Origin of the sequence: Klebsiella sp. D5A (genome assembly GCF_001620885.1) — a bacterium.
Lineage (GTDB): Bacteria > Pseudomonadota > Gammaproteobacteria > Enterobacterales > Enterobacteriaceae > Klebsiella > Klebsiella variicola.
Genome location: NZ_LOAR01000014.1, coordinates 1 through 112,719, shown reverse-complemented (window position 1 = coordinate 112,719; position 112,719 = coordinate 1). Strand labels below are relative to the sequence as shown.

The 112,719-nt window shown below is 59.1% G+C and carries 113 protein-coding genes and 1 pseudogene (1 of these 114 only partly in view); 52 read left to right on the top strand and 62 right to left on the bottom strand.

All coding sequences use genetic code 11. From position 1 onward, the window contains the following. The 5 genes in view from AS136_RS19860 to AS136_RS19840 are tightly spaced (at most 9 nt apart) and all read left to right on the top strand, a layout consistent with a single transcriptional unit that may run on beyond the window. Nucleotides 1-588, top strand: partial view of an ABC transporter permease gene (locus AS136_RS19860; protein ID WP_063266917.1) — the 3' portion only. Its footprint begins 357 nt before the window's first position; only the last 588 of its 945 coding nucleotides appear in the window; its start codon lies off the left edge, out of view; its stop codon occupies nt 586-588. After that, complete coding sequence (locus AS136_RS19855; protein ID WP_023297686.1) at nt 585-1,433, top strand: ABC transporter permease; 849 nt, start codon at nt 585-587, stop codon at nt 1,431-1,433. The genes AS136_RS19860 and AS136_RS19855 overlap by 4 nt, the downstream gene beginning before the upstream one ends. Further along, nucleotides 1,430-3,046: a dipeptide ABC transporter ATP-binding protein gene (locus tag AS136_RS19850; protein ID WP_063266916.1), complete on the top strand. Its 1,617-nt coding sequence runs from the start codon at nt 1,430-1,432 to the stop codon at nt 3,044-3,046. The genes AS136_RS19855 and AS136_RS19850 overlap by 4 nt, the downstream gene beginning before the upstream one ends. Continuing rightward, a complete protein-coding gene (locus AS136_RS19845; RefSeq protein WP_063266915.1) occupies nt 3,046-4,032 on the top strand; it encodes a putative FMN-dependent luciferase-like monooxygenase in 987 nt (328 codons plus the stop codon). The genes AS136_RS19850 and AS136_RS19845 overlap by 1 nt, the downstream gene beginning before the upstream one ends. Before the next feature lie 9 nt (nt 4,033-4,041). Further along, the gene (locus AS136_RS19840) at nt 4,042-5,133 is read left to right on the top strand and encodes an alkylhydroperoxidase domain protein (protein WP_008804742.1); all 1,092 of its coding nucleotides are present in this window, start codon (nt 4,042-4,044) and stop codon (nt 5,131-5,133) included. Between the two features lie 6 nt (nt 5,134-5,139). On the opposite strand, the gene araJ is transcribed toward AS136_RS19840, so the two are convergent. Beyond that, nucleotides 5,140-6,294, bottom strand: coding sequence for an MFS transporter AraJ (gene araJ / locus AS136_RS19835; protein WP_023322692.1), 1,155 nt, complete (start codon nt 6,292-6,294; stop codon nt 5,140-5,142). A gap of 277 nt (nt 6,295-6,571) precedes the next feature. Between araJ and AS136_RS19830 the strand changes: the two genes are divergently transcribed. The 4 genes from AS136_RS19830 to AS136_RS19815 all read left to right on the top strand — a co-directional run bounded on the left by AS136_RS19830 (nt 6,572) and on the right by AS136_RS19815 (nt 8,601). Beyond that, complete coding sequence (locus AS136_RS19830; RefSeq protein ID WP_012968112.1) at nt 6,572-7,009, top strand: VOC family protein; 438 nt, start codon at nt 6,572-6,574, stop codon at nt 7,007-7,009. A gap of 86 nt (nt 7,010-7,095) precedes the next feature. Beyond that, nucleotides 7,096-7,914, top strand: coding sequence for a polyphosphate kinase 2 (gene ppk2, locus AS136_RS19825; protein WP_012541603.1), 819 nt, complete (start codon nt 7,096-7,098; stop codon nt 7,912-7,914). 178 nt (nt 7,915-8,092) lie between these two features. Continuing rightward, nucleotides 8,093-8,278 (top strand): hypothetical protein, encoded by a 186-nt coding sequence (locus AS136_RS19820; RefSeq protein WP_025711567.1) that lies wholly within the window; start codon nt 8,093-8,095, stop codon nt 8,276-8,278. Further along, nucleotides 8,275-8,601 (top strand): CcdB family protein, encoded by a 327-nt coding sequence (locus AS136_RS19815; RefSeq protein ID WP_023322693.1) that lies wholly within the window; start codon nt 8,275-8,277, stop codon nt 8,599-8,601. The genes AS136_RS19820 and AS136_RS19815 overlap by 4 nt, the downstream gene beginning before the upstream one ends. Before the next feature lie 52 nt (nt 8,602-8,653). On the opposite strand, the gene fdnI is transcribed toward AS136_RS19815, so the two are convergent. The 3 genes from fdnI to fdnG are packed head-to-tail and all read right to left on the bottom strand — an operon-like array spanning nt 8,654 to nt 13,246. Further along, nucleotides 8,654-9,310, bottom strand: a complete 657-nt coding sequence (gene fdnI / locus AS136_RS19810) for a formate dehydrogenase-N subunit gamma (RefSeq protein ID WP_023322694.1) — start codon at nt 9,308-9,310, stop codon at nt 8,654-8,656. Beyond that, the gene (fdxH, locus tag AS136_RS19805) at nt 9,303-10,187 is read right to left on the bottom strand and encodes a formate dehydrogenase subunit beta (protein ID WP_023297691.1); all 885 of its coding nucleotides are present in this window, start codon (nt 10,185-10,187) and stop codon (nt 9,303-9,305) included. Before fdxH ends, fdnI begins: the two co-directional genes overlap by 8 nt. Before the next feature lie 11 nt (nt 10,188-10,198). Continuing rightward, nucleotides 10,199-13,246 (bottom strand): formate dehydrogenase-N subunit alpha, encoded by a 3,048-nt coding sequence (fdnG, locus tag AS136_RS19800; protein WP_089503728.1) that lies wholly within the window; start codon nt 13,244-13,246, stop codon nt 10,199-10,201. A 225-nt stretch (nt 13,247-13,471) separates the two neighbouring features. On the opposite strand from fdnG, the gene yddG reads away from it, so the two are divergent. Continuing rightward, nucleotides 13,472-14,350 (top strand): aromatic amino acid DMT transporter YddG, encoded by an 879-nt coding sequence (gene yddG, locus AS136_RS19790; RefSeq protein WP_023322697.1) that lies wholly within the window; start codon nt 13,472-13,474, stop codon nt 14,348-14,350. Here yddG and AS136_RS19785 read toward each other — a convergent pair. The 7 genes from AS136_RS19785 to AS136_RS19755 all read right to left on the bottom strand — a co-directional run bounded on the left by AS136_RS19785 (nt 14,347) and on the right by AS136_RS19755 (nt 20,595). Continuing rightward, nucleotides 14,347-15,120, bottom strand: a complete 774-nt coding sequence (locus AS136_RS19785) for a 1,6-dihydroxycyclohexa-2,4-diene-1-carboxylate dehydrogenase (protein WP_023322698.1) — start codon at nt 15,118-15,120, stop codon at nt 14,347-14,349. The genes yddG and AS136_RS19785 overlap by 4 nt on opposite strands. Before the next feature lie 9 nt (nt 15,121-15,129). Further along, nucleotides 15,130-16,146 carry a benzoate 1,2-dioxygenase electron transfer component BenC gene (benC, locus tag AS136_RS19780; protein WP_023322699.1) on the bottom strand — a complete coding sequence of 339 codons (1,017 nt, stop codon included), beginning with the start codon at nt 16,144-16,146 and terminating at the stop codon, nt 15,130-15,132. 9 nt (nt 16,147-16,155) lie between these two features. Beyond that, entirely contained in the window at nt 16,156-16,641 is a 486-nt protein-coding gene (benB, locus tag AS136_RS19775; RefSeq protein ID WP_015366457.1) for a benzoate 1,2-dioxygenase small subunit, read from the bottom strand. Next, the gene (locus AS136_RS19770) at nt 16,641-18,023 is read right to left on the bottom strand and encodes a Rieske 2Fe-2S domain-containing protein (protein ID WP_063266914.1); all 1,383 of its coding nucleotides are present in this window, start codon (nt 18,021-18,023) and stop codon (nt 16,641-16,643) included. Before AS136_RS19770 ends, benB begins: the two co-directional genes overlap by 1 nt. Before the next feature lie 109 nt (nt 18,024-18,132). Further along, nucleotides 18,133-19,059 (bottom strand): catechol 1,2-dioxygenase, encoded by a 927-nt coding sequence (gene catA, locus AS136_RS19765; protein WP_012541594.1) that lies wholly within the window; start codon nt 19,057-19,059, stop codon nt 18,133-18,135. A 69-nt stretch (nt 19,060-19,128) separates the two neighbouring features. Beyond that, the gene (gene catC, locus AS136_RS19760; RefSeq protein WP_012968100.1) at nt 19,129-19,419 is read right to left on the bottom strand and encodes a muconolactone Delta-isomerase; all 291 of its coding nucleotides are present in this window, start codon (nt 19,417-19,419) and stop codon (nt 19,129-19,131) included. A gap of 12 nt (nt 19,420-19,431) precedes the next feature. Continuing rightward, on the bottom strand, nt 19,432-20,595 hold the full coding sequence (locus tag AS136_RS19755; protein WP_162823384.1) for a muconate cycloisomerase family protein: 1,164 nt from the start codon (nt 20,593-20,595) through the stop codon (nt 19,432-19,434). Between the two features lie 171 nt (nt 20,596-20,766). On the opposite strand from AS136_RS19755, the gene AS136_RS19750 reads away from it, so the two are divergent. Further along, nucleotides 20,767-21,603, top strand: a complete 837-nt coding sequence (locus tag AS136_RS19750; protein ID WP_162822780.1) for an IclR family transcriptional regulator domain-containing protein — start codon at nt 20,767-20,769, stop codon at nt 21,601-21,603. Here the strand turns inward: AS136_RS19750 and kmrA are convergent. Beyond that, nucleotides 21,598-23,097 carry an efflux MFS transporter KmrA gene (gene kmrA, locus AS136_RS19745; protein ID WP_023322703.1) on the bottom strand — a complete coding sequence of 500 codons (1,500 nt, stop codon included), beginning with the start codon at nt 23,095-23,097 and terminating at the stop codon, nt 21,598-21,600. The genes AS136_RS19750 and kmrA overlap by 6 nt on opposite strands. A gap of 119 nt (nt 23,098-23,216) precedes the next feature. On the opposite strand from kmrA, the gene AS136_RS19740 reads away from it, so the two are divergent. Further along, a complete protein-coding gene (locus tag AS136_RS19740) occupies nt 23,217-23,792 on the top strand; it encodes a TetR family transcriptional regulator (protein ID WP_032738859.1) in 576 nt (191 codons plus the stop codon). A gap of 188 nt (nt 23,793-23,980) precedes the next feature. Here the strand turns inward: AS136_RS19740 and nhoA are convergent, their stop codons facing one another. The 4 genes from nhoA to AS136_RS19720 all read right to left on the bottom strand — a co-directional run bounded on the left by nhoA (nt 23,981) and on the right by AS136_RS19720 (nt 28,286). Next, nucleotides 23,981-24,826: an N-hydroxyarylamine O-acetyltransferase gene (gene nhoA / locus AS136_RS19735; protein ID WP_016161153.1), complete on the bottom strand. Its 846-nt coding sequence runs from the start codon at nt 24,824-24,826 to the stop codon at nt 23,981-23,983. Between the two features lie 76 nt (nt 24,827-24,902). Beyond that, the gene (locus AS136_RS19730) at nt 24,903-26,558 is read right to left on the bottom strand and encodes an ABC transporter permease (protein ID WP_023322705.1); all 1,656 of its coding nucleotides are present in this window, start codon (nt 26,556-26,558) and stop codon (nt 24,903-24,905) included. A 58-nt stretch (nt 26,559-26,616) separates the two neighbouring features. Continuing rightward, on the bottom strand, nt 26,617-27,585 hold the full coding sequence (locus AS136_RS19725; RefSeq protein ID WP_008804721.1) for an ABC transporter substrate-binding protein: 969 nt from the start codon (nt 27,583-27,585) through the stop codon (nt 26,617-26,619). Further along, nucleotides 27,582-28,286, bottom strand: coding sequence for an ABC transporter ATP-binding protein (locus AS136_RS19720; RefSeq protein WP_012541582.1), 705 nt, complete (start codon nt 28,284-28,286; stop codon nt 27,582-27,584). The genes AS136_RS19725 and AS136_RS19720 overlap by 4 nt, the downstream gene beginning before the upstream one ends. A 211-nt stretch (nt 28,287-28,497) precedes the next feature. On the opposite strand from AS136_RS19720, the gene AS136_RS19715 reads away from it, so the two are divergent. Further along, on the top strand, nt 28,498-29,079 hold the full coding sequence (locus AS136_RS19715) for a flavin reductase family protein (RefSeq protein ID WP_004151228.1): 582 nt from the start codon (nt 28,498-28,500) through the stop codon (nt 29,077-29,079). 55 nt (nt 29,080-29,134) lie between these two features. Here the strand turns inward: AS136_RS19715 and AS136_RS19710 are convergent, their stop codons facing one another. Continuing rightward, entirely contained in the window at nt 29,135-29,959 is an 825-nt protein-coding gene (locus AS136_RS19710) for a helix-turn-helix domain-containing protein (RefSeq protein ID WP_008804719.1), read from the bottom strand. A 204-nt stretch (nt 29,960-30,163) separates the two neighbouring features. On the opposite strand from AS136_RS19710, the gene AS136_RS19705 reads away from it, so the two are divergent. From AS136_RS19705 to AS136_RS19695, 3 genes are read left to right on the top strand one after another with little or no spacing between them, the layout of a single operon-like run. Beyond that, complete coding sequence (locus tag AS136_RS19705) at nt 30,164-31,732, top strand: alpha-L-rhamnosidase-related protein (protein WP_023322708.1); 1,569 nt, start codon at nt 30,164-30,166, stop codon at nt 31,730-31,732. Between the two features lie 23 nt (nt 31,733-31,755). Next, entirely contained in the window at nt 31,756-33,138 is a 1,383-nt protein-coding gene (locus AS136_RS19700; protein WP_023322709.1) for an MFS transporter, read from the top strand. 42 nt (nt 33,139-33,180) lie between these two features. Beyond that, a complete protein-coding gene (locus AS136_RS19695) occupies nt 33,181-34,797 on the top strand; it encodes a carbohydrate porin (RefSeq protein WP_023322710.1) in 1,617 nt (538 codons plus the stop codon). A gap of 39 nt (nt 34,798-34,836) precedes the next feature. On the opposite strand, the gene pptA is transcribed toward AS136_RS19695, so the two are convergent. From pptA to AS136_RS19680, 3 genes are all read right to left on the bottom strand, one after another. Continuing rightward, complete coding sequence (pptA, locus tag AS136_RS19690) at nt 34,837-35,064, bottom strand: tautomerase PptA (RefSeq protein ID WP_063266913.1); 228 nt, start codon at nt 35,062-35,064, stop codon at nt 34,837-34,839. Between the two features lie 70 nt (nt 35,065-35,134). Next, nucleotides 35,135-35,752 carry a glutathione S-transferase family protein gene (locus AS136_RS19685; protein ID WP_023322712.1) on the bottom strand — a complete coding sequence of 206 codons (618 nt, stop codon included), beginning with the start codon at nt 35,750-35,752 and terminating at the stop codon, nt 35,135-35,137. Nucleotides 35,753-35,835: 83 nt separating this feature from the next. Next, the gene (locus AS136_RS19680) at nt 35,836-36,840 is read right to left on the bottom strand and encodes a LacI family DNA-binding transcriptional regulator (protein ID WP_008804714.1); all 1,005 of its coding nucleotides are present in this window, start codon (nt 36,838-36,840) and stop codon (nt 35,836-35,838) included. A gap of 304 nt (nt 36,841-37,144) precedes the next feature. On the opposite strand from AS136_RS19680, the gene AS136_RS19675 reads away from it, so the two are divergent. Further along, on the top strand, nt 37,145-38,341 hold the full coding sequence (locus tag AS136_RS19675) for an L-talarate/galactarate dehydratase (protein WP_012541576.1): 1,197 nt from the start codon (nt 37,145-37,147) through the stop codon (nt 38,339-38,341). A gap of 204 nt (nt 38,342-38,545) precedes the next feature. After that, nucleotides 38,546-39,856, top strand: coding sequence for an MFS transporter (locus AS136_RS19670; protein ID WP_023322713.1), 1,311 nt, complete (start codon nt 38,546-38,548; stop codon nt 39,854-39,856). Between the two features lie 65 nt (nt 39,857-39,921). Here the strand turns inward: AS136_RS19670 and AS136_RS19665 are convergent, their stop codons facing one another. From AS136_RS19665 to AS136_RS19625, 8 genes and pseudogenes are all read right to left on the bottom strand, one after another. Then, nucleotides 39,922-40,773 (bottom strand): transporter substrate-binding domain-containing protein, encoded by an 852-nt coding sequence (locus tag AS136_RS19665; RefSeq protein WP_162494483.1) that lies wholly within the window; start codon nt 40,771-40,773, stop codon nt 39,922-39,924. 38 nt (nt 40,774-40,811) lie between these two features. Then, on the bottom strand, nt 40,812-41,591 hold the full coding sequence (locus AS136_RS19660) for an amino acid ABC transporter ATP-binding protein (RefSeq protein ID WP_008804710.1): 780 nt from the start codon (nt 41,589-41,591) through the stop codon (nt 40,812-40,814). Further along, the gene (locus tag AS136_RS19655) at nt 41,575-42,501 is read right to left on the bottom strand and encodes an amino acid ABC transporter permease (RefSeq protein WP_008804709.1); all 927 of its coding nucleotides are present in this window, start codon (nt 42,499-42,501) and stop codon (nt 41,575-41,577) included. The genes AS136_RS19660 and AS136_RS19655 overlap by 17 nt, the downstream gene beginning before the upstream one ends. Nucleotides 42,502-42,510: 9 nt before the next feature. After that, complete coding sequence (locus AS136_RS19650) at nt 42,511-43,020, bottom strand: GNAT family N-acetyltransferase (RefSeq protein WP_023322715.1); 510 nt, start codon at nt 43,018-43,020, stop codon at nt 42,511-42,513. Nucleotides 43,021-43,031: 11 nt separating this feature from the next. Further along, a pseudogene (locus AS136_RS29060) lies at nt 43,032-45,295 on the bottom strand (NtaA/DmoA family FMN-dependent monooxygenase). 24 nt (nt 45,296-45,319) lie between these two features. Beyond that, nucleotides 45,320-46,441 (bottom strand): M20 peptidase aminoacylase family protein, encoded by a 1,122-nt coding sequence (locus AS136_RS19635; RefSeq protein WP_012968083.1) that lies wholly within the window; start codon nt 46,439-46,441, stop codon nt 45,320-45,322. Further along, nucleotides 46,431-47,438 carry an MsnO8 family LLM class oxidoreductase gene (locus tag AS136_RS19630; protein WP_012541571.1) on the bottom strand — a complete coding sequence of 336 codons (1,008 nt, stop codon included), beginning with the start codon at nt 47,436-47,438 and terminating at the stop codon, nt 46,431-46,433. Before AS136_RS19630 ends, AS136_RS19635 begins: the two co-directional genes overlap by 11 nt. Before the next feature lie 91 nt (nt 47,439-47,529). After that, the gene (locus AS136_RS19625; protein ID WP_063266912.1) at nt 47,530-48,081 is read right to left on the bottom strand and encodes a P-loop NTPase family protein; all 552 of its coding nucleotides are present in this window, start codon (nt 48,079-48,081) and stop codon (nt 47,530-47,532) included. Nucleotides 48,082-48,176: 95 nt separating this feature from the next. On the opposite strand from AS136_RS19625, the gene AS136_RS19620 reads away from it, so the two are divergent. Next, nucleotides 48,177-48,872 carry a class I SAM-dependent methyltransferase gene (locus tag AS136_RS19620; protein WP_012541569.1) on the top strand — a complete coding sequence of 232 codons (696 nt, stop codon included), beginning with the start codon at nt 48,177-48,179 and terminating at the stop codon, nt 48,870-48,872. A gap of 23 nt (nt 48,873-48,895) precedes the next feature. Here the strand turns inward: AS136_RS19620 and dapF are convergent, their stop codons facing one another. Next, nucleotides 48,896-49,762: a diaminopimelate epimerase gene (dapF, locus tag AS136_RS19615; protein ID WP_023322716.1), complete on the bottom strand. Its 867-nt coding sequence runs from the start codon at nt 49,760-49,762 to the stop codon at nt 48,896-48,898. Nucleotides 49,763-49,956: 194 nt separating this feature from the next. Here dapF and AS136_RS19610 point away from each other — a divergent pair, with 194 nt between their 5' ends. Next, the gene (locus AS136_RS19610) at nt 49,957-50,844 is read left to right on the top strand and encodes a LysR family transcriptional regulator (RefSeq protein WP_008804700.1); all 888 of its coding nucleotides are present in this window, start codon (nt 49,957-49,959) and stop codon (nt 50,842-50,844) included. Nucleotides 50,845-51,033: 189 nt separating this feature from the next. Continuing rightward, nucleotides 51,034-52,488 (top strand): L-asparagine permease, encoded by a 1,455-nt coding sequence (ansP, locus tag AS136_RS19605; protein ID WP_063266911.1) that lies wholly within the window; start codon nt 51,034-51,036, stop codon nt 52,486-52,488. Nucleotides 52,489-52,538: 50 nt separating this feature from the next. Here the strand turns inward: ansP and AS136_RS19600 are convergent, their stop codons facing one another. After that, nucleotides 52,539-52,760, bottom strand: a complete 222-nt coding sequence (locus tag AS136_RS19600) for a YgdI/YgdR family lipoprotein (protein WP_002906779.1) — start codon at nt 52,758-52,760, stop codon at nt 52,539-52,541. 156 nt (nt 52,761-52,916) lie between these two features. After that, nucleotides 52,917-53,978 (bottom strand): 7-bladed beta-propeller protein YncE, encoded by a 1,062-nt coding sequence (yncE, locus tag AS136_RS19595; protein ID WP_008804698.1) that lies wholly within the window; start codon nt 53,976-53,978, stop codon nt 52,917-52,919. 259 nt (nt 53,979-54,237) lie between these two features. On the opposite strand from yncE, the gene pqqU reads away from it, so the two are divergent. Then, the gene (gene pqqU / locus AS136_RS19590) at nt 54,238-56,343 is read left to right on the top strand and encodes a TonB-dependent receptor PqqU (RefSeq protein ID WP_023322717.1); all 2,106 of its coding nucleotides are present in this window, start codon (nt 54,238-54,240) and stop codon (nt 56,341-56,343) included. Nucleotides 56,344-56,415: 72 nt separating this feature from the next. Here the strand turns inward: pqqU and AS136_RS19585 are convergent, their stop codons facing one another. Together AS136_RS19585 and AS136_RS28800 are read right to left on the bottom strand one after the other, a co-directional pair. Further along, a complete protein-coding gene (locus AS136_RS19585) occupies nt 56,416-56,715 on the bottom strand; it encodes a DUF406 domain-containing protein (protein ID WP_023322718.1) in 300 nt (99 codons plus the stop codon). An 89-nt stretch (nt 56,716-56,804) separates the two neighbouring features. Next, nucleotides 56,805-57,035, bottom strand: a complete 231-nt coding sequence (locus tag AS136_RS28800; protein WP_046620343.1) for a hypothetical protein — start codon at nt 57,033-57,035, stop codon at nt 56,805-56,807. Here AS136_RS28800 and rihA point away from each other — a divergent pair. Next, nucleotides 56,997-57,932 carry a pyrimidine-specific ribonucleoside hydrolase RihA gene (rihA, locus tag AS136_RS19580; RefSeq protein ID WP_023322719.1) on the top strand — a complete coding sequence of 312 codons (936 nt, stop codon included), beginning with the start codon at nt 56,997-56,999 and terminating at the stop codon, nt 57,930-57,932. The genes AS136_RS28800 and rihA overlap by 39 nt on opposite strands. A gap of 62 nt (nt 57,933-57,994) precedes the next feature. On the opposite strand, the gene AS136_RS19575 is transcribed toward rihA, so the two are convergent. Then, a complete protein-coding gene (locus AS136_RS19575; RefSeq protein WP_023322720.1) occupies nt 57,995-59,032 on the bottom strand; it encodes an NADP-dependent oxidoreductase in 1,038 nt (345 codons plus the stop codon). A gap of 65 nt (nt 59,033-59,097) precedes the next feature. Next, nucleotides 59,098-59,679 carry a helix-turn-helix domain-containing protein gene (locus AS136_RS19570; protein WP_008804693.1) on the bottom strand — a complete coding sequence of 194 codons (582 nt, stop codon included), beginning with the start codon at nt 59,677-59,679 and terminating at the stop codon, nt 59,098-59,100. A gap of 162 nt (nt 59,680-59,841) precedes the next feature. On the opposite strand from AS136_RS19570, the gene AS136_RS19565 reads away from it, so the two are divergent. Together AS136_RS19565 and AS136_RS19560 are read left to right on the top strand one after the other, a co-directional pair. Further along, complete coding sequence (locus tag AS136_RS19565) at nt 59,842-60,360, top strand: GNAT family N-acetyltransferase (RefSeq protein WP_012541564.1); 519 nt, start codon at nt 59,842-59,844, stop codon at nt 60,358-60,360. Beyond that, complete coding sequence (locus AS136_RS19560) at nt 60,357-60,806, top strand: DMT family transporter (protein WP_008804691.1); 450 nt, start codon at nt 60,357-60,359, stop codon at nt 60,804-60,806. The genes AS136_RS19565 and AS136_RS19560 overlap by 4 nt, the downstream gene beginning before the upstream one ends. An 8-nt stretch (nt 60,807-60,814) precedes the next feature. Here the strand turns inward: AS136_RS19560 and AS136_RS19555 are convergent, their stop codons facing one another. Then, nucleotides 60,815-61,048 carry a YdcY family protein gene (locus AS136_RS19555; RefSeq protein WP_008804690.1) on the bottom strand — a complete coding sequence of 78 codons (234 nt, stop codon included), beginning with the start codon at nt 61,046-61,048 and terminating at the stop codon, nt 60,815-60,817. A gap of 16 nt (nt 61,049-61,064) precedes the next feature. Then, complete coding sequence (locus AS136_RS19550; protein WP_022064846.1) at nt 61,065-62,663, bottom strand: ABC transporter substrate-binding protein; 1,599 nt, start codon at nt 62,661-62,663, stop codon at nt 61,065-61,067. Between the two features lie 269 nt (nt 62,664-62,932). Here AS136_RS19550 and AS136_RS19545 point away from each other — a divergent pair, with 269 nt between their 5' ends. Next, the gene (locus tag AS136_RS19545; protein ID WP_012968075.1) at nt 62,933-64,366 is read left to right on the top strand and encodes an aldehyde dehydrogenase; all 1,434 of its coding nucleotides are present in this window, start codon (nt 62,933-62,935) and stop codon (nt 64,364-64,366) included. Between the two features lie 12 nt (nt 64,367-64,378). Here the strand turns inward: AS136_RS19545 and AS136_RS19540 are convergent, their stop codons facing one another. Both AS136_RS19540 and AS136_RS26025 read right to left on the bottom strand, forming a co-directional pair. Further along, nucleotides 64,379-65,128, bottom strand: coding sequence for an alpha/beta fold hydrolase (locus AS136_RS19540; protein ID WP_012968074.1), 750 nt, complete (start codon nt 65,126-65,128; stop codon nt 64,379-64,381). An 87-nt stretch (nt 65,129-65,215) separates the two neighbouring features. Beyond that, complete coding sequence (locus tag AS136_RS26025; protein WP_008804686.1) at nt 65,216-65,389, bottom strand: GhoT/OrtT family toxin; 174 nt, start codon at nt 65,387-65,389, stop codon at nt 65,216-65,218. Nucleotides 65,390-65,584: 195 nt separating this feature from the next. Between AS136_RS26025 and yncL the strand changes: the two genes are divergently transcribed. Next, nucleotides 65,585-65,677: a stress response membrane protein YncL gene (gene yncL, locus AS136_RS26020; RefSeq protein WP_012968073.1), complete on the top strand. Its 93-nt coding sequence runs from the start codon at nt 65,585-65,587 to the stop codon at nt 65,675-65,677. Nucleotides 65,678-65,729: 52 nt separating this feature from the next. Here yncL and AS136_RS19535 read toward each other — a convergent pair whose 3' ends face one another. Further along, nucleotides 65,730-65,981: a hypothetical protein gene (locus tag AS136_RS19535; protein WP_012968072.1), complete on the bottom strand. Its 252-nt coding sequence runs from the start codon at nt 65,979-65,981 to the stop codon at nt 65,730-65,732. Nucleotides 65,982-66,473: 492 nt separating this feature from the next. Here AS136_RS19535 and AS136_RS27160 point away from each other — a divergent pair, with 492 nt between their 5' ends. Next, on the top strand, nt 66,474-66,596 hold the full coding sequence (locus AS136_RS27160; protein WP_004175940.1) for a small membrane protein: 123 nt from the start codon (nt 66,474-66,476) through the stop codon (nt 66,594-66,596). A gap of 332 nt (nt 66,597-66,928) precedes the next feature. Here the strand turns inward: AS136_RS27160 and patD are convergent, their stop codons facing one another. From patD to AS136_RS19505, 6 genes are all read right to left on the bottom strand, one after another. Further along, nucleotides 66,929-68,356, bottom strand: a complete 1,428-nt coding sequence (gene patD / locus AS136_RS19530; RefSeq protein WP_012541560.1) for an aminobutyraldehyde dehydrogenase — start codon at nt 68,354-68,356, stop codon at nt 66,929-66,931. Between the two features lie 22 nt (nt 68,357-68,378). Next, a complete protein-coding gene (locus AS136_RS19525; protein WP_023322723.1) occupies nt 68,379-69,185 on the bottom strand; it encodes an ABC transporter permease in 807 nt (268 codons plus the stop codon). After that, nucleotides 69,175-70,104 (bottom strand): ABC transporter permease, encoded by a 930-nt coding sequence (locus AS136_RS19520; protein ID WP_012968070.1) that lies wholly within the window; start codon nt 70,102-70,104, stop codon nt 69,175-69,177. The genes AS136_RS19525 and AS136_RS19520 overlap by 11 nt, the downstream gene beginning before the upstream one ends. A gap of 1 nt (nt 70,105) precedes the next feature. Further along, nucleotides 70,106-71,119 carry an ABC transporter ATP-binding protein gene (locus AS136_RS19515; RefSeq protein ID WP_023322724.1) on the bottom strand — a complete coding sequence of 338 codons (1,014 nt, stop codon included), beginning with the start codon at nt 71,117-71,119 and terminating at the stop codon, nt 70,106-70,108. 16 nt (nt 71,120-71,135) lie between these two features. Next, the gene (ydcS, locus tag AS136_RS19510; RefSeq protein ID WP_023322725.1) at nt 71,136-72,281 is read right to left on the bottom strand and encodes a putative ABC transporter substrate-binding protein YdcS; all 1,146 of its coding nucleotides are present in this window, start codon (nt 72,279-72,281) and stop codon (nt 71,136-71,138) included. A 305-nt stretch (nt 72,282-72,586) separates the two neighbouring features. After that, on the bottom strand, nt 72,587-73,999 hold the full coding sequence (locus AS136_RS19505; protein WP_022065566.1) for an aminotransferase-like domain-containing protein: 1,413 nt from the start codon (nt 73,997-73,999) through the stop codon (nt 72,587-72,589). Between the two features lie 681 nt (nt 74,000-74,680). On the opposite strand from AS136_RS19505, the gene AS136_RS19500 reads away from it, so the two are divergent. The 5 genes from AS136_RS19500 to AS136_RS19485 all read left to right on the top strand — a co-directional run bounded on the left by AS136_RS19500 (nt 74,681) and on the right by AS136_RS19485 (nt 77,998). Continuing rightward, complete coding sequence (locus AS136_RS19500; RefSeq protein WP_063266910.1) at nt 74,681-76,078, top strand: cytochrome ubiquinol oxidase subunit I; 1,398 nt, start codon at nt 74,681-74,683, stop codon at nt 76,076-76,078. Further along, nucleotides 76,078-77,088: a cytochrome d ubiquinol oxidase subunit II gene (cydB, locus tag AS136_RS19495; RefSeq protein ID WP_008804677.1), complete on the top strand. Its 1,011-nt coding sequence runs from the start codon at nt 76,078-76,080 to the stop codon at nt 77,086-77,088. Before AS136_RS19500 ends, cydB begins: the two co-directional genes overlap by 1 nt. After that, complete coding sequence (locus tag AS136_RS26015; RefSeq protein WP_002907461.1) at nt 77,088-77,213, top strand: DUF2474 domain-containing protein; 126 nt, start codon at nt 77,088-77,090, stop codon at nt 77,211-77,213. The genes cydB and AS136_RS26015 overlap by 1 nt, the downstream gene beginning before the upstream one ends. Nucleotides 77,214-77,308: 95 nt before the next feature. Next, nucleotides 77,309-77,614, top strand: coding sequence for a hypothetical protein (locus AS136_RS19490; protein ID WP_023322727.1), 306 nt, complete (start codon nt 77,309-77,311; stop codon nt 77,612-77,614). 150 nt (nt 77,615-77,764) lie between these two features. After that, the gene (locus AS136_RS19485; RefSeq protein WP_012541554.1) at nt 77,765-77,998 is read left to right on the top strand and encodes a DUF2554 family protein; all 234 of its coding nucleotides are present in this window, start codon (nt 77,765-77,767) and stop codon (nt 77,996-77,998) included. 12 nt (nt 77,999-78,010) lie between these two features. Here AS136_RS19485 and AS136_RS19480 read toward each other — a convergent pair whose 3' ends face one another. After that, complete coding sequence (locus tag AS136_RS19480) at nt 78,011-79,972, bottom strand: peptidase U32 family protein (RefSeq protein ID WP_063266909.1); 1,962 nt, start codon at nt 79,970-79,972, stop codon at nt 78,011-78,013. A gap of 33 nt (nt 79,973-80,005) precedes the next feature. Between AS136_RS19480 and AS136_RS28795 the strand changes: the two genes are divergently transcribed. Further along, nucleotides 80,006-80,173 carry a hypothetical protein gene (locus tag AS136_RS28795; protein ID WP_012541552.1) on the top strand — a complete coding sequence of 56 codons (168 nt, stop codon included), beginning with the start codon at nt 80,006-80,008 and terminating at the stop codon, nt 80,171-80,173. 10 nt (nt 80,174-80,183) lie between these two features. Here AS136_RS28795 and AS136_RS19475 read toward each other — a convergent pair whose 3' ends face one another. Next, nucleotides 80,184-80,753 (bottom strand): helix-turn-helix domain-containing protein, encoded by a 570-nt coding sequence (locus AS136_RS19475; protein ID WP_008804673.1) that lies wholly within the window; start codon nt 80,751-80,753, stop codon nt 80,184-80,186. Nucleotides 80,754-80,926: 173 nt separating this feature from the next. On the opposite strand from AS136_RS19475, the gene AS136_RS19470 reads away from it, so the two are divergent. Further along, a complete protein-coding gene (locus AS136_RS19470) occupies nt 80,927-82,093 on the top strand; it encodes a benzoate/H(+) symporter BenE family transporter (RefSeq protein ID WP_016161181.1) in 1,167 nt (388 codons plus the stop codon). On the opposite strand, the gene AS136_RS19465 is transcribed toward AS136_RS19470, so the two are convergent. Then, nucleotides 82,070-82,939 carry a helix-turn-helix domain-containing protein gene (locus AS136_RS19465; RefSeq protein ID WP_008804671.1) on the bottom strand — a complete coding sequence of 290 codons (870 nt, stop codon included), beginning with the start codon at nt 82,937-82,939 and terminating at the stop codon, nt 82,070-82,072. The two genes, AS136_RS19470 and AS136_RS19465, sit on opposite strands and share 24 nt — an antisense overlap. 181 nt (nt 82,940-83,120) lie before the next feature. On the opposite strand from AS136_RS19465, the gene AS136_RS19460 reads away from it, so the two are divergent. Further along, nucleotides 83,121-84,017, top strand: a complete 897-nt coding sequence (locus AS136_RS19460) for a DMT family transporter (RefSeq protein ID WP_012968061.1) — start codon at nt 83,121-83,123, stop codon at nt 84,015-84,017. 46 nt (nt 84,018-84,063) lie between these two features. Here the strand turns inward: AS136_RS19460 and AS136_RS19455 are convergent, their stop codons facing one another. From AS136_RS19455 to tehA, 3 genes are all read right to left on the bottom strand, one after another. Beyond that, complete coding sequence (locus AS136_RS19455) at nt 84,064-84,732, bottom strand: DUF3313 domain-containing protein (protein WP_008804669.1); 669 nt, start codon at nt 84,730-84,732, stop codon at nt 84,064-84,066. 264 nt (nt 84,733-84,996) lie between these two features. Next, on the bottom strand, nt 84,997-85,593 hold the full coding sequence (tehB, locus tag AS136_RS19450) for a tellurite resistance methyltransferase TehB (protein WP_023322728.1): 597 nt from the start codon (nt 85,591-85,593) through the stop codon (nt 84,997-84,999). Next, entirely contained in the window at nt 85,590-86,594 is a 1,005-nt protein-coding gene (gene tehA / locus AS136_RS19445) for a dicarboxylate transporter/tellurite-resistance protein TehA (RefSeq protein WP_008804667.1), read from the bottom strand. Before tehA ends, tehB begins: the two co-directional genes overlap by 4 nt. Before the next feature lie 111 nt (nt 86,595-86,705). On the opposite strand from tehA, the gene ydcK reads away from it, so the two are divergent. Continuing rightward, nucleotides 86,706-87,686 (top strand): YdcK family protein, encoded by a 981-nt coding sequence (gene ydcK / locus AS136_RS19440; protein WP_012541547.1) that lies wholly within the window; start codon nt 86,706-86,708, stop codon nt 87,684-87,686. On the opposite strand, the gene rimL is transcribed toward ydcK, so the two are convergent. Both rimL and AS136_RS19430 read right to left on the bottom strand, forming a co-directional pair. Beyond that, nucleotides 87,672-88,250, bottom strand: a complete 579-nt coding sequence (gene rimL, locus AS136_RS19435) for a 50S ribosomal protein L7/L12-serine acetyltransferase (protein ID WP_063266908.1) — start codon at nt 88,248-88,250, stop codon at nt 87,672-87,674. The genes ydcK and rimL overlap by 15 nt on opposite strands. 53 nt (nt 88,251-88,303) lie before the next feature. Further along, the gene (locus AS136_RS19430; protein WP_012541545.1) at nt 88,304-89,959 is read right to left on the bottom strand and encodes a glucan biosynthesis protein D; all 1,656 of its coding nucleotides are present in this window, start codon (nt 89,957-89,959) and stop codon (nt 88,304-88,306) included. 439 nt (nt 89,960-90,398) lie between these two features. On the opposite strand from AS136_RS19430, the gene AS136_RS19425 reads away from it, so the two are divergent. Then, nucleotides 90,399-91,487 (top strand): NAD(P)-dependent alcohol dehydrogenase, encoded by a 1,089-nt coding sequence (locus tag AS136_RS19425; protein WP_023322729.1) that lies wholly within the window; start codon nt 90,399-90,401, stop codon nt 91,485-91,487. 54 nt (nt 91,488-91,541) lie between these two features. On the opposite strand, the gene AS136_RS19420 is transcribed toward AS136_RS19425, so the two are convergent. Then, complete coding sequence (locus tag AS136_RS19420) at nt 91,542-93,047, bottom strand: carboxylesterase/lipase family protein (protein WP_023322730.1); 1,506 nt, start codon at nt 93,045-93,047, stop codon at nt 91,542-91,544. Between the two features lie 41 nt (nt 93,048-93,088). Further along, nucleotides 93,089-94,432 (bottom strand): 2-oxoadipate dioxygenase/decarboxylase HglS, encoded by a 1,344-nt coding sequence (gene hglS, locus AS136_RS19415; protein ID WP_008804661.1) that lies wholly within the window; start codon nt 94,430-94,432, stop codon nt 93,089-93,091. Nucleotides 94,433-94,671: 239 nt separating this feature from the next. Between hglS and pcaH the strand changes: the two genes are divergently transcribed. The 4 genes from pcaH to AS136_RS19395 all read left to right on the top strand — a co-directional run bounded on the left by pcaH (nt 94,672) and on the right by AS136_RS19395 (nt 99,796). Further along, the gene (gene pcaH / locus AS136_RS19410) at nt 94,672-95,412 is read left to right on the top strand and encodes a protocatechuate 3,4-dioxygenase subunit beta (RefSeq protein ID WP_008804660.1); all 741 of its coding nucleotides are present in this window, start codon (nt 94,672-94,674) and stop codon (nt 95,410-95,412) included. Next, nucleotides 95,409-96,029 carry a protocatechuate 3,4-dioxygenase subunit alpha gene (gene pcaG / locus AS136_RS19405; RefSeq protein ID WP_023322731.1) on the top strand — a complete coding sequence of 207 codons (621 nt, stop codon included), beginning with the start codon at nt 95,409-95,411 and terminating at the stop codon, nt 96,027-96,029. The genes pcaH and pcaG overlap by 4 nt, the downstream gene beginning before the upstream one ends. A gap of 174 nt (nt 96,030-96,203) precedes the next feature. Continuing rightward, on the top strand, nt 96,204-97,127 hold the full coding sequence (locus AS136_RS19400; protein WP_012541541.1) for a LysR substrate-binding domain-containing protein: 924 nt from the start codon (nt 96,204-96,206) through the stop codon (nt 97,125-97,127). Between the two features lie 296 nt (nt 97,128-97,423). Continuing rightward, on the top strand, nt 97,424-99,796 hold the full coding sequence (locus AS136_RS19395; protein ID WP_023322732.1) for a glucose/quinate/shikimate family membrane-bound PQQ-dependent dehydrogenase: 2,373 nt from the start codon (nt 97,424-97,426) through the stop codon (nt 99,794-99,796). 69 nt (nt 99,797-99,865) lie between these two features. On the opposite strand, the gene AS136_RS19390 is transcribed toward AS136_RS19395, so the two are convergent. From AS136_RS19390 to cybB, 3 genes are all read right to left on the bottom strand, one after another. Then, nucleotides 99,866-100,984, bottom strand: coding sequence for an S-(hydroxymethyl)glutathione dehydrogenase/class III alcohol dehydrogenase (locus tag AS136_RS19390; protein WP_008804656.1), 1,119 nt, complete (start codon nt 100,982-100,984; stop codon nt 99,866-99,868). Nucleotides 100,985-101,008: 24 nt separating this feature from the next. Continuing rightward, entirely contained in the window at nt 101,009-101,284 is a 276-nt protein-coding gene (locus AS136_RS19385) for a metal/formaldehyde-sensitive transcriptional repressor (RefSeq protein ID WP_004101746.1), read from the bottom strand. A 106-nt stretch (nt 101,285-101,390) separates the two neighbouring features. Then, nucleotides 101,391-101,918, bottom strand: a complete 528-nt coding sequence (cybB, locus tag AS136_RS19380; RefSeq protein ID WP_008804655.1) for a cytochrome b561 — start codon at nt 101,916-101,918, stop codon at nt 101,391-101,393. 273 nt (nt 101,919-102,191) lie between these two features. Here cybB and AS136_RS19375 point away from each other — a divergent pair, with 273 nt between their 5' ends. After that, entirely contained in the window at nt 102,192-102,560 is a 369-nt protein-coding gene (locus tag AS136_RS19375) for a hypothetical protein (RefSeq protein ID WP_063266907.1), read from the top strand. A gap of 9 nt (nt 102,561-102,569) precedes the next feature. Here AS136_RS19375 and AS136_RS19370 read toward each other — a convergent pair whose 3' ends face one another. Then, a complete protein-coding gene (locus AS136_RS19370; protein ID WP_008804653.1) occupies nt 102,570-102,755 on the bottom strand; it encodes a hypothetical protein in 186 nt (61 codons plus the stop codon). Nucleotides 102,756-102,997: 242 nt separating this feature from the next. Next, nucleotides 102,998-103,462 (bottom strand): winged helix-turn-helix transcriptional regulator, encoded by a 465-nt coding sequence (locus AS136_RS19365; RefSeq protein WP_012968054.1) that lies wholly within the window; start codon nt 103,460-103,462, stop codon nt 102,998-103,000. Nucleotides 103,463-103,656: 194 nt separating this feature from the next. Between AS136_RS19365 and AS136_RS19360 the strand changes: the two genes are divergently transcribed. Both AS136_RS19360 and add read left to right on the top strand, forming a co-directional pair. Next, nucleotides 103,657-104,805, top strand: a complete 1,149-nt coding sequence (locus AS136_RS19360; protein ID WP_008804651.1) for an MFS transporter — start codon at nt 103,657-103,659, stop codon at nt 104,803-104,805. A 157-nt stretch (nt 104,806-104,962) separates the two neighbouring features. After that, nucleotides 104,963-105,964: an adenosine deaminase gene (add, locus tag AS136_RS19355; RefSeq protein ID WP_012541536.1), complete on the top strand. Its 1,002-nt coding sequence runs from the start codon at nt 104,963-104,965 to the stop codon at nt 105,962-105,964. A 35-nt stretch (nt 105,965-105,999) separates the two neighbouring features. Here add and AS136_RS19350 read toward each other — a convergent pair whose 3' ends face one another. Continuing rightward, a complete protein-coding gene (locus AS136_RS19350; RefSeq protein WP_008804649.1) occupies nt 106,000-107,040 on the bottom strand; it encodes an oxidoreductase in 1,041 nt (346 codons plus the stop codon). 190 nt (nt 107,041-107,230) lie between these two features. On the opposite strand from AS136_RS19350, the gene blr reads away from it, so the two are divergent. The 7 genes from blr to rsxC all read left to right on the top strand — a co-directional run. Then, nucleotides 107,231-107,368, top strand: a complete 138-nt coding sequence (gene blr, locus AS136_RS27150; RefSeq protein WP_012541534.1) for a division septum protein Blr — start codon at nt 107,231-107,233, stop codon at nt 107,366-107,368. A gap of 115 nt (nt 107,369-107,483) precedes the next feature. Further along, a complete protein-coding gene (locus AS136_RS19345) occupies nt 107,484-108,854 on the top strand; it encodes a GH1 family beta-glucosidase (RefSeq protein WP_032754538.1) in 1,371 nt (456 codons plus the stop codon). A gap of 218 nt (nt 108,855-109,072) precedes the next feature. After that, the gene (gene ydgT / locus AS136_RS19340; RefSeq protein WP_004202843.1) at nt 109,073-109,288 is read left to right on the top strand and encodes a transcription modulator YdgT; all 216 of its coding nucleotides are present in this window, start codon (nt 109,073-109,075) and stop codon (nt 109,286-109,288) included. Between the two features lie 75 nt (nt 109,289-109,363). Continuing rightward, nucleotides 109,364-109,804, top strand: a complete 441-nt coding sequence (locus AS136_RS19335) for a DUF2569 domain-containing protein (protein WP_008804647.1) — start codon at nt 109,364-109,366, stop codon at nt 109,802-109,804. Between the two features lie 78 nt (nt 109,805-109,882). Next, nucleotides 109,883-110,464 (top strand): electron transport complex subunit RsxA, encoded by a 582-nt coding sequence (gene rsxA / locus AS136_RS19330; RefSeq protein WP_002907658.1) that lies wholly within the window; start codon nt 109,883-109,885, stop codon nt 110,462-110,464. Next, nucleotides 110,464-111,042, top strand: coding sequence for an electron transport complex subunit RsxB (gene rsxB, locus AS136_RS19325; RefSeq protein ID WP_008804646.1), 579 nt, complete (start codon nt 110,464-110,466; stop codon nt 111,040-111,042). Before rsxA ends, rsxB begins: the two co-directional genes overlap by 1 nt. After that, a partial coding sequence (gene rsxC, locus AS136_RS19320) for an electron transport complex subunit RsxC (RefSeq protein ID WP_063266906.1) occupies nt 111,035-112,719 on the top strand: 1,685 nt, incomplete at its 3' end. The genes rsxB and rsxC, both read left to right, overlap by 8 nt.

Sequence of the window (112,719 nt, the reverse complement as noted above, 5' to 3'; positions counted from 1 at the left end):
GCCTTCGCCTCGCGTCTGCCGGGGCTGCGCTGGCTGAGTAACCTCCTGCAGTCGCTGCCGGTGCTGTTTATCTCTCTGCCGACTTTTTGGCTGGGTATCGCCCTGATCCAGCTCTTCTCGTTTCAGCTGCGCTGGATCCCGGTGATCAACCCCGGCCCACTGGAAGGGCTGATTTTACCGGTTATCGCCGTCGCGCTGCCCATTTCGGCCCCGCTGGCGCAGATCCTGATGCGCAGCATGGATCAGGTGGCGGTTCAGCCCTTCGTCGCGGTCGCCCGCGCCAAGGGAATGAGCGAGACCGGCGTCCTCTGGCACCATGTGATGGGTAATGCCCTGCTGCCGGCGCTGAATATTGCCGGGCTGCTGCTGGGTGAGCTGATTGCCGGGGCGCTGATCACTGAGACCGTCTTCGGCCGCAGCGGCCTCGGCCAGCTGACCCAGCAGGCGGTCAATAACCAGGATATCGCCGTGCTGCAGGCAGTGGTGATGATCTCCGCCCTCGGTTTCGTCCTGATAAACCTGCTTGTCGACCTGGTCATGCCGCGACTGGATCCCCGAATCCATTTACAGACCGGAGGTGCGAAATGAGCCTGGTCGATTATGCCATCGCGGTTCGCCGCCGCCCGGAATGGCGCAGGGTGCGTCTGCAGCCTGGCCTGTGGCTGGCGTGGGCGGTGATGATCACTGCGCTGTTAATGGCCCTCGCCCCGCAGTGGTTTACCTCCGCTAACCCGCTGGAAGGGATCCCCGGCGCTCAGCGCCTGGCGCCGCAAGCGCACTACTGGCTGGGTACCGACCAGCTGGGGCGCGACCTGTGGACGCGGGTGGTTTACGGCGCGGTACATTCCCTGTCGGCGGCGCTGATCGCCGTCGCCATCGGCCTGGTGGTGGGTACCGCCCTTGGTACGCTCGCCGGGGCGCTGACCGGACGTGTTGAATCCACGATCATGCGCCTGGTCGATGTCCTGCTGGCCATCCCCTCCCTGCTGCTGCAGCTCACGGTAATTATTCTGCTTGGTTTCGGCACGGTGAATGCGGCGGTGGCGGTTGGCGTGGCGGCTATCGCCAGCTTCGCACGCCTGGCGCGGGCGGAGGTCGTGCGCGTGCGCCACAGCGATTACGTCGAGGCGGCCCGGGGCAGCGGCGGCACCTTTTTCGCCGTCTTCTGGCGCCATATTCTGCCCAACTCGCTCACTGCGGTGCTTGCTTTCGCGACGCTGCAGTTCGGACAGGCGATGTTGGCCCTGGCCACCCTCAGCTTCCTCGGCTACGGCACCCCGCCGCCGGTCCCGGAGTGGGGATTATTGATCGCCGAAGGTCGCAACTACCTGTCGACCGCCTGGTGGCTGACCACCTTCCCCGGCCTCGCCGTGGTCGCCGTGGTCCTTGCCGCCAATCGTCTTAGCCGCCAGTGGAGTGGAGTACGCCCATGAACGTTCTGTCCGTTGAAGATCTGCGCATCAGCTACCGCTCGCGGGGCGAATGGCGCGAGGTGGTGCACAACGTGAGTTTTTCCATCCAGCGTGGCGAAATGCTGGCCTTCGTCGGAGAATCCGGCTCGGGGAAAACCACCACCGCGCAGGCCATTATCGGCCTGCTGGCGGATAATGCCCGCCGGGATGCCGGGCGGATTGTCCTCAATGGCGAAGTGATTAGCGACTGGTCGGCAAAACGCCTTAACCGCCTGCGCGGAGTGAGCATCAGCCTGGTCCCGCAGGATCCCGGTAATTCGCTCAATCCGGTAAAAACCATTGGCCAGCAGGTGGAAGAGATCCTGCGCCTGCATCAGTCCCTCTCCGCCGCTGAGCGCCGACAGCAGGTCCTTAACCTGCTCACTAAAGTCGGTCTCAGCCACCCGGAACAGCGTTTTGACCAGTATCCGCATCAGCTGTCTGGCGGGATGAAACAGCGGGTGCTGATCGCCATCGCCATTGCCCTGCAGCCGGATCTGATTATTGCCGACGAGCCCACCAGCGCTCTCGACGTCACGGTGCAGAAGCGCATTCTCGACCTGCTCGATATCCTGCGCCGCGAGTCGGGTACCGCCGTGCTGTTTGTCACCCACGATCTGGCGCTGGCCGCCGAACGCGCCGACCGGATCATGGTGTTTCGTCAGGGAGAGATTCAGGAACAGGGCGCCACCGAGACGATTGTCCAGCGTCCGCAACACCCTTACACCCGCCAGCTGCTCCACGACCTGCAGGATGCGCCGTTGGGGCTGACGGCGGCTCGTCACCGACCGCTGGCCACGCCGGCCATTCGCGTGGAGGGGATCAGCAAACGTTTCTCGCTGGGCAAACAGGCGCTGCAGGCGCTCGACAGCGTCAGTTTTGAGGTCAGACGCGGCACCACCCATGCGCTGGTGGGCGAATCCGGCTCCGGGAAAACTACCCTGGCGCGGATCCTGCTGGGCTTTGAGCGCGCCGATGCCGGACAGGTGACCATCGACGGTATCGACGCCGAGCATCTCAGCCGCGAGGCGCAGCGTCAGCTGCGGCGGAAAATCCAGTTTGTCTACCAGAACCCCTTCGCCTCGCTCGACCCGCGCCAGACGCTGTTTGCGATTATCGAAGAGCCATTAAAGAACTTTGAGCGCCTCAGCGCGTCGGCGCGTCGCCAGCGCGTGGAGACCGTCGCCGCGCGGGTGGCGCTGGCCCCGGAGCTGCTGTCGCGTACGCCGCGGGAGCTCTCCGGCGGCCAGCGGCAGCGGGTGGCGATTGCCCGGGCGCTGATCCTCGAGCCGGCGATACTGGTCCTTGACGAAGCGACCTCGGCGCTCGACGTCACCGTTCAGGCGCAGATCCTCGCCCTGCTGCAGCAGTTACAGCAGCAGTTGGGTCTGAGCTACCTGTTCATTACCCACGATCTGGCGACGGTCAGGCGGATTGCCGATAGCGTCACGGTACTGCGCGCCGGCCAGGTGGTGGAGCATGGCGACGTTGACCGCCTGTTCGCCACTCCGCAGCAGGCCTACACTCGCGAACTGATCGCCGCCATTCCCCAGGTTTCACCCCGCTTAGCACAGGCCCACACGGAGAACGCATAATGCCTAAACGCCTCGGCTTTTTTACCCGTCTGCTCGATCAGGGCTCCGCGCAAACGCGCTACCGGCTGGCGGCCGAACAGATCCGCCACGCGGAGCGTTTGGGCTTCGACAGCGCATGGATTGCCCAGCACCATTTTCATGAACAGGAAGGCGGCCTGCCATCGCCGCTGGTGTTTCTCGCCCACGTGGCGGCACAGACCGACCGGATCCGTCTCGGCACGGCGATTATCACTCTGCCGATGGAAAATCCGCTGCGCGTCGCCGAAGACGCGGCGGTACTGGATTTACTCACCGACGGACGTCTGGAGGTGGGGTTTGGCTCCGGCGGCACGCGAACGTCATTTCTGCCCTTCGGCCTGACCAGCGAGCAGCGCGGGTCGGTGTTTGCCGACCATCTGCACCTGATCCATAGCGCCTGGCGGGGCGATACCCTGAGCCACCCGGACAACCGTCTCTATCCGCCCGCACCGCAGTTGGCGGAGCGTATCTGGATCGCCACCTTCTCGGCGGAGGGCGCCATCCGCGCCGGTCAGACGGGACACGGGCTGATGCTGTCGCGCACCCAGCCAAGGCCCCCCGGTGAGCCACGTCTGCCGCTGGACGCCATTCAGAACCCGATCATCGACGCCTACCTGGAGGCGCTGCCGGACGGCGTTGCACCGCGGATCCTCGCCTCGCGCACCGCCTTCGTCGCCGACAGTCACGCCCACGCCCTGCAGGTCGCCGAGCCCGGTCTGCGCAAGCAGGCGACACAGCACCGGGCGGCGGGTCATACGATAGAAGGTGACAGTGTCACCGACTATCTGCAACAACTGGATGCCCACGTTGGCGATCCTGAGCATGTTATTGCCTCCCTGGCGCAGGACAGCGTGCTGGCCCGCGCCACCGATATTTCGTTTCAGGTGCACTCGGTGGAGCCTTCGCACCGGGATACGCTGCGTTCCATTGAGCTGATCGCTCAGCATATTGCCCCCCACATCAGATAAGGAGTCACCATGACGCTGAGTCAGGATATTCTGGCCGAACTGGCGGAGATTGCCCCCGGTTCCCCGCTCGACCAAGCGCGCGCCGTACGCGACGCCAGCACCCGTCACGCCCAGGGAAGTTATGAAGTGCTGTTCAGCCAGCAGGACGCTGACTTTCCTCTTGATGAACGCTTCGCGGTGGCCGCGAAGGTGGCGAAACTGCACCAGGCGGACGCGCTGGCGGCGCACTATGCCGGTTTCGGGCTCGCCGATCCAACCACCGATCGTCTGGTCCCGGCGCTGGCCTTTGCCCGCCTGCTCACCTTCACCCCCGTCGAAGCCACCCCCGGCGCGCTGCACACCTTAACCGGCGCGGGCTGGAGCCTGCGGGGCATCGTCACTCTGGCGCAACTGGTGGCCTTTGTCAGCTTCCAGAGCCGACTGCTGCTGGGCCTGCGGGCGCTCAACCATAAACCGATCGTCAGCGCCGATACGCCGCAGGTTGCCGGATACTGGCATACCACACCGCATACCCAGAGCGGCAAAGCGGCCCCGGTTCGCTTCACCCGCGATGAGCTGCACTGGGAACCCTGGCTGGCCGATAAACCGCTGGCGGAATTCAACGCTGAAGAACAGGCGATTCTGGCCAAATATGGCCATAGCGACTCCCCCTACTTTCGCCTGCTGGCGCGCAATCAGCCGGTGCTGGAGCAGCGGACCCTGACCGATAAAGGCATTTTCTATACCCCCGGGGGATTGCCGCGCGCCGAACGCGAGCTGGCCGCCACGGTGACCAGCAAAATCAACGGCTGTATCTACTGCGCCTCGGTGCATGCCCGTAAAGCGGCGCAACTGGCGAAGGACGAGACCGCTGTCGACACGCTGCTGGCGGTGACGCCGGGGGAGAATTTGAGTGACGGCCAGTCGCCGCGCTGGCAGGCGGAAATCGACGCCGCCGCTGCGCTGTCGGTGACGCCGCCGGGGCTGAATGCCCGCCATCTGGCGGCGCTTGATGAGCAGGGTTTAGATACCCTGGCCCAGCTGGATCTGCTGCAGTCGGCGGCCTTTTTCGCCTGGGCCAACCGGCTGATGCTGACCCTTGGCGAACCCTGGCGTGAGTAAGCGTCGTTAGCAAGCTTGTCGGCGCTGATGGCAGCCATAGATGAGCAAGGCGCTCATCGCCAGAAACGACAGCGTGGCGGCAGGAAGCGCCACGCTGTTCCAGCCAAAGCCCTGGGCAATCATCATCCCGCCGCAGAAGGCGCCGATGGCGCTGCCGAGGTTGAAGGCAATCTGCCCTCCTGCCGCCCCCAGCATCTCGCCGCCTTTGGCGTTCTGCAGCAGCAGGATCTGCAGCGGCGCCGACAGGGCGAATAGTCCCGCGCAGCAGATAAACGCCAGAGTCAGCGAAGCGACTTTATGCTCACCGAAGGCAAAGATCAGCAGCAGCGTCACGGCAATGACCCCGTCGGTTATGGCCGCAATACGCAGCGGGCTGAAGCGTCCGGAAATTTTGCCGCTGAACAGATTACCGACCACCATTCCCAGCCCCGCCAGCATCATAATCAGCATCATCCTGCTTTCGGCAAAGCCGGAGACATTGAGCATAAAGGGCTTAATATAGCTGAACCAGGCAAACACACCGGCGTTGCCAAACATGGTGGCGGCAAAAATCAGCCACGGCGCCGGGGAGGCCAGAAAACGGAACTGCTCGCGCAGCCGGGTGCTGGTGCGATCATAGAGGGTGGGTACCCAGCAGAAAATAGTCATCAATACGGCGACGTTAAACACCGCGATTAGGGCAAAGGTATAGCGCCAGCTGAAGTGATGCCCAAGCCAGGTGCCGCCGGGGACGCCCACCAGATTAGCCACCGTCATCCCGCCAATCATCCCCGCCACCGCGGCGGTCACCTTCCCCGGCGGCGCGATTTTCGACAGGATAATCGCGCCGACGCCAAAGAACGCCCCGTGAGGAAAACCGGAAACCAGGCGGCCAAGCGCCAGCATGGCGTAGCTACTGGAGAGAGTAAACAGGGTATTGCCGAGAATACACAGGGCAGCGAGAAACAGCATCACCGATTTCAACGAAAACCGGCTGGAGAGCAGCGCCATGATCGGCGCGCCGATCACCACACCGAAGGCATACCAGGCAATCATATTGCCGGCGGCGGGGATCGAAATCCCGACATCGTGCGCCATATCCGGCAGCACGCCCATAATGCCAAATTCCGCCATGCCGAGTCCGAAGGTGCCCAGCGCCAGTGAAAAAATCGTTTTTTTCATACATCTTATAGGGGTATTGAGAGACGGCCGGCATTATTGACCATCCCGCCCCGACACACCAGCTAAAAACGCCCGACGGCAGTTTCCTCCATACAACGGCCTGATTCGTTCATGCTCGCCGCCCGCACGGCCGGCCATCATCGAGCCAGCGACGGCGTGACGTAGCAAGACCCTCCCCTATTAAAATCAGTGGGCTCAAAGGGATAAACGCCCAATTGATCTCAACTTAACTTGAGGTTGTAAAGTCTCCCCATCATTCACCTCTGGAGAATCATCGATGCAAACTGTTGATGTCGGTTTTACCCATGTCGCCTTTACCGTCCGCTGTCTGGCCAGCAGCATTGATTTTTATACCCGCTATACCGCGATGACCGTCATTCACCAGCGCGAGCCCGGCTTGCCCTCGGCGCGTAAGGTGGCGTGGCTCAGCGATCGCACCCGGCCCTTCGCTCTGGTGCTGGTACAGAGTGACGATCCGGCCGACACACCGCTGGGCCCGTTCGGCCATCTCGGTGTCGCCTGCGCCACCCAGGCGGAGATCGACGAGAAGGTCGCTCAGGCGCGGCGGGAAGGCGTTTTGCGGCGGGAACCGGAACAGCTGGGCGATCCGGTGGGATACTTCGCCTTCTTTGCCGACCCGGACGGTAACACCCTGGAGCTGTCATGGGGGCAGCGGGTAGGGCTGGAAGTCATTGCGGCGGGGAACGCCAGCTAGCCCGTCCCCTGCACGAATATTTTCCACCGCCTCGCCGGCGAAGGATTACACTTCAAAGGGATACCTCGGCAACACGGAGCATGGCGATGGGTAATAAGAAAAACGGTAATCCGGTCGACGCGGCGGTGAAGACCGCCCCGCTCGACAATAAAGCGTATGAGAAGGCGTTGCGCAAACTCCATGTTGAGCTGGTGAAACTGCAGCGCTGGGTGGTGCATAAAGGGCTGAAGGTGTGCATCGTCTTTGAAGGCCGGGACGGCGCCGGCAAAGGCGGCACCATTAAGGCGATCACCGAGCGCGTCAGCCCGCGTATCTTCCGGGTCGTCGCCTTGCCCTCACCCACCGAGCGTGAGAAAAGCCAGCTCTATTTTCAGCGCTATATCAAGCACCTTCCGGCGGCTGGCGAGATTGTGATTTTCGATCGCAGCTGGTACAACCGCGCCGGCGTCGAACGGGTGATGGGCTTTTGCACCCCGGAGGAGGTGCAAAAGTTTCTCGACGGCGCGCCGATGGTGGAGCGCGGCATGGTCGAATCGGGCATAATTCTGCTCAAGTACTGGCTGGAGGTCTCACCGCAGGAGCAGGAGCGCCGCCTGCGGGATCGCATCGACGATGGTCGTAAAATCTGGAAGCTCTCGCCGATGGACATTAAGTCTTTCAACCGCTGGGATGAATATACCGCCGCCCGCGACGCCATGTTCGCCGCCACCGATACCGCCTGGGCGCCGTGGTTCGTCGCCCGCTCGGAGGATAAAAAGCGCGTACGCCTGAATATCATCACCCATCTGCTGTCGCAGATCCCCTATGAAGCTTTACCGGTAGAGCATGTGACGCTGCCGAAGCGCAAAATTGGCAAAATGAAACAAACCAATTTCCCCTTCCGCTTTATTCCGGAGAAGTTCTGATTATTCCCCGCCGCGCTGGTTAATACCAGCGCCGGGTTTATTACCACAATCATGAATATTTCAGGCTATTACTTTCCTCTGGAAGCGGCCTCGCAAAATAAATATTAAAATTGCTGCTGGGATTTATTTTTTAGTGAGTAAAGTGAATAATCACAGAACCAACCGCAAGGAGCCGATGATGAAAAGTAATACGCTACGTAAAAGACCCACTGACGTACCCGTCCAGAAGGCGTCAGCACAGCCAGGTAAGGATTTACGAGAAGCAGATAAACAGCGACAGCACAAGGAATTCATTGCCGCAATGAATGAATTTATTGCAAAAGGAGGCACTCTTACTGATGATGAATTTTTCAGGGTACTATGATGCTTGAACAATTCAATGTTTATCGAAATTGTTCTGCTCAGACAAATAAAACCCTGCCGTATTATATGATCGTGCAGAATGATTATTATGCAGACCTGGCCACGAGAGTCATTATTCCTTTAATGCGAACACAACAGTTACCACGCTGGCATCAGCATGTCGTACCAAGGATAAATATAGAATTTGACAGCTTTTTACTTTGTACGCCAATGATCAGTAACTTAAATAATAAACGGATCCAGCCACAGGATTTCGTCTGCAATCTGAGTCATGCGCGCCAGGGCGTTATCGATTCAATCGATACACTTATCACGAACTGCTGACTGTCGGGAACCCGCTCCGACATCTCCGGAGCGGGTTTTGCGCCGTGAAGGCTTACTTCATCCCTTCGCGACTCTCTTTCATCGCCTCCAGGCGTTCGACATCGCGATACCAGCGCGGGTGATGTTTCTTCGCCCAACGGCGGCTGACCTTACCTTCAATCATGCCTTTAATCGACCCTTTAACCCAGAATGCCATGTACATATGGATGAGGATCGCGTGGATCAGGATAATTGCCGAAGTGGCGTGTATCAGCAGGCTGTAACGGATAACTGGAATCGGGAAATATTCTGCAAAGTACGGGCGCCAGATAATCATCCCGGTCACCAGCAGCACGAAAATCATGCTCATGATGGTCCAGAACATCATCTTCTGCCCGGCGTTATATTTACCGACGCGCGCGACCTTATGTTCGTTGCCTTTCAGCACCTCCACGATACCTTTCAGCCAGGGGATATCCTGTTTATCTGGAATATTGTGGTGGACAAAACGCACAAACATAAACATCAGCGCGACAAAAATCAGCACCCCAAAGAACGGGTGCAGGATACGCCCCATCTGCGGGGTGCCGAAGGTTTCCGTTAGCCACTGCAGCGTCGGGAAGAAAAACGATATTCCCGACAGTGCCACGAGGAAGAAACAGATAACCACCGTCCAGTGACAGGCACGATCGATAAACGTCGTGCGCACAATCATCTTCGATTTACTCATCATGCTCCTCCTCGTCGTCATCAACTTCCTTGTTCGGCCCGATACCGATGTAGTGGTAGATAAGCCCGGCGAAGGTGGCGATAAAGCCCGCCGCCGCCAGCGGTTTCAGCGCCCCCTTCCACAGACTGATACTGGTATCGATCTGCGGTTCCTTCGGCAGCTTGTGATACAGCTCCGGCTGGTCGGCATGATGCAGGACGTACATCACGTGGGTGCCGCCTACGCCCTGCGGGTTGTAGATCCCGGCGTTGGCATAACCGCGTTTTTTAAGCTTATCCACCCGCTCCTGCGCCACTTCCAGCATCTCTTTTTTCGTGCCGAAGTGGATCGCGCCGGTCGGACAGGTTTTCACGCAGGCCGGTTCCTGGCCGACGCTGACCCGATCCACGCACAGGGTGCATTTATAGACCCGGTTATCCTCTTTATTGAGGCGCGGGATATTAAACGGACACCCGGCAATGCAGTAGCCGCAGCCGATGCAGTTTTCCTGCTGGAAATCGACGATGCCGTTGGCGTACTGAATAATCGCCCCGGCGGAGGGGCAGGCTTTCAGGCAACCCGGTTCCTCGCAGTGCATACAGCCATCCTTGCGGATAAGCCACTCCAGCTTGCCGTTCTGTTCGGTCTCGCTAAAGCGCATTACCGTCCAGGATTTGGCGCTGAGATCCGCCGGATTGTCGTACACGCCGACGCAGTGCCCCACTTCATCGCGGATGTCATTCCACTCAGAACAGGCCACCTGGCAGGCTTTACAGCCCACGCAGGAAGAGACATCGATTAGCTTGGCGACTTCCGCCTTATAGTCCCGCGCGCGCGGCGCGGGCGTGATCGGGTTGGTCGCGGAGCGTTTAATAATGTCTTGTGTTTCCATCGCCATTGAATCGCTCCTTACGCTTTCTCGATGTTGACCAGAAACGCCTTATACTCCGGCGTTTGCGAGTTGGAATCGCCGACGTTAGGCGTCAGGGTGTTGGCGATATAGCCTTTGCGGGCCACGCCTTCAAAGCCCCAGTGCAGCGGGATCCCGACGGTTTCGACCTGCTGGCCGTTGACGTTCAGCGTGCGCAGGCGCCGGGTCACCACGGCAACCGCGCGAATAAAGCCGCGTTTGCTGCTGACGTTCACCCAGTCGCCGTTGGCGATACCTTTGCTTTTCGCCAGCCCTTCGCTGATTTCGACAAACTGTTCCGGCTGCGCGATGGAATTGAGCAGCGCATGCTTGGTCCAGGTGTGGAAATGCTCGGTCAGACGATAGGTGGTGCCGACATACGGGAACTTATCCTTCTTACCCAGGCGGATGGCGTCCTCTTCATACAGACGCACCACCGGGCTGGAGACCACCTTCGGGTGCAGCGGGTTGGTGCCCAGCGGGGTTTCCATCGGCTCGTAGTGTTCCGGGAACGGCCCTTCCGCCAGTTTATCCAGCGCAAACAGGCGGCCAAGTCCCTCCTGCTGCATGATAAACGGCCCGGTGTTGCTCCCCGGCGGCGCAGTATTGAAGTCCGGAATATCATTTCCGACCCACTTGCTGCCGTTCCACTGGATCAGCATCCGCTTCGCATCCCACGGCTTGCCGTTAATATCAGCCGAAGCGCGGTTATACAGCACCCGACGATTGAGCGGCCACGCCCAGGCCCATCCCAGCGTATTGCCCAGGCCCGAAGGATCGGCGTTATCACGATTCGCCATCTGGTTACCCTGCTCGGTCCAGCTGCCGGTATAGATCCAGCACGACGACGCGGTGCTGCCGTCATCGCGCAGCAGCGCGAAGCTATTGAGTAGTTGGCCTTTTTTCGCCAGCAGAGCGCCATTTTGATCGTAGAGATCCGCCAGCGCGTAGCCGTTGTTCTCTTTAGCCACTTCTGCCGATTCCGGGTGATCTGGCTGCTTATAGCTCCAGCTCATTTTCAGCAGCGGTTCCGCGCCCTTCCCGCCTTCGCGACGGTACAGCTCGCGCAGACGATGATAGATCCCAGCCAGGATTTCGCCATCGTTGCGCGCTTCCCCCGGTGCGTCCTGGCCTTTCCAGTGCCACTGCAGCCAGCGACCGGAGTTGGCGATCGAGCCATCTTCTTCAGCAAAGCAGGTCGACGGCAGACGGAAGACTTCGGTCTGAATCGCCGACGGGTCGACATCATTAGACTCGCCGTGGTTCTGCCAGAAGGTCGAGGTCTCGGTCACCAGCGGATCGATAACCACCAGATACTTCAGCTTGCTGAGACTGCGGACCACTTTGTTTTTGTCCGGGAAGGACGCTACCGGGTTGAAGCCCTGACAGATATAGCCAGTGACGTTGCCGCTATCCATCATATTGAAGTACTTGATAACGTCGTAGGCCTGATCCCATTTCGGCAACCAGTTGAAGCCCCAGTCATTCTCTTTCTGCGCCGCCTCGCCATAGAACGATTTCATCAGGCTGACGAAGAATTTCGGGTAGTTGCTCCAGTAGTTCACCTGGTCGGGCAACGTCGCTTTCGGCGTGTTGGCGCTAAGATAACTTTGCAGATCGCTCTGTTTATCGGATGGCAGCGTCAAATAACCCGGCAGACTGGTCGACAACAGGCCCAAATCGGTCAGCCCCTGAATATTGGAGTGGCCGCGCAGCGCGTTGACGCCGCCGCCGGCCATGCCCATATTGCCGAGCAGCAACTGGATCATCGCCATGGTGCGGATGTTCTGCGCGCCGACGGTGTGCTGCGTCCAGCCCAGGGCATACAGGAAGGTGGTGGTGCGGTCCGCGGCGCTGGTTGACGCCAGCACCTCACACACTTTAAGGAAGTCCGCTTTCGGCGTACCGCAGATATTCTCCACCACTTCCGGCGTGTAGCGGGAAACATGCTGCCTGAGCAGATTCCACACGCAGCGCGGATGGCTGAGCGTTTTATCGCGTTTGGCGTAGCCGTTTTCATCGAACTGGTAGTTCCAGGACGATTTATCGTACTGACGTTTTTCGGCATCGTAGCCGCTGAACAGGCCCTCTTCGAAGGCAAAATCATCCCGCACCAGCAGACTGGCATTGGTGTAATGCTTCACGTACTCGGCATTGATCTTATTATTTTCGATCAGGTACAGCAGCACGCCCGACAGGAAGGTAATGTCGGTACCGGAACGAATCGGCGCATAGATATCGGCCACCGACGCGGTACGCGTAAAGCGCGGGTCGACGACGATAAGCGTGGCATCGTTATTGTTTTTCGCTTCCATCGCCCAGCGGAATCCCACCGGATGCGCTTCGGCGGCGTTGCCGCCCATCACCACCACAACGTTAGCGTTTTTGATATCAACCCAGTGGTTGGTCATCGCACCGCGACCAAATGTTGGAGCAAGACTTGCTACCGTTGGTCCGTGTCAGACGCGTGCCTGGTTGTCTACCGCCAGCATGCCGAGCGAACGCACAAATTTTTGCGTCAGCATGCCAGTCTCATTGCTTGCCGCCGAGGCGCACAGCATGCCGGTGGAAAGCCAGCGGTTAACCGTCACGCCCTGCTCGTTCTTTTCAATAAAGTTGGCGTCGCGGTCGGCTTTCATCAGTCTGGCGATGCGGTTAAAAGCTTCATCCCAGGAGATGCGCTGCCATTTATCCGAGCCCGGGGCGCGGTATTGCGGATAACGCAGGCGGTTTTCACTGTGGACATAGTCCAGCAGGCCTGCGCCTTTCGGGCACAGCGCGCCGCGGCTCACCGGATGGTCCGGGTCCCCTTCAATATGGTAAATCGCATCTTTGGCGTTTTTCGCGCCGTCGCCGAGGCTATACATTAATAGCCCACAGCCCACGGAGCAGTAAGTGCAGGTGTTGCGGATCTCTTTCGCACGCAGCAATTTGAAATTGCGTGCCTGAGCCAGCGCCATTTTAGGGGCAAAGCCCAGGGCGGCGGCTGTGGTTCCGGCCATACCGCCTGCGCAGATCTTAAAGAACTTTCTGCGGCTGACGTCCATTGCATTCCTCCATGCAGGATGTTGATTCATCGCGCGGAGGAAACTAACAGCAATACCTTTGTTTTATTTGCGTCAAATCAAGGTCGAAAACGCTCGCCCCCTTAATAGTCAGCGGCGACGAGTTTGACTAATACCAAAGAGTTAACGCCGGCGGGAAATATCGACCATCGACCGGCAAAAGATGTTATAAATTCCGGCTGCGTTTGCGTCACTATCAGGTTAAATATGCAAAAAAAGAGAGCGACATCAATCGGCTTCGCCGCCATTATCTTATGGAGCACGATGGTCGGATTGATTCGCGGCGTCAGCGAAGGGTTAGGCCCGGTTGGCGGCGCGGCGATGATTTATAGCCTCAGCGGCCTGCTGCTCATTTTTACCGTTGGCTTTCCCAACCTGCACCAGATCCCGCGCCGCTATCTGCTGGCTGGCAGCGTGCTGTTTGTCAGCTATGAAATCTGCCTCGCCCTGTCGCTGGGGTTCGCCGCCACTCGCCAGCAGGCCATTGAAGTGGGGATGGTCAATTACCTGTGGCCCAGCCTGACGATTTTGTTCGCCATTCTCTTTAATGGCCAGAAAAGCAGCTGGCTGGTGATCCCCGGCTTATTGCTGGCGCTGTTCGGCGTGAGCTGGGTACTTGGCGGCGAGCACGGGCTCAACCCCGAGGAAATCATCAATAACGTGGTGTCCAGCCCGCTGAGCTACATTCTGGCATTTGTCGGGGCGTTTATCTGGGCGGCGTACTGCACGGTGACCGCGAAGTACGCCAAAGGTAAAAATGGCATTACCCTCTTTGTCCTGTTAACCGCCCTGACGCTATGGCTGAAATTTCTCGCCAGCGACCAGCCGCCGATGCTGTTTAGCTGGCCGGTAGTCATTAAGCTGATGACGGTCTCTGTGGCGCTGGGGCTGGCCTACGCGGCGTGGAACGTCGGGATCCTGCACGGCAACGTCAGCCTGCTGGCGGCGGCCTCGTACTTCACGCCGGTACTCTCTTCCGCGCTGGCGGCTGTCCTGCTTAGCGCTACACTGTCGTGGTCTTTCTGGCAGGGGGCCGGGATGGTGTGTCTCGGCTCCCTGCTCTGCTGGTACGCCACCCGCCGCTAGCCGAGATCGCCGCCCGCTACCGGTAGCGTCACGCCGGTGATATAGCTGGCCTCATCGCTGGCGAGAAACAGGATCGCATTCGCCTGTTCCGCCAGCGTGCCGTACCGGTGCAGCAGACTGCTCGCTACCGTCTGATCGACCACCTGCTGATACCACGCCGTTTCCTGCTCGCTCGGCTGCTCATCGTTGCGCGGCGTCAGACGTGGCGGCGCCTCCGTCCCGCCAGGCGCGACGGCGTTAATCCGAATACCGCTGCCGCTGTACTCCATGGCAATCGACCGGGTCAGCGCGTTAACGCCGCCTTTCGCCGCCGAATAAGGCACCCGGTTCACCCCCGCCGTCGCCACCGACGAGATATTGACGATGCTGCCTTTCCCCTGCTTCAGCATCCCGGGGAGCGCCGCGCGGCAGCCCCACAAGGTGGGGAACAGCGAGCGGCGGATCTCTTTCTCAATTTGTTCTGGCTGATATTCAGCGAAAGGTCGCGCCCAGATAGTCCCCCCGACGTTATTGATTAACACATCGAGGCGGCCAAAATGCGCGATCCCAGCGGCAAACGCCTGCTCGGTACTCTGCCACTGCTCAAGGTCAGCCTCCAGCGCCAGTACCTGACTTCCGGCCAGGGCTAGTACGGCAGCCAGTTCGTGTACGTAAGGCGAGCGGTCAATCAGCAACAGAGCAGCGCCTTCGGCTGCCGCCTGCTCCGCGGTCTGGCGGCCAATCCCCTGCGCCGCGCCGGTGATAGCGACGACTTTATCGGTAAAACGCATACTGCCTCCTTATGCCGCCGCGCTCTGGCTGGCGATAAATTTTTCATACCAGAAGCCTGCCGGGGAAATTCCTCTGTCGCGCAGCGCCGTGGCGACCGCGTTGACCATCGGCGGCGGTCCGCAAAGATAGATGTCAACGTCGCCGTTATTCAGCATCGCGTCATCGAGATGGTCGGTGACAAAACCGCGCTGCGGGCAGGTACTGTTTTCATCCGCCACCACCGGCAGCCAGCGATATCCCGTCAGTTGTTGGTTAAACGCATCCAGCGCGTCGGTTTTCACCAGATCGCAATCGCGGGTCACGCCGTACAGTAGCGTTACCGGGCGCTGACTGCCCTGTGTTTGCAGGGTGTGTAACATGGACAGCAGCGGCGCCAGCCCGGTGCCGCCCGCCAGCATGAGCAGCGGGCGTTCGCCGCTGCGCAAATAGAAGCTGCCCATGGGGCCGCTGAGGGTCAGACGATCGTCGGGCCGCGCCTGCTGGGTTAACCACTGGCTCATCATGCCGCCAGGCACGTTACGAATAAGAAAGCGCCCTTCAAGAGAACCCGGCAGCGAGCTAAATGAGTAGGCGCGCACATGAGGCGTGCCCGGTACCTGAATGTTAATGTACTGTCCCGGCAGAAAAGCCAGCGGCTCATCCAGGGCGACCACCAGTTCGATGGCGGTATCGGACAGACAATTCACCTGCCGCACCTGCGCCCCGGTGTTGGTCAGCGCGGTTTTGCACTGGGCGGCGGCCACCGGCACGTCGATCACACAGTCGCTGGTCGGGACCATCTGGCAGGTCAGCACCTGGCGATTCTGCGCTTCGTCGTCGCTTAACGCCTCGTCGAGATAATCTTCACCCAGATCGTATTCACCGCTGGCGCAATGGCATTTGCAGGTACCGCAAACGCCGTCCGAACAGTCCATCGGCAGGTTTACCTTCTGGCGATAGGCCGCATCCAGCACCTTCTCCCCGGCATTGCATTGAATAAATCGCGTAATGCCGTCCTCAAAATTAAGAGCAATATTAAAAGTCATAAGCGCCTCTTAAATGTGGTAAACGTCGATAACCTGACGGATATAGTCGTTATTCAGGCGTACCGTTTTACGAACGATCTGCGGCCTGCCGTCCTGCTCAATTAGCGTGCAGCAGGTAGAGCCGAAATAGGCATCCGTGTGTTGATAGCGATGGCTCCAGGTGACCCAGTTGTAGCGCACCGCAAGCCCCTCATCGCTCTCGCCCATCAGCTCGACATTGCTGATAATGTGCGTGGTACGCGGCTCCGGCGTGCTGGCGCCGGAACGTTCGGTTTTAATGCGATAGACACGATCCTCCAGTCCTTCACGGTTGGGGTAGTAGATAAGTGAAATCTCTTTTTGCGGGTCGCGCGTCAGCTGGTCATCGTCGCCCCATGCCGGCATCCAGTAGACCACCTGCGGGCTGTAACAACTCAGCCACTCATCCCACTGACGGTCATCCAACAGGCGGGCTTCGTAATAGAGAAACTGACGAACTTGTTCGAGATTCAGCATCAGGCCACCTCCACGCGCTGGGTAATGGACTGGTTGTAGCGCTGCTGTTCCTGTTCCAGCGCCGCCAGCATGACCGTTTGCCAGTGGTGATGATGGGCAATATACAGCGCCTCATCTTCCGATTTCACCCCGCTTAGCCGCGGCGTAAAACCCGCGTGCCTGGCGTGTTCATCCGGGCCGTCGACCCAACGTAGCGCGCCGCGGCTGAGGTCGCTCCATGCCAGATTTTCGCCAAGATAGCCGCGCTGGCAGGCGCTGAACTCTTCCAGATCGTCCGGCGTCCCCATTCCGCTGACGTTAAAGAAATCTTCGTACTGGCGGATGCGTAACGCCCGGGCCTGGTCTGATTCCCCTTTCGGCGCAAAACACCAGATGGTGACTTCGGTTTTATCGACCGCAATCGGGCGAATTACGCGGATCTGGGTAGAAAACTGATCCATCAGGTAGACGTTGGGATACAGGCACAGGTTGCGGGTTTCATTGACCATCTGGTCGGCGCGCAGTTCACCGAACTCCGCCTGCAGACGGTCGCGGTGGGCATAGACCGGGCGCACTTCCGGGTTCAACGCGCGGGTCCACAGCAACATATGGCCGTTGTCAAATCCGTAGCCGCCGCCGACGCTCTTTGACCAGCCGTTGGCGTCAACCGCATGCGTCCCTTCCGCTTCATAGTTGCGGCGTGACATGGTTGAGGCGTAATTCCAGTGCACCACGCTGACGTGATAACCATCGGCGCCGTTCTCCGCGCCCAGCTTCCAGTTGCCTTCGTAAACGTAGCTCGACGAGCCCTTCAGCACTTCCAGTCCTTCCGGCGCCTGATCGACGATCAGATCGATGATTTTGCGGGTTTCGCCGAGATAGGCCTCCAGCGGCTGCACGTCCGCATTGAGGCTACCGAATAAGAAACCGCGGTAAGACTGAAAACGCGGCAATTTTTGCAGATCGTGAGCCCCTTCATGTTTGAAGGTGTCAGGATAGGCGCCGGTGCTCTCATCTTTGGCTTTTAATAATTTGCCGTTATTGCTGAAGGTCCAGCCGTGGAACGGACAGGTAAACGAATTTTTATTCCCGGTTTTGCGTCGACATAACATGGCGCCGCGGTGGGCACAGCTATTAATTAATGCATGCAATTCATTCTTTTTATCGCGAGTAATAATAACCGGCTGCCGTCCCAGCGTCAGAGTATAATAATCTCCCGGCTCGGCAATCTGGCTTTCATGGGCGAGAAACACCCAATTACCTTCGAAGATATGTTTCATTTCAAAATCAAATAACTGCTGATCGGTAAATATAGAGCGGTGGCAACGGTAAATATGATTTTCACGGTCGACAATTAACGCTTTGTTAATTTTGTCTTTAAGCGCTGATAGCGTTTTTTGCATGAGTTAACTCCTCCTGCAGGATTCAGGATGAAAGAAACAGGGTGAATTTGTCGTTTTCGGGTGCAATGTCTGGCCCGGGCAGCGGCGTGCCCGGGGCCGATAATGCCGGTTACTCTTTGGCGCGCAGGCGGGTGCCGCGGTGCTCTTCGTCGGCGTTCAGGGCTTTACACAGGGTGAAATCAAAACAGACCTCGGTGTGCTCTCCCTCAAGATCGCGCTGCGCGATGGTCTCGCGGTCGGTCACTTTTACCGGGTCGGCAATCAGACCGTCGCGGGTAGCAAAGGCAAAATCATCCCACAGATATTTATCGCCGCTGAGGTTAATCTGGCTGGTCAGATGCTTATGGCCCGGGGCGGAGACGAAGAAGTGAATGTGCGCCGGACGGTTGCCGTGGCGGCCTAACTGATCCAGCAACTTCTGCGTCGGACCATCCGGCGGGCAGCCGTAGCCGGAAGGCATGATGCTGCGCACGCTGTAGCGGCCATCGGCGCCAGTGCGGATCCGGCGACGGAGGTTGTAGTCGCTCTGACTTTGATCGAAAAACGAGTAATTACCGAGGGTATTGGCGTGCCAGATATCAACAATGGCGTTAGCGATCGGCTGGCCCTGATTATCTTTAACCTGACCATGCAGCCACATTACTTCCCCGGCATCAGTGCCATCATCCATCCGGGCGTGGCTGTCGGCCAGCGGCGCATTGGCCACATACAGCGGCCCTTCGATGGTGCGCGGGGTACCGGTTTCCCGCCGCGCCGCCGCATCAATGGCGTCCTGACGCAGGTCGAGGAAATGCTCCAGTCCCAGCCCGGCCGCCAGCAGCGCCGCTTCCTGACGCCCACCCAGCTCGTGCAGATAGTTCACCGCGTGCCAGAACTCTTCTTCTGTGACGTTATAGTCATCGATCAGCGTGCAGATATTCTCCAGCAAACGGTGGACGATGGCTTTAAAACGTTCATTACCGCCAGGGACATTTAACCCCGCGCCTTCACGTAATAATTTCTGCACGGCTTCTTGTTGTACGAAAGCATTACTCATAATTATTCTCTCTTATCGTTGTAGGATATTTGCCGGGTGTTCCCGGCATGAGGTCAGATGTTATTATTATTAGCTATCGTCTTCACGAACAGACGAGGGATGACGGCACAGCGCCTCGACGCGAATATCCATAAAGGGATACAGCGGCAATCCCATTAAAATTTGATGTAACTCTTCGGCATCTCGAACATCGAAAATGCTGACATTGGCGTAAAGACCGGCGACGCGCCAGATATGTCGCCATTTGCCTTCACGTTGTAATTGCTGCGAATAGGCTTTCTCGCGTTGTTTAATTTCATCCGCTTCGGCGGCAGGAAAACCGAGCGGAATATTAACGGTCATCTCCACTTTAAATAGCATTATTTACTCCTGTTATGCTTTACGGGAATAGAAGCGCAGCTTGTCTTCATCCAGCTCCACGCCGAGCCCTGGCGTCTGCGGGAGCGCTACCTGACCATCGGCAAAGGTGAGTGGCACGCTGACAATATCGTCTTTGAGGAGCAGCGGGCCGAACATCTCAGTGCCCCACTGCAGCGGCAGCGTCGACCAGGCGTGCAGCGACGCGACGGTACCGACGGTCCCTTCCAGCATGGTGCCGCCATACAGGCCAACCCCCGCCGCCTGGGCGACGCGGGCCAGCGCCAGCACGCTGTTCGGTCCCCCGGCTTTGGCGATTTTCAGGGCATAAGCGCCGGTAAATCCCTGTTGCGCCAGTTGGTAACCATCGTAAGCGGTCGCGACCGCTTCATCCGCGAGGATCGCAGTTTCAATATGCTGGCTCAGGCGCACCAGTGCAGCATTGTCGTGGGCGCTGACCGGCTGTTCGATAAGATCGACGCCCATCGCCGCCAGCTCGCGACAGCCCTTCGCGCCGGTCGCGGCGTCCCAGGCCTGATTAACGTCAACGCGAATGCTGGCGCGATCGCCTAAGGCTTCCACAATGGCCCGGGTATGACGCAGGTCGGTGGCTAATTCCCGTGCGCCAATTTTCAGCTTGAACGCCTGATGACGGCGCTCGGCTAACAGTGTTTCCCCTTCGGCGATATCTTTCGCGGTATCGCCGCTGGCTAACGTCCACAGCACCGGCAACGACGTTTGCAGCGCGCCGCCGAGCAGCGCCGATACCGGTAGCCCTAAAGCTTTGCCCTGGGCATCAAGGAGTGCGGTTTCAATGGCAGACTTTGCGAAAGTATTGCCTCTAATGGCGCTGTTCATACGCGCCGTCAGCGCATTCAGGTTATCGGCCGGCAGCCCTTTCAACAGCGGCGTCAGATAATGGGTTATCGCCGACGAGATAGCCTCCGGGCTCTCGACGCCATAGCTCAAACCACCAATGGTGGTGGCTTCGCCGATGCCGCAGATGCCGTCGGAGCGGGTAAGCCGCACGATCACCAGCGTCTGGCAGCCCATGGTGGTCATCGATAACTTGTGTGGCCGGATGGTCGGGACATCCACTATCCAGCTCTCAATACGTTCTACGGTGGCGGTCATTTTCGGTTCCTGATGAGATGTATAACTTTTTGTACCCACATCCATAACGGGGAGGTGTGTGCCATTGACAATAGGGTTCAGCCTGGCGGCTGGTCAACGGCGATAATCGAAATGTTGTGCGATTATCGGCACGTTTGTTAAAAGGCAGTTAATAATGTGATCGCGGTGGTAAAACCGGCACAATTCAGGACGGTGCAGTTTGCGCACGGTATAGTGATGCCCCGTGAGCTTTGCATTGCAACGGAGAGGGAATCAATGCGTGACCATACCCCCACCACCTTGAGCGCCAGGCAGGCCGAGCACGATCCCAACTTTATGCTGTCTCTGGCCCGCGGGCTGGAGGTCCTTAACGCTTTTACTCCCCAGCGCCAGCGGCTGACCATTTCTCAGTTGAGCCAGAAAACCCAAATCTCCCGCGCGGCGGTACGCCGTTGCCTGTATACCCTCGCCGCGCTGGGCATGGTGCACAGTCCGGATGGCCGCAGCTATGAACTGCTGCCCCGGGTGCTGGCCGTCGGCCACGCCTATCTGGCCGGTACGCCGCTGGCCAAGGTGGCGCAGACGGCGCTGGATAGCCTCGGCAAAGCGCTCGGCGAATCCTGCTCAGCGGCGACGCTGGATGGCGATAACGTGCTCTATATCGCCCGCGCGGCAGTCAATAATTTACTGAGCGTCGACCTGGGGCGCGGCAGTCGCCTGCCGGCGTGGGCGACCTCTATGGGACGGGTGTTGTTGAGCGCGCTGCCGGAGGAACAGCTTGAGGTGACACTGTCACGAGCAGCGTTAATCCGCTACACCCCGCACACTCTGTGCGATATGCCCGGGCTACGCGCGGAGATTGCCCGGGTGCGCATGCAGGGCTATGCCCTCGCCGACCGGCAGATTGAGGTGGGGTTGTGTTCGCTGGCGGTGCCCGTGCTGTCACGCCATGGCCAGGTGGTGGCCGCCCTGAATGTCGGGGTCCCCGCCGCGACGACCAGCGCCGCGGCGTTAAAAGAGAAGGCCCTCGCCCCGCTTCGACGCGCGGCGATGGACCTGTCGCTACAGCTATAGCGTTGACTGCGGTTTCGCCACGCTCGCCAGGCTGCGCCAGATGCCGGCCGCCAGCAGCAGAAGCAGTACGCCCGCCGTCGCCAGCACCAGGCTGTGAGCCTGGGTAAAGGCCGCCTTCGCCGCCGCCATCAGCGCCTCAGCCATCCCGGCGGGCAGCGCCTGCGTCAGGCTGACCGCCTCGCCGATTGACGACGACGCCTGCTGCGCCATGGACTCACTCAGCCCGGACGGTAGCACAATGGTGGCGCTGTAGCTGCGGGTCAGGATCAGCCCGAACAGCGCAATGCCAAGACCGGCGCCAAGTTCATAGGCCATGGTTTCGATGGCCCCGGCTGCTGCCGCTTTCTCCTTCGGCGCCGCCGCCATAATCGCGGAGCTGGAGGCCAGCAGCGCGCTGGCGACGCTGAAGCCCAGCAGCGTCATCAGCCCCCACGCCTGCCACGGCTGACTGCTGAAATCGGTCAGCGCGAGGCCCAAAAAGCTGAAGGCGCTGAGCAACATTCCGCCCGTCGCGACCTGCCGCAGTCCCAGTTTCGACACCAGTATTCCGGCGATCGGGCCGCTGAAGCCGCTAGCGACCATCACTGGCAGCATAAACATCCCCGCCTCGAACGGCGTTTTCTGATGCACAAACTGCAGCTCCTGCGCCATCAGCAGTTCAAAACCGACCAGAGTAATCAGGGCCGTCATCGCCATCATCACCCCGCTTAAAATAATACGATGGGTGAAGAGCCGCATATCCACCATCGGGCGGGTCGCCGACAGCTGCTTGCGGATAAACCAGGTGAGCATCGCCGCCCCGCTGATCGCCACCAGTGCGGTGAGCCACAGCGTCAGCTGGCCCTTCAGCGCCGATTTCGCGCTAAACACCAGCATCAGGATCGAGGCAATTAAAATGAGCGCCTGCAGCAGATTGAGCGGTTGTTCGCGGCGCGCAGGCTGGCGCGGCACCACCTTCGCATTAATGGCGATAACCACCAGCACGATCGGTACGTTGATCAGGAATACCGACCCCCAGTAGAAATGCTCCAGCAGCATGCCGCCCACCAGCGGGCCAAAAGCCGCGCCGCCGGAGCCCACCGCCGCCCACAGACCCAGCGCCATATTGCGCTGGCTGGCCTCGGCAAAGGTGCTGCGGATCCCAGCCAGCGTCGCCGGGACGATCATCGCCGCCCCCACCGCCAGCAAAGCGCGTGAGGCAATCAGCGTCAGGGCCGTTGGCGACAGCGCGGCGCACAGCGAGGCGACGCCAAAAATGGCGCTGCCGAGCAGCAGCAGGCGCTTGAAGCCGATTTTATCGCCGAGGGCGCCCATCGGCAGCACCATACCGGCCATGACTAAGGAGTAGATATCAATAATCCACAGCAGCTCATTGCCGCTGCTACCCAGCGCGACGCTGAGCGTCGGCGCGGCCACATGCAATACCGTGGCGTCAATCGCCACCGGAATATAAACCAGCAAAATCGCCATCAGCGTCATCCATTGCCGTGACATAGCTTGTACCTCAATGTTGGAAATTGGACACACGTCCAGGATGGCGATCCTGCCGGATTGTTGAACGCATGTCCAACTTTTTGTTACACTCGGCCAAAGCCAGATGACAGCGGGGTTCTATGCACTATTTACAGCGGGATGCACGACGGGAAGGGATTATGCAGGCCGCCATGCGGCTGGCGCTGCGCGGCGGCTTTGCCGCCATGACCGTGCGGCAGATCGCCCGCGAAGCCGAGGTGGCCGCCGGGCAGTTGCACCACCACTTCTCCTCCATCGGCGAGCTGAAATCACAGGTTTTCATCCGTCTGATCCGCGAGATGCTCGATATGCCGCTGGTGGCCGAAGACGCCAGCTGGCGCGAGCGGTTATTCTCGATGATCGGCAGCGAAGATGGCCGGCTGGAGCCCTATATCCGCCTGTGGCGCGAAGGCCAGGTGCTGGCCGACAGCGACCCGGACATCAAAGCGGCCTACCTGCTGACCATGAACATGTGGCATGAAGAGACCGTCGCCATCATCGAGCAGGGCCTCGCCTGCGGCGAATTTCATTCGTCTGAACCACCGGCAGATATCGCCTGGCGTTTTATCGCCCTGGTGTGCGGCCTCGACGGGATTTACGCCCTTGGCACCCAGGCCCTGGACGATGCAGCGTTTAGCCGTTATTTGAATAAGATGATTACCATGGAATTGTTTTAGCGGACGCTGCCAGAGCGTGGCAGGGATCCATCGCGGGCACTGACTGCTGGCGAAGGCCATTGACCCCGTTGCGCCGTTAGTTTGCCGGATGGCGGCTACGCCTTATCCGGCCTGCAAAACGCTTCTATCTTCATTCGATAGCTTTCCCTCAGGCCCGGTCAGCGCAGCGCCACCGGGTATCAGGAAATTTACTTCCCGGCTTCCGGATGGGTATCGAACGCCGCCATTACCGCCGCCAGCGCCGCTTCACTAAAGCCATGTTTAGGATCGTCCACGCCCAGCCCGAAGCGGGTCTGCAGCGCTTCATACAGCGCGGAGACATCGGCAAAATCGATCTTCTCCACCACGTGGTTATTCTCCCAGTGGGTAAAGTGGAAATTGGTGAGGGTCATTTTGCCGCCGTCCGGCAGATGACGGCACATCAGCAGATGGTGACGGAAGTGAGACTGTGGCCAGTGCGCCGACCAGAAGTTGCCCATCACATAATCAGACGCATACTGGCGGCCTAAATCGAAATGGTACATCGACTGCCAGTGCTCGTGATGGTTGAACTGCAGCGTCCACTCATCCCCTTCATGCACCAGACGATAGCTGCCATGCGGCGTTTGCTGGGGGATATCGGCCAGCAGTTTGATCGGCGCGGTCAGCGTCTGGCCGCCGAAGCCGACGTCGGCGATCCAGCGCTCGCCCGCCACTTCCACCAGCAATAAACGGTGAGTACGCGGCGGCATCTGCGGCGGATTGGCCAGCACTACGCGGCCAAGCAGGCTGCGGACGTTAAAGCCTATCTCGCGCAGCACGCGCTCAAGGAGACCATTTTGCTCAAAACAATACCCCCCGCGGCGGGCGGCGATCAGCTTCTCTTCCAGCGCCCGATCGTCAAGGTGGATCTCACGCGGCAGCAGGACGTCGAGGTTTTCAAAGGGGATGGCGCTGTTATGCTGCAGATGCAGTTCGCGCAGGGTATCAATGGATACATCAGGCTCACCCGTCCAGCCCAGACGGGAAAAATAGGCGCGTAAAAAGGGACTCATCAAGGCCTCCAGCTGTAGGTGTCCGACATTTATAGCCTATTTTTCCGCGCCGACCGTCTTTTTTGTGCGCTTGTCGTTAACCGCGCGTGCTGCGCTGCATCAGCGCCAGCGCCGTCAGCATCAGGACCAGACCGGTCAACAGCGTCAGGCTGGCCATCGCCATGCCCTGACCGACGGAGCCCTGTTCGAACTGGCGCCAGATAAACACCGCCACGGTTTGCGTACCGGCTGGAGAGAGCAGCAGCGAGGTCACCAGCTCCCGGGAGGCCACCGCGAACACCATCAGCATCGCCGCCAGCAGCGCCGGAAAGACCAGCGGCAGGACAATCAACCGCAGCGCCTGCAGTGGCGACGCCCCGTGCACCCGGGCGGCGGACTCAAGATTGGGGCCCAGCTGGCGCAGCGCGCTGCCGACATAGCGCACCGGCCAGGGCAACAGCAGGCAGCAATAGGAGAGCAGCAACATCCACAGCGTGTTATAGGGCGAGCGCGGCCAGAAAGGCTGATTCCACAGCAGGATCAAACCGACGCCTACCACCACGCCCGGCAGCGCCGCCGGCATCAGCGACAGCGCGTCCACCATCCCGCGCCCTTTAATCTTCTGCACCATCACCAGCCAGGCGGCCAGCAGGCCCAGCACGCCGACGATCAGCGCCGAGCCCAGGGCCAGCGACAGGCTGGTGCCGAGGGCCGACAGGGCATCCCCCTGCTGGTCAAACAGCGCCGCGAAGTGACGTAGCGTGACATTCTCAACACTCACGCCCCCTGAGAGCGTGCCCATCACGCTGGTGAGCATCATCGAGGCGGCAGGGACGCCGACCGCCAGGCCGCCGACGGCCGCCATCACCAGCACGGCGGGCAGCGTCATCCAGCCCAGCGATGCCCCGCGGTTTTCTCCCGGCTTGCCGGTGACGCTGGTGACCTCTTTCTCCCCCACCAGCCGCTTTTGCAGCCACCAGGCGAACAACGCCACCGCCATCAACAGCAGCGACAGCAGCGCGGCGCCGGTAAGGTCCACCGGCCAGTCGGCCAGCTTTTTCTCAATACCGACCGTCAGCATCACCACTCCCGCCCGGCTGCCCAGCGCCGCCGGTACACCAAACTCCTCGATAGCGAGGGTAAACGCCAACAGCGTGCCCGCCGCCAGCGCCGGGGAGAGCATCGGCAGTGTCACGTGCCAGAAGGCGCGCCAGGCGGTGGCGCCATGGACGCGGGCGACCACCGCCAGCCGGGTCCCGCTCGCCAGCAGGCTGCGGGAGACGGCAAAGTACACCACCGGGAAAATATTAAAGGTCATCACCAGCACGATACCGCTGCGGCTGAACAGCAGATCGTTCAATTGCCAGCCGGTCAGCTGCTGCAGATAGCCCTGGCTTTGCAGGGCCAGCATCCAGGAGAGCGCCGAGATATAGGGCGGCGTCAGAAAGGGGATCAAAAACAGGAGATCCCACAGTCGGGGCAGCGGCAGCGAAAACATACCGCGCAGGATGCCGAGCGGCAGGCCAATCATTACGCTGACCAGCGCCACGCCGGCGGCGATCCACAGCGTACCGCCGAGCATCGCCGGTAACTGGGGATCGGCCAGCAGCACTGAGACGCCGCCAAAGGCGTCCCCGAGCGAACCGGCGCTAAAATGGGGAAAAATCGCCTGCAGCAGAATAAATACTAACGGCAACGCGACCAGCATCACCAGGGCGGCGAGGGTCGCGCCGGAAAGGAATGTTTGTTTCACAACCGGTTCCTGAAGCTGAGGGGTCCCCCGGCGGCCAGCGCCGGAGGAACAGGAGCAATTACTGCGCGTACAGCTGACTGAAGCGGGCGAGCACGGCGCCCCGTTCGCTGCTGCCTTCGCTGGTGGTGGGCAGCACCTTCAGCGCGTCCAGTAACGGACGTTTGGCCGCCACGTCGCGGCGGGCGGGCATCAGCCAGGCATCGGCAACCCTCGCCTGACCTTCCGGCGACAGAACATAATCGATAAAGGCTTTGGCATCGTCGGCATGCTGGCTGGTTTTGAGGATCATCATCGGGCGCGGGGCAATCACCGTTCCGCTGGCCGGGAAGATCACCTTCAGCGACTCGCCCTGCTGAATATTGCCGTAGGAGACATAATCCACCGCGCCAAACACCGCCGCTTTCGCCCCCTGCATCACCGGCGTCACCGCCTGGGCGTTGGGTCCGCTGACCACCATGCCGTTCTTTTTCAGATCGTCAAACAGTTGCCAGGCCTGGTCGCCCATGCTGTTTTGCAGCCCGATCAGCAAATCCAGCGACGCGCCGGAGAGCGCCGGGTCGGGGGTTGTCACCTTGTCTTTAAACGCCGGCTGGGTGAGATCCCGCCACTCTTTCGGTTCCGGGGTACCGCTTTTACTGTTCCAGACAATGCCCAGGGCGGAGACGCCCTGGGCGATATAGTCCGCCGATTTCAGGTTCGCCGGTACCTGGTCGGCATTGGCGCTCGCAAAAGGCAGCAACCAGCCCCGCTGGTGCAGATCTTCGGCGGTATCCCACGAGGCGGAGATCAGCACATCCGCCTGCGGGTTGGCCTGCTCGGCCTCCAGTCGGGCCATTACTTTGCCGGTGGTGGCCTGGAAAACCGTCACCTTCACCCCGGTCTGTTGTTCAAAACCGCTGGCCAGGCTTTTCGCCAGCGAGCCGGGTCCGGCGGTGTAAACGGTCAGCGCATGGGCGCTGGAGAGCATCATGGCGGAAAGAGCCATCGCGAGTACCACTCCTTTCTTAACGGTCATAACGGTGTTCATGCAACTTCCCCTGAGGTTGGCGTAACGGCGCGGACAGCGGCCACGCGGCCCGCGGATAAATAGACAATCTGGTCAGCTAACAGCTCGGCTTCACGTCGATCATGGGTGACATACACGGCGGTGATGCCGAGCTGTCGCAACAGGCGGCTCATTTCGCCGCACAGCGATTCGCGCAGTTCGCTATCCAGGTTGGAGAGCGGTTCATCAAACAGCAGCACCCGCGGCGCGGCGACGATCGCCCGCGCCAGCGCCACCCGCTGCTGCTGACCGCCAGAAAGACCAGAGGGTTTACGTTCGGCGAAACCGTTGAGGCCTACCCGCGCCAGCGCCTCGCTCACCCGGCGCTCGCGTTCGCTACGGGAGACGCCGCGCATGCGCAGCGGAAAGGCGACGTTCTGCGCCACGCTCATATGCGGCCAGAGGGCGTAATCCTGAAAAACCATGCCGATATCGCGCTGCTCCGGGGGCAATCCCCATCCTGCGCGGGCGACCAGCCTGTCGCCAAAGCGGATTTCGCCGCTGGCCGGCACGCTCAGCCCGGCCAGCAGACGCAGCAAAGTGCTTTTGCCGCAGCCGGACGGACCCAGTAGCGCCACGATGCGGCCGGGTTCGATATGCAACGAGAAACGGTCAAGAACGGGAGTCTCTGCGAAGGCAAAAGAGACCTCCTGCAGGGTGATAGGGGTCAGCGTGCGCATCATCGCCCTCCCTTTCGGGACAGCGAGACCTGCCCGGCGGCCGACATCCGACGGGGCACGCTCACCTGGGATAACATCAGGGGAGCCAACATATTGTGATCCTCTTTGGGACTTAGTGCTGGCGACTATAGTCAGACGAGATGACGTATTGATTACATTTTCATTGCGGCTTAACGTGTTACCTGCCAACCGACCCATTATTCAAGGAACGCCTATGAGCCGCTTTCGCCACGTTGAACTGCAGTACGCCAGCCGCCTGCTCAACCACGGCCCGACCATTTTGATCACCAGCTACGATGCCCCGTCTGACCGGCGCAACGTCATGGCCGCCGCCTGGTCAATGCCGGTGGAATTCGCCCCGCCGCGGGTGGCTATCGTGGTGGATAAAAGTACCTGGACGCGGGAGATCATCGAGCGCAACGGCACCTTCGGCATTGTGGTCCCCGGCGTCGCCGCCGCCAGCTGGACCTACGCCGTCGGCAGCGTCAGCGGCCGCGATGAGGACAAATTCAATGCCTGGGGGATCCCGGTAGTGACCGGCCCGGAGCTGGGGTTGCCGCTGATCGAGGAGAAGTGTCTGGCATGGATGGAGTGCCGACTGCTGCCGGCGACGGCGGCCCAGACCCAGTACGACACCCTGTTCGGGGAGGTGGTGTCTGCCGCCGCCGATGAACGCGCGTTCGTCACCGGACGCTGGCAGTTCGACGACGATAAGCTCAATACCCTGCATCATCTTGGCACCGGCAATTTTGTCGCCAGCGGTCGTCATGTGCGGGCAAACTCCCTCGACGAGTAAGCGTGACTTGCCGCAGGCGGCAGGTTTTTCCCCTGCCCAGCCTGCGGCCCCCCTTTTAACCCGGTGGGCGGCGGCGATCGGCGCTGGGGGTCAGGCCAAACACTTTTTTATACAGAGTGGTAAAGTGGTTGCTGTTGGCGAAGCCGCACAGATAAGCCACTTCGGTAATGGACATCTCCGTTTCACGTAATTTGACCCGCGCGGAGACCAGTCGCAGACGTTTCAGATAATTATCCGGCGTTAAGCCCGTGGCCTCTTTAATATGGCGAAACGCCGTGCGGGTGGTGAGATGAAATTGCTCCGCCAGCTGCTGCCAGTTATGTTCTTCGAAACAGTGCTCCTGCAGCCAGGTGAGTAATTTATGCAGTTTATAGCGGGTGCTGCTATATTCGGCTTCCGACTCGGCTGTGAGAATGGTGGTCACCAGTTGGAAAAAGAGAGACTCCCGTTGCGGGGTATTATCCGCCGCCCTCAGCGCCGGGGAAAATATCTTTTCCACTAGTTCCCGACAATAGCTGCGGGTCTCCGGCGCCAGCCAGCCATAGCAGGCGGCACGCTGCGCCGATAATTGCTGCAGCAATCCCTCCATCTGCTGTAAATAGCGAAAGGCCACCGCCGGATTAATTAAGACATTAATCAGCTTCAGCGTCCCCAGTTCATCATAATAGTGGACATCGCCAGGCTGGACGTAAAATACATCGCCCTGCTGGATGTACAGCGGGCGGCCATTAATAACGTGTAATCCATGCCCCTCCTCGACGATCACCAGCTCGGCAAACTCGTGGCCATGCTCCTGGCTATTATCTTCCGGGTCGCTGGCGTACATGCCGAGCTTATCCTGGGGATGGGTGAAATAATACTCAACGGTCAGTGTCATCATTACAGCAAATCCTGAACAGCCTGGTGCGCAGGGGCACGATAATCTATTCCGGCCTTCGCCACGCGCCCGATGTGCGGATTTGTGATCGCCAGCGCCCCCACCTCATTATTCCTGCCATTTTCACTGACGGTTTGGCATTGCCAGAGTGGTGGCGCCGCCAGACGACGGCCTATGCTGCGCCTAACCTAATGGAGAGGACGCAGTATGTCACAGGCAATTCAATACAATTCCAGTGTGGCGATGACCCGCCATCCGCATTTATTAGAGCGTGCGGCCGCCCTGACGCCCGCGCTACATCGTCAGCGCCAGGCGCCGCAGGCCATCGTCGAAGCCGTCGCCGATCCGGCGGCGCTGAACGGCTGGCGGGGACACACCGTCTGCACGCCTGAGCAGTTTTATCAGCAGCCGCTTCGCGTCGGCGACAGCATCATCATTGATTTTGGCAGCCATTTTGTTGGCTACCTGCAGTTCAGCTGCCGCAGCGTCGGCAGCCCGCCGGATGCCCCGGCCCATCTGCACTTCACCTTCGGCGAAACGCTGAGCGAAGTCTGCGAGCCGTTCAGCGAGTACCAGGGGTGGCTGAGCAGTAGCTGGTTGCAGCAACAGGATCTGTGGCTCGACGTCCTGCCCGCCCGGGTTGACCTGCCGCGTCGCTACTGCCTGCGCTACCTGAAGGTGGAGGTCAAAGCGCTGTCGCGCAAATTTCGTCTGCAGTTCGATGAGATAGCCCTGGAAACCGTTACCTCAGCCGGTAGCCCGCAGCCGGCGGTCATCGCCGATCCGCAGTTGAAAGCCATTGATAGCGTCGCGGTTCGCACCCTGCAAAACTGCATGCAGGAGGTATTTGAGGATGGGCCGAAACGCGACCGTCGGCTGTGGCTCGGCGACCTGCGCCTGCAGGCGTTGGTCAATGACGTGACCTTCGGCCACCACGATCTGGTCCGCCGCTGCCTGTACTTGTTTGCCGGCCATACCCGGGAAGACGGCATGGTCTCCGCCAATGTCTTTGTCCAGCCTGATGTGCGCGCCGATGACACCTTTCTCTTTGATTATTCATTATTTTTTATCGACGTACTTTATAACTACCTGCAAAGCACCGGCGACACGGAAACCGTCGGTGAGCTGTGGCCCACGGCGCGGCGGCAAATCGAGCTGGCGCTGACCCGCTGCGATCCCCAGGGTCTGGTGCGCGACAGCGATGACTGGTGGGCATTTATCGACTGGCAGGCAGAGCTGAATAAACAGTCGTCGGCGCAGGGGGTGCTTATCTACTGCCTGCAGCGTGCCCTCTGGCTGGCGCAGCGTGTTGAACCGCAGCGGGTAGCCGACTACACCGCTACGCTCGCGCAACTGAAAGAGGCCGCCCTCCGCCACCTGTGGGACAGCGAGCAGCAGGTGTTTATCAGCGGCGCCGCGCGCCAGGTCTCATGGGCATCGCAGATCTGGCTGGTACTGGCGGAAGTTGGCACCGCCGGGCAGCGGCAAGCGCTGATGCGCCGCCTGCAGCAACAGCCGCCCGCCATTGCCATGAATACCCCGTACTTGCGCCATCATCACATTGTCGCCCTGCTGCAGTGCGGCCTGCGCGAGGAGGCGGTGGCGGAGATCAAAGCCTACTGGGGAGCGATGGTTGACTACGGCGCCGACACCTTCTGGGAAATTTTCGACCCACAGCATCCTGACTTTTCCCCGTATGGCAGTAAGCTCATTAACAGTTACTGCCATGCGTGGAGCTGTACCCCGGCCTGGTTTATTCGCCAGTACGGACTTTAACAACAACGATAAGCGAGTGATTTATGGCAGAAACAACGTTTACCCTGTGGCGGCAGCGCCTTGGCTATGGCATTGCCGATCTCTCCTGCAACCTTGTGTGGCAGATGATCTCTCTGTATCTGATGTTCTTTTACACCGACGTGATGGGCCTCCCGGCCTATTACGTTGGGCTGATGTTCCTGGTTACCCGGCTGGTGGATGGCGTGGCCGACGTGTTGATGGGGCTGGTGATCGACAATACCGCCACCCGCTGGGGGCGCTGCCGTCCCTGGCTGCTGATTGGTGCCCTGCCTTTTGGTCTGCTGTGTATTCTGGCCTTCTATGTGCCGGATTTCGGCACCACCGGCAAACTGCTGTACGCCTTTATCACCTATCTGTGTCTGTCGTTCCTCTACACCCTGGTGAACATTCCGTTCTGCGCCATGCTGCCGTTTTTAACCAGTGATTCCGCAGAGCGCACCACGCTGTCGGCGGTACGTATTCTGCTGGGATCCCTCGGGGCCACCATCGTCGCCGTGGCCACCCTGCCGCTGGTCGGCATGCTGGGCAAAGGCGACCAGCAGCAGGGGTTCCTCTATACCGCGGTGATTTTTGGCGTACTGGCGGCCTTTTTCCTGCTGGTGAGCTTTCGCAACGTCGAAGAAAAGATCATCCTCAGCGGGGAGCGCATGACCCTGAAACGCGCCTGGATTAGCCTGCGCGCCAATCGTCCGTGGTGGATCTTCGCCAGCAATATATTTCTGATGTGGGGGGCATTCTTCTTTCAGACCGGAGCGCTGGTGTACTTCTTCCACTATTACGTCGGGAATACCGAGCTGACGGCGGTTATCGCCGGGATCTCCACCTTCGTTCCCCTGCTCGGCACCCTCACCGTCCCGCTGCTGGCCCGACGCATGAAAAAACGTCATGTCTATCTGGTGGCCAGCGCGGTCAATCTGCTCGGGATGGGGATGATGATGCTGTCTGGCACCTACGCGCTGGGGCTGATCGTCGGGGCGGTGATCCTCTCCCTTGGCGCCGGTCAGCGCACGGCTATCTATTTCTCGATGCAGGCCGACCCGGTGGATTACGGCGTGTGGAAAACCGGCATTAATACCGCGGGTATCCTGACCTCGATAAACGGCTTTCTTGGCAAGGTGGCGATGGCCGGCGCCGGGGCGATCACCGGGGCACTGCTCTCCTCCGGCGGCTATATCGCCAACCAGGCGCAAAGCGACAGCGCCCTGTTGGCCATCAAGGCCTGCTATCTGTACATTCCGGCGCTGTTGATCCTCGCCTCGATGCTGTGGATGGGCCGCTTCTACCGCCTCGACGATCACTATGAGCAGATCCGTGCCGACCTCGATGCCGGACGCGGCGCCTCGCCAGCCCCGGCCCCGACCACCGGAGAATCCCCCGCCATGTAAGGCGCCCCGCTGCTTTAACCTCTGGATAAATTAAGGACTTTTATGCGTATCTCTGTGATTAGCGCAGCGGTTTGCTGCGCCCTTTTTCCGCTCACCAGCGTCATCGCCGCCGGGTTGAGCGTCGAACAACGGCTGGCGCAGCTCGAAGCGCGCCTCAATCTCGCCGAACAGCAGGCCAGCGAAGCCAGCCGCCGCGCGCAGCGGGCAGAACAGCAAACCGCCGCCGCCGAACAGCGCGCGGCGGCGGCGGAGCAGCAGGTGCAGGCGCTCAGCCAGCAGACCACGGCCCGCGAACAAAAACAGCAGGCCACCAATCAGCAACTGAGCGAGCAGCTGGCGAAGCGCGCCCCGGACGACGGCTTTACCTTTAACGCCTACGCCCGTTCCGGAATGTTAGTCAACAGCCACGGCAAAGGTGCCCGCGGCGGGCCAGGCATCTCCCCGGCCAGTTCGCTCAACGGCGATGCCCACGTCGGTCGTCTCGGCAACGAAAAAGATAATTACGCTGAGCTGAGCTTTGGCAAAAAGCTTACCTTCAACGATGGCTCATGGGCGCGCTTTAAGACCATGCTCGCCGACGGGGCCACCAACCCGGATCCGTGGGTTCAGGACAACGACAGCCACCATCTGAACATTCGTCAGTTGTACGTCGAGATGGGCGACTTCGCCGAGTTCACCGGGCCGTTAAAACGCGCCTCGATCTGGGCCGGCAAACGCTTTGATCGGGATAACTTCGATATCCACTTTACCGATAGCGACATCATGTTCCTCGGTGGCACCGGCGGCGGGATCAATGATGTCGACTGGGGAAGCGGCCTGCGCGGCGATTATTCGGTGTATGCGCGTAACTTCGGCGATCTTGGCAGCGATAATTACGCGGATAATGACATCCAGAATCTGCTGTTCACCGCCAACCATTTTTACGGCAACTGGCAGCTGATGACCACGGTGATGACCGCCCAGGGCAACGATGACCTGAAAGATAATACCTCGACCACCGGGAGCTATGCCCTGCGCAGCGATAACACCGCCAAAAACGGCTACTACGCGATGCTGGCCCTCCACGACAAACAGCAGTTCTACGGCCTGGCGCCGGGGGTGTCGGAAAGCGCCCTGCAGTACGGCGTCGGGCTGGGCGCCGAAGCGCGTCAGCCGGGGAGCGATGGCGACCTGACCGAGAACGCGGCCTCCCTGCGCTTTGTGTCGTACGGGATCCTGCCGCTGGGGAAAAACTGGCAGCTGGCGCCGTCGGTGATAGCCCAGCACAGCGAAGACCGCTATCGCGACGGCGACCGCTACGACTGGGCGACATTTAACCTGCGGGTATCGCAAGGGATCTCCGCTCACTTCGCCCTGCTGTATGAGGCCTCGTGGCAGTATATGGATCTCAATCCGAACGGGCGCAGCTATCGCTATAATGACAACGTTTATCAGTATCAGGCGGTCCGCGGTGATTTCTACAAGCTGACCTTCGCCCCCACCTTTAAAGTGGGCGATGTGTTTGATATCAAAGCGCGGCCGGAGATACGTTTCTTTGTCACGTGGATGAACTGGGATAAAGACCTGGATCGTTATGCGATCAACGATGATTTCGGCAGCAAAGGCTTTACCGCTGGCGGGACATGGAACTTCGGCGTGCAGACGGAGATTTGGTTCTGACCGAGCGTCACTGGCGGGCATCATGCCCGCCAGTGGCAATTACATGCTATAACCCGGCTTCTTTATCAGCTGCGCCATCTGCGGGGCGATCTCACTTTCCCACACCGCCTGCCACGCGTCCGGCTCAACCTGAGTCAGCGCGACGCTGACGGCGCTCTCTTTGCTGTTCAGATGACGGATCAGCACCTCTGTGATGTTGGCGGCCAGCGCGGTTTTTTGTTCGTCAGTCAGTTCACGGGGAAAACATTTAATATCTACATGCGGCATAGCAAAGACTCCTTGTGGTCAGAGCCATAACGCTACCACAGAATGGCCGTTCTGGTTGCCATCGCGTGCGTTAAATCAGCTTGTTACGGCGTAGCGTCACGGCCAGTTCCGGTCGCTGGCAGACCGCCCGGGCGATGGCGGCGAATTTTGGTGCGTGGTCGTCAAACCACGCCTGTCGCGGCCCCCAGCTGTACATCGCCGCGATATAGCAATCCAGCAACGTTACCGACGAGCCCAGCGCCCACGGCCCGGCAGCCAGCTGCTGTTCGAACCAGAGATAGAGATTTTTCCGGTACTGGCGACAATTCTCCACCAGTTGCTCCGCGGCGGCGGGCGCCCAGCGTTCCGGGTAATCGGCATAAGTAAAGGTAGGATAGACGTTGGCCACCAGCCAGACCAGCAGACGCTGGAACGGTTGACGCTGCGGCGTCCCCGGCGCGGGGGCCAGATCGGGACGCTGATCGAGGATCATCAGCGCGATGGCGGCGGTTTCGGTCATGATGCTCCCATCGGCCAGCCTCAGGGTGGGCACCTGGCACAGCGGATTAATCTGCCGCAGACGCTCGCGCGCCGGACCGGGCTGGTCAAAGCCCTCCACGTCAACCACCTCGTAGGGAATATCGGCCAGGGAGAGCATCAGCTCGCTAATCGTCGAGCCCCATCCCGGCACGCCATAAACGGTAATCATGGTCTGCCTCCAGGGTAAAGCCTAAGTGTAGGCAGAAATTCGCCGCTCACCCACCCGGCACACCATGCCCTGAAAAGGCAGGCCTACGCCGATTCTCGTGCCACCAGCTGAAAGCCGATATCTATAATCACCCCGCTGTCATCTCCCCCTTCGATGCGGTCAGCCAGCAGCGTAGCGGCCCGTTCACCGATGGCATGACGGTCGACGCTGACGGTAGTGATAGCCGGACGATTGCTGGCGGCGAAATCCAGATCGCCAAAACCGATCACCGCCAGATCCTGCGGTACGCGTAGCCCCCGGCTTTCGGCTTCCATAATCGCCCCCTGGGCGAGGGTGTCTGAGCTGCAGATGATCACATCAAACTCGCTGGCGGCGAGCAGCTCCGCCAGACCGCGCCGCCCCAGCGCCAGCGACGCCGGGAGCGGCACTTCAACCTGAGGCGCATCGTCCAGCCCTTTTTTAGCCAGTCGGGCACAGAGCCCCTGCTTACGCAACATCGCGCGCGCATCGCCCGCCCACAGCAGGCCTGGTCGCTGGTAGCCTTTCTCCAGCACATACTCGCCAATGGTTTCGCCCACTTTTTCATGGGAAAAACCGACCAGCATATCCAGCGGCGTCGGGGTGAGATCCCAGATTTCCACCACCGGCGTGGCGGCGTTAAGAATCGTTTTCTTTAACAGCGGCGCATGCTGGATGCCGGTTAACACCACGCCATCAGGGCGCCGCGAAAGCAAGGTAGAGACCAGCTCGGCCTCGGTCTGCCGGTCATAGCCCGCCACGCACAGCAGCATATGGTAGCCGCGCGCCGCCAGGGTATCGCTCAGCGCTTGGATGGTATCGACAAACATATTGTTATTGATTTGCGGTACCACGACCGCCACCAGCTTGCTGCGCCTGGAGGCGAGGCCGCCGGCCAGCGCATTGGGGATATAGCCCGTCGCCTGCACAGCCTGCATCACTTTCTCTACCGTTTTTGGCCTGACCAGCTGGGGCGTATTCAGCGCCCGACTGACCGTCATCGGCGACAACCCGGCGCTGCGAGCCACATCCTCCAGCGTCGGCGCCCGCGTCGGTTTTTTGCTTTTCACGGCTAAGCCCCTGTGTTAAGTCGTTTCCTGTGGGCATTATTGATGATGCCCCACGCAATTGCCAGCGCCCGCCGCGTCTCCCCTAACAGAATCAACGACCTGCAATATAAAATGTTATCGCTATCATTATGACTTGTCACTTTTCACAAACTGTTTTGGATTGTGACCTGCACAGCAAAGTTTTCGCCTTTATAACGGCCAATTGTGATCGTTTGTACAAATTAAAACCACTAGCGTAGCGTCAAAAGCATTTCACCATTACAAATGATAGCGCAATCATTTTATTATCAAAAAGGACACTACTATGACCTCAAGCGCCAATTCCGAGTCCGTAACCTACGCCAAAGCTTTCGGCGTCAAAACCGCCGCTGAAACCGGTGACCGCATTGACCACGTTAAACTGTCGCTGGCTTTTCTGCCGCTGGCCACCCCCGTCAGCGATGCCAAAGTGCTGACCGGTCGCCAAAAACCCCTGACCGAAGTGGCGATTATCATCGCGGAAATTCACTCCCGGGATGGATTCACCGGCGTCGGCTTTAGCTACTCGAAACGTGCGGGCGGCCAGGGCATTTACGCTCACGCCAAAGAGATAGCCGATAATCTGCTTGGCGAAGATCCGAACGACATTGACAAAATCTACACAAAACTGCTGTGGGCCGGGGCTTCCGTCGGCCGGAGCGGAATGGCGGTACAAGCTATCTCCCCTATCGATATTGCCCTGTGGGATATGAAAGCCAAACGCGCCGGTCTACCGCTGGCCAAACTGCTGGGTTCACATCGTGATTCCGTGCAGTGCTACAACACTTCCGGCGGCTTCCTGCATACCCCCCTGGATCAGGTGTTGAAAAACGTGGCTATCTCCCGTGAAAACGGCATCGGCGGGATTAAACTAAAAGTCGGTCAGCCTAATACTGCCGAGGATATCCGTCGTCTGACGGCGGTGCGCGAAGTGCTGGGTGATGACTTCCCGCTGATGGTCGATGCCAACCAGCAGTGGGATCGCGAAACCGCCATTCGCATGGGGCGCAAAATGGAGCCGTTCAATCTGATCTGGATTGAGGAGCCGCTGGATGCCTATGACGTCGAAGGCCACGCGCAGCTGGCCGCCGCGCTGGATACGCCGATTGCCACCGGCGAGATGCTGACCAGCTTCCGCGAACATGAGCAGTTGATCCTCGGCAACGCCAGCGACTTCGTGCAACCGGATGCCCCGCGCGTCGGTGGGATCTCCCCGTTCCTGAAAATAATGGATCTGGCCGCGAAGCACGGTCGCAAGCTGGCTCCGCACTTTGCCATGGAGGTGCACCTGCATCTCGCCGCCGCCTACCCGCTGGAGCCATGGCTGGAGCACTTCGAGTGGCTGAACCCGCTGTTTAACGAGCAGCTAGAACTGCGCGATGGCCGGATGTGGGTTTCCGAACGCCATGGTCTGGGCTTCACCCTCAGCGAGCAGGCCCGCCGCTGGACCCAGCAAAGCTGCGAGTTTGGAACTCGCCCGTAATGACTTTTCCCGGATGACGGCGTCCACGCCTTATCCGGGCTACCGGTCCGCAGACCACTGAGAACCCGTAGCCCCGGTAAGCGCAGCGCCACCGGGGATAAACCTCTGACCCGCTGTACTCGCAATACACGAAATCCGTCAGCAAGCATCAAAGCGGCATGAAAGATGACGTGTCTTCACAACCCTGCAAAGGAGTTGAATAACATGCAACAGCAAATAAAACGCAGCAACGTGCGTTACGGTATATTGGTTTTTTTATTTCTCGCGACCGTATTTAATTATGCTGACCGGGCCACCCTGTCCGTTGTCGCGCCGATGATGAGTAAAGAGTTAGGTTTTGACCCTGAAGCAATGGGCCTGGCCTTTTCGGTGTTTGGTATTTCCTACGTCATTATGCAAATCCCCGGCGGCTGGCTGCTGGATAAATATGGTTCGCGGTTGGTCTACGGCTGCGCGCTGATTGGCTGGTCGGTCGTCACTATGTTTCAGGGCACTGTTTATCTGTTTGCCAGTCCGCTGGTGGTGCTGGTGCTCCTGCGTCTGATGATGGGGGCCATTGAAGCACCCGCTTTTCCGGCCAACAGTCGCCTGAGCGTCCAGTGGTTCCCCAATAAAGAGCGTGGATTTGTCACCTCGGTCTATCAGGCCGCGCAGTATATTTCGCTGGGCATTATTACGCCGCTGATGACCATCATTCTGCATAATTTAAGCTGGCACTATGTTTTTTATTATATTGGCGCTATCGGGGTGGTGCTGGGAATATTCTGGCTGGTAAAAGTGAAGGATCCTTCACATCATCCTAAAATTAACCCGCAGGAGCTCGATTATATTCGTGAAGGCGGCGGCGTACCGGAATTAGGTAGCCAAAAAACGCCGCAAAAATTAACTCTCGCGCAGATTAAAAGCATCTGCGTCAATCGCATGATGATCGGGGTTTATATCGGCCAGTTCTGCGTCACATCGATTACCTGGTTCTTCCTCACCTGGTTTCCGACTTACCTCTACCAGGCCAAAGGCATGTCAATCCTCAAGGTCGGGTTTGTCGCCAGTATCCCGGCCATAGCTGGATTTATCGGCGGCCTGCTGGGCGGCGTATTTTCGGACTGGCTGCTGAAACGCGGTTACAGTCTGACCACCGCCCGTAAGCTCCCGGTGATCTGCGGCATGCTGCTCTCCTGCGTCATTGTCGTCGCCAACTACACCTCTTCGGAAGTGCTGGTGATCGCCGCCATGAGTCTGGCGTTCTTTGCCAAAGGTTTCGGGAACCTCGGCTGGTGCGTGCTGAGCGACACCTCGCCGAAAGAGATGCTCGGTATTGCCGGTGGCGTGTTCAATATGTGCGGCAACCTGGCGAGCATCATTACCCCGCTGGTCATCGGGGTGATCCTCGCCAACACCCACTCGTTTGATTACGCCATCCTCTACGTCGGTTCCATGGGCGTGCTTGGCCTGTTCTCCTATCTGTTTATCGTTGGGCCGCTGGATCGCTTGACGCTCACTCCGCGCACCGTTTGATTGAAGACCCTGGCGAGCATTCGCCTCCGCTGTTTCGCGTCGTACTCCGGCGAAACAGCGGTTTTTTAGTAGGTTATCCCCGGCGGGTTGACCACCGACTGCGCCACCGCCTCGCCCTGCTCTCCCCAGCGCGCCAGCACCTGCTGATATTCACCGCGGGCAATCGCCCCGTCGAGGGCTGCCTGCAGGGCAAAGACCAGGCCGTTGCCTTTTTTAGTGGTCGTCGCCACCCACGCTTTTTTCGGCCCCAGGCCCACCACCCGGGTCTGGCCGTTAAGGGCGGCCTTATAGGCTGCCACCGACTGCGGGCCGAAAAAGATATCCGCTCGCCCGGACTGGATATAGAGGTTGCCGGAGGCATCATCGGTCAGGTAGACCGGCTGGGCCTGCGGCCGTCCGGCGGCACGGTTGTCCTCATTCCAGCCCAGCAGGATCCGCTCCTGATTGGTGCCGGACCCGACGATCACTTTGCGCCCGGCGAGGTCGGCGGGTCCGTTTACCGCGGCGATGTCGCTGGTGGATTTCACCGAGAAGGCCAGGGAGTCCACCCGGTAAGTCGCAAAATCGAACTTCTCTTTGCGCTTCTCGGTCACCGCGATATTGATCAGCGCCACATCGTAGCGGCCGGAGGCGATGCCCAGCGGCCAGTCCTCCCACGCGGTGGGCACCAGCCTGAGCTTCAGGCCAAGGCTTCCGGCCAGCAGGCGGGCCATATCCGGGTCGCTGCCGATCCGCGTGCGGTTGTCGCTGGCCAGCAGCGCCAGCGGCGGCGAATTGAGCGCAGAGATCGCCACCGTTAGCGTCCCCGGCTCGACGAAGCGATAGCCCGGCGGAATTTTCGCTATCGCCTGCGGGTCGCGGGTGACCGGCAATGGCTGCTCATTGGCACGCAGATCCAGCGCCGCGTGAGCGCTCATGGCAAAAGCGCTGAGAACAAGGGTCATTAGCGCTCTGTTCATGACGGCAGCACCCTGGATAAAAACTGTCGGGTACGCGGATGCTGCGGATGGTTGAGTACCTCGTCGCTGCTGCCCTGCTCGACGATCCTGCCGTCGACCATAAACACCACCTGGTCGGCCACCTCGCGGGCAAAGCCTACCTCGTGGGTCACCACCACCAGGGTGGTACCGGAGCGCGCCAGCTTCTTGATGACATCCAGTACCTCGCCCACCAGCTCGGGATCCAGCGCCGAGGTGGGCTCATCAAACAGGATCACCCGCGGGTCCAGTGCCAGCGCCCGGGCAATCGCGATACGCTGCTGCTGCCCGCCTGAGAGATGCCGCGACCAGGCGTCGGCTTTATTGCGCAGTCCGACAACGTCCAGCAGTTCATAGGCGCGGGCAATGGCCTCTTTGCGCGTGACCTGCTTGTGGGCGATCGGCGCCTCAATCAGGTTCTCCAGCACCGTCAGGTGCGGAAACAGGTTAAAGTTCTGGAACACGTAGCCGACGTTGATCCGCTGGCGAAGAATTTCCTTTTCTTTCATCTCATACAGCTTGTCGCCTTTGCGGCGATAACCAATATAGTCGCCGTCAATCTGAATAAATCCCTCATCGACACGTTCGAGGTGATTGATGGTGCGCAGCAGCGTCGACTTGCCCGAGCCGGAAGGGCCGAGGATCACCGTCACCGTGCCCGGAGGGATCTCCAGCGACACATCGTCCAGCGCCTTGTGGCGGCCATAGTATTTGCTGACCCCGGTGATAGAGATATGGCCATTATGAGAGCTGGGCATGAACGGCCTCCTGCGGCTGTGGTTGACGTGCGGGTTGATTCAGACGACTGCTGCGGGCGCTGTTTACCGCCGAGCGGCGCTCGCTGCGCGCCAGGGCGCGTTCCACCAGATACTGAATGGCGGAGAGGACGCTGGTGATTGCCAGATACCAGGCGGCGCCAACCATCAACAGCGGGATCACCTCCTGGGTACGGTTGTAGATCATCTGGATGGTGTAGAACAGTTCCGGCATCGCCAGGACGTACACCATCGCCGTTCCCTTGGCCAGACTGATGATCTCGTTGAAGCCGGAAGGCAGGATGGTGCGCAGCGCCTGCGGCAGAATAATGCGCAGCGTGCGTCGCCAGGCGGGAAGCCCCAGCGCGGCGGCGGCTTCATACTGCCCATGGTCGACCCCTAAAAAGCCGCCGCGAATAATCTCCGCGGTATAGGCGCTCTGCACCAGCGTCAGGCCCACCACCGCCGTGGAGAATTGCCCCAGCACGTTAATGGTCTGATAGCTGGCCCAGGTGACGCCGGTAAACGGGATCCCCAGCGACAGGGTGTCGTAGAGATAGGAAAAGTTGTACAGAATAATCAGCACCACAATCAGCGGCAGCGAGCGAAACAGCCAGATATAACCCCAGGCGAGGCTACTGAGCAGCCACGATGAGGATAAGCGGGCCAGCGCCAGCAGGCCGCCGAAGATCACGCTCAGCACCGTGCCGAGCAGGGTCAGGAGCAGGGTTTGTCCCAGCCCCTCGAGGATCACCGGGTCGAAGAACCAGCGGGCGAAGACGCCCCACTCCCAGCGCGGGTTAAAGGCCACCGACTGGATCACCACCGCCAGCACCAGCAGGGCGACCAGGGCCCCGACCACCCGCAGCGGATAGCGCGCCGGCACCACTTTTATTGTTTCAGATGAATGCATCATGCCTCCTCAAGCGCTGTGACTGAAGGCGCTCACCGCCAGCGCTTTAGTGAACCGCAGCCGGCCATCGTACGGCGGCTGACTGTACTCTTCCGGGTCTCGCGTGAGGTCAAACTGCGCCTCATACCCCTGGCTGAGATAGAGCTTTACCGCCTCCGGCTGACGGAAGCCGGTGGTCAGGTAGATATGGCTGTACCCGGCCAGCACCGCCCGCCGTTCCAGCTCCTGGACCACCTTCGCCGCCAGCCCCTGCTGGCGCAGACGGCGGTGCGTCCAGATACGTTTGATCTCCGCGGTGTGGCGATCTTTCGGTTTATAAGCGCCGGTGGCGATAATTTCTCCCTCACGCTCAAGGATGATAAACAGCCCCTGCGGCGGCAAATACCACTCAGTCAACTCCACTTCCGCATCGCGGGAAAAATAGTCGCCGTAGCGGGCGGCATATTCGGCAAACAGCCCGCTAATAATCGGCTGCAGCTCCGGTGCGTCCGGAGAAATATCGCGGAATGCTTCGCTCATCGCGCCTCCTGTCAGTCGCCCAGTCCGGGTGGGTTGATTTCTGATTGCGGAATACTCTCCACCCCTTCGCCCCAGCGGTTAAGCACTTTGGCGTAATCGCCGCTGGCGATAGCGCCGTTCAGCGCCGCCTGGACGGCATTCACCAGCCCGCTGTCTTTTTTCAGCGTCACCGCGATATGCGCCGCTTTCGGCCAGCCGCCATCGACGCTGCCCACCAGTTTGGTTTTGCCGGTCAGCGCCGCCTTCCATGCGCCAATCACGTTGGGGCCGAAAAAGGCGTCGGCGCGCCCGGTCTGCAGGGCCAGCGTCTGGGCGGCGTCATCCTTGGTGTAGACCGGGGTAAACGGCTTCAGCCCCTTCTTGACGTTCTCCGCGTTCCACGCCAGCAGGATCGCCTCCTGGTTAGTACCGGAGCCGACGATAATCTTCAGCCCGGCGATGTCCTCCGCCTTGTCAATTTTGTTCAGCGGACTGGTGCTTTTGACGTAGAAGCCCAGCGAGTCTTTACGGTAGGTGGCGAAATCGAACTTCTCTTTGCGCTCTTTGGTGACGGTAATATTGCTGATCGCGGCATCATATTTGCCGGAGGTAACCCCCAGCGGCCAGTCTTCCCATGAAGTAGGAACCACGTTCACTTCCAGTCCAAGGCTCTCCGCCACCAGCCGGGCGATATCCGTCTCGCTGCCGAGCAGGGTTTTGTTGTCATCGGCGAAGACCGTCAGCGGCGGTGAGTTCAGGGCTGCCACCGCGACGGTGAATTTCCCCGGCACCGCCAGATGCAGATCTTTCGGCAACAGCGCAATGGCCTGTGGATTTTTCGCTGTGTGAATCGGCGTTTTGTTGGCCTCCAGGCTCACCCCGGTGCCATTGATCTTGACGTCCTGGGCCCACGACGAGGCGCTAAATGCCAACGCGACGGCCAGCAAGAGTGTTGTTTTCTGCATAGCGTGATTCTCTTTTATTATTTTTGGAATTGATTAGCAGGTAGCGCCAGACCCAGACTTTCCCGCAGGGTGGTGCCCGGATAGTCGCGACGGAACAGGCCGCGCGCCTGTAACAGCGGAACCACCTCATCCACAAAGCGCGGGAAGGTTTCCGGCGTGCCGCCCTGAATAATGAAACCGTCCGCCGCGTGCTGTTCGAACCACAATTGCAGGCCATCGGCGACATCGCTGGCGGTGCCGGTAAAACGCGGACGCGGACTCGCTGCCTCCAGGGCCACCTGGCGCAGGGTCAATCCCCGCTCGCGGGCGTGACGTTTAATCTCGTCGGTGGTGCTGCGGAAGCTGTTTTGTCCGAGGTCGCCAATATCCGGGAACGGTTCATCAAGCGGATACTGCGAAAAATCATGATGTTCGAAATACCGCCCCAGATAATTCAGCGCATCCTCGATGGAAACCAGCGCCGCGGTAGTCTGGTACTGACGTTCCGCATCCTCGGCGTCATCCCCGACGATGACGCTGACGCCCTGGAAGATATGCAGTTGGTCCGGGGTGCGCTGATATGCGCTGAGTTGGCTTTTAACATCCTGATAAAATGCCTGCGCCTCGGCCAGCGATTCCTGATGGGTAAAAATGGCATCGGCGTGGCGTGCGGCTAATTTCTTGCCGTCGTCCGACGCGCCGGCCTGGAAAATAATCGGCCGTCCCTGTGGCGTGCGGGCAATATTTAGCGGCCCGGCCACTTTAAAGAAATCGCCATGGTGATCGAGCGTATGCAGTTTATTTTTATCAAAGAACTGGCCAGTCTCCTTATTGCGCACAAAGGCGTCCTCTTCCCATGAATCCCATAAGCCTTTCACAACCTGCAGATATTCATCGGCAATGCGATAGCGCAGCGCATGATCCGGATGCTGGGCCCGGGAGAAGTTTTTCGCCGACCCTTCCAGCGGCGAAGTGACGACATTCCACCCCGCCCGTCCCTGGCTTAAATGGTCAAGGCTGGCGAACTGGCGGGCGGTAGTAAACGGCTCGCTGTACGAAGTGGATAAGGTCCCCACCAGTCCCAGACGCCGGGTGACCGCGGCCAGCGCGGAAAGTACCGTTAAAGGTTCGAAGCGATTTAAAAAATGGGGAATCGATTTTTCATTGATATATAACCCGTCGGCGACAAAAATAAAATCCAGCTTCCCCTCTTCCGCTTTTATCGCCGTCTGCGTGACAAAGTTAAAATTAATACTGGCGTCCGCCTGCGCCGCCGGATGACGCCAGGCGGACATATTTCCCGATGCGCCATGTAATATCGTTCCCAGACGCAATTGTCGATTTTCAGACATAGTTACCCCTTCCCCTGTCATCCATTAAATATGTTGTAATGCCTGTTCCGCCAGCTGAGCGAAATAGTGTGCTGCGGGCGCAATAAGCCGTTCGTCCGGATTAAATGCCGGATGGTGCAGACCATATTCGCTGGCGCTGCCGATGCTGACGAACGCCCCGGGAATATGCTGAAGATAGACCGCAAAATCTTCGCCACCGAGATGCAGATCGGCGTGATGGGTGCGGTACCCGGCCTGGGCCGCCACGTCGCTGGCGAAGTCGGCCCAGCGGGCGTCATTGACCAGCGCCGTCGGGCCGGCATACCAGAAGACGTCAATCTGTGCGCCAAAGGCGCTGGCGAAACCGGCCGCGATCTCGCTGACCCGGGCCTTGACCCGCTGCTGCACTTCACTGCTGTGAGTGCGCAGTGTTCCTTCCAGCTCGACGCTCTCCGGCAGCACGTTCCAGGTATTGCCTCCCTGGATCCGCGTCACGCTGAGCACCACCGAGTCGAGGGTGTTCACTTCCCGGCTGGCCACGCTCTGCAGCACCGTCACCAGCTGGCTGGCCAGCAGGATCGCATCCTTTCCTTCATGTGGACGGGCGGCATGCGCCCCCTTCCCGGTCACTTTGAAGACGAAGCGGTCGACGTTGGCGTAGAACGCGCCGCCGCGGGTGGCAAATTCGCCCACCGGCAGGCCGGGCTCATTGTGCATGCCAAAGATCGCCGACACGTCCTCCAGCGCCCCGGCGCGGATCAGGGTTTTCGCGCCGCCAAAATTTTCCTCCGCCGGCTGAAACAGGATCCGCACCCGCCCCGGGAGTTCCGCTTCCCGCTCCTTCAGCAGCAGCGCCGCCCCCAGCATCACGCTGGTGTGAATATCATGGCCGCAGGCATGCATCACCCCTTCATTTTGCGAGCGGTAAGGCAGACCGGTCGCCTCCTCGATGGGCAACGCGTCGATGTCCGCCCGCAGGGCAATCACCTTGTCGCCGCTGCCGACTTCGGCGACCAGCCCGGTTTTCAGATCGAAGGGCAGCAGAGTCAGCCCGCCGCTCTGCAGCCAGTCGCGGATCCGCGCGGTGGTGGCTACCTCCTGCAGGGAGAGCTCCGGGTTCTGGTGCAGCTCGCGCCGCCAGCTAATCAGTTGTTGTTCAAAGGACATTCAGCACCTCCTTGCCGTAGTGAGCCTGCGCCAGCAGGCGCAGGGAGTGCAGGCGCGCTGGCCCGTCGCTAATGGGGGTATCAATGATTAATTCATCCAGTTGATCTTCCGCCTGCAGCGCGTCAAGCCGGGCTTTAACCTGTTCGGGAGTACCGGAGATCAGTGAAGATTCGCGGCGGTGGATGCGTGTCGGCCGGCTGCCAGCCTGGCGGGCAAAGGCGACGGCCTGAGCCTCACTGCCGACGGTCACCCGCTGGCCGTTCTCCAGCTCGACGCCCCACACCTCGACCTGCTGCGCCAGCGCGGCGGCGGTGGCCGGATCGTCGGCCACCACCACCTGCACGGCGACAATCGCCTCACGCGGGCTGAGCTCGCGCCAGCGGTTGATCACCGTGCGGCGCAGCGCGCTGTCGCCATTGAGATGGGCCGCAAACACGAAGTTCCAGTCAAGACGGGCGGCCAGTTCAGCACTCTCCAGGCTGGCGCCGAGCAGGAAACCGTCGGCCCGACGCGGCGGGATCGGCGTGGCGCGCAGGCTCTCCTCTCCACCGGGCTCAGTCAGCGACAGCCAGTTATCCAGCTGCGCCAGCTGGTCGGCAAAGGTCCCTTTCTCCTCCTGATGCAGGCCCTGCTGCAGGGCGCGGGTGGAAAGCGGCAGTCCGCCAGGCGCTTTGCCGACGCCGAGATCGATGCGACCCGGCGCGAGGGCGGCCAGCAGGTTAAAGTTTTCCGCGACTTTATAGGGGCTATAGTGCTGGAGCATAACGCCGCCGGACCCGAGGCGAATGCGCCGGGTGTGGCCCAGCAGCCAGGCGATAACCAGCTCCGGCGAGGGGCTCGCCAGCTGATCGGTATTGTGGTGTTCGGCGACCCAGAAGCGGTGATAACCCCAGGCTTCGGCGTGTTGCGCCAGCGTTAATGTACGCGCCAGCGCCTGCGCGGCGGTTTCCCCGGCGGCAAGCGGACTTTTATCCAGGATACTGATTCGATAAGACATTTCGCAGGCTCATATGAAAGTACGTGCCTGCATTATTAAAATCTCAGCTAACTATTGAGAAACAATTAATTCACATGTGTACTGCTGAAAATTAGATATGCCCGCCTGGCCGCTGCGCTTCCAGCTCGCGGAGCAGCGCCTCAGCCTGCCGCGGACTGCGCACCCGGACGAAGCGAATATGACGATATTGCGGATCCTGCATATCGGCCAGATAGCGTCGGCGATTCTGCCGCCAGGTTTTCAGCGTCCAGAGGATAATGGATTCCCGGCTGCAGAACGAACGGCGAAAGCTCTCGCGGTTGCCCGTGCCCGGCCACAGCTCCTGATGCCGCCACGCCCGGCTCGTCGCCCGCCACACCGCCTGGCGCAGCATGCGCCAGAGGCTATAGTCGACCCAGATCACCAGATCCACCTCGCGCCATTTGACGCTGCGGCTGCGATTGTAATTGCCATCCAGCACCCAGCCCGGCGAGGCCGTAGCGGCGGCAATAGCGGCGAAAAACGCCTCATCCGGCGTGCCCTGCCAGTTCGGCCGCCAGTACAGGCGATCGAGCTCGATCCAGGGTAGTCCCAGCCTGTGCGCCAGGCGCCGGGCCAGAGTGGATTTGCCTGAGCCGCTGGTGCCGACCACGTTGATGTTCATCTCTGTTTCTCCCTGGTAGCCAAACGAATACTTATTTCAATGTTAAATGGCGTATATAGTAGTGATGTTTATCAATGATAAAAGGTGTTTTCAGGATGAACCCCTATGAAGCCCGCTACAGACAACTGTTAGCCAACGGAGCCAGCGCCTGGGCGGGTGATGGTTTTGCCAGGGCAAAGATACAACAAGAAAAAACATTTCATTGGCTGGATGCCCATGGCTATTTACCCGCTCCCGGCGCGCCGGTACTTGAACTGGGATGTGGCAATGGTGCCATGGCAGCCCAGTATCTGGCGGAAAGAGGCTATGCCGTATCGGGTGTTGATGTGTCCGAAACGGCGATCCGCTGGGCAGAAGACCGTTTTCAGCAAGCGGGTCTGGACGCCACATTTTTCGTCGGCAACGTCTGTCATCTTTCTCAATGTGAGGATGCCCAGTTTGCCTTAATCATTGATGGCAGCTGTTTACATTGTCTGCTGGAAGATGAGCGTCGCCGTTTTTTCGCCGAGGCGAGAAGATTGCTGAAACCCGCAGGCCGGCTGGTGATCGGCTCGATGTGCGGGCTTCCTCGTTATGCTGAAGACCTCGCCACTTACGATCCTGTCAAGCATCATCTCCTGAAAGAGGGGCAGCCCTGGCGTACGCTTAAACCCCTCCCGGCTTTACTGAATGAGATACAGCAGGCGCAGTTTAGCGTCCTTGCCACCGATGTTAAGCACAATGCCTGGTGGGATCATGCCACCATCGTTTGTTCGGCAAACGGGCCGTCGGCTGATCCTCAGGAGAGTTAATTTCAGGCTGACCGCGCCATCTGTTATGCAGCGCCAGTGAAGATGGCGCTGCCGCCAACAAAGCAGTCTTTATCCAGCGTCAGGCTGGCGATTTTATGCACCGGGCCACGCATACGGACCTGAAAATCCGCGTCGAAGGTGATGTGCAGCTGACCACCAGGCATGTTGACATCCACCCGATCGTCCACCTTCCCTAACCGGCGCATCGCGCTGGCAGCCGCGCAACTGCTGCTCCCGGAGGCCATCGTGAACCCCGCGCCCCGCTCCCAGATACCAATCTTTAGCGTATGGCGATCGATAACTTCCACGAACTGGACATTGGTGCGTTTGGGGAACAAGGAATGGTTTTCGATTTGCGGCCCTAAACGATGAACCTGCGCCAGGTCGAGCTTATCGACGAGGACAACGCAGTGGGGATTGCCCATGGAGACCAGCACGACGAACAGGGTTTCATCCGCCAGCGGCAAAGGATAATTCACCGCCTCAGGCAAATTCACTAAGGCGGGCAGCGCCGCCGGATTGAAATTCGCCCGCCCCATGTCGACGCTAATCTGATGAACATCGCCATGCACAGTGCAATAGACGTCACCGCCCGCCGTATGTACCAGAAAGGGCTCATGGCCGACGCGACCGATATCAAAAAGATAACGCGCATAGATCCGTAGCCCGTTACCGCTTTTCTCCGCTTCGGAGCCGTCCGGATTGATAATACGCAGTGTGGGATTGATCTGATCGCCGCTGTCGATCAGCAGACCATCCGATCCCACGCCATAGTGGCGATGGCACAGCATTTGAATATGCTCGTTGCTCAACTGTTCGGCAACGTCGCGATGGCATACCAGGTAATCATTACCCAGCCCGTGATATTTATGAAAGTGTAAGGGTGTCATTGTGTGGGTTCGCCTGGCGCTGCAGTTTTTTGGACATCTTACATTACATTCACCGTCTTGATGAATTAAACCCTGCGTTGTTAACCGTGGTGGTCATTCTGCTCCACTGCGTCCGGCTATCAGACTGGCGCCTCCCCTCCGTCGGGCTTACACTCTGCGTACCTGTGAGCGGTATTCATCAATCCGGAAAGATTATGCTAAAAGAAAACGTAAACGATCTGCTCTCCTTTATGGTGGTGGCGCGTGAGCGCAGCTTTACCCGCGCAGCGGCCCAGCTCGGCGTGTCACAGTCGGCGCTCAGCCATGCCATGCGCCATCTCGAAGCGCGTCTCGATGTGCGGCTGCTGACCCGCACCACCCGCAGCGTGGTACCGACCGAGGCGGGTGAGCGACTGATACAGCGCCTCGGTCCGCATCTGGAGGAGATGGAGCGGGCGCTGACCGCGCTGCGCGATACGCGCGAACGCCCGGCGGGCAACCTGCGCATCACCGCCGGGGAGCATGCCACCAGCACCGTACTCTGGCCGGCGCTAAAGCCATTTATGCTGCAATATCCGGATATTAACATCGAAATCACTGTTGATAATGGCCTCACGGATATCGTGGATGGCCGGTTTGACGCCGGGGTGCGACTCGGCGAACAGGTGGCGAAAGAGATGATTGCCGTGCGCATTGCCCCGGATATGCGGATGGCGGTAGTGGGTTCGCCAGCCTATCTGCAGCAGGCCGGTACGCCGCAGACGCCCTGGGATCTTGCGCAGCATCGCTGCATCAATCTGCGCCTGCCGACACGAGGTGGACTTTACGCCTGGGAGTTTGCCCGCGACGGTCGGGATATCCAGGTGCGGGTGGAGGGGCAAGTGATCCTCAACAGCCTGCCGCAGCGCATCGATGCGGCGGAGGCGGGCCTCGGTCTGGCCTACGTTCCGGATGACTGCGTGGCGGAGGCCTTAGCCAGTGGCCGGCTGGTGCAAGTGCTGGCGGACTGGACCCCCACCTTCCCCGGCTACCATCTCTACTACCCCAGTCGACGCCAGCATACCAGCGCTTTCACTCTGTTGCTGGAAACTCTGCGACGCTGATCTCATTGATAAATCTGTCAAATGCTATCGGTAAATGTTTTAGGTGCGTAACTATTACGTTACGTGTAGGATTCAGCGCCATGTCTGAGCTTATCTCCTACGTCAGAATGATGAGAAAGCCAGCATAATGTGCCAGCCGTCATCCACTCCGGCTGCAAACATGGGCATTGACAGGAAACTGATACATCAATGAATACGAAACACGACACTGCAGCGGAGCACCATGCTGCGAAACGCCACTGGCTCAACTCACATGAAGCGGGTTATCACAAAGCGATGGGCAACCGTCAGGTACAGATGATCGCCATCGGCGGCGCTATCGGTACCGGTTTGTTCCTCGGCGCCGGGGCACGTTTACAAATGGCAGGGCCAGCGCTCGCCCTGGTCTATCTGGTCTGCGGCATCTTCTCCTTCTTTATTCTTCGCGCCCTCGGCGAACTGGTTCTCCACCGCCCCTCGAGCGGCAGCTTCGTCTCCTATGCCAGGGAATTCCTCGGTGAAAAGGCCGCTTACGTGGCCGGCTGGATGTACTTCGTTAACTGGGCCATGACCGGGATCGTCGATATCACCGCCGTGGCGCTGTATATGCACTACTGGGGCGCGTTTGGCGATGTGCCACAGTGGGTCTTCGCCCTTGGCGCGCTGGCAATCGTCGGTACCATGAACATGATCGGCGTAAAATGGTTCGCCGAGATGGAATTCTGGTTCGCGCTGGTCAAAGTGCTGGCGATCGTTGCGTTCCTCGTGGTCGGCACCATTTTCCTCGGCTCCGGTAAGCCGCTGGACGGCAATGCCACCGGCTTCCATCTGATCACCGATAACGGCGGCTTCTTCCCTCACGGCCTTCTGCCGGCGCTGGTGCTGGTGCAGGGCGTGGTCTTTGCCTTCGCCTCCATTGAACTGGTGGGCACCGCGGCCGGTGAGTGTAAAGATCCGGAGTCGATGGTACCGAAGGCCATCAACAGCGTGATCTGGCGTATCGGCCTGTTCTACGTCGGTTCGGTGGTGCTGCTGGTGCTGCTCCTGCCGTGGACCGCCTACCAGGCAGGACAGAGCCCGTTCGTCACCTTCTTCTCCAAACTGGGCGTACCGTATATCGGCAGCGTAATGAACATCGTGGTGTTAACCGCCGCCCTCTCCAGCCTCAACTCCGGCCTCTACAGCACCGGACGTATCCTGCGTTCCATGTCGATGGGGGGCTCCGCGCCGAAGTTTATGTCGAAAATGAGCCGTCACCAAGTCCCTTACGCCGGGATCCTGGCGACGCTGGCGGTGTATGTGGTGGGGGTGTTCCTCAACTATCTGGTGCCGTCGCAGGTGTTTGAGATCGTGCTTAACGTCGCGTCGCTGGGGATCATTGCTTCCTGGGGCTTTATCGTGGTGTGTCAGATGCGTCTGCGCAAAGCGATCAAGGAAGGAAAAGCGGCGAAGGTGAGCTTCAGAATGCCGGGGGCGCCATTCACCTCCTGGCTGACGCTGCTGTTCCTGTTCAGCGTGCTGGTGCTGATGGCCTTCGATTATCCGAACGGCACTTACACCATTGGCTCAATTCCACTGCTGGCGGTGCTGCTGGTAGCTGGCTGGTTTGGCGTGCGTAAACGCGTGCATGCGATCCACAGTACGGCGCCGACGCTCAGGAAGTAACTGGCAGGACTCCCGGTTTGCCCGCGACGGACAAACCGGGAGGTCAGGATTTAGTTATCCTCAACCAGCTGCGACACGTCGCTACTGTTAATTTCCCGCTTATTACCAGACTCATCGATATAGCTGGTCATCCCCGTTTCTTTATCCAGCTGCGGCTTGCCGTGGGTGACGATCGTCTGACCGCTTTTGGTGGTCATAACGTAGTTGGACGAACAGCCTGCCAGCAGCGCCAGCATCGCACCGGCGCAAATCACCATAAATGGCTTTTTCATTTTATCTCCACTGATTACCACTGCCCGCGCAAGGCGGGAAAGCGTTAAGTGTATAACCATCTGGTTTATCAGGCCAATACGCGTTTGTAACAGAGGGTGAGGTGCCGGGCGGCATGCGGGGCGCGACCTTGACCGATCGTCGTCGCCCCGGGCATCTTACAGCGCGATGCGGATCACGTCGTCCGGCGCGGTGGCCTCTTTCTCACGGCTGGAAGCCTGTTTCACGCTGACATACAGCGTTTTGCCGTCATCAGAGAGCGCCAGGCTGTTGGGGTGAGTCGGCGTTTTAAAGGTCTTCACGATCTTGTAGCGCTTACCGTCGATAACGCTGACTTCCCCGGCCTTACGGTGCGTCACATAGGCTTCATTACGCGTCGGGTTAAACAGCACCGCCAGCGATTCCGGCGCGGCGATTTTCTCCAGCACCTTACCATCGCGGGTATCGACCACCAGCACTTCCGGCTGCTTGCTGTCGGTAATAAAGGCGCGGTGACCGGCGGTATCAAGGCTCAGGTTTAAGTAGAAGTGCGCTTTGCCATCGTCCTGCAATTTCTTGCGCGACACAATGGTATTGCTCTCGCTGTCGATGGTCAGCAGTTCGCCGTCGGCATTGGTGGTATAGAGGCGTTTCGCCTGCGGATCGATCGCCAGACCCGTCGCCATTGCCCCGGTGCCGGTAATAGTGGTTTTCAGCTTCAGGGTCGCGCCATCTACCACCCAAATCACGCTCTCTTTGCCCAGACCGGTAATGTAGACCGTGTTGGTCTGCTCATTGACCGCCAGCTCGCGCGGTTGCAGTGGGCGTACGGTTTCACTGCGCTGACGCTCGTCCAGCACCAGACGCCCTTTCACGGCGCCGGTTTTGGCGTCAATGGCGGTGACGGTGCTGTCGACGGTATTGCCAAACCACAGCGTGCCGGTGGCATGGTTGATAGCAGCGCCGAACGGCTTCAGATCGTTGTGAATAATCTGCGTCACGTCCAGGGTGGTGGGGTCAAGACGATAAACAATACCGCCCTTGTCCAGTGAGCGACTCTGCGACGTGGCGACCCATAACGCGTTCTCCTGCTGGCTGTAGGCCATTTCGTAGGCCCCTTTTCCGACGGCCTTACGCAGCATCTCATCCGCAGCGTGGGCGCTAAAGCTACCTGCCAGCAGCAGAGAGGTGAATAACAGTGAATGGCGCAGACGCGGCGCGGCAAAATGACGTAGTGACATGACGACTCCCTTTGATAAACCAGTATGTGCTGACCCGACATCGCTTCCGGCGGTAAAGTCCTGGCTTTACCCTTATTTTTGAATGCGAATAGTAATCATTATTTATCTCAAAGTGGAGCGCTAATTGTTGTTGTTCGGTAAATTCATCAGCAAGAAGCACTATCCGTTAACCAACGGCGGTTAATAATTTTCAAATGTTTTACAAACGGGGTAACATATCTACATATGTTCCATTTGGTTCGTCTCCCGAGTACTATCGATGAAAATCCTGTCCGTGCGTCACGCCGCCCTGCCGGCGCTGCTGCTACCGCTGATTGCCGCGGCCCAGACCGCTGATGAACAAACCATGGTGGTGACCGCCGCGCCAACCACTGTTTCTGAACTGGATACCCCCGCCGCCGTCAGCGTGGTCAATGGGGATGAAATGCGCCAGGCCGCACCGCGCGTCAATCTCTCTGAATCACTGGGCGCCGTACCGGGCCTGCAGGTGCAGAACCGGCAAAACTATGCCCAGGATCTGCAACTGTCGATTCGCGGGTTTGGCTCTCGCTCCACCTATGGCGTGCGCGGGCTACGCATCTATGTAGACGGCATTCCGGCGACCATGCCCGACGGCCAGGGGCAGACCTCGAATATCGATATTGGCAGCGTCGACACCATTGAGGTGCTGCGCGGCCCCTTCTCTGCCCTGTACGGTAACTCGTCCGGCGGGGTGATCAACGTCACCAGCCAGACCGGCACCCAGCCGCCCACCGTGGAAGCCAGCAGCTACTATGGCAGCTTCGGTACCTGGCACTACGGGATGAAGGCCACTGGCGCCGTTGGCGACGGCAGCCATGCAGGCGATGTGGATTACACGGTCTCGACCAACCGCTTCACCACTCATGGCTATCGCGATCACAGCGGCGCACGCAAAAATCTGGCGAACGCCCGACTGGGGGTGCGCATCAACGATGTCAGTAAGCTGACGCTGCTGCTGAACAGCGTGGATATCAAAGCCAATGACGCCGGCGGCTTAACCGCCGACGAATGGCGCGATAACCCGCGCCAGTCGCCGCGCGGCGACCAGTATAATACCCGCAAGAATACCCGGCAGACCCAGGCCGGCCTGCGCTATGAGCGCCAGCTGAGCGCCCAGGACGATCTCAGCGTCATGATGTACGCCGGTGAACGTGAAACCACGCAGTTCCAGTCGATCCCGCGCGCGCCGCAGCTGAAACCGAGCCATGCCGGCGGGGTGATCGACCTCACCCGTCACTACCAGGGAATCGATACCCGCCTGACCCATCGCGGAGAGCTGCTGGTGCCCGTCACCCTGACCGCCGGTCTCGATTACGAGAACATGAGCGAGCGCCGTAAAGGGTATGAAAACTTTGTGATGGTCAACGGCGCGCCGCAGTATGGCGAACAGGGTGCGCTGCGCCGTAACGAACGCAACCTGATGTGGAACGTCGACCCCTACCTGCAGACCCAGTGGCAGTTAACGGACAAACTCTCGCTCGATGCCGGGGTTCGCTACAGCTCAGTATGGTTCGACTCGAATGACTACTACATCACCCCAGGCAATGGCGATGACAGCGGTGATGCCAGCTATCACAAGTGGCTGCCTGCAGGCTCGCTGAAGTATGCTCTGACCGACGCGTGGAACGTCTACCTCTCCGCTGGCCGCGGCTTCGAGACGCCGACCATTAACGAGCTGTCATACCGCTCCGATAACCAGAGCGGCCTTAATTTCGGCCTGAAGCCCTCCACCAACGACACAGTGGAGATCGGCAGTAAGACGCGGATCGGCAATGGGCTGCTCACCGCCGCCCTGTTCCAGACCAATACCGATAATGAGATCGTGGTCGACAGCAGCAGCGGCGGGCGCACCAGCTATAAAAACGCCGGCAAAACCCGTCGTCAGGGGATGGAGCTGGGGCTGGATCAGCAGTTTGGCGAGAGCTGGCGTCTGAAGGCGGCCTGGACCTGGCTGGACGCGACCTATCGCACCAACGTCTGCGACGACGCCAGCTGCAACGGCAACCGCATTCCGGGGATCGCACGCAATATGGGCTACGCCTCCTTTGGCTATCAGCCGGAGCAGGGCTGGTACGCCGGCAGCGATATTCGCTACATGAGCGACATCATGGCCAATGACGAAAACACGGCTAAAGCGCCTTCCTGGACGGTGGTTGGCCTGACGACCGGCTATAAATGGAGCTACGGCAGGATGGACATGGATCTGTTCGGCCGGGTCGACAACCTGTTCGACCGGGAGTACGTCGGGTCCGTTATCGTTAATGAGTCCAACGGGCGCTACTACGAGCCTGCTCCCGGACGCAACTACGGCATCGGCCTGAACCTCGCCTGGCGCTTCGAATAGCACGCCCCTTCCCCGCCGGCGGTGATTGGCGGGGAAGGCTTAACGATGTGGCGTTTTCCCCACGGACGCGGGTTAAAGCAGATTTCGCAGGGATAACTCGAAAATGATCTTTTCCGCCTGGCAGGAGAAAGCGATGGAGAGGTCGAGTTTAACCTCGTCGCCAGCGGCGGCGATGGTGTAATCGACCTGCGGCGGTTCACTGGCCGGCGCCGCGGCGGCAGCACGTTCGCGCACGGCGGCTACGGTGGATTCCGCTTCTTCGCGGCTCGGGAACATTTTCTCAGCCCGGTAGACGCAGTCCTCGTTATCAATGATGGTACCGACATCAATGGCGCAGCCTTTGGTGCTGCATTTATCTACTACATCTTTCATCGTAATAACCTCTCGAGTTTTCTTAAGGATAAGAATCCGCTCACCGAAAAGCAAACCATTAATATCCGTAAGGATTAGCAATTTTTCTATTATATCGCGCCGCGGCGGGCGCCAGCTTGCGCCATCGCAAGGTGAGGCAATATGACTGCCGACGATCGCCTGACGATACGCGATGCCATCGCAGCAATCGTGGCCTCCATCACACTATTCTGTACACCATCTCGTCTGCCTCGCCTCACAGCGTTAGTCTGGTCACAGAACAACGCCAATAAGGAGCTGCTATGGCACTGCCGATGATGATTGATTGCGATCCGGGACATGATGACGCGATCGCCCTGGTCCTCGCCCTCGCCTCTCCGGAGCTGGAGGTGAAAGCCGTCACCGCTTCCGCGGGCAACCAGACCCCGGAGAAGACCCTGCGCAACGTGCTGCGTATGCTGACGCTGCTGAACCGGCCGGATATCCCGGTGGCCGGCGGCGCGTGGAAGCCGTTGATGCGCGATCTGATCATCGCCGATAACGTGCACGGCGAGAGCGGACTGGATGGCCCGAGCCTGCCGGAACCAACCTTTGCCCCGCAGAACTGCACCGCCGTCGAGCTGATGGCCAGGGTGCTGCGGGAAAGCCAGGAGCCGGTGACTCTGGTGGCCACCGGGCCGCAGACTAACGTGGCGTTGCTGCTCGCCAGCCACCCGGAGCTGCACGCGAAAATCGCCCGCATCGTGATCATGGGGGGCGCAATGGGGCTGGGCAACTGGCAGCCGGCGGCGGAGTTTAATATTTTCGTCGATCCGCAGGCCGCGGAAATGGTCTTTCAGTCCGGGATCCCGGTGGTGATGGCGGGCCTTGACGTCACCCATAAGGCGCAAATCCTTCCTGCCGATATCGAGCGATTCCGCCAGATTGGCAATCCGGTGTCGTCCATTGTCGCCGAGCTGCTCGACTTCTTTATGGCCTACCACAAGGATGAAAAGTGGGGCTTCGACGGCGCGCCGCTGCACGATCCCTGCACCATCGCCTGGCTCCTCAAGCCGGAGATCTTTACCACTATCGAACGCTGGGTCGGCGTGGAAACGGAAGGAAAATATACCCAGGGGATGACGGTGGTCGATTACTACCATCTGACCGGCAATCGGCCCAATACTACCCTGATGCTGGATGTCGACCGTGAAGCCTTTGTCGATCTGCTCGCCCAGCGGTTAGCTTTTTACGCCTGACACGTCTCCCATGCCCCTTTTCCCTCACGGGAAAAGGGGCAGAGTAAGTCGGATCCGCCGGACTAGTCGTCCGCCGCGACGCGGATCACCACCTTACCGAAGTTCTCACCTTTTAACAGGCCGATCAGCGCCTGCGGCGCCTGATCCAGACCGTCGATCAGCTGTTCGCGATATTTAATTTTCCCCTCTTGCACCCAGCGCCCCATCTGCTGCTGGAATTCCGCGATCCGATGCCCGTAATCCTGGCCGATAATAAAGCCCTGCATCCGGATGCGCTTCTTGAGGATGGTCGCCATCAGCAGCGGCAGACGATCCGGTCCGTCTGGCAAACCGGTGGCGTTATAGCCGCTTACCAGCCCGCAGACCGGTACCCGCGCTGCGGTATTCAGCAGCGGCAGCACCGCGTCAAAAACCTTGCCGCCGACGTTTTCGTAGTAAACGTCAATGCCCTGCGGGCAGGCCTGGGCCAGCTGTTCGGCAAAATCATCCGCACGATGGTCAAGGCAGACATCAAAGCCTAACGTCTCAACCGCATACCGACACTTCTCCGCGCCTCCAGCGATGCCGACGGTGCGGCAGCCCTTAATTTTGCCGATCTGTCCGACCGTGGCGCCAACCGGCCCGGTCGCCGCAGCGACCACCAGCGTTTCGCCCGCCTTCGGCTGGCCGATGTCCAGCAATCCCATGTAGGCGGTGAAGCCCGGCATCCCCAGAACTCCCAGCGACCAGGACGGGTGTTTCGGGTCGTCACCCAGCTTCACCAGTCCGTTGCCGTCGGAGAGTTCATAATCCTGCCAGCCGCTGTAGCCCAGCACCCAGTCGCCGGGTTGATAATCGGCATGATTTGAGCTGACCACGCGACTCACGGTCCCTCCTACCATCACCGCGCCAATGGCCACCGGTGGCGAATAAGAAGGCGCATCGCTCATGCGCCCGCGCATATAGGGATCGAGCGATAAATAAACGGTACGCAGCAGAACCTGCCCCGGCCCCGGCGTCGGCACCTCGCTCTCTTCCAGGCGGAAATTCTCTGCCGTCGGTTCACCATGGGGGCGGGAAGCCAGTACCCAGCGGCGATGGCGTTGCGGTTGATCTGTCATAGCAAACTCCTCTTGTTAGCAGACTGTACTGAGGCTAGCTGCTTTATGCGCAACGTGCTTTACCATTAAGAGCCGGATGGCGATTGATTAAGGCGAACCACCAGATAGACGCAGGTCTCCGCGGATTCATTGATAAAGCGACAATCGTTGGGCGGACCAAGCTCCAGACAATCCCCCTTCTGCATCTCATGACGGGTAGTCCCTTCGACAAACACCAGCTCGCCCTGCTGCAGCCAGATCAGCTGGCGGGCGAGCGCATAGGAAGAGGCCGGCATGGGCACATCGCTGCCGGGCGGCAGCTCAATCTGCACCAGATCGATCGGCAGATCGCTGCGCGGCGAGACGTGGCGGCGGAGATAGTGGCTTTGCGGGTCGTGCCACACCGGCTGGCTGGCAAAGCGCAGCAGCTTACCCTCCTGCATTTCCGCCCGGGCGATCAGCGTCGACATACTGATGCCGAAGGCGCCGGAAAGACGGCCCAGCATCGAGGCCGTCGGGCTGCTTTCGCCGCGCTCGATTTTATGGATCATCGCCCGCGAGGCGCCGGCCCGTTCGGCAAGGTCGTTCAGCGACCAACCGCGGGACTCACGCTCGATGCGGATGCGCGCACTGATGCGCTGATTGAGGTTGTCTTCTATAGTATTCATAACGTAATACTATAGTGTGCACCCACCCATTACACAACTGCCCGTCGGGCCGCGTGCTTACCGGGTCATCCGTAAAAATTATGCGTAAAACGGATGACAGCGCGATGTTCATTATTGTAATAATATCGTACTACTATAGTGTACAAAAAACTGAGGTTTGCTATGTCCATCCGCCCTGCCATTAAAGACGACTGTGCAGCGATCGCCGAGATCTATAACCACGCCGTCGTGCATACCGCCGCCATCTGGAATGATAAAACCGTGGATACCGACAACCGTATCGCGTGGTTTGAAGCCCGCCAGCTGGCCGGCTTTCCGGTGCTGGTGAACGAGGAAAACGGCGTCATCACCGGCTATTCCTCGTTTGGCGACTGGCGCGCGTTTGACGGTTTCCGCCACACCGTGGAGCATTCGGTGTACGTTCACCCCGATCATCAAGGGAAAGGGCTGGGTCGCAAACTGCTGGTTGCGCTGATCGCCGAAGCGCGTCGGCTGAATAAACATGTGATGGTCGCCGGTATTGAATCGCAGAACCACGCTTCGCTGCATCTGCATGAAACGCTGGGCTTTATCACCACCGGGCAGATGCCGCAGGTAGGAACCAAATTTGGTCGCTGGCTGGATCTCACCTTTATGCAGCTGCAGCTGGATGAGCGTCAGGACCCGGACGGCAAGGCATGAATGCATCGCTCACCCTCGCCTGTCTGGTCGCCGCCGGCGTTGGTCTCGTGGTGCAGAATACCCTGATGGTGCGCATCACCCAGTCGGCGTCGACGATCCTTATCGCCATGCTGCTCAATTCGCTGGTGGGGATCGTTATTTTCGTGACGATGTTACTGCTGCGCCAGGGCGTCGCCGGCTTTCAGGAGCTGGCCCTGAGCGTGAAGTGGTGGACGCTGATCCCCGGCCTGCTGGGGTCCTTTTTCGTCTTCGCCAGCATCAGCGGCTATCAGACCGTGGGCGCGGCCACCACCATTGCGGTACTGGTCGCCAGCCAGCTGGTTGGCGGGTTGATCATGGATTTAGTTCGCGCCCACGGCGTGCCGGTGCGGGCGCTGATCGGGCCGGTATGCGGCGCGGTGATGCTGGTGGTGGGCGCCTGGCTGGTGGCCAGGCGCCAGTTCTGAGCGCATCTTCAGAGGATCGCGCCGCCTTTCGTCAGCTGCTCGCGGCGTGCGTCCTGCTCTTCCTGATGCTGTCGCCCATGGTGGGCGATGGCAGTGCGCAGGCGCTGCTGCTGGGTATAGCGTTCCTCACGACTGAGTTGTGGATCATCGCTCAGGGCGATCAGCAGCTCATTCATATGAGTGATAACGCCCTCGGCAAGGGTGTCATCGACTTTGACGATAACCTCATCCAGATGTGCCATCCGGTTCTCCTTTCGCTTAATTCAGCTTCGCTTTGGAAAAATCGCTCCCCATCATGCTCACGCGGTAGCCGCTGACGTTGCTACGGGTGGCATAGAAGGTCTTGCCGGTCGCCAGGGTGATCCACGGCGCCTGCTGGTAGAAGATCTCTTGCGCCTGTTCATAGAGTTTGGCACGCGCCTGCGGATCGCTCACCAGCAGCGCTTTCTTCACCAGCGCGTCATAGGACTTATCGCACCAGCGAGCGGCGTTGGAGCCGGTCTGGATATTATCACAGCTGAGCAGCGTGCCGGCAAAGTTGTCCGGGTCGCCGTTGTCCGACATCCAGCCATACAGGGCGCTGTCGTGCTCCCCTTTGCGCATACCGGCAAGGTATTCGCCCCATTCGTAGCTGACAATCTTCGCTTTGACGCCCACTTTAGCCCAGTCGTTTTGGATCATTTCGGCGATCCGCTTCGAGTTCGGGTTGTACGGACGCTGGACCGGCATCGACCACAGGGTTACTTCCGCTCCTTGCTCCAGACCCGCCTGCTTGAGCAGCGCTTTGGCTTTCTGCGGATCGTAATCATAGTCCGGGAGATCTTTCTTATACCCGAGCATCGTCGACGGGATCGGTGATTTCGCCACGCTGCCGGAATCGAGGAATACCGCCTTGACGATCGCCTGCTTGTCGGTGGCATAGTTTAATGCCTGGCGCACCAGCACATTATCAAACGGTTTTTTCTCCGTGTTGAACGCCAGATAGCCGACATTCAGCGCCTCAACCGCATGCAGCGCCAGATCTTTATTGCCCTTAATCACCGGGAACTGAACCGGCGAAGGCGCAGGAATAATCTGGCACTCGTTGGTCTGCAGTTTCGCCAGACGGGTCTCGACGTTCGGCGTAATGGAGAAGATCAGGTGCTTAGTCGGCACCTCGCCTTCCCAGTAGTGGGGATTGGCGATATAGCGGATTTGGGAATCCACTTTATACTGCTGCAGGGCATACGGCCCGGTACCGACAGGCCAGTTATCAACATTCTCCGGCGTCCCTTTCTTCAGCATCGCCTCGCCATACTCCGCCGACAGAATAGAGGCGAAGTCCATGCCCCAGTCGGCAAGAAACGCCGCGTTCGGCTCGTTAAGCACGAACTGGACGTGATAGTCATCGACCTTTTTCACCGACTTAATCAACTTATCGAGGCCCACGTCGTGGAAGTACTCATAGTTCCCCTGCGACACCTTGTGATAGGGATGCTGAGGATCCATCTGGCGCAGCACGGAAAACAGGACGTCGTCGGCGTTAAAATCGCGGGTTGGTTTGAAGAATTTGTTGCTGTTGAACTTCACCCCCTGACGCAGAGTAAAGGTCCAGGTTTTGCCATCCTCAGAGACGTGCCACTCGGTGGCCAGCGACGGGATCGGCGTGTTCTTCACCGGGTCAAAGGTGACCAGGCGGTTATACAGCACCTGCGAGCTGGCGACGAACGACGGGCCGGAGCTGGCGATTTGCGGATTAAAGGACTCCGGAGAGGCTTCTGAGCAGTAGACCAGTGTGTCATTGCCTGCGGCCCAGGCGGCGCCGGCCGGCAGCAGTGCGCTCAGCAGCAGCGCCAGCGTGGTTTTCCCTGTAGACATGGTTATAAGTCCTGATTATTGATTATAAGAACCGTAATATCAGCACAGGCGCCCGCCCCCGGCAAATAATCAATGGCTATCACCTTATGCAAATCACGCTGAAATCGCTGGTTTAATCGGCGTAGCGCTGTTTTTTACGCCAGCAAGTGTCGGGATGTTGTGAGCCACACATAATTCCTGCAAAAAAATGTGCGATAACCGCCCTGCTCACGCTCACTGTCAGTAGTGCCCGGTACACTGGGGGAACCGCAGAACAAGAGGTTTCCACCATGACAATCACCTGCAATCTGTACATTGACGGCCAGTGGCACGATGCCGAAGGCCGCCGCACCTTTACCCGACGCCACCCGGCCCACGACGACGTCGCCTCGGTGGCCGCGGCCGCCAGTCTCGCCGACGGCAAACGCTGCGTCGAAGCCGCGGCCAAAGCCTTCCCGCTGTGGCGTGATACCTCTCCGGCGGAACGACGCCGTTTACTGCTCGACGCGGCGGAACATATGCTGTTGCGGGAGGCTAAATTTATCGCCGCCATGGCCGCGGAGACCGGCGCGACTGCGCACTGGGCCGGCTTTAACGTTCATCTGGCGGCCGATATCCTGCGTGAAGCGGCGGCGCTGACCACCCAAATTGAAGGGCAAATTATTCCTTCCAACGTGCCGGGCAACCTGGCGATGGGCGTCCGCCAGGGGGCGGGGGTGGTGCTGGGCATGGCGCCGTGGAACGCACCGCTGATTCTGGCTACCCGGGCGCTGGCAACGCCGCTGGCCTGCGGCAACGCAGTGATCCTCAAGGGCGCGGAGCTGTCGCCGGCCACTCAGGGACTGATTATCGACGCCCTTGACGCGGCGGGCTTCCCACCGGGGGTGGTGAACTATCTTACCTGTGCGCCTGAAGATGCGCCGGCGCTGGTGGAGTCGCTTATCGCCCACCCGGCGGTGCGGCGCGTTAACTTTACCGGATCCACGCCGGTGGGGCGGATTATCGCCCGCACCTGCGGGCAATATCTTAAACCGGCGGTGCTGGAGCTCGGCGGTAAAGCGCCGCTGCTGGTGCTGGACGATGCTGATATCGAGCAAGCGGCGGCGGGCGCGGTTTTTGGCGCCTTCGCCAACGCCGGCCAGATCTGCATGTCCACCGAGCGCATTATTGTCGACAACGCCGTAGCAGAGGTGTTTATCCCGCTGCTGGCCAGGCGCGCCGCCGCCCTGCCCGCCAGCCTGACGGGGCCGGTGGTTGATATGAACACCATCATCCGCTGCAACGCCTTAATCGACGATGCGTTAGCCAAAGGCGCTCGCCTGCTAACCGGTGGTAAAGCCAGCGATACCCACATGGCGCCGACCTTGCTGGACGGCGTGACCCGCGAGATGCGGCTGTGGAACGAAGAGTCCTTCGGCCCGGTAAAAGCGATTATTCGGGTTAAGAATGAAGAAGAGGCGCTGACGGTGGCCAACGACAGTGAATACGGTCTTTCCGCTGCGGTCTACAGCCGCGACAGCGCCAGAGCGTGGAACGTGGCGCAACGTCTGCAAACGGGCATTTGCCATATCAATGGCCCAACGGTGCATGATGAAGCGCAAATGCCGTTTGGCGGCTGCAAATCCTCGGGCTATGGCCGCTTTGGGGGGCGGGCCGGCATCGCGGAATTCACCGAGCTGCGCTGGATAACACTCCAGACCCAGCCCCGCGAACTCCCTTTCTGAACCGGTATTCTTTTAACCCTGGCTGGCGATGATCTGCGCCAGCCCTTGCGGATTCTCCCACGCCATCGAGTGTCCCCCGCGGGGCACAATCCCGACCGGGATCCCTTGCGCCTCAGCCAGGTCAATATCGGCATAAGGCAGGGAGAGCTCACCGACGATGAGCCTTTTTTGACAGTGCAGCTGGCAGAGCTGACTAAACCAGGGGGTATCGCTGCCACGCATCAGGCTGCTGGCGGCCCGCCAGACGGCCCAGGGCGCGCTGTTTTGCAAACAGCCAGCCCATGGCGAGCGCTCCTCAGCCAGCATTCTGGCATAGCCTTCGGCAATAAAGGCCGCCTCTGTCTGCGCCGCAATGCGCCTGCTGTACTCACCGCCGCCGGCAAACAGATTGGGTTCAGAGACCAGCAGCGTGGTCACGCGCTCGCCCAACAGCCTCGCCGCTTCGATGGCGATGCTTCCTCCCATGCTATGACCGAACAGCGCGAAGCGCTGCAGGCGCAGATGGTTAAGTAGCTGCTCCACGACTTGCGCCTGAATATGTATGTTGTAACTAAAGTCGTGCGGTTTATCGCTGTAGCCGAAGCCTGGCAGATCGATGAGTATTTTACGCCGTCCGTTCAGCGCAGGATCGCTGGCGACGCGGGGATAATCGTAGGATGACGCGCAGCCGAGACCGTGGATAAACACCACCGGGAGGCCATCTCCCGGAAGATCGAGCCAACGCAGCGTGGCGCCTGCGACGGAAGAAAAGAAACCGTTCACCTGTATGCCTCCATGATAAAATTACTGGTTTTTTATACAGTAACCTTACCCTTTCCGCCACCCTTTTCTGCCGTCCGGCATCTGGGGTTAAAACAGCGAGACGAGCAGCGCCATCGGGAAGCTGAACGGCCAGGTGGCGCCGATCAACAGGGCCGCCAGCAGGCGGATCACCCGGCTCTCTTTGGTCAAAAACCAGCTAATCACGGCGCATATCACGCCCATAATGGCGTAAAACACCAGCATTTTTTGATATAACGTCATTCTTACTCTTCCTTCCCTGAGGGGCGTTCCATGGTGGGATGATTATCTGCCATGACGTCGTGATTCAGAGATACCTGTATAACAAATTCTGAAACGGGCTGAATATTGAGAATAAAGCCTGATTCGTCTTAATCCGATAGCGCAACCGCAGGCGCCGTACTATACCTTTATGGACTTACTCATTAAGGTGGCGTTATGGATGTCTCCAGCAAAACCGTCATTCTGATTAATGTCTGCGCCGCGTGCGTACTTATCAGCCTGCTGTCCGTGAGATTTGGCTGGTTTTAATGATTTTACTCAGCAACGAAACCTAAAAAAGCAGCCCCCAGGGGCTGCTTTTTTACGCGCGAACACGGGCGATATTATAAAGGTTATAAGCGACAGGTGTTGCCTGGCCTGCCGCAATAACCTTATTAAGCTCCGGGTTATAGTGCGGCAGAAAATTCATCTGTTCGCTATCCCATTCGGCGGCAGCGCAGACGGCCTGCCCCACTCCCGCGCTCTCACAGCCCTGAATGCGTTTTGCCGGGGCGTTACCATAGCTCAGCGTCACAGCGCCGATAGCCAGCAGAATAAAAGCCAAAATTTTCACAACGACATCAACGTTAAAACCTAATATGCGCTAAATGATCGCATGAGCAGCGACGGAAAGTCAAACCCGGGAGCACCCGCAACCCGCCTGCAGCCCGCATTTTGGCCGGACTCACGGAATATTTAATATTCAGAACAAATATCATGCAATAACAGCAAATATTAAATCCTTATTTATAGTCGTGAAATAATTTCGGTTCAGGGCAATTCCATTGGTCTGATAAAGATAATATGTCCCCGTTCTCAGGGGGAAAAGATTGTCGCCGCATTCACCAAAAATGCGATATTCCGCGCAGGGCCTCCATCTTAATACGATAAAAGGCCGCTACAAGCCGTTGTTACATAACCCCTTCATTGTGGATCTCGCGGTTAATCGCCAAAAATAGCGCTAAATGACAACAAATATCATTTGCCTTCCATTCAGATAATACTTACATTCATAACTATTAGTAATGTTTTGGCGCCAGGGCGCTTTTTATATTTCGAGGTGGATATGTCCGGAATCATCACGCTGGTCATCGCGCTGATCCTGCTGGTCGCGGCGGTGTATAATCTTATTTCCTATATTCGTGACCGTCGTAGCGCCAGTTTACCGAGCAAAAAAACCAAGCGCTGAATGGCGGCCAGACGATGCGTTTCCTGATGGTCATTCGGTCTTCATCCCGCGATGCGGCGGGCATAAAAAAGCCCCTGCCAACAGGCAGAGGCCAGTATACGGTCGCGAACCGCGACGCTGTCGCCTCACCCGCCGGGCGCGACGCGCCCAGGGTGACTGGCGGACCCCATCCGGCGCTTATCTCCGGCACTCACATTGGCTTAGCTCTTGAAGGGGCATCAGAATAATCTCATATCCCCCTCGTAGAGTTTTGACAATTTTTGCCATTGTGACTATTAGCGAACTAACACAACCGTCGCGCAATCATCGCCAGCCACTAAAGGGTCAATGCTTTAGCCATGCTTAACCATGACATGGCGGACCACCGTGTAATCCTCAAGGCCATACATCGACATGTCCTTTCCGTAGCCCGACAGTTTCTGGCCGCCGTGCGGCATTTCGCTCACCAGCATAAAGTGGGTGTTGACCCAGGTGCAGCCATACTGCAGCCTGGCACTAAGCCGGTGGGCACGGCCTACATCTTTCGTCCATACTGAGGACGCCAGACCATACTGGGAATCATTCGCCCAGCTCAGGGCCTGCGCTTCATCGCTGAAAGGCGTCACACTGACCACCGGGCCAAACACTTCGCGCTGCACAATGGCGTCTTCCTGCCGGGCGCCGGCAAGCAGCGTCGGCTGGAAGTAATAGCCCGCGCCGTCAGCCCGGCGACCGCCGGTGACCACCTTAATATGCGGCAGTGCCTTTGCGGCTTCCACTGCGGCGCTAACCCTTTCAAGATGCGCCAGCGAGCTCAGCGGTCCCAGCTCGGTAGAGGCATCCTCTGGCGCGCCCATTTTCAGGCTGGCCACCGCCGCCCCAAGTTTCTCCACCAGTTGGTCGTAAATCCCCTGCTGAGCGTAGATCCGGCAGGCAGCCGTGCAGTCCTGGCCGGCGTTATAAAAGCCGAAGGTTCGTACCCCGTCGACTACCGCATCGATATCCGCGTCGTCAAAAACAATGACCGGCGCCTTGCCGCCCAGCTCCATGTGGGTGCGTTTGATCGACGAGGCGGTATGGCTGATGATATGGGCACCGGTGGCAATCGACCCGGTCAGCGACACCATTCGCACTTTGGCATGCGAGGTCAGCGGGTCGCCTACCGTTTTGCCGCGGCCAAACAGCACGTTGATCACCCCTTCGGGGAAGATATCTTTTGCCAGCTCCGCCAGCTTCAGCGCCGTCAGGGGGGTGATCTCCGAGGGTTTTATCACCACGCAATTGCCTGCCGCCAGCGCCGGGGCCAGCTTCCAGGCCGCCATCATCAGGGGATAATTCCAGGGGGCGATAGAGGCCACCACGCCCACCGGGTCGCGGCGGATCATTGAGGTATGCCCTTCGAGATACTCTCCGGCGGCCATTCCCGGCAGGCAGCGGGCGGCGCCGGCGAAGAAGCGGAAGACGTCCGCAATGGCCGGCATCTCATCGTTAATCACGCAGTGCAACGGCTTGCCACAGTTCAGCGACTCCAGCTGCGCCAGGGTCTCCGCCTGCGCCGCGATAGCGTCCGCCAGCTTCAGCAAGCATTCCGAGCGCGTTTTCGGCGTTGTCTGGCTCCAGGCATCGAACGCCCGATCCGCCGCCTCAACGGCGGCATCGACCTGGGCCGCTGTCGCTTCGGCAATCTCCAGGATCACATCGCCGGTCGCAGGGTTGTATACCGGCACCTTTTCGCCTTCACCTGCCACTAACTTACCGTTTATCAAAAGGTTGTGTTGCATAGCATTATCCTGTTTCATGGTTTTATTTCCCGTTTCCGGCGTCGTTATCGCCGTCGCGGGTGAGCCACCAGGCCCCTAAGATTGGTATCGTCGTTACCAGCATCACCAACAGCGCGACAACGTTGGTGACGGGCACATCGCGCGGCCGCCCCAGCTGATTCAGTAACCACAGCGGCAATGTTCGCTCATGCCCCGCGGTAAAAGTGGTGACGATAATTTCATCAAACGACAGGGCGAAGGCCAGCATTCCCCCCGCCAGCAGCGCCGATCCCAGATTGGGCAACACCACGTAGCGAAAGGTCTGCCAGCCGGTCGCGCCCAGGTCCATCGAGGCTTCCACCAGGCTCCACGAGGTCCGACGAAAGCGGGCAATGACGTTGTTAAAGACCACCACCACACAAAAGGTCGCGTGCCCCACCACAATGGTCAGTAGCCCCGGCTCGAGACCGACGGCTTTAAACGCCGTCAGCAGCGCCAGGCCGGTAATGATCCCCGGCAGGGCGATCGGTAACAGCAGCAGTAGCGATACCGCATTCTTACCAAAAAAAGTGCTGCGCCACAGGGCACCTGCAGCCAGCGTGCCAAGTACTAAGGCAATGGCCGTCGACAGGGCGGCAATTTTAAGTGACAACGTCACGGATTCGAGAATATCGCTACGCCCTGCTGCCTCGCTAAACCAGCGTAGCGTCAGCCCCTGCGGCGGAAAGCTGAAGACCGCATCCTCCGTATTAAAAGCATAGATGGCAATGATCAGCAGCGGGAAGTGGAGGAACACCACGCCGCCCCAGGTCGCCAGTTGCAGATACCAGGGTGCGCGTTCAGAGTGCATCGAAGGCTCCCAGACGTTTCACGAACGCCAGATAAAGGGCAATCAGCACGATCGGCACGAGGGTGAACGCCGCCGCCATCGGCATATTGCCTATCGCCCCCTGCTGCGAGTAGACCATGTTGCCGATAAAGTACCCCGGCGGCCCGACCAGCTGCGGCACGATAAAGTCGCCCAGCGTCAGCGAGAAGGTGAAAATCGATCCGGCGGCAATACCAGGGATAGCCAGCGGCAGAACCACATAGCGGAAGGTCTGTCGTGGCCCGGCGCCAAGATCGGCCGACGCCTGCAGCAAGGAGCCCGGAATGCGCTCCAGCGCCGCCTGCACCGGCAGGATCATAAACGGCAGCCAGATGTAGACGAACACCAGAAAGCGTCCCAGCCCGGAGGTGGACAAGGTGTTGCCGCCGATCGCCGGGACGGTCAGAAGCGCATTCAGCGCCCCTTCCAGTCCAAGATGGCCCAGAAACCACTGCGCCACACCATCTTTGGCCAGCAGCAGTACCCACGCGTAGGCTTTGACGATATAGCTGGCCCACATCGGCAGCATCACCGCGATATAAAAGAAAGCCTTCATTTTGCCGCTGGTATAGCGAGCCATGTACCAGGCCATCGGCAGCGCCAGCATGGCGCTGGCGAGCGTCACACTCAGGGCCATTACCAGGGTACGGACAATAATGTCGTAATTGGCGGGATTGAACAGCGCCCGCAGGTTGGCCAGCGTAAAGTCGCTGGTCACCGACATGGTGAAGTCGTCAAAGGTATAAATACTCTGCCACAGCAGGGTCAGGAGCGATCCCAGATAGACGATACCAAACCACATCAGCGGCCCGATCAGCAGTAAAAACAGGCCCAATGCTGGCCGACGCCAGAAGATCCCGGATACGCGCCCGGCCTGCGCAGGAATCATCGCCATGGTCATCTCAGCCTCCGCTTTCCAGCGGGGTCATCGCCGACCGCGACCATGACGCCAGTACCGTTTGCCCCATTCGCGGGGCGCTGGCTGCCGCCGTGCCATCGATATTCGCCTGGCTGACCAGCAGCTTGTCCCCCTCCGCCAGCCTGAGCTCAATCCGCGTCGCCGCCCCCTGATACTGTACCGCCTGCACTACGCCCTGAACCTGAACCTCGCCGCCGCCCTGCAGGCGAACATGCTCCGGACGCAGCGACCAGCTGCCCGGCATGCCGCACAATCGCCGGGCCGCCTCGGCTTCAAAAACGTTGGCGGTGCCGACAAAGCCAGCGACAAACGCGGTCTTCGGATGCAGATAGAGATCCTGCGGCGCATCCACCTGTTCGATGCGCCCATTGTTAAACACCGCCACGCGGTCTGACATCGACAACGCTTCGCTCTGGTCGTGGGTCACGAAGATAAAAGTTATCCCCAGCGACTGCTGCAGCTTTTTCAGCTCCACCTGCATCTGCTCGCGCAGCTTCAAATCCAGCGCACCCAGCGGCTCATCGAGCAGCAGCACCCGCGGCTGGTTCACCAGCGCCCGGGCAATAGCGACCCGCTGCCGCTGGCCGCCGGAGAGCTGAGAAGGCTTACGATGATGAGCAAAGCCAAGGGCCACCTTTTCCAGCGCTTCCTGGGCGCGGGCATGGCGCGCTTTCTTCGCCATGCCTTTGACCATCAGACCGTAGGCGACGTTGTCGAGGATCGACATATGGGGAAACAGCGCATAGTCCTGGAACACCGTATTCACATCCCGCTGCCAGGGCGGCAGTTCGCTGGCCGGCTGACCGAAAATACGAATGGTGCCGCCGGAGAGCTGCTCGAAACCGGCAATCAGCCGCAGGCAGGTGGTCTTGCCCGAGCCGGATGGCCCCAGCATTGAGAAAAATTCCCCATCGCGAATGCCTATGCTAACCCCATCTACGGCCCGCACATCGCCGTACAGGCGCGATACATTCTGAAACTCGACCGCGTACGTCATTGTCTGCCTCCCGTCCTTAGCGGCCGCCCATTATCGCAATATAGTCCTGAGTCCATCTGCTGTAGGGTACGTATTTCCCGCCTTCGGCAACCGGCGTTTTCCAGAAATGGATCCGGGTAAACTGGTCATAGCCGTTGGTTTCACAGCCTTTGTCACCGAGCAGCGCGCTGGCTTTACACCCCTCTGGCACCACCGGGAGCGAGCCGAACCACGCCGCCACATCGCCCTGCACCTTCGGCGTGAGCGACCAGTTCATCCATTTGTAGGCGCAGACCGGATGCTTCGCTTCGCTGTGCAACATGGTGGTATCCGCCCAGCCGGTCACCCCCTCCTTCGGAAACACGGTGGCGATGGGCTGGCCTTCAGCCTTCAGGCCGTTGGCCTGATAGGGCCACGAGCTGGAGGCGGCCACCCCTTCGTTTTTGAAGTCGTTCATCTGTACGGTGGCGTCATGCCAGTAGCGATGGATCAGCGGCTGCTGGTCGCGCAGTACTTTCAGCACCGCGTTATACTGGGTTTCGGTCAGTTGATAGGGATCTTCGATCCCCAGCTGCGGCTGGGTGGCTTTGACAAACAGCGCGGCGTCAGCGATATAGATCGGGCCATCATAGGCCTGCACGCGTCCCTGATTGGTTTTGCCGTCCGGCAGGTTCTGTTTAACGAAGACCACGCCCCAGCTGTCCGGCGGCGTCGGGAATACGCGGGTGTTGTACATCAGCAGGTTCGGCCCCCACTGATACGGCGTGCCGTAGGCTTTACCGCCGACGTTAAACCATGCCCCTTGCGCAATGCGTGGGTCGAGGGTGCGCCAGCCGGCAATCAGCGCGGTGTTAATCGGCTGAACGCGTTTGCCCATGATCAGACGCAGCGAGGCATCGCCCGACGCGGTCACCAGATCGTAGCCCCCCTTGGCCATCAGGCTGACCATCTCGTCAGAGGTAGCGGCGGTTTTGACATTAACCTGACACCCGGTCTCTTTTTCAAACTGGGTGACCCAGTCGTACTGCTTGTCAGTCTGGCCGCGTTCGATATACCCCGGCCAGGCAATAATATCGAGCCGCCCTTCCGGTTTATCCAGCGAGGTGAGTGGCTCTGCCGCCTGCACGGTCAAACAGGCCATGCTCAGCACATAAAGGCTGCAACGGGCAAATTTTTTGCTCATCAGGTGTTACTCCTGTCACAAGGTAATTAGCGGCAGCCGTGCCGTAAAAATATCTCCTGAAATAAGGGTAGTCAGCGGATTAACGCCCCCTGGGGAATTTATTCAGGTTGTGACCCGGGACGCATTACGCAAAAATCGCCAACACAAGCAGGACTTTATGGATTATAGACAACGAGTTAGAGAAAAAGGAGGGGTATGCGTATTTCCTATGATGAGCGCCGGTAAAATAATGACCGGCCTCAATAAAAACTCACCCTCGTTTATTTTTGCCGAGAGTTTATGGCGACGGAAAATAGCCTGAGTCGTCAGGTAAGCTGCTCACGAATAAGTTCACCCAACCGCCTCACCCCCTGCTCTTCGCGTTCCCCCCAGCCCCAGGCGGTATTAAAACGGAAAAATGAGGTCCAGCTGGCGGAGGTGGAGAACATTTTTCCTGGGGCAATGCTGATGTGCGAGGCCAGCGCCCGGGCGCTTAGCTCACTGGCGTCGGCCCCTTCCGGCAGTTCAATCCACAGAAAGTAGCCGCTGTCGCTGTGGTGGACGATAACCTCTGGCGGCAGATGGCGCAGCAGCGCCTGCCAGGCCAGCTGTTTACGCTCCGCCAGCTGGCGGCGCAAACGGCGCAGGTGGGCGTCATAGCGCTTGGTGGACAGATAATCCACCAGGGCTAGCTGCATCGGCGAGCTGGTGGAGAGCGTACTCATCAGCTGCAGTTGCTGGATCCGCCGCGCCTGTTTGCCGGCCGCCACCCAGCCGATACGAAACCCGGGCACCAGACATTTTGAAAATGAGCTGCAGTGCAGCGTCATATCCTGATGGTCCCAGTATTTCGCCGGGAGCGGTTTCTCGCGACCAAAGTAAAGCTCGCTGTAGACATCATCTTCTATCAGCATCACGTTATAGCGCGCCAGCAGCGCCACCAGCGCCGCTTTTTTTTCGGGGCTAAGGGTGAAGCCGAGCGGGTTTTGTCCGTTAGTCATTAGCCAGCAGGCCTTGACCGGGTAATTTTGCAGGGCCGCTTCCAGCGCCGTCAGGTCAATGCCCTCTTTGACGTCGGTCGCCACCGACAGCGCCTTCAGGCGCAGCCTCTCCAGCGCCTGCAGGGCGCCGTAGAAACAGGGGTTTTCCACCACCACCCAGTCGCCCGGCTCGGTCACTGCCTGCAGACTGAGGTTAAGCGCCTCCAGCGCCCCGGCGGTAATCACGATCTCGTCCGGCGAGATGTTCATCCCCTGCAGGGCATAGCGTCGGGCAATGGCGTGCCGCAACTCCGCATTGCCCGGCGGCAGGTTCTCAATGACGCTCATAGCGGTGGCGGTTTTGCTCACCTGCGCCAGCGAGCGGTTAAGCTGCTGCAGCGGGAAGAGACGCGGGTCCGGAAAGGCCGAGGCAAAGGGCAGCATCGACGCCTGGCGGCTGGCCTGTAGCACCTCAAAGATATAGGTATTGATATCGACAGCTTCATCGCGGGTCACCTGGGCAGGCGGCGCCGGCTGTCTAAGCTTCACCGGCTGAGGGGCGACATAATAACCCGACTGCGGACGGGCGACGATGCGCCCCTGGCTTTCCAGCAGCTGATAGGCATGGCTGACGGTCATAAAGCTCATGCCGCTGCTGATCACCTGCTCGCGCAGCGACGGCAGCCGATCGCCAGGCAACCAGACGCCAAGCGCGATCTGTTCGGTCAGCTGTTGCGCCAGCTGTTGATACTTTTTCATTGCGGCCGTCCCCGTACGATAACCTCCCATTATCATATATCAGTTATAAAAAAATCATAGTTTGCTGTAACTGTTATATCTGCAGCGGCAGTCGCGTCCCGTCATAGCACGGGATAGGTTTAAAATATCACCACCCAGAATAGTGAGATTAACGCAAACCAGAAGATAATCATCACGCCGAGCGTAATGCACAAACTCTGTAATCCTTTTTCAGACATGGGCATTCCTTTTTATTTATTCCCGAGCGCATACAGTACAAATTACCCACGGAGTCGACAATTTATTATTATTTAATTTACGATTAACCCGCTCAGCGTTTTTACTTATTCTCATACTAATGCGTGAGAATAAATGACGCTAAAACTCGTTGTGCATTATCGCAAGAATTAATACAGCACCGTGTGATATTCGGGATATATTATTCCGGCCAGAAACAGTGCCGTGCCGGCGGCCGAGTCCGCCGATCAACCGCTCCCGGGATAACGGCCAAATCTCCGCTGGTCTGTTGGTTAAGCGACCCACCCCATCGGTATTTATTCGTGCCGGCCGATGATTGGGACGCGAGGTGAAAAATCATAACAGCGGCCAACTGTTATGATAAAAAATGGCGCGACTGCCTCTGCCCCCCAGCCACCACCCTGCCTAAAATTGCGCTGAATCAATTTTGTAGTGGAGTCCTGCATGTTCGGTCTTGATGCATTCCATCTTGCGCGAATTCAATTCGCCTTTACGGTCTCATTTCATATTATCTTTCCCGCCATTACTATTGGGCTGGCCAGCTACCTGGCGGTACTCGAAGGTCTGTGGCTAAAAAGCAAAAATCCCACCTGGCGCTCGCTGTACCACTTCTGGTCGAAAATCTTCGCCGTCAACTTCGGCATGGGGGTGGTTTCCGGGCTGGTGATGGCCTATCAGTTCGGCACCAACTGGAGCGGTTTCTCTCAGTTCGCGGGGAGCATTACCGGCCCCCTGCTGACCTATGAAGTCCTGACAGCGTTCTTTCTGGAAGCGGGCTTTCTCGGGGTGATGCTCTTCGGCTGGAACCGGGTAGGGCCGGGGCTGCATTTTTTCGCCACCTGCATGGTGGCGCTGGGCACCATCATCTCGACCTTCTGGATCCTCGCCTCCAACAGCTGGATGCAGACCCCGCAGGGGTTTGAGATCGTTGACGGCCAGGTGGTGCCCGTCGACTGGCTGGCAGTGATCTTTAACCCGTCGTTCCCCTACCGCTTACTGCATATGACAGTGGCGGCGTTTCTCAGTAGCGCGCTGTTTGTCGGCGCCTCGGCGGCCTGGCATCTGCTGCGCGGCAATCAGTCGCCGGCGATCCGTAAGATGTTCTCGATGGCGCTCTGGATGACGCTGCTGGTTGCCCCCATCCAGGCGCTGATCGGCGATATGCATGGTCTGAATACCCTGAAACACCAGCCGGCGAAAATAGCCGCCATTGAGGGCCACTGGGAAAACCCGCCGGGCGAGGCAACGCCGTTGCTGCTGTTTGGCTGGCCTGATATGGCGCAGGAGCGCACCCGCTACGGGCTTGAGATCCCGGCCCTGGGCAGCCTGATCCTCACCCACAGCCTTGATAAACAGGTGCCGGCCTTGAAGGAGTTCGCTCCTGAGGATCGCCCGAACGCAACCGTGGTGTTCTGGTCGTTTCGCCTGATGGCCGGTCTTGGCATGCTAATGCTCCTGCTCGGCGTACTGGCCCTGTGGCTGCGTCGCGGCGGCCGACTGTACCATTCACGGCCATTTCTGCGCTTTGCGCTATGGATGGGCCCTTCAGGACTGATTGCTATTCTCGCCGGCTGGGTAACCACCGAAGTGGGCCGTCAGCCATGGGTGGTGTATGGCGTTCAGCGCACTGCAGACGCCGTTTCCGCCCACGGCGATCTGCATATGTCGGTCAGTTTATTGACCTTTATCGTGGTCTACAGCGCCGTCTTCGGCGTCGGCTACAGCTATATGCTGCGCCTGATCCGCAAGGGGCCGCAGGAGGTGCAGCCCGCGACAACCGGTACGCCAGCCCGCCCGCTGTCCGCCGCCACTGAAGGTTATCTGCAGAAGGAGTCCCGCTAATGGGTATCGAATTATCGGTGATCTGGTTCGTGATTATCGTCTTTGCCACGCTGATGTACATTGTAATGGATGGCTTTGATCTGGGCATCGGGATGTTGTTCGGCACAGTACGGGGCAGCACCGAGCGCGACGTAATGGTCAACAGCGTCGCCCCGGTGTGGGATGGCAATGAGACCTGGCTGGTACTGGGCGGCGCTGGTCTGTTTGGCGCTTTTCCCCTCGCCTACGCGGTGATAATCGACGCCCTGTCGATCCCCCTGACCCTGATGCTGATCGGCCTGATTTTTCGCGGCGTCGCCTTTGAGTTTCGCTTCCAGGCCACCCCGTCGCACCGGCCATTCTGGGACCGTGCCTTTTTTGGCGGTTCCTTGCTGGCGACCTTCAGCCAGGGCGTGGTGGTCGGGGCGGTGATCAACGGTTTCACCGTCAGCGGTCGCGCCTTCAGCGGCGGCATGTTTGACTGGCTGACCCCGTTCAGCCTGTTTTGCGGACTCGGGCTGTGCGTGGCCTATGCGCTGCTCGGCGCCACCTGGCTGGTGATGAAAAGCGAAGGCGCGCTGCAGCAGCGGATGCGCAGCGCATCGCGGCAGCTGCTGGTTGCCCTGCTGGCGGTGTTTGCCGTCATCAGCCTGTGGACTCCGCTGGCGCACCCGGCAATTGCCGCCCGCTGGTTCAGCCTGCCGAATCTCTATTTCCTGCTGCCGGTGCCGCTGCTGGTGATCCTCATCAGCGGCTGGCTGTGGCGTACGCTGCATCAGCGCGACCGCCATGTTTCGCCCTTCACGCTGACGCTGGGCCTGGTCTTTCTCGGCTTTAGCGGACTGGGGATCAGCATCTGGCCGCATATTATCCCGCCGGCCATCACGCTGTGGCAGGCTGCCGCTCCCCCGCAAAGCCAGGGCTTTATGCTGGTGGGCGCACTGCTGATTATTCCGGTCATTCTTGGCTACACCTGCTGGAGCTATTACGTGTTCCGCGGCAAAGTTCAGCCCGGGGAGGGATATCACTGATGCATACTGCCTGGCCTAAACGTCTGCTGTGGCTGATCGCGCTCTGGGGAGGCAGCGTACTGACGCTGGCCGCCATCAGCCTGCTGTTTCGCCTGCTGATGACCGCCGCAGGGCTAAAAGTCTGAGTGGGATGCAGAGAAGTCCGAAAAGGGATTTCTCCATCTTATCTTCACTTTTGCCTGATGAAATACGGCGATACATCAGAAGAAAGGATATTGCTATGAAGAAGTTAGCTTTACTGTCCGCCGTGATGACGCTGGGAATATCGTCATGGGCGTTCGCTGCCGACAACCCGCCACCGCCGGCAGAAAAAGGCGCGCAGCATCAGGGTAAACCGCTGGCGAAAAACGGCCAACACGATGGTAAGCAAGCGCAACACAACGGCAAGCAGCCACAACGAGATGGCAAACAGCCGCAGCATGATGGCAAACAGCCGCAGCATGGTGGCAAGCAGCCGCAGCGTGACGGCAAGCAGCCGCCAAAAGGCGGCGAGCACAGCGGGAAACCGCTGCCGCCAAAAGCATAACCCCTCAGGCCTGGCCTTCTGCGCCAGGCTTTTTTTCACCTTCTTTCAGCTGACATTGACAAACTCTTGCCCTTCTTTGAGAAGCCGAGAAAAAAACCTGCACAACGCCTGGCATAGTAAGCCCACCCCATTGATTCGCAGAGAAAAGGTATGTTGAGGAGAAGCATGAGCGCGCTGCTGTTGCTGTGCGCGCTGTTTTCAGGACATCTGCTGGCCCACCGCCAGGGGCACGATTACTTTCCGGTGCAGAGCCTCGAACAGCAACTGCTGCACGAGGCGGACAGCGACGAGCTTCGCAGCCAGTGCGAGGAGGCCGCCGCCGATCTGAACGAGCATCACCGCTGGCAGGATGCCCGCAAACCGCGGGCGCCGCATTGCCCGTAGCGTCGCGCTGGATCAGGCTCCTTTGCGCTTCGGCAGGGTCTTCATCAGCTCATCCGGGCTGACGGAGGCGACGATGCTCCCGGGAAGCGGCATTTTGAGGATGTGGTTTTTAATCTTCCCGACGACATGCATTTCGCACGGGCGACAGTCAAACTTCAGGGTCAGCACTTCATCGCCGTGGATCAGCTGCATCGGCGTGGCTTTCCAGCTCTTGATGGAGCCTTTCGCCTGTTTCGGACAAAGATTAAACGCAAACCGCAGGCAGTGTTTGGTGATCATCACCGGCACATCGCCCTTCTCTTCGTGCGCTTCATAGGCGGCGTCAATCAGCTGCACGCCATAGCGCTGGTAAAAGGCCCGCGCCTTATGGTTATAGACGTTGGCGAGGAAGGAGAGATGGGGCTCCGGATAGACCGGCGGCGGTACGGAGACCGGCTTGCGGGTGCCGCGTTGCCAGGCGTTGAGGCGCGCTTCGTCCAGCATTTCAGCCGTTTCACGACGCAGCTGGTTGAGCAGACTGTTGGGGACAAACAGTGGCGGCAGGTTGACCTGCACGTCGCGTGGGTAGTAAATGGTCTGCCCCAGTTTTGTGACGCCGTCACGCAAATTGGCCAGCGCTTTTTCTGCCTGATTGGCTTCGGCGAACGCTCCGTCGAGAGTATGGGTCACGCTGACGCCATCTTCACAGGTCATGGTCAGAACCAGCTGTTCCTGCCAGCCGCTCAGCGTAACGTCCACGGCGATGCGGCGTTCGCTGGAAGTCTTCAGAAGCGCCTGCTGCCAGTTGTGATCGAGGTTACGGTTGAGCGCCTGGTGCGGACGCGCTTTGTGCAGATCCGCCGGCATCTCGTTCGGCCACACCCGATAGCGATTTTCGCCGGTTTTCTCCACCGTATTGGCACGGAAGCCCACCACTTCACGCTTGATCATCACGTTAAGGCCATCGCCGTTGGTTAACGGTTCGCTCACTTCGACATCAAGATGGTCTTTCCCCACCTTCAAGACTTCGCCCACCGGCAGCCCGATAAATTTCGGCGAATCAAACGCGCCGATATCGCCTTTGCGGGCATTGACGAAGTAGTCGGTACTGCCGCGATGGAAGGTTTTATCGGTAGAGGGAATGAAGAAGTGCTCGGTGCGCCCTGCCGAGGCGCGCGCCAGATCGCCGCGGTCTTCGATAATGGCATCCAGCATTTGACGGTAGTGCGCAGTGATGTTTTTCACATAACTCATGTCTTTGTAACGGCCTTCAATTTTGAAGGAACGTACCCCGGCGTCGATCAGCGCCGCCAGGTTGGCGGTCTGATCGTTGTCCTTCATCGACAGGAGATGTTTTTCATAGGCCACCACCCGTCCCTGATCGTCTTTCAGGGTATACGGCAGGCGGCAAGCCTGCGAGCAGTCGCCCCGGTTGGCGCTACGTCCGGTCTGGGCGTGCGAAATGTTGCACTGCCCGGAATAGGCCACGCACAGCGCGCCATGAATAAAGAATTCAATGGTAGCGTCGGTATGGTCATAAATAGCTTTGATCTGACTGAGATTCAGTTCACGCGCCAGCACGATCTGGCTGAAGCCGGCGTCGGAGAGAAATTTCGCTTTTTCCACGCTGCGGATATCACACTGGGTGCTGGCGTGCAGCTCAATCGGCGGCAGATCCAGCTCCATGATCCCCATATCCTGCACAATCAGCGCGTCAACGCCCGCCTCATAAAGATCGGTAATCAGCCGCTGCGCCGGCTCCAGCTCATCATCATGCAGAATGGTGTTCAGCGTGACAAAGATTTTGGCGCCATAGCGATGGGCAAAAGGCACCAGACCGGCGATGTCGCTCAGGCTGTTGCTGGCATTGTGACGAGCGCCAAAGTCAGGCCCACCGATATAAACGGCGTCGGCGCCGTGGAGGATCGCTTCGCGAGCGATACCGGCGTCGCGGGCAGGACTAAGAAGTTCAAGACGATGATTGTGCAGGCGCATACGCGTGTTGTTATCCAGTATAAGGGGGTCGAAATGGCGGCTATTGTAGTCAGAACCGGGCACAGACGAAAACCTTTTCCACCGTCGCGCGACGACGAATTTTCATTTTTCAGCAAAGTATTGACGGAAAAGATAGTTCCTTCACATCCTCGCGCAGCGTACTGTCATCTCGTATTCCGGATTTTCCTCGTCACGTTGTGAGTGGTTATCATCAGTCATCTTGTCTGGCCGCGGGTTCGCCCGCGGTTTTTTCTTTTGGATAATGGATAAGAGAATGGAAATGGGCCGCCTGAACGCCGCGGTTACGATACGCATGCGCCTCATCGCCGGCGAAGCGCCGTCCCTCCCCTGGCTGCAGTAAATGCCACTCCCCCTGTAAACAGAGATCCAGGGCACCGCTAATCACCACCACATGTTCAATCACCCCTTTCTCATGCGGCGTCGATTCGCTCAACGCACCGGGGGCAAGGGTTATCGAAAAATGGTCAAAGCGCAGCTCCGGGTCCCACGGGAAGACCGGGGTCACCACCATCGCCTGCTGCTGCGGATCAAAAGCGGAAGGCGCTGCGCTGGCGTCCGGAACGATAAACGCCGAAAACGGCACGTTCAGCCCGGTGGCAATCTTCCACAGCGTCGCCACCGTCGGGCTCGATTCATTACGCTCAATCTGCCCCAGCATGGCTTTCGACACCCCCGTCTCTTCTGCCAGACGCGAGAGACTCCAGCCACGCTGCTGGCGCAGGGTTTTGAGCGTTGCCGCCAGATGTTGCGCAATATTCATCCTACCTCCTGACTTGTACAGGCAAGAGTATATCCCCATTTGCCTGATTCTACAGGGCGTTTCTCGGCATATCACCGTGAGAACAGGTGTCTTACGCTCTCCACATCCGCACCTTGTGCGCTATAACGCACAGTGATAGAGTATTCGTATGTTATAACGCACAAGAGAATCCTATGCGCTCGTTTACCCTTCCTCTTCCTACTCTGTTGGCGGGTTTCGTCGCTGTACTGGTGGGCTACGCCAGTTCAGCCGCCATTATCTGGCAGGCTGCTGCGTCTGCTGGCGCTACCCCCGGGCAGATCGCCGGCTGGATGACGGCCCTTGGCCTCGCCATGGGTATCAGCACCCTTGCGCTGAGCGGCTGGCGTAAAGTTCCTGTGCTCACCGCCTGGTCAACGCCGGGCGCCGCGCTGCTGGTCAGCGGTCTACAGGGAGTCACCCTCGCCGAGGCCGTGGGGGTGTTTATCTTCGCCAACGCGCTGATCGTCCTATGCGGCGTGACGGGCCTCTTTGCCCGGCTGATGAAGATCATTCCCCATTCACTGGCCGCCGCGATGCTGGCCGGGATCCTGCTGCGTTTCGGTTTGCAGGCCTTCGCCGGCTTGCAGGACCATCTGCTGCTGTGCGGCGGCATGCTCGCCGCCTGGCTTCTCTGTAAAGCGCTGTGGCCCCGCTTCGCGGTAGTCGCCGCGCTGGTGGTGGGGGCGCTGATCGCGGCGGCCTCCGGGGACGTCGCCAGGACGGCCGTACCGCTGGCCTTCGCGGCACCGGAGTGGATCGCGCCGCAGTTTACCCCGGCGCTGCTGCTCAGTGTCGGCCTGCCGTTTTTCCTTGTCACCATGGCCTCGCAGAACGCCCCCGGGTTCGCCACGCTGCAGGCATCCGGCTACACCGTACCGGTATCGGCACTGCTCGTCGCCTGTGGGGGTCTGGCGTTGTTGCTGGCGCCGTTTGGGGTCTACTCCATCTGCATCGCGGCGATCACCGCTGCGATTTGCCAGAGTCCGGAGGCGCACCCGGATCCGCAACAGCGCTGGCTGGCGGCCATGGCCGCAGGCGGTTTTTATCTGCTGGCAGGTCTGTTCGGCGGATCGATCACCGCCCTGATGTCGGCTTTACCCGCGGCGTGGATCCAGATGCTGGCCGGCCTGGCGCTGCTCGGCACCATCGGCGGCAGCCTGTTTCAGGCGGTACATCAGGCCAGTGAGCGCGATGCGGCGGTGCTGACCTTCCTGGTCACCGCCAGCGGCGTGACGCTGGCGGGAATTGGTTCGGCCTTCTGGGGCGTGGTGCTTGGTGGGGTAAGCTATGGCGTGTTATCCGCGCTGCGCCGCCCTTAGCTGGGACGGCGTCAGGCCGGTGGCCGCTTTCACCCGATGGCTGAAATGGCTGGCGGAGCTGAAGCCGCAGGCCAGCGCAATCTCCGTTAACGGCAGCGCGCTGTGGCAGAGCAGATTTTGCGCCCTGGCCATTCGCTGCTGCATCACATATTGATGCGGGGCCATATTCAACGACTGGCGGAACATGCGGGCAAAATGGAACTCACTGAGTCCCGCCTGCTGCGCCAGGTCGGCCAGGGTCAGCGGCTGATCGAGGTGGGCATCGATCCAGGCCAGCACGTGACGCTTCACGCCCGGCGCCAGCCCTCCGGTGACCGTCGGCAAACGCCACTGCACGGTGGAGTAGTGCTGGATCAGATGGGTGAGCAGTAAGCTGCTGGCGGCGCTGAGGGTCAACTGGTTCGCCGGCTGTCGCCAGTCATTGGCCAGTAAAAACTGGCGGTACACCGCGGTGATTTTATCATCGCTGGCGAAGGTTTTTTCCTGCAGGGTGAAGTTTGCCGGGCTACGATCCCACACCTCTTCGCCGACGCGGCGCAGGTGCTCATCGGTACAGTAGAGATGCACAAAAGACAGATCGCCGCGGATATCCCAGACGCTCTCATCGCCTTTCGGCATCAGACAAAAGCGATCCGGGCCGCCGCCATTTTTCCAGCCGTGCGGCGTCTTTTGATAGCTTTCATAGCCATCGGCGACGTACAGGCTCAACGTATGGTGATCGCTGCGCACCGTCACGGTATCGCAATTGTTGTACCAGGCGGCCAGTTGAATTCCGGAATTCAGCTCCACCGTGCCCCGCAGCACCGCGTTCTGTCGCCGTAATGTTTCAAACGTCCCGTAACCCATTGCCTTCACGCATCTGCCCGTAAAAGCTCTAGTCTAGGGAGACTCCGGCGCGGTTTCCAGTCCTCACCGCAGGCGAATGACAAATAAGCGCAAGAATTTGCAAGCCGACAACAAGCGGGTGAAAGCTGCCGGTTGCGACAGGCGGCATACTCCTCCCTTCAACAAGCAGAGGAGAGTCAGGGTGAACGCATTACTTTATGCACTCGTTGTCGTGATCTGGGGTACAACGTGGATTGCGATTTTTTTACAACAAGGGCCGGTGGCGGCGCCGGTATCCATTTTTTGGCGCTTTGCCGTGGCCAGCATCACGATGCTGACGATTCTGCTTGTCACGCGACGGCTACGGCCGCTGGGCGCGAAAGATCACTTTTGCTGCCTGCTGCAGGGCTGCTGCGTCTTCTGCTTCAATTTCTGGTGTTTTTATACTGCCGCGGCCTGGATCAACACCGGTCTGGAATCGGTGATCTTTTCCATGGCCGTACTGTTTAACGCCATTAACAGCTTTCTTTTTTTTCGCCAGCAGCCGCCGGGCCGCTTCTGGGCCGCCGCCGCGCTGGGCCTCGCCGGTATCGTCACCCTGTTCTGGGATGACCTGCTGGCCAATGGGCTAAACGCCTCGCTGCTGTGGGGGATCGGTCTGAGCGCCCTGGGCACCTACGGCTTTTCACTGGGCAATATGTTCAGCATTCGCCACCAGCGGCGAGGGCTGGAAACCCTCACCACCAACAGTTGGGCGATGCTCTACGGGACGCTGGTGATGGGCGCGATCGCCCTGCTACGTGGCGATAATTTTATGCCGGAGTGGACCGTCAGCTACCTCGGCGCCCTGCTTTACCTGGCGCTGTTCGGTTCGGTCATTGCCTTTGGGGCCTATTTCACTCTGGTGGGGCGCATTGGCGCCAGCAAAGCCGCCTACAGTACGCTGCTGTTTCCGCTGGTCGCATTATCCATTTCCACCGTCTATGAAGGGTATATCTGGCACAGCAACGCCGTGATCGGGCTGGCGCTGATCCTGTTGGGTAACCTGGTAATGTTTGCCAAACCGGAACAGCTGCTGCTGCGCCGAAGGCTGGCCTGAGGAGACAGAAGAGAAACAGCGCCGTCGTCAGACGGCGCTGGCACGATTAACGCTGAGAGGGATCGAATTTGACGGCGTCGACCGCCATATCATCGATCACCTGCTTCAGGGTATCGACGGTCAGCGGCGTATTCTCATTCGCCAGGGTTTTGCCTTCCCCTTTACGAACGACCTTGATGACCGGCTTATTGGTGCTGGCGTCAATGACCTCCGCCTCAAAGTACAGATCGGTGTCCATGGTACGATGGCCGGTGGCGGCCTGGGTGCCGGCGACAATCATAGCGACCGGGATCACTTCATAGAACTGCAGCCCCTCTTTGCTGGAATCCACCCCGGTGATCGCCCCGCGGAAGATGAGGCTGCGCTTGCCGGCGGTAGTGGCCAGCGGTTTACGCTCGGAAATAGCCTGTTTCAGCTCTTTGTTGGTGTAGTTAAGAATATCCTGCAGCGCCTTTTCCCCTACCTGGGTGGTCGGCTTCGGTACCGGATAGTAGGTCACCGGGTGATAAACGATATTGTCATAGTTGGCTGGATTGAAGTTCGGATCGATCCAGCGCAGCTCCGGCTTGCCGGAGGCAGAGGTCGTTTCTTTCAGGTTGGAATAATCTTTTAAGAAGCCCGAATACTGATTCGGTTGCGCCACTTTCGCCGCACAGCCGGTCAACGCCAATATTCCCGCCAGAGCGGCGACTTTCAGTAAAACGCGAGTACGCATAGAGAGATCCCTGTAAATGCAGTTTTTTTTCGGCAGACATTATAGCAAATAGGACCCACTAGTTTTGTGACAAAAAAAGGGCTTCGTCAAGGAAGATTTATAAATATTGATAGGATGAACATTACGTTATTAAATAATCACTTAAAACAGGCAGAAGGCTGCTTTTTATCCCTCTTTTATACGGGGACTTCCTCGCTTATTTTCCCTGCTCTTCACCTTACTACGCGGCGCGGGCAACGTCCTGACTCCCCACGCCGCCGCGTCTCAGGCAGGCTTGCGCGCCAACAGGGTGGCGAAGCGCAATTTGACGCGATTGCCATTGGCGTCGGTGCGATGCAGCTCGCCGACGTCCTCATTGTATTTCAGCAGCTCCCAGCCCTGGTAATAATCACTAAGCTCATCGGGTTTAAAGGCAAACGGGAAGCCGACGGCGCAGGGATAATCTTCGGTATCCATTGCCGCCACAATCAGGTTATAGCCGCCGGCGGCGGTGCAGCGCTGCATATTGGCGATCAGGCCCGGGATGGTGTCAGGCTCCAGGAACATCATCACCACGGTGGAGAGGATCAGGTCATACTCTCCATCAAAGGTCAGGCTATTGAGGTCTGTTACCGCGGTGCGGAGATTTTCCAGCGCCTCGGCAGCGCGAATACTTTCCAGATTATTGATGCTCATCGGATTTTTATCCCACGCCGTCACCGTGAATCCGTTCGCCGCCAGATAAAGGCTGTTACGCCCGTTGCCACAGCCCAGATCCAGCGCCCGCCCCGGCGGCACCACTGTCGCAGCATGCAGCACCTCGGAATGGGTGCGTGTCAGGCCATATTTATCACTAAAATAATCCGCGTCACGCGTTGTCATGATCCTTCCTTCTTATTCAGGAGTGTTTCCCGGTCGACCTGTACCAGCAGTTTCCCGCTCACCAACAGCAAAATTGTGCGCAGTAACAGCAGGCCGACAACCAGATTGCTAAAAATAAACAGCGGCATTGCCAGATGGTGAAAAAAGCCGTCCGCCCTGGCCTGGCCGAGATGCAGGCCGGTAGTGGCCAGCGCGGAAATACCGAACGAGAAGCTCCAGAAGGAAGCATTGAACGGCTGGCGAAGATACCAGGGCATCAGGCGCAGCATGAACAGTAGCTGCAGCAGGCCGTAACCAAACAGCAGCTTCGCGAAGGTATCCGCTTCCCCACCGTTGACGCTGAGCCAGGCGCTGCAGGCCACCAGCGCAGGCGCCAGCTGGATCCCCAGCGAGGTGCGCAGCGGCGTCGGCAGCTCGCCCGCGCTGCGCAGACGCTGGAGGATCGCCGGCTCGAGGCTCAACCAGGAGAAGACCCCGGCGCCGAGGAACACCAGCCCCGCGTCGGTAAATCCCAGCGCGCCGCAGGCCATCGCGCTAATGAAATTATTGGCCACCGTGGGCAGATAGAGCCCCGGCGTGGTGGCCTCGTGAGGATGCGTCCCCCGCCACAAGCCGCCACTTTGCCAGGCGGCATAGGCAAGCTGCAGCGCCACCCCCGGCACAAACAATCCCAGCGCCAGCGGTCGCCACCAGGGCACCAGCCCGATCGCCACCAGCAGCGTGGTGGCCGGAAACAGGCTGACAAAGCTGCTGCTGACCGGATGACGCATCTCCCGTAGCACGCTCGCCGGAAAGCGAATTGCCCGGCTGATAAACGCCATGCTGAGCAGCGCCCACATCGCGATCGCCAGCATCACCAGACCATCGCCGATGCTGCGGCTAACCGGCCAGAGCGTGCTGGCGTAGCGCCAGGCGAAGCCCATTCCGATGGTGCCGAGCACCATACCAAAATAGCCTGCCGGCAGGTTCAGCGCCTGCCGCGGCGTTTGCTTGCTCTTCATTTTGTTGATGATATCAATTTAATTTGAAGTTGCATTTTAAAGGAACCTTATCCCGCGCGCTACGGCGATCTTTGCTATGTTTATGTTAACCATAAGTAATGAGGATCGGGAATGCGTAAATACCGTCTCAGCGAACAGACCCGGCAGTATTGTTACCAGGAGGAGGCTGGCAAACAGAGCGTCACCCTGCGCCAGATAGTGGCGCTTATCGATTTCGCTGACGTCAAAGCAGGCAGCGAAGGCGGTTGGGTGGACGCGGAAAGCGCTCTCAGCCAACAGGGAGAGTGCTGGATCTACGATGCCAACAGCGTGGTTTTCGCCGGGGCAAGTATCCGCGACGACGCTCGCTTAACCGGGCCCTGCGTGGTCAGCCACGAGGCCGCCATCGGCGGACGGGCATGCATTCATGCCTCGCACATTAGCCATCACGCGCAGATAAGTGACAACGTCACGATTAATCATAGTCTGGTGCGCGGTTACTGTCGCCTCGCCGACGAGGCGCGTCTCCTGCCGCACTGCCAGGTGATTGCCGCCCGCGGTCTGACCGCCGATCGCGACAAAGTCCTGCAGATTTATCAGCGAGCCACCGTTAGCGCCTCGCGTATTCTTCATCAGGCGCAAATCTACGGCGATGCCTTTGTCGAGCACGCTTTTGTCGAACATCGGGCAGAAGTGTTCGACCAGGCAAGACTGGAGGGGAACGAAGAAAACGACGTCTGGGTGTGCGATAACGCCCGGGTTTATGGTCACGCGCGTCTGATCGCCGGTCGCGAAGAGGATGCCATTCCCACCGTGCGCTACAGTTCGCAGGTGGCGGAGAATGCGGTGATTGAAGGCAACTGCCTGTTAAAGCACCGGGCGATGGTCGGTGGCGAGGCGCAGCTGCGAGGTGGTCCGATTCTGCTCGACGACGATGTGCTGATCCAGGGGCGGACAGTCATCATCGGCGATGTGATCGTTGAGCACCAGGTCTCCATCAATGACGAGGTGCAGATTGCCGCACAGGAGGGAGAGGCCATTCATCTGCGCGGCCCGAAAACGCTTGACGGCCAGCAGCACATCACCCGCACGCCGCTGTTAGGCGCCCTCTAGCGCCTCGTCGCGGTCAATAATGCGCGCGTAAATATTCTGATCGTCATAGCTGCCGTTAAGATACTCAGCCTGCCTGAGGCAACCTTCAAGAACGAACCCATTGCGCAACGCCACCTGGTTACTGCGGGTATTGGCCACCCGGCATTTGATCACAAACCGGCGCACCAGCCCGCTGCGGGCATAATGGTGGATAAAGGCCTGCAGGGAGCGGGAAAGCAGCCCCTGCCCCTGGTGCTCTTCATCGATCCAGTAACCGATATAGGCTGTTTTGTTCTGCGGCTCGATCTGGTTGAACGACAGGACGCCAACGAGTCGATGGTCGAGAAACAGCAAAAACATTTTGGCGTAATCCCGCTGATGCAGAATCACGTTACCCTGCACATGGCGACGGGTCTCCTCTTCGCTGTTCACTTCGGCGGGCCAGTTAAGCGATTGCTGCAGCCAGTGGCGGTTTTTCACCACCAGCTGGTGCAGATCGCTGACGTAGCGCTCATCAATCGCGATAAACGTCAGCGCGTCGGTCACCGGGATCGTCTCAGGTACTGCGGGAATGTCTGTAGTCATGGGGCTCTCTACTGGCCCGCAGGCGTTGCCTGCGGGCCGCGGCTGTCACGGGATTATTTCATGATCCGGTCGTCAACGTAGTTACGTTTATCCGGCGCCGGCGGGAAGTACTGATAGAGCCAGGTTTCGCTGATGGCTTCGCCCTGACAGCGCAGGAACAGGCGCATCTCCACCGGGTCGGTCGAGTCGGAGGTCGGATACCAGTCGAAGAGGATCCGGTAGCCATCGAACGGCTCGACGTAGAGGATCTCAATCTGCTTCGCTTCCCCGCTGGAGAGGGTGATCACCGGTTCAATACCGCGCGGCGCGGCGGCCTTCAGATCGCCGCCGACAAAGTCGATGGCAAAACGACGCGCCCACTTATCCGGATAGTGCTCGCCCGGCGCCCAGCCTTCCGGGAAGCCCCCCATCCCGGTGCGGGTGGCGAGCACACGCGCCAGCGGGGTGCTCACCGGCGGCTGCGCGCTCCAGTAGAGACGGTAGCGGAAGTCCAGTTCGTCGCCCGCCTTCACCGCTTTTTCCGGCTGCCAGAAGCAGACGATATTATCCAGCGTTTCGCCGGTGGTTGGGATCTCCATCAGGCTGACCGCCCCTTTCCCCCACTGGTTACGCGGTTCAACCCACAGGCTGGGGCGCTTGTTATACCAGCCCATCACGTCCTGGTAATGGGAGAAATCGCGGTCCAGCTGCAGCAGACCGAAGCCGCGCGGGTTCTTGTCCTGGAAGGCGTTGAACTGCAGCTTCTGCGGGTTATTCAGCGGCCGGCAGACCCATTCGCCGTTCCCCAGCCACATCGACAGCCGATCGGAGTCGTGGATCTGCGGGTGGATGGTATCGCACATCCGGCGCTCGTTGTTGCCGCAGCTGAACATACTGGTCATCGGCGCGATACCCAGCTGTTTGATGTCCTTGCGGGCATAAAGGTGGTTTTCCACGTCCATGATGACCTGGGTATCCTGGCAATGGATGGTGAACTTGTAGGCCCCGGTGATGCTCGGGCTATCCAGCAGCGCATAAACGGTAAAGACCGTGGCGTCCCCTTTAACCGTTTCGAACCAGAAGGAGGTGAAATCAGGGAACTCTTCCGGGGTATCGGTAAAGGTGTCTACCGCCAGCCCACGAGCCGACAAGCCGTACTGGTAGGTGCTGTCTACCGCGCGGAAATAACTGGCGCCAAGGAACGCCACGATATCGCGGCGCGCCAGCTCCGGCGCTTTAAACACCCGGAATCCGGCGAAGCCGAGGTCGGACTGCCCTTCCAGCTGGCGGGTGTCGACCCCGGCGTCATTGTACTTAAACAGCTCAGGGCGGAAATGGATCTCGCGCGCCTGCTGAGTGGCGGCGTCAAGAGAGAACATCCGCACGCGGCGACGGAACCCCATCCCGACGTGGAAAAACTGGATGTCCAGTTTGCGTTCTTCGATGTTGTTCCACAGCGAGTGGTTGGCGTCATACTGGATGCTGTTATAAGCCTGCGGAGTCAGATTGGCCAGCGTCGGCGGCAGATCGCGCGGGGCGCCGCCCCATGGCTGGCGCGCCAGATCGTGGGCCATCGCCTGCAGCACGGTGTAATCGAAACGACGCGTTTGCCCGTCGGCAATACCCGCGTCTTCGGCAAAAGCGGCCTGACTGAATAAGGAAGCGACTCCTGACGTCCCGCATACGGCGGCAACAGCCATGGAAGATTTAAGAAAACGTCTGCGGTTCATGCCTGAGAAAGCGTCCTTCTGCACGGGTGAATTGATTCGCAACGCGTCATCACGCTGCGTGATAAATTCCGCCCACTCTAGACAAAAACGATTAATAATCCAATTGTTGCCCGCAGAAAAAAGGTAAAAAAGCCCTGTCTACCGGAACAACCCGTTTTTTTACTTTTCCTTCGACGTGCGGCCGGGGAAAGAACAGACTGCCGGCCGCTTTTTCGCCTGACCATTGAGCGGATAGCTCTTCCTCGCTGCGGTATATTCATCACACCTATGCCCCGCCGCCCTGCGTTTTTTTTAGGCACGATTGGCGCAAATTTCCGCCACATCCGGTGCTAACTTTTCACCGGTAACCGCTATATTTCTTCATGTTAGCGGCCAACACGGGAGAGCCGTTCGGGCTGTCCCGCCACGCTCTCCAGGGAATTCATTCAGGAGTCATGCCATGCAAGTGAAAGCAGCCGTCACGCTGGGCTACCAGCAACCTTTCGTCATCAAGGATGTCGACGTCTCCCTTCCGGGGAAGGATGAGATATTAGTGAAAATTGTCGCCACCGGGGTCTGTCATACCGACGCGGTGATGCGCGATAACCCGGGAGTGGTGCCTATGCCTGCCATCCTCGGCCATGAAGGCGCCGGGATCGTCGCCAGCGTCGGGGAGGCGGTCAGCGGTATCAGAGTCGGAGACCACGTGGTGCTCAGCTATGCCGCCTGCCACCATTGCGAAAATTGTTTAAGCAACCACCCTTCGGCTTGTGAAGATTTTAATACGCTTAATTTTGGCGGCCGACGCGAGGATGGCACCACCCCCTATCGGCTGGGCGATCAGGATCTGTCCCTGTTCTTTGGCCAGTCGTCCTTCAGCCAGTATGTGGTCACCCGCGCCAGCAACGCCGTGGTGGTCGACCCGGAGGTCGATCTCACCCTGCTCGGCCCGCTGGGCTGCGGCATCCAGACCGGCAGCGGGACGGTGCTCAACCGCCTGAAACCGGTGATTGGGGAATCGATTGTGGTGTTTGGCTGCGGCGCCGTGGGGCTCAGCGCCATCATGGCGGCGAAATTAACCGGCTGTTCGCAGATCATCGCTGTCGATATTCATGCCAGTCGCCTCGCCCTCGCGGGCGAACTGGGCGCCACCCATCAGATCAATGGCAAGGAACAGGATGCCGTCGCCCTGATCAAACAGATCACCGGCAAAGGCGCTCACTATGCGGTGGAAACCACCGGCGTATCGGCCATCGTGCTGCAGGCCGTGCACGCGGTGAAACCATTAGGTACGGTGGCCATCGTCGGCTTTACCGGGGATATCACCTTTAACGTGCAGAACGATCTGATGGCGGAGGGCAAGTCGCTGGTCGGGGTGATTGAAGGCGATGCCGTCCCGGCGCTGTTTATTCCGCTGCTGGTGCAGCAGTACAAGCAGGGGAAATTCCCCATCGATAAGCTTATCGTTCGCTATCCGCTGGCCGATATTAATCAGGCCTTCGCCGATTCGGCGTCTGGCAAGGTGATAAAGCCCGTGGTTGTGATGTGAGTGAATGCCGCCACCAACCGGTGGCGGCAGTTGCTCAGCCGCACCTCAGCGCATTTACTCCAGCGTCACGTGATGCTTCATCACCCGGCGAAACAGCGCCAGCCGGGCGCGCATAAAGCGATTTTCCACTTTAAAGCCGGCACGCTTATGCAGGCCAATGCGCAACAGACGATCCCGTCCGCGCAGGCACGCTGGCCAGCGCACCGCGCCGGCAAGCGCCTGGTCGCCGCTGGCGACGCGGGCAAACTGGGCCCAATAGTCAGCCACCTGAGCGGCGAAGGCCAGATCCGCTTCGCTGGCATACTGACACACCGGGTCGGTCAACCGCAGGTTATCAAACACGTAGGGCACCTCGTTGCCATGCCAGGCGCCGTGCGGATAGGTGTCATGCTCCGCCTCCGCAACATAATCAAACCAGTAGCGCCAGCACGGCTGCCCCACGCGCTGCTGCGCCTGCATCACCACATAGCCGAGGGTGGTGAAGGCCATGTCGCGGCACACTTCCCGCCCCAGCGCCTCATCGCCCTTCACGCCGGGATAAAGGAGTTTGATCAGCCCCAGTCCCAGGCGGCGCTCACGGCGCAGCTTCTGGATCTGCCCGGCGATATCGACGCCAAACACGGCCATCACGCTGGCTTCATCGCTGTTGGAGCCGATCATCACCGGCATTGGATGCTGGCGCCCGGCAAAAAAGGTCTCCAGCATCGGCTGCGGCAGCACCGCGTCGCCAACGATGGGGGCCGGCCCTGTGTTCAGCGGCGCGGTGAGCGACCAGAAGGCCTCCGCCGGGATCGCCCGCAATTCCTCAGCGCTGGCTTGCGGTAAGGCAAAGTGTTCCGCCAGCAGGCGGCCTTTCTCCAGCGCCTTCTCTCGCGGCAGGTCGGGTAACGTATACCCGCTCTGAATAATCGCTTTATGGAACACCCCTTTCGCTTTCGGCGAGGCCATCAGCGACAGCACGCTGCGCGCCCCGGCGGATTCGCCAAACAGCGTGACGTTGGCGGCATCCCCGCCGAAGGCGTGGATATTCTCCTGAACCCACTGCAGGGCGGCAATCTGATCGAGCAGCGCGAAATTATAGAGACGTTCGCCCGCCTCTTCTTCCAGCGCCGGATGGGCGAAAAAGCCGAGATGGCCCAGCCGGTAGTTGACCGTCACCACCACCACATCGCGGCTGGCTAACGCTTTGCCATCGTAAGGCGGCAGGCTGCCGGCGCCGATGGTAAACCCGCCGCCGTGCAGCCAGACCATCACCGGCAGCGGCTGCGCCGCAGTAGCAGGTGCCCAGATATTGAGATATAAGCAGTCTTCGCTGAAAGCGCCGGGATCGCCGCCGCCGAGCTCACGGCAGTAGTCAATGTCCTGCCAGCTGGCGGCGGAAAAGGCGTCGGCCTGGCGAACGCCCTGCCAGCGGGCAGGAGGCTGCGGCGCGCGCCAGCGCAGCGGGCCCACAGGCGGCGCAGCATACGGAATGCCGCGCCAGATATGGATCCCCTGCTCTGTGCTCCCGGATACGGTTCCCTGGCGGGTTTTCGCCAACGGTTTCGACGGATGTTGCATAACCTGCTCCCTGTAAGGCTGATGCCAGCAGGGTACTGATTTTACAGCAGACCGCAACGTCGTTTGCTGCGCTCCTCCGCCTGTCGGTACAGGGCAAACTCATCCTCCACCGGGCAGCCCAGCGCCGTCTCAAAGGCTTCGCGGCTGGCATTTCCGTGGCTGCGCGCCTGCGTTTCGTTGCCCAGATTAGACTGAAAAATGCCCGCCGCGCTGACCGGTAAAAAATCTTCATAAATAATCGGCTGGGCGACCACCCACCCGCGCTCAATCAGCGGCTGCGGATCGTCCCCCGGGCGAAACGCCTGGCGATGCGCCTCGCCGGCGGGCGTCAGGCGGTAGCGAAACCAGGCCAACCCCTGCTGACGGAGCAGAAATTCGCTGTCGGGGAATTCGCGGAATACCTCCTGCAGATGCAGCTGATGGCTGAGATTGTCCTTTCCTGTCCCTGCCGCCTGCAGCAGTCGGTCGTACAGTGCGCGTCCTTTTGGCGTTAGCGCAATGCCGCGTTGCTCAATTTCGCCAAAGCGGGCGCTGTGGGTGCCTTTATGCTCACCGGCGAACATCACCGGCTCCTCAAGCGCCTTAAAGCTGGTCTGCCGCAGGAGGATCGGGACCTCCCGGCGCGGTGGCCCTTCAATCAGCGCTTTGGGTTCAATACCACACTCGGGCATCAGGGCCTGGGCGCGGTCAATATCCAGCGTCCGCGGCGTGAGGTGATTGATATGGCATCCCGGAAAGCAGACCACATCGGCAATCAGGCGGTGCTCGCGATGCAGAGCATGGTAGGTCTCCTCATCGACGGTGGCATGCCGGTGCCAGCGGAAGGTCTCCAGCGCCTCCTGCACAAACTCGCGCGCGTCGGCAGAGGTGAATTCGCCCTCAGCTTCATACTGCGCAATCAGCGCCAGACAGCGGGGGGTAAAGATTTTGCGCCGGGCAAGGATGGCCTCGGCCCGCTCGCGCAGGGCGCGATTTTCAATCAGCTCCAGGCGCAGCAGCGAGGTGAAAACCCGAAACGGATTGCGCGCCAGCGCGGCATCGTCGATGGGACGAAAGGCCGTGGAATGGACCGGCACGCCGGCCTGCGAGAGATCGTAATAGCTGACGGGATACATCCCCATGATGGCAAACATGCGACGCAGCGTCGCCAGTTCCTCCGCTGTGCCCACGCGGATTGCGCCGTGGCGCTCCACGTTTAAGCGCGCCAGCTCGTCGGCATTGGCCAGTTGTTCATGCAGCTGCGGATTATTTTCCAGTACCGCCAGATTGACGTCAGCCACCAGCTCCAGCAGCGTCCCGTATTGCGGAACTTCCTGCTGGTACATAGCCGACATGGCCTGCGAAAACTGCTCCCGAATCTCATCAGCCGTGATGGTGTTCGCCATGATGTGTTACCTCCAGTGAATACTTCCTGGAGTGTAGGAAAGCTGCCTCCTGGCGGGGGGAAGAATTTACAAACTGTGATGGCGATAACCTGCTTCCGCTAGCAATCATTGCACAAAACATAACCCACGGTTATGAAAAACACCCGGTAATTTCACTTTAAATTAACAATACATTTACACACACTGTTTCTGGCGACATTACAACAACATGCCCCTCTACCGTCTACACGGAGTACCCGATGAACGACAAATGGTCCCCGCGCGAGGTTATCCATCGCGATTACAGTAGCCACCCGCCCGCTTACGCGCCGGGCTATAAAACCAGCGTCCTGCGCTCACCGAAGAACGCCCTGATCTCCCTGCAGAACTCATTGTCAGAGATCACCGGGCCGGTCTTTAGCCGTGACGATCTGGGCCCTCTGGATAACGATCTTATCCTTAATTACGCCAAAGAAGGCCTGCCGATTGGCGAGCGGATCATTGTGCACGGTTACGTGCGCGATGGTTTTGGCCGACCGATGAAAAACACCCTGGTGGAAGTCTGGCAGGCCAATGCCGGCGGCCGCTACCGACATAAAAAAGATCAGTATCTGGCCCCGATTGACCCGAACTTCGGCGGCTGCGGCCGGGTGCTGACCGATGAAAACGGCTATTACTGTTTTCGCACTATCAAGCCCGGCCCCTACCCGTGGCGTAACCAGGCCAGCGACTGGCGTCCGGCGCATATTCATTTCTCGCTCTCGGGTGAAGCCTGGGCGCAGCGCCTGATCACTCAGATGTATTTCGAAGGCGATCCGCTGATCAAACAGTGTCCGATCGTCCGAACCATTAATAATGACGACGCCGTGCGCACGCTGATCGCCGAGCTGGACATGCACGCCGCCGTACCGCTGGATTGTCTGGCCTACCGCTTTGACCTTGTTCTGCGCGGCCATCGCGCCACGCTGTTTGAAAATCGCACTCAGGGGGCCGCCCGATGAAAGAGTATCTGCCTGAAACCGCCTCGCAGACGGCGGGACCCTATGTTCATATCGGTCTGGCGCCTGACGCCGCGGGCTTTCATATTTTTGAGAAAAACTTTGGCCCGGTCCTCACCACCGCGGATACCACCGGGGAGCGGATCACCATTGAAGGCCGGGTTATCGACGGCTCCGGAACACCGGTCCGTGATGTGCTGCTGGAGATCTGGCAGGCCAACGCCGCAGGACGCTATAACCATCCTGATGACCGTCAGCAACAGAAAGCCGTCGACCCGGGCTTCCGCGGCTGGGGGCGTACCTGCTCAGATTTCACCTCCGGCGTCTGGCGCTTTGACACCATTAAGCCGGGCCCGGTTGTCGGCCGCGATGGCCGCCTGATGGCGCCGCACGTCAACCTGTGGGTGGTCGCCCGGGGGATCAACATTGGCCTGAACACGCGGATGTATTTCGCCGATGAACATGAGGCCAACGCCAGCGACCCGGTGCTGAATCTGATCGAGTGGGAAGTGAGACGCAAAACCTTAATCGCCGAACGCGAGGTTCGTGGTTCGGAAGTGATCTATCGCTTCGATATTTATCTGCAGGGCGAAAACGAAACCGTCTTTTTCGATATCTAGCGGCCACGCCGATAAACGCCTTCCCCCCGTCCAGCGGGGTAAGGCGTTTTAAACCGTGGGGAAAGATCTTGTAATGTAATCAGGTCAAATGTTAATAATATTTTGCTATCTGGTTATCAAATTTAAACAAGGCCGCTTGTCTCTTTCACCGCTGTGTTTTTAACATCATCTACTATGGAAAAAAATGGTCTCTTCAGTCAGCGCATTCGCTTGCGCCATCTACACACCTTCGTGGCCGTCGCTCAACAGGGAACGCTGGGGCGCGCGGCTGAAACTTTAAATCTGAGCCAGCCGGCACTCTCGAAAACGCTTAACGAGCTTGAACAGCTAACCGGTACCCGGCTGTTCGAGCGGGGCCGCCTGGGGGCGCAACTCACCCTGGTCGGCGAACAGTTTTTGACTCATGCCGTTAAGGTACTTGATGCCCTTAACTCAGCGGGTCAGGCGCTGAACCGTAAAGAGGGGCTGAATAACGACATTGTGCGTATCGGCGCGCTGCCTACCGCCGCGCTGGGGATCCTGCCAACGGTGATCGGCCAGTTCCATAAGCAGCAAAAAGACATCACGCTGCAGGTCGCCACCATGAACAACACCATGCTGCTGGCGGGGTTAAAATCCGGGGAGATCGATATCGGTATCGGACGCATGTCCGACCCGGATCTGATGAGTGGACTCAACTATGAACTGCTGTTCCTCGAATCCCTGAAACTGGTGGTTCGCCCGGGACACCCCCTGCTTCAGGAGACCGTGACCCTGAGCCGGGTGATGGAGTGGCCCGTCGTCGTTTCGCCGAAGGGCACCGTACCGCGGCAAAACGCCGAAACGCTGCTCCAGAGCCAGGGCTGTAAAATGCCCGCGGGCTGTATCGAGACCCTCTCGGCTTCGCTGTCACGCCAGCTGACGGTCGATTTTGACTATGTGTGGTTCGTACCTTCCGGGGCGGTGAAAGACGATCTTCGCCGGGGTGTGCTGAGCGCCCTGCCGATTGCCACCCAGGGCGCCGGAGAGCCCATCGGCATTCTAACCCGCGTCGATGCGACGCTCACGCCAGGTACGCAAACCTTGCTCAGCGCCATCCGCAAGTCAATGCCTGCCTGACCCCGCTTTCTCCCCGGTAGCCCTGCCGGGGAGCCTACGTACGTCGATGTGGTGCGACGGACGGCGCAACACATTTAGCAAAATAATCATTTAGTGCGAAATCATTCATTAACAATTGCGTAAATTTCTTTAACAGATCTATCATATCGCGATTTCACCAAATGGTTCATTTGAAATCACATCAAGCAATAAACCTGCGTTTATGAAGGTACAAACCTCTTCATTCAAAAATAAAACAGAAAACACCTGTTTCATTTGGTTCATGATGAAGTGGCGGGAGTGGTTAAGGAGATTACATGGCAACTGGCAACGCGCCGCGCGGATTCCCCCGGATCCTGCAGTGGCTTCTCGCCGGACTGATGCTCATCATCGGTCTGGCTATGGGTATTCTTGGGGCAAAACTGGCCCTCGTCGGCGGTACACTGTACTTCGCGCTGATGGGCGTGGTCATGGTCATCGCGGCGGTGTTGATTTTCCGCAACCGCCGCGGCGGTATTCTGTTATACGCCGTGGCGTTTATCGCCTCGGTGATCTGGGCGATTAGTGACGCTGGCTGGAGCTACTGGCCGCTCTTCTCGCGCCTGTTTGCGCTCGGCGTCCTGGCCTTCCTTGCCGCCCTGGTCTGGCCTTTCTTCGCCACCCCACCGGCGAAAAAAGGCCCGGCATATGGCGTCGCCGCCGTTCTCGCCGTGGCGCTGGCGGTGAGCTTTGGCTGGATGTTCAAATCCGAACCACTGGTTAGCGCCACTGAAGCGGTGCCAGTGAAGCCCGTCGCGCCGGGCGAACAGCAGAAAAACTGGGCGCACTGGGGTAACACCACCCACGGCGACCGTTTCGCCGCGCTGGACCAAATCAACAAACAGAACGTCAACCAGTTGCAGGTGGCCTGGGTGGCGCATACTGGCGATATACCGCAGAGCAATGGCTCCGGGGCGGAAGATCAAAACACCCCGCTGCAGATTGGCGATACTCTGTACGTCTGCACCCCTTACAGCAAAGTGCTGGCGCTGGATGTGGACAGCGGAAAAGAGAAATGGCGTTATGACTCCAAATCCTCTTCGCCCAACTGGCAGCGCTGCCGCGGCTTAGGCTATTACGAAGAGAGCCAGGCGCAAACCGCGCCAGCGTCAGGCACGCAGCCTGCCGCCTGTTCCCGTCGTCTGTTCCTGCCGACGATCGACGCCCGCCTGATCGCCATTGATGCCGATACCGGCAAACTGTGCGAAAGCTTCGGCGATGGCGGTATTGTCGACCTCAGCGTCGGCATGGGTGAAGTGAAAGCGGGCTACTATCAGCAGACCTCCACCCCGCTGGTAGCGGGCAATGTGGTAGTGGTGGGCGGTCGCGTCGCGGATAACTACTCCACCGGCGAACCGCCGGGCGTGGTCCGCGCGTTTGACGTCCACACCGGCAAACTGGCGTGGGCGTGGGATCCCGGCAATCCAGCGCTGACCGGTGTTCCGCCGGAAGGCCAGACCTATACGCGCGGTACGCCAAACGTCTGGTCGGCGATGTCCTACGACGCGAAGCTGAATCTGATCTATCTGCCAACCGGCAACGCCACGCCAGATTTCTTTGGCGGCGAACGTACCGCGCTGGACGATAAATACAGCTCCTCTATCGTGGCTGTGGATGCCACCACCGGCCAGGTGCGCTGGCACTTCCAGACCACGCACCACGATCTGTGGGACTTTGACCTGCCGTCTCAGCCGCTGCTGTACGATCTGCCTGACGGCAAGGGTGGTACCACTCCGGTGCTGGTGCAAACCAGCAAGCAGGGCATGATCTTTATGCTCAACCGCGAGACCGGCGAGCCGGTGGCCAAAGTGGAAGAGCGTCCGGTACCGGCGGGCAACGTCAAAGGTGAACGCTACTCTCCGACGCAACCTTACTCGGTAGGGATGCCGATGATCGGCAACCAGACGTTGACCGAATCCGACATGTGGGGAGCGACACCGATCGACCTGCTGCTGTGCCGTATTCAGTTCAAAGAGATGCGCCATCAGGGCGTCTTTACCCCGCCAGGTGAAGACCGTTCCCTGCAGTTCCCGGGCTCGCTCGGCGGCATGAACTGGGGCAGCGTTTCGGTGGATCCGAACAACAGCCTGATGTTCGTCAACGATATGCGTCTGGGTCTCGCAAACTATATGGTGCCGCGCGCGAAGGTGGCGAAAGACGCCAGCGGGATCGAGATGGGCATCGTGCCGATGGAAGGTACGCCGTTTGGCGCCATGCGCGAACGTTTCCTGTCGCCGCTGGGCATTCCGTGCCAGAAACCGCCATTCGGCACCATGTCCGCGGTGGATCTGAAAACCGGGAAACTGGTGTGGCAGGTACCGGTTGGCACCGTAGAAGATACCGGGCCGCTGGGGATCCGGATGCACATGCCCATTCCGATCGGCATGCCGACCCTTGGCGCGTCGCTGTCGACGCAGTCCGGACTGCTGTTCTTCGCCGGTACCCAGGATTTCTACCTGCGCGCCTTTGATACCGCGAACGGGAAAGAGATCTGGAAATCGCGTCTGCCGGTCGGTAGCCAGTCCGGCCCGATGACCTACGTCTCACCGAAAACCGGTAAGCAGTACATTATTATCAATGCTGGCGGCGCCCGTCAGTCACCGGATCGCGGCGATTACATCATCGCCTACGCGCTCCCGGATCATCACTGATCGACCTAAGCAAAAGGGCCCATCCGGGCCCTTTTTTTATCGGTGACGATACGCCATCAGCGTTAGCGATTACTGGTCGCCAAAGTGGATCACGGTGCGAATCGATTTGCCTTCATGCATCAGATCAAAGGCCTCGTTAATCTGCTCCAGCGGCAGGCGATGGGTAATAAACGGGTCGAGGCGAATTTTACCAGCCATGGCGTCCTCCACCATTCCCGGCAGCTGACTGCGCCCTTTCACGCCGCCGAAGGCAGAACCGCGCCACACGCGGCCGGTCACCAGCTGGAACGGACGGGTCTTGATCTCCTGGCCCGCACCGGCTACACCGATGATCACGCTCTCACCCCAGCCTTTATGGCAGCACTCCAGCGCGGCGCGCATCACGTTGACATTGCCGATGCACTCGAAGCTGAAATCCACCCCGCCGTCGGTCAGTTCGACAATCACATCCTGAATCGGCTTATCGTAGTCGTTCGGGTTGATAAAGTCGGTTGCGCCCATCTCTTTGGCGAGGGTGAACTTATCCGGGTTGGTATCGACCGCCAGAATGCGTCCGGCCTGCGCCTGCACCGCGCCCTGGATCACCGCCAGGCCAATGCCGCCCAGACCAAAGACCGCGACGCTATCCCCGGGCTTGACCTTCGCCGTGTTGTGCACTGCGCCGATACCGGTGGTGACACCGCAGCCCAGCAGGCACACTTTATCCAGCGGCGCCTGCGGATTGACTTTCGCCAGCGAGATCTCGGCGCAAACCGTATATTCGCTGAAGGTGCTGGTGCCCATATAGTGATAAATCGGTTCGCCGTTATAGGAGAAACGGGTGGTGCCGTCCGGCATCAACCCTTTGCCCTGGGTGGCGCGCACCGCCTGACAGAGATTGGTTTTACCCGACTTACAGAACTTGCACTCGCCGCATTCGGCGGTATACAGCGGGATCACGTGGTCGCCCGGCTTAAGGCTGGTGACGCCCTCGCCCACTTCCACGACAATCCCGCCGCCTTCATGGCCCAGTACCGCCGGGAAAACACCTTCCGGATCGTCGCCGGAGAGGGTAAAGGCATCGGTGTGGCACACGCCGGTGTGGGTGATTTTCACCAGAACTTCGCCTTTCTTCGGCGGCGCGACGTCAATCTCAACGATTTTTAACGGCTGGCCAGGACCAAAGGCAACTGCTGCGCGTGATTTCATAACTGTCTCTTCCTCGTCGTGATGTTATTTTAAATAGGATCGTAGCAAATGACCGACCTCTGCCATTCTCGCGGCCCGCTGGTCCGGGGTGGTCTCGCCGCTAACCAGCTCGTCCTGCAGGTGGATCTCCACCATTTCGCCCATCAGGCCATTTGCCGCACCGCGAATCGAGGCAATCTGCTGCAGGATTGTCATGCAGGGTTCGCCGGACTCCAGCGCGCGCTCGAGGGCCTCGACCTGGCCGCGGATGCGGCGTACGCGACTGAGCGCCCGTTTTTTATCTTCAGGTGAATGTGGCACGATTACGCCTCCGTATCATATAGGGGGGTATACTATATTTTATTACCCATAAAGGCAAAAAAAACCCCGTCGCGGGACGGGGTCAGGCAAAAAGGGTAACGATCATTTAGCGCTTACGAGGCATCATCCGCAGCAGGGTATTATCTTTCCACCAGTAATGATGGACCAGCGCGGCAAGGGCATGCAGGCCAATGACGAAGTACCCGGCGTTGGCTAACCATTCATGGATCGCCTTCAGGGTATCCACCCGCTCAAAATCGCTCTGTGGGGCATACGGCATGGTCAGGCCAAAGGCGTACCAGGGATTTCCGCGCCAGTACATCATCACCATCCCGATCAGCGGCAAGGCAATAAATAGCAGATAGATAACCAGATGGCCGAGATGAGCAAAACCGGTCATCATCGGCGACGGTTTCGGCACGATCGGCGGCGCTGGCGACTTCAGCCGCACCAGCAAACGCGCCACCATCAGCGCGCAGATGGTGATCCCGCAGGAGACATGAATCATATTAATCAGCGGCCGGTCACTACGGGGAAAAAATCCACGTAGCTCCATTGCCGCATAAGCCACCACCACCAGCAAAAAGACCAACCAGTGAATACCGATCTGCAGTCCCGAATATTTATCGCGCATGGAATTTCCTTAATGGAAAGAGTGATATCGCCAACATAGCGGCCTTCTCTTAAATTTTCATTAACCTTTACGTTGAATTAACAATTGATTACCGCATTGCGCCGATCCGCTCCCGACCCGGGAAGGCGCAGCATGCCCCGACGTGCTGAAGCGAACAGGCAACCGGCAGTCGGTACGCTATTACAAAATTAAACAGTTTTGTCACCTTCCCCTGTCCTGTCCTTCTCTATAGTAGAGAGCATCTGTCGAGCCACGTTGCGCATGGAGATGAGAATGAAGAAAATCGGCTTACCGCTATTGTTGCTGGCGTCGCTGGCTGTCCCGGCTTTCGCTGCGGACTGCCAGCCTAACGGCATTGGCGGATCATTTTGCATAAACGATGATGGCACCACCACCGACACGGTACCGAATGAAGTGAATGGTATGGATACTTACTCAAACAATGGCGGGTATACCAGCTCCCTGCCCGATCAGTCGGGGGCCGATGAACCGCTGGAAGGCTCGACGATGTCGACGCAACAGGATATGGTCGCCAGCAGCGGCCAGGGCGATAGCGCACTGGCTGGCCGCGACTGGCATGCACCGTCCAATCTCAATGATGGCGCCGCCACCTCCAGCATGAGTCTGCTGGATAAACCCTGAGATCGGATGCTAAGCGAGGCTCCAGCCTGCGGCGCCGATAGCGACGGCGAACAGCAGGCAGGCCAGCGCCGTTTTGCGTAACAGCATGGTATAGAATGAAATCGCAACGCCAATAAAGACCACAATCAGAATCGGCCACATGCTTAATAGCAGCAGCAGAAAACCCTCAATATTGTTATGGATTACGCTCTCCACATCCGCATCCTTGCCTCATCGTCGATAAAGTAAGCAGAATTTAATATGTAACATGAATACATTCAAATAAAATATAAATGCAAATGATTATGCACAGCATTCTGCGGCGGACGGAGGCTCGCCTGTCTCGGCGTCCTGGGGGTGCCATCAGGAGCCGCCACGAAAAGAGACGTCAGGATGGTTCCAGGACCACTTAGTGGTACGCTCGTACTCTTGCTGGGATCGCGCTCCCCTTCAGACCTTCATTCGCCGCTGATATCCGACACTACGCGCCGGCGATGGCAGTCGCCTGGTTGCAGTTTATCCCCCTGAGCGGAACGCACATCCAGATACTGAAGCGGCTGACCGTGTTCGTTATCCAGCAGGACAGAATAGGTTTCCCCCTGATCAAACATATAACGCTCTCCCCATTGCCGCATCGCCACAACAATGGGAAACACAGATCTCCCCTTTTCAGTCAGGACGTATTCCTTGTAGGCGCTGCCATCCGATGCCGGTAAAATCGCGAAAATACCGATATCGACCAGGTGCTTCAGCCGCGAGGCAAGGATATTTTTGGCCAGCCCTAGATTCTTTTGAAACTCGCTGAATCGCCGCACATCGTCAAATGCCTCGCGAATAATCATCAGGCACCAGCGTTCTCCAATTGATTCCAGCGTTCTTGCCACCGGACATTCACTGGTTCTGAGTGATTCCTGTTTCGCCATCTGCGTGCTCTCCGTCTATCAGTCTGCTGTTGCCAGCTTAATCTCCCCTCGTAGCAGTTGCAAAAGAAAACCACTATGGCTAGTTTTATAAGCATACTAGTTTTAAAAAGCAACCAGAGTGCAGGCCTCTTATGAAATGCAAGGCAAGTTTGTGTACCGAGCACGAGATCCCGACCGCGTCCGCCCCTGTCACGATGCTGACCGCGGGGATAACGGCGCTGTTTTCATTGACCTGCGCGCTGGCGGTAGCCAACGTTTATTCAGCTCAGCCTTTACTCGACTCGATGGCGGTCAGCCTGAAAGTGTCGCCCGGTATGATTGGCAGCGTCGTCACGGCAACGCAGGCGGGCTATGCCATTGGTTTGCTGTTCCTGGTTCCGCTCGGGGACGGGTTGAACCGTAAATACGTGGTGTTGACTCAGCTGTTGCTGTCAGTGGCGGCGTTAGTCGTGGCAGGGTTATCCCCTAATATCGCGATCCTGCTGGGGGCCATGCTGATCGTCGGGCTGATGGCCGTGGTGGTGCAGTTGATGGTGGCGTGGGTGGCGATACTGGCGACGCCGCAGAAACGAGGCCAGGCGGTAGGTACCCTGACCAGCGGCATTGTTTCAGGCATTCTTTTATCTCGTTTTATATCAGGGGCGATCGCTGATATCGCCGGCTGGCGAGCCGTTTATCTCACGGCTGCCTGTCTGATGTTGTTGATTGCCGGCGTCGTCTGGAAAGTCATGCCTTCGCCCCCGCCGCAGCCGCAAAAGCCCACTTATCTATCCTTACTGAAGTCAGTTTTTCAGCTGTACCTCACTGAACCGCAACTGAGAAAGCGCGGGATCCTGGCGCTACTGATCTTCGCCGCTTTCAGCATGCTGTGGACGACCATGGTCATGCCGCTCACCGCTCTTTCCCTGTCGCACACCCAGACAGGGATGTTTGGCTTAGCCGGCATCGCTGGCGTGCTGGCCGCCTCAAGGGCGGGCAGATGGGCTGACCAGGGATGGGCGCAGCGCACGACCGGCCTGGCGCTGGCGCTGCTGGCGCTCTCCTGGCTACCTATCGCCTGTGCCGAAACTTCTCTGCTCTGGCTGATAGCGGGCGTTATCGCACTGGACTTTGCGGTGCAGGCCGTTCATGTCACCAACCAGAGTCTGATTATTGCCGCCAGGCCTGCAGCGGCAAGCCGCCTGGTTGGGGCTTACATGTGTTTTTATTCGCTGGGAAGCGCGGCAGGTGCTATCGTCGCCACCCAGCTCTATTCTCACTGGGGATGGCAGGCGGTTTGCCTTGCCGGCGCCGCGGTCAGCGCCTGTGCTTTTCTGGTCTGGTCAGGATCGCGTCAATCATGAACGTCGTGCTCGCTGTAAAATGGCGCAGCGAAAAAGAGCGGAAAAGTGACCAGAGAAGCCCCAGCTGTTTGTATCGAATGGATTTTTTCAATGCTTTTAAACAGTTATGTACATGTTGTATAATGACGTGCACTTTAACTAAAAAAAGAGTGCGACCATGATTGATTCTTCATTGCCATTAACCGACATTCACCGCCACCTTGACGGTAACATCCGGGCCCAAACCATCCTCGATCTTGGCCGCGAGTTTAATATTGCCCTTCCCGCTTCCACCCTCGACACGCTGCGTCCCCACGTCCAGGTCACCAGCCTTGAGCCCGATCTGGTCAGTTTTCTTGCCAAGCTCGACTGGGGGGTAAAAGTCCTTGCCTCACTGGAAGCCTGCCGTCGCGTGGCATACGAGAACGTCGAAGACGCCGCGCGCAATGGCCTGCACTACGTTGAGCTGCGCTTCTCTCCCCGCTATATGGCGATGACCCACCAGCTTCCTGTCGACGGCGTAGTAGAGGCGGTGATCGCGGGCGTACGTGAAGGCAGCCGCGATTTTCAGGTCGACGCCCGCCTGATCGGCATTCTGAGCCGCACCTTCGGTGAAGCGGCCTGTCAGGAAGAGCTGGCGGCGCTGCTCGCCCACCGCGAGGGCATCACCGCGCTGGATCTGGCCGGTGATGAGCTGGGCTTCCCGGGCGCGCTGTTCCTCAACCATTTTAATCAGGCCCGCGACGCTGGCTGGCATATTACCGTCCACGCTGGCGAAGCGGCCGGACCGGAAAGTATCTGGCAGGCCATCCGCGAGCTGGGCGCGGAGCGCATCGGTCATGGGGTCAAAGCGGTAGAGGATCCGGCCCTGATGGACTACCTGGCCGAACATCAGATCGGCATTGAATCATGCCTGACCTCGAATGTGCAAACCAGCACCGTGGCTTCGCTGGCCCAGCATCCACTGAAGCAGTTCCTTGAGCACGGCGTGCTGGCGAGCCTCAACACTGACGATCCGGCGGTGCAGGGCGTTGATATCATTCACGAGTACACCGTGGCGGCGCCGGCGGCGGGCCTGAGCCGGGAGCAGATCCGTCAGGCACAGATCAACGGTCTGACCCAGGCGTTTCTGAGCGAACAGGAAAAAGCCGCTCTCATTCAGCGGGTGGCGAAAGGTTGATCACCGGCCCGGCGGCAGCGCTGCCGGGCTCCCCCTCACACCAGGCTGAGCGTGGCGCGATGTCTGGCCGACTCGATACCCAGCTCAATCAACGTCATGATCTGAATCGCCTCGCTGGCCGGGACCGGGTTTTCTCCCTCCCCGTTAAGCGCATCGCGAATGGCGGCATAGTAGGCGGGATAGTTGCCCGGCAGCGTCAGCCATGTCTCCTCGCTTCGTTCGTCGCCTTCGGCGCGGGTCAGAGTACCGTCGCGCATATCATACCCCCAGTCCTCCTGCGGCAGTCGTTCACCGTTTTTTAGCCGTTCCTCCTGAGGATCAAGGCCGAACTTAATATAGCTGGCCCGCGAGCCGTGGACGATAAAGCGCGCGCTCTCCGCCGCAGCGAGCAATGTGCCATGCAGCACCACCCGCCGCTGGGGATAGGCCAGCACGGCATGAAAATAGTCGGTGGATTGCGCGCCGGGGCGAAGTTGAGCGAGATCGACTGTGATACTCACCGGCAGGCCAAAGAGCACCACCGCTTGATCGAGCAGATGTGGCCCCAGATCGTACCAAATGCCACTTCCGGGACCACCCTGCTCACGCCAGCGCTGACGCACCTGGGGGCGGAAGCGATCGAAATGCGACTCAAAGTAACACACTTCCCCCAGCTGACCTTCGTTAATTAACGCCCTGACGGTTAAGAAGTCACTGTCCCAGCGGCGGTTATGAAACACCGACAGCACCCGGCCGCAATGCTTCGCCAGACTCTCCAGCTCGCGTGCTTGTGACAGTGTCACGGTAAAGGGTTTATCCACCACCACATGTTTGCCCGCTTCCAGCGCCGCTTTCGCCAGCGGAAAGTGGGTATCGTTCGGGGTGGCGATGACCACCAGATCAATATCAGGATCGTTGAGCAAGTCTTTTGCCGCACTCACCACCCTGACCCCCGGCCAGTCGGCATGGACTTTGCCGGCCTCGCTGCTGGAGACCCTCGTCAGCGCCATGCCCGGCGTGCCGCCGATCAGCGGCGCGTGAAACGTTTTGCTGGCGTAACCGTAGCCTATCAGCCCTACCCGGATCGCGTCACTCATGTTACCGCCTCACTTATTCAGCTAATGTCAATATCGCGTAGATGAGAATAATCTTACAAACTATGAGCAAAATTTATCATTTGATTCACAGCTGTTTTCCCGCATGCGTGCAAAATCAGACAGATACCCCTTGTGATCTGCTGACCATGGAGTAACATTTCCCACTGTGTTCAAAGGATACTGAAGTGTTATGACGACTGTTTTTACCCGTATTGTAGAACTTATTGGCTGGATTGTTTTTGGGATTTCCGCACTGCTTTTGGTTATCGCCCACCATATTGATAACTACCAGTCGCCACCGCCAGCAGATGTGGTGCAGACAAAGTAGCGCCGCCGTGAAACAGTGACCCGCCTCGCAACTGTGCAACCGGTTTCAGAAACCGGTTGCACAGCTATCCTTGCTTTGATTACACTCCCTCTATCATCAGACTGGGAGCTTTTTCATGGCCGCTTTTCCGCACAATTTTTTATGGGGTGCTGCTACCGCAGCGTATCAGGTTGAAGGTGGGCACGACGCAGACGGTAAAGGACCGTCAATCTGGGACATCTATTCTCACCTGCCGGGTACCACCTTTGAAGGCACCACCGGCGATGTCGCGGTCGACCACTATCACCGTTTTCGCGAAGACGTTGCGTTAATGGCCGAAATGGGCCTGCAAAGTTATCGATTCTCTATCTCCTGGCCCCGGCTGCTGCCCGCCGGGCGCGGCGAAGTGAATGAAGCCGGCGTACAGTTTTACAGCGATCTGATCGACGAACTGCTGGCGCACAATATTGAGCCGATGATCACCCTCTATCACTGGGACCTGCCGCAGGCCCTGCAGGATGAGGGTGGCTGGGAAGCACGCAGTACCGCCGAGGCCTTCGCCGAGTACGCCCGCCTGTGCTATGCGCGCTTTGGTTCACGGGTGAAGCTGTGGGCGACCTTTAACGAAACCATCGTGTTCATTGGCCACGGCTACATTAACGGTCTGCATCCCCCGGCGGTGCGCGATCCGGCGCGTGCCATTCAGGCCTGTCATCACGTGTTTATCGCCCATGCGCTGGCGGTCAAGGCATTCCGCGAGATGAACGTGGCGGGCGAGATTGGCTTCGTCAATGTGCTACAGCCGCATACTCCGCTCACCGACAGTGAGGCGGACAAAAAAGCCACCGAACTGGCTGACGCCATCCACACCCACTGGCTTTACGACCCGGTACTGAAAGGCACCTATCCTGCCGCCCTGCTGGCGCAGACCCAGGCTCAGTGGGGGGTACCGCGCTTTGCCCCGGACGATGACACACTACTGCGCGAGAATCGCTGTGACTTTATCGGGCTGAATTACTATCGCCGGGAAACGGTGTCCGCCCAGCCGCCCAACATCCCCACCGGTGGCGAACCTGGCGTGGAGGGGTTGTTCTATTTCGTGCGTAACCCGCAGAGCACCTATACCGAATGGGGATGGGAAATCTGGCCGCAGGGGCTGACGGACGGCATTATGATGATCAAGGAACGCTATGGCGATATCCCGATCTATATCACCGAAAATGGCCTGGGAGCGAAAGACCCGATAATTGCCGGAGAAGTGGTCGACGATCCGCGAATCGACTACCTGAGCAGCCATATTGGCGCCCTGGAAAAGGCGCTGGCGCTGGGGGCGGATGTGCGCGGCTATTATCCCTGGTCGTTTATCGATCTACTGAGCTGGCTCAACGGGTATCAAAAGCAGTACGGCTTTGTCTATGTCGATCACCAGCAAAATCTGGCACGCAAACGAAAGAAGAGTTTTTATTGGTACAAATCTGTTATTGCCAGTCACGGCGAACAGCGTTAATCTTCTCTTGCGGGCGCCATTCGGCGCCCGGTCTGGTTTTAGAATATTCTTAAACTTCTCCCTGCTCTTCAAGGTCGGCTCTCGCCCCTTGTCATGGGTTTATATAACCTGAATCATTCCACCCGGCCCCATTCAGAAGGCGCCGTTGGTTGAGAGTAGGTTTAGTGAATGCTGATAATATTCAACATAATTATTCCGATTATAAAATGGATACGAAAATGACCGTTCTGGACTATTTATTAAAATTCCGCAAAATCAGTTCGCTCGAAAGTCTTGAAAAACTATTTGATCACCTTAACTACTCCCTGACCGACACCGAAGAGATCGTGAATATGTATCGTGCGGCCGACCACCGCCGGGCAGAGCTGGTCTCCGGTGGTAAATTGTTCGATGTGGGCCAGGTGCCTAAATCCGTTTGGCGATTCGTGCAGTAAGGCTGTCATCCTTCACGCCAGTTGCTTATACTTCCCGGCCTGATTTTCATTACTGGCGTTGAATAGGGGAGTAACATGACGTCTCAATCTGCAGAACGCATTGGCGGATGGCTGCTGGCACCGCTGGCCTGGTTGCTGGTGGCGCTGCTGAGCGCCTCCTTATCGCTGCTGTTTTTTGCTAATGCTCTCATGTCGACGCAGACGTATGCCCTGCTCCGCGCCATGAGCACCGGACATCTGGCGCTGTGGCTCGCTTCGCTGCTGTTTGCCGTCGCCATGTGGTATTACACGCTCTGGCTGACCATCGCGTTCTTTAAGCGGCGCTCGCTGGTCCCTAAGCACTATATTATCTGGCTGCTCATCACCCTGCTGCTGGCGATAAAGGCATTTGCCTTCTCTCCCGTCTCGGATGTCCTTGCTTTGCGCCAGCTGCTGTTTCCACTCTTGGCTGCCGCGCTCCTGGCGCCCTATTTTCGCCGTTCCCAGCGGGTAAAGCGGACCTTTGTTCATCCGTAATAACCCCACACTTAACCTGTTGTCGCCGGTATCGTTTTATTCGATAATAAGCGGCTTTTTTTCGTTTCAGGTCGCATGATGGCTGATTATTTACTGCTCTTTATTGGTACAGTCCTGGTCAATAACTTCGTTCTGGTGAAGTTTCTTGGTCTGTGCCCGTTTATGGGGGTTTCCAAAAAGCTGGAAACCGCAATGGGGATGGGGCTTGCCACCACCTTCGTGATGACGCTGGCCTCTATTTGCGCCTGGCTGATTGATACCTGGATCCTTATCCCCTTAAATCTGGTCTATTTACGCACGCTGGCCTTTATTCTGGTCATCGCCGTGGTGGTTCAGTTCACTGAAATGGTCGTGCGTAAAACCAGCCCGGCGCTCTATCGCCTGCTGGGTATCTTTCTGCCGCTGATCACCACCAACTGTGCCGTACTCGGAGTGGCGCTGCTGAATATTAATCTGGGGCACAATTTCCTGCAGTCCGCGCTGTACGGCTTTGCCGCCGCCGTCGGTTTCTCGCTGGTGATGGTGCTGTTCGCGGCGATCCGCGAACGCCTGGTGGTGGCCGATGTGCCCGCGCCGTTTCGCGGTAATGCCATCGCATTGATTACCGCCGGTTTAATGTCTCTGGCTTTTATGGGCTTTAGTGGTTTGGTGAAGTTGTAATGAGCGCAGTCTGGATAGCCGTGATCGCCATCAGCCTGTTAGGGCTGATTTTCGGCTTAATACTGGGGTATGCCTCCCGCCGTTTTGCGGTGCAGGACGACCCGGTGGTGGAAAAAATTGATGAACTGTTGCCGCAGAGCCAGTGCGGGCAGTGCGGCTACCCCGGCTGTCGTCCCTATGCGGAAGCTGTTGGTGCCCAGGGTGAAAAAATTAACCGCTGTGCGCCGGGTGGCGAAGCCGTAATGTTAAAAATCGCCGCCTTACTGAACGTCGACCCGCAGCCGGTCGATGGCGATGAACAGGAGGCGGAGCCAGTTCGTATGCTCGCGGTAATCGACGAGCCGAACTGCATTGGCTGCACCAAATGCATCCAGGCGTGTCCGGTGGATGCGATTGTCGGGGCAACCCGCGCCATGCATACCGTGATGAACGACCTGTGCACCGGTTGTAATCTGTGCGTTGCCCCCTGCCCGACCCAGTGCATTTCGCTCGTTCCGGTGGCGACCACCCCGGAAACCTGGAAATGGGATCTCCATGCGATCCCGGTGCGCAATATTCCTGTGGAACAACATGTTTAAGTTATTTTCCGCTTTCCGAAAAGATAAAGTCTGGGATTTTAACGGCGGTATTCATCCGCCCGAAATGAAAACCCAGTCTAACGGTACCCCACTGCGCCAGGTGTCCCTGCCGCAGCGCCTTATCATTCCGCTCAAGCAGCATATTGGCGCCGAAGGCGAACTGTGCGTCAAGGTGGGCGATCGGGTGCTGCGCGGCCAGCCGTTGACCCGCGGATGGGGAAGAATGCTGCCCGTACACGCCCCGACCTCCGGTACCGTTACCGCCATCGCCCCGCACACCACCGCTCATCCGTCGGGGCTGGCGGAGATGAGCGTGATCATTGACGCCGACGGCGAAGACCGCTGGATTGAGCGCGATGGCTGGAGTGATTATCAGGTCCGCACGCGCGAAGCGCTTATCGAACGCATTCATCAGTTTGGCGTCGCGGGCCTCGGCGGCGCCGGTTTCCCCACCGGCAGCAAACTGCGCGGCGGCGGCGATAAAATTAAGACGCTGATTATTAACGCCGCCGAATGCGAACCCTATATCACGGCGGACGACCGCCTGATGCAGGACTGCGCCGCGCAGATTGTCGACGGGATCCGCATCCTCGCGCATATTCTGCAGCCTGACGAAGTGCTGATCGGCATTGAAGACAATAAACCGCAGGCCATTTCGATGCTGCGGGCGGTGCTCTGCGACGCCCATGGCATCTCGCTGCGCGTGATCCCCACTAAATACCCCTCCGGTGGGGCCAAGCAGCTTACCCAAATTCTCACCGGCAAGCAGGTGCCTCATGGCGGTCGTTCGTCGGATATTGGCGTGCTGATGCAGAACGTGGGGACGGCCTATGCGATAAAACGCGCGGTGATTGACGGCGAGCCGTTAACGGAGCGCGTGGTCACCCTGACCGGCGAGGCGGTCTCGCGGCCGGGCAACGTCTGGGCGCGCCTTGGTACCCCGGTACGCCATCTGCTTAACGACGCCGGCTTCTGCGCCAGCGCCGAGCCAATGGTGATCATGGGCGGCCCGCTGATGGGCTTTACCCTGCCGGGGCTGGATGTCCCGGTGGTGAAGATCACCAACTGCCTGCTGGCGCCTTCCGCCAGTGAGATGGGCGAGCCGCAGGAAGAGAAAGGCTGCATTCGCTGCAGCGCCTGCGCCGACGCCTGTCCGGCCGATCTGCTGCCGCAGCAGCTGTACTGGTTCAGCAAAGGCCAGCAGCACGATAAAGCCACCGCGCACAATCTGGCGGACTGCATAGAATGCGGCGCCTGCGCGTGGGTTTGCCCAAGCAATATTCCGCTGGTGCAGTACTTCCGTCAGGAGAAAGCGGAGATCAGCGCGATTCGCCAGGAAGAGCAGCGCGCCGCAGAAGCTAAAGCGCGATTCGAAGCCCGACAGGCGCGCCTGGAGCGTGAAAAAGCCGCCCGCGCCGAACGGCATAAAAAAGCTGCCGTTCAGCCTGCCGCCAAAGATCAGGATGCGATTAACGCCGCCCTCGCCCGGGTACGCGACAAACAGCGTGATGCCGCGCAACCGATCGTGATTCAGTCTGGCGCCAAACCGGATAACAGCGAGGCGATCGCTGCACGCGAAGCGCGGAAGGCCGAAGCCCGGGCACGCAAGGCACAGCAGCAGGCCTCGTCGGTGGAAGCCCCGGTCGCCGAGCCGGTCGACCCGCGTAAAGCCGCGGT

Coding starts and splice junctions, on each gene's coding strand:
- AS136_RS19855 (WP_023297686.1), top strand. CDS start 585: ATGAGCCTGGTCGATTATGCCATCGCGGTTCGCCGCCGCCCGGAATGG.
- AS136_RS19850 (WP_063266916.1), top strand. CDS start 1,430: ATGAACGTTCTGTCCGTTGAAGATCTGCGCATCAGCTACCGCTCGCGG.
- AS136_RS19845 (WP_063266915.1), top strand. CDS start 3,046: ATGCCTAAACGCCTCGGCTTTTTTACCCGTCTGCTCGATCAGGGCTCC.
- AS136_RS19840 (WP_008804742.1), top strand. CDS start 4,042: ATGACGCTGAGTCAGGATATTCTGGCCGAACTGGCGGAGATTGCCCCC.
- araJ (WP_023322692.1), bottom strand. CDS start 6,294: ATGAAAAAAACGATTTTTTCACTGGCGCTGGGCACCTTCGGACTCGGC.
- AS136_RS19830 (WP_012968112.1), top strand. CDS start 6,572: ATGCAAACTGTTGATGTCGGTTTTACCCATGTCGCCTTTACCGTCCGC.
- ppk2 (WP_012541603.1), top strand. CDS start 7,096: ATGGGTAATAAGAAAAACGGTAATCCGGTCGACGCGGCGGTGAAGACC.
- AS136_RS19820 (WP_025711567.1), top strand. CDS start 8,093: ATGAAAAGTAATACGCTACGTAAAAGACCCACTGACGTACCCGTCCAG.
- AS136_RS19815 (WP_023322693.1), top strand. CDS start 8,275: ATGATGCTTGAACAATTCAATGTTTATCGAAATTGTTCTGCTCAGACA.
- fdnI (WP_023322694.1), bottom strand. CDS start 9,310: ATGAGTAAATCGAAGATGATTGTGCGCACGACGTTTATCGATCGTGCC.
- fdxH (WP_023297691.1), bottom strand. CDS start 10,187: ATGGCGATGGAAACACAAGACATTATTAAACGCTCCGCGACCAACCCG.
- yddG (WP_023322697.1), top strand. CDS start 13,472: ATGCAAAAAAAGAGAGCGACATCAATCGGCTTCGCCGCCATTATCTTA.
- AS136_RS19785 (WP_023322698.1), bottom strand. CDS start 15,120: ATGCGTTTTACCGATAAAGTCGTCGCTATCACCGGCGCGGCGCAGGGG.
- benC (WP_023322699.1), bottom strand. CDS start 16,146: ATGACTTTTAATATTGCTCTTAATTTTGAGGACGGCATTACGCGATTT.
- benB (WP_015366457.1), bottom strand. CDS start 16,641: ATGCTGAATCTCGAACAAGTTCGTCAGTTTCTCTATTACGAAGCCCGC.
- AS136_RS19770 (WP_063266914.1), bottom strand. CDS start 18,023: ATGCAAAAAACGCTATCAGCGCTTAAAGACAAAATTAACAAAGCGTTA.
- catA (WP_012541594.1), bottom strand. CDS start 19,059: ATGAGTAATGCTTTCGTACAACAAGAAGCCGTGCAGAAATTATTACGT.
- catC (WP_012968100.1), bottom strand. CDS start 19,419: ATGCTATTTAAAGTGGAGATGACCGTTAATATTCCGCTCGGTTTTCCT.
- AS136_RS19755 (WP_162823384.1), bottom strand. CDS start 20,595: ATGGATGTGGGTACAAAAAGTTATACATCTCATCAGGAACCGAAAATG.
- AS136_RS19750 (WP_162822780.1), top strand. CDS start 20,767: ATGCCCCGTGAGCTTTGCATTGCAACGGAGAGGGAATCAATGCGTGAC.
- kmrA (WP_023322703.1), bottom strand. CDS start 23,097: ATGTCACGGCAATGGATGACGCTGATGGCGATTTTGCTGGTTTATATT.
- AS136_RS19740 (WP_032738859.1), top strand. CDS start 23,217: ATGCACTATTTACAGCGGGATGCACGACGGGAAGGGATTATGCAGGCC.
- nhoA (WP_016161153.1), bottom strand. CDS start 24,826: ATGAGTCCCTTTTTACGCGCCTATTTTTCCCGTCTGGGCTGGACGGGT.
- AS136_RS19725 (WP_008804721.1), bottom strand. CDS start 27,585: ATGAACACCGTTATGACCGTTAAGAAAGGAGTGGTACTCGCGATGGCT.
- AS136_RS19720 (WP_012541582.1), bottom strand. CDS start 28,286: ATGATGCGCACGCTGACCCCTATCACCCTGCAGGAGGTCTCTTTTGCC.
- AS136_RS19715 (WP_004151228.1), top strand. CDS start 28,498: ATGAGCCGCTTTCGCCACGTTGAACTGCAGTACGCCAGCCGCCTGCTC.
- AS136_RS19710 (WP_008804719.1), bottom strand. CDS start 29,959: ATGATGACACTGACCGTTGAGTATTATTTCACCCATCCCCAGGATAAG.
- AS136_RS19705 (WP_023322708.1), top strand. CDS start 30,164: ATGTCACAGGCAATTCAATACAATTCCAGTGTGGCGATGACCCGCCAT.
- AS136_RS19700 (WP_023322709.1), top strand. CDS start 31,756: ATGGCAGAAACAACGTTTACCCTGTGGCGGCAGCGCCTTGGCTATGGC.
- AS136_RS19695 (WP_023322710.1), top strand. CDS start 33,181: ATGCGTATCTCTGTGATTAGCGCAGCGGTTTGCTGCGCCCTTTTTCCG.
- pptA (WP_063266913.1), bottom strand. CDS start 35,064: ATGCCGCATGTAGATATTAAATGTTTTCCCCGTGAACTGACTGACGAA.
- AS136_RS19685 (WP_023322712.1), bottom strand. CDS start 35,752: ATGATTACCGTTTATGGCGTGCCGGGATGGGGCTCGACGATTAGCGAG.
- AS136_RS19675 (WP_012541576.1), top strand. CDS start 37,145: ATGACCTCAAGCGCCAATTCCGAGTCCGTAACCTACGCCAAAGCTTTC.
- AS136_RS19670 (WP_023322713.1), top strand. CDS start 38,546: ATGCAACAGCAAATAAAACGCAGCAACGTGCGTTACGGTATATTGGTT.
- AS136_RS19665 (WP_162494483.1), bottom strand. CDS start 40,773: ATGAGCGCTCACGCGGCGCTGGATCTGCGTGCCAATGAGCAGCCATTG.
- AS136_RS19660 (WP_008804710.1), bottom strand. CDS start 41,591: ATGCCCAGCTCTCATAATGGCCATATCTCTATCACCGGGGTCAGCAAA.
- AS136_RS19655 (WP_008804709.1), bottom strand. CDS start 42,501: ATGCATTCATCTGAAACAATAAAAGTGGTGCCGGCGCGCTATCCGCTG.
- AS136_RS19650 (WP_023322715.1), bottom strand. CDS start 43,020: ATGAGCGAAGCATTCCGCGATATTTCTCCGGACGCACCGGAGCTGCAG.
- AS136_RS19635 (WP_012968083.1), bottom strand. CDS start 46,441: ATGTCCTTTGAACAACAACTGATTAGCTGGCGGCGCGAGCTGCACCAG.
- AS136_RS19630 (WP_012541571.1), bottom strand. CDS start 47,438: ATGTCTTATCGAATCAGTATCCTGGATAAAAGTCCGCTTGCCGCCGGG.
- AS136_RS19625 (WP_063266912.1), bottom strand. CDS start 48,081: ATGAACATCAACGTGGTCGGCACCAGCGGCTCAGGCAAATCCACTCTG.
- AS136_RS19620 (WP_012541569.1), top strand. CDS start 48,177: ATGAACCCCTATGAAGCCCGCTACAGACAACTGTTAGCCAACGGAGCC.
- dapF (WP_023322716.1), bottom strand. CDS start 49,762: ATGACACCCTTACACTTTCATAAATATCACGGGCTGGGTAATGATTAC.
- AS136_RS19610 (WP_008804700.1), top strand. CDS start 49,957: ATGCTAAAAGAAAACGTAAACGATCTGCTCTCCTTTATGGTGGTGGCG.
- ansP (WP_063266911.1), top strand. CDS start 51,034: ATGAATACGAAACACGACACTGCAGCGGAGCACCATGCTGCGAAACGC.
- AS136_RS19600 (WP_002906779.1), bottom strand. CDS start 52,760: ATGAAAAAGCCATTTATGGTGATTTGCGCCGGTGCGATGCTGGCGCTG.
- yncE (WP_008804698.1), bottom strand. CDS start 53,978: ATGTCACTACGTCATTTTGCCGCGCCGCGTCTGCGCCATTCACTGTTA.
- pqqU (WP_023322717.1), top strand. CDS start 54,238: ATGAAAATCCTGTCCGTGCGTCACGCCGCCCTGCCGGCGCTGCTGCTA.
- AS136_RS19585 (WP_023322718.1), bottom strand. CDS start 56,715: ATGAAAGATGTAGTAGATAAATGCAGCACCAAAGGCTGCGCCATTGAT.
- rihA (WP_023322719.1), top strand. CDS start 56,997: ATGGCACTGCCGATGATGATTGATTGCGATCCGGGACATGATGACGCG.
- AS136_RS28800 (WP_046620343.1), bottom strand. CDS start 57,035: ATGTCCCGGATCGCAATCAATCATCATCGGCAGTGCCATAGCAGCTCC.
- AS136_RS19575 (WP_023322720.1), bottom strand. CDS start 59,032: ATGACAGATCAACCGCAACGCCATCGCCGCTGGGTACTGGCTTCCCGC.
- AS136_RS19570 (WP_008804693.1), bottom strand. CDS start 59,679: ATGAATACTATAGAAGACAACCTCAATCAGCGCATCAGTGCGCGCATC.
- AS136_RS19565 (WP_012541564.1), top strand. CDS start 59,842: ATGTCCATCCGCCCTGCCATTAAAGACGACTGTGCAGCGATCGCCGAG.
- AS136_RS19560 (WP_008804691.1), top strand. CDS start 60,357: ATGAATGCATCGCTCACCCTCGCCTGTCTGGTCGCCGCCGGCGTTGGT.
- AS136_RS19555 (WP_008804690.1), bottom strand. CDS start 61,048: ATGGCACATCTGGATGAGGTTATCGTCAAAGTCGATGACACCCTTGCC.
- AS136_RS19550 (WP_022064846.1), bottom strand. CDS start 62,663: ATGTCTACAGGGAAAACCACGCTGGCGCTGCTGCTGAGCGCACTGCTG.
- AS136_RS19545 (WP_012968075.1), top strand. CDS start 62,933: ATGACAATCACCTGCAATCTGTACATTGACGGCCAGTGGCACGATGCC.
- AS136_RS26025 (WP_008804686.1), bottom strand. CDS start 65,389: ATGACGTTATATCAAAAAATGCTGGTGTTTTACGCCATTATGGGCGTG.
- yncL (WP_012968073.1), top strand. CDS start 65,585: ATGGATGTCTCCAGCAAAACCGTCATTCTGATTAATGTCTGCGCCGCG.
- AS136_RS27160 (WP_004175940.1), top strand. CDS start 66,474: ATGTCCGGAATCATCACGCTGGTCATCGCGCTGATCCTGCTGGTCGCG.
- patD (WP_012541560.1), bottom strand. CDS start 68,356: ATGCAACACAACCTTTTGATAAACGGTAAGTTAGTGGCAGGTGAAGGC.
- AS136_RS19525 (WP_023322723.1), bottom strand. CDS start 69,185: ATGCACTCTGAACGCGCACCCTGGTATCTGCAACTGGCGACCTGGGGC.
- AS136_RS19520 (WP_012968070.1), bottom strand. CDS start 70,104: ATGACCATGGCGATGATTCCTGCGCAGGCCGGGCGCGTATCCGGGATC.
- AS136_RS19515 (WP_023322724.1), bottom strand. CDS start 71,119: ATGACGTACGCGGTCGAGTTTCAGAATGTATCGCGCCTGTACGGCGAT.
- ydcS (WP_023322725.1), bottom strand. CDS start 72,281: ATGAGCAAAAAATTTGCCCGTTGCAGCCTTTATGTGCTGAGCATGGCC.
- AS136_RS19505 (WP_022065566.1), bottom strand. CDS start 73,999: ATGAAAAAGTATCAACAGCTGGCGCAACAGCTGACCGAACAGATCGCG.
- AS136_RS19500 (WP_063266910.1), top strand. CDS start 74,681: ATGTTCGGTCTTGATGCATTCCATCTTGCGCGAATTCAATTCGCCTTT.
- cydB (WP_008804677.1), top strand. CDS start 76,078: ATGGGTATCGAATTATCGGTGATCTGGTTCGTGATTATCGTCTTTGCC.
- AS136_RS26015 (WP_002907461.1), top strand. CDS start 77,088: ATGCATACTGCCTGGCCTAAACGTCTGCTGTGGCTGATCGCGCTCTGG.
- AS136_RS19490 (WP_023322727.1), top strand. CDS start 77,309: ATGAAGAAGTTAGCTTTACTGTCCGCCGTGATGACGCTGGGAATATCG.
- AS136_RS19485 (WP_012541554.1), top strand. CDS start 77,765: ATGTTGAGGAGAAGCATGAGCGCGCTGCTGTTGCTGTGCGCGCTGTTT.
- AS136_RS19480 (WP_063266909.1), bottom strand. CDS start 79,972: ATGCGCCTGCACAATCATCGTCTTGAACTTCTTAGTCCTGCCCGCGAC.
- AS136_RS28795 (WP_012541552.1), top strand. CDS start 80,006: ATGGCGGCTATTGTAGTCAGAACCGGGCACAGACGAAAACCTTTTCCA.
- AS136_RS19475 (WP_008804673.1), bottom strand. CDS start 80,753: ATGAATATTGCGCAACATCTGGCGGCAACGCTCAAAACCCTGCGCCAG.
- AS136_RS19470 (WP_016161181.1), top strand. CDS start 80,927: ATGCGCTCGTTTACCCTTCCTCTTCCTACTCTGTTGGCGGGTTTCGTC.
- AS136_RS19465 (WP_008804671.1), bottom strand. CDS start 82,939: ATGGGTTACGGGACGTTTGAAACATTACGGCGACAGAACGCGGTGCTG.
- AS136_RS19455 (WP_008804669.1), bottom strand. CDS start 84,732: ATGCGTACTCGCGTTTTACTGAAAGTCGCCGCTCTGGCGGGAATATTG.
- tehB (WP_023322728.1), bottom strand. CDS start 85,593: ATGACAACGCGTGACGCGGATTATTTTAGTGATAAATATGGCCTGACA.
- tehA (WP_008804667.1), bottom strand. CDS start 86,594: ATGAAGAGCAAGCAAACGCCGCGGCAGGCGCTGAACCTGCCGGCAGGC.
- ydcK (WP_012541547.1), top strand. CDS start 86,706: ATGCGTAAATACCGTCTCAGCGAACAGACCCGGCAGTATTGTTACCAG.
- rimL (WP_063266908.1), bottom strand. CDS start 88,250: ATGACTACAGACATTCCCGCAGTACCTGAGACGATCCCGGTGACCGAC.
- AS136_RS19430 (WP_012541545.1), bottom strand. CDS start 89,959: ATGAACCGCAGACGTTTTCTTAAATCTTCCATGGCTGTTGCCGCCGTA.
- AS136_RS19425 (WP_023322729.1), top strand. CDS start 90,399: ATGCAAGTGAAAGCAGCCGTCACGCTGGGCTACCAGCAACCTTTCGTC.
- AS136_RS19420 (WP_023322730.1), bottom strand. CDS start 93,047: ATGCAACATCCGTCGAAACCGTTGGCGAAAACCCGCCAGGGAACCGTA.
- hglS (WP_008804661.1), bottom strand. CDS start 94,432: ATGGCGAACACCATCACGGCTGATGAGATTCGGGAGCAGTTTTCGCAG.
- pcaH (WP_008804660.1), top strand. CDS start 94,672: ATGAACGACAAATGGTCCCCGCGCGAGGTTATCCATCGCGATTACAGT.
- pcaG (WP_023322731.1), top strand. CDS start 95,409: ATGAAAGAGTATCTGCCTGAAACCGCCTCGCAGACGGCGGGACCCTAT.
- AS136_RS19400 (WP_012541541.1), top strand. CDS start 96,204: ATGGAAAAAAATGGTCTCTTCAGTCAGCGCATTCGCTTGCGCCATCTA.
- AS136_RS19395 (WP_023322732.1), top strand. CDS start 97,424: ATGGCAACTGGCAACGCGCCGCGCGGATTCCCCCGGATCCTGCAGTGG.
- AS136_RS19390 (WP_008804656.1), bottom strand. CDS start 100,984: ATGAAATCACGCGCAGCAGTTGCCTTTGGTCCTGGCCAGCCGTTAAAA.
- cybB (WP_008804655.1), bottom strand. CDS start 101,918: ATGCGCGATAAATATTCGGGACTGCAGATCGGTATTCACTGGTTGGTC.
- AS136_RS19375 (WP_063266907.1), top strand. CDS start 102,192: ATGAAGAAAATCGGCTTACCGCTATTGTTGCTGGCGTCGCTGGCTGTC.
- AS136_RS19365 (WP_012968054.1), bottom strand. CDS start 103,462: ATGGCGAAACAGGAATCACTCAGAACCAGTGAATGTCCGGTGGCAAGA.
- AS136_RS19360 (WP_008804651.1), top strand. CDS start 103,657: ATGCTGACCGCGGGGATAACGGCGCTGTTTTCATTGACCTGCGCGCTG.
- add (WP_012541536.1), top strand. CDS start 104,963: ATGATTGATTCTTCATTGCCATTAACCGACATTCACCGCCACCTTGAC.
- AS136_RS19350 (WP_008804649.1), bottom strand. CDS start 107,040: ATGAGTGACGCGATCCGGGTAGGGCTGATAGGCTACGGTTACGCCAGC.
- blr (WP_012541534.1), top strand. CDS start 107,231: ATGACGACTGTTTTTACCCGTATTGTAGAACTTATTGGCTGGATTGTT.
- AS136_RS19345 (WP_032754538.1), top strand. CDS start 107,484: ATGGCCGCTTTTCCGCACAATTTTTTATGGGGTGCTGCTACCGCAGCG.
- ydgT (WP_004202843.1), top strand. CDS start 109,073: ATGACCGTTCTGGACTATTTATTAAAATTCCGCAAAATCAGTTCGCTC.
- AS136_RS19335 (WP_008804647.1), top strand. CDS start 109,364: ATGACGTCTCAATCTGCAGAACGCATTGGCGGATGGCTGCTGGCACCG.
- rsxA (WP_002907658.1), top strand. CDS start 109,883: ATGGCTGATTATTTACTGCTCTTTATTGGTACAGTCCTGGTCAATAAC.
- rsxB (WP_008804646.1), top strand. CDS start 110,464: ATGAGCGCAGTCTGGATAGCCGTGATCGCCATCAGCCTGTTAGGGCTG.